103 protein-coding genes, 1 tRNA gene and 3 pseudogenes (1 of these 107 cut by a window edge) are annotated in these 92,500 nt (G+C 63.3%); 32 read left to right on the top strand and 75 right to left on the bottom strand.

The features are described from left to right. From R3D65_RS10190 to R3D65_RS10180, 3 genes are all read right to left on the bottom strand, one after another. On the bottom strand, positions 1–601 hold the 5' portion of the coding sequence (locus R3D65_RS10190; protein WP_371275119.1) for a DUF4424 family protein. It extends 401 nt beyond the left edge of the window; the window shows 601 of its 1,002 coding nt (coding positions 1–601); its start codon is at positions 599–601; the stop codon falls past the left edge of the window. A gap of 107 nt (positions 602–708) precedes the next feature. After that, entirely contained in the window at positions 709–1,611 is a 903-nt protein-coding gene (locus tag R3D65_RS10185) for an NAD(P)-dependent oxidoreductase (RefSeq protein WP_371275118.1), read from the bottom strand. Positions 1,612–1,734: 123 nt separating this feature from the next. After that, a tRNA-Leu gene (locus tag R3D65_RS10180) sits at positions 1,735–1,819 on the bottom strand. 167 nt (positions 1,820–1,986) lie between these two features. Here R3D65_RS10180 and lipB point away from each other — a divergent pair. Beyond that, complete coding sequence (gene lipB, locus R3D65_RS10175) at positions 1,987–2,703, top strand: lipoyl(octanoyl) transferase LipB (protein ID WP_371275117.1); 717 nt, start codon at positions 1,987–1,989, stop codon at positions 2,701–2,703. A 44-nt stretch (positions 2,704–2,747) separates the two neighbouring features. Then, positions 2,748–4,520: a gamma-glutamyltransferase gene (gene ggt / locus R3D65_RS10170; protein WP_371275116.1), complete on the top strand. Its 1,773-nt coding sequence runs from the start codon at positions 2,748–2,750 to the stop codon at positions 4,518–4,520. Between the two features lie 21 nt (positions 4,521–4,541). Here ggt and R3D65_RS10165 read toward each other — a convergent pair whose 3' ends face one another. Both R3D65_RS10165 and R3D65_RS10160 read right to left on the bottom strand, forming a co-directional pair. Continuing rightward, positions 4,542–5,795, bottom strand: coding sequence for a site-2 protease family protein (locus R3D65_RS10165; protein WP_371275115.1), 1,254 nt, complete (start codon positions 5,793–5,795; stop codon positions 4,542–4,544). Positions 5,796–5,915: 120 nt separating this feature from the next. Further along, positions 5,916–6,347 (bottom strand): potassium channel family protein, encoded by a 432-nt coding sequence (locus tag R3D65_RS10160; RefSeq protein ID WP_371275114.1) that lies wholly within the window; start codon positions 6,345–6,347, stop codon positions 5,916–5,918. Positions 6,348–6,523: 176 nt separating this feature from the next. On the opposite strand from R3D65_RS10160, the gene R3D65_RS10155 reads away from it, so the two are divergent. From R3D65_RS10155 to R3D65_RS10140, 4 genes and pseudogenes are all read left to right on the top strand, one after another. Continuing rightward, positions 6,524–7,648 carry an S-(hydroxymethyl)glutathione dehydrogenase/class III alcohol dehydrogenase gene (locus R3D65_RS10155; protein ID WP_371275113.1) on the top strand — a complete coding sequence of 375 codons (1,125 nt, stop codon included), beginning with the start codon at positions 6,524–6,526 and terminating at the stop codon, positions 7,646–7,648. 8 nt (positions 7,649–7,656) lie between these two features. Continuing rightward, positions 7,657–8,128 (top strand): annotated as a pseudogene (locus R3D65_RS10150) (YaiI/YqxD family protein). A gap of 52 nt (positions 8,129–8,180) precedes the next feature. Next, positions 8,181–9,014: an S-formylglutathione hydrolase gene (gene fghA / locus R3D65_RS10145; protein WP_371275112.1), complete on the top strand. Its 834-nt coding sequence runs from the start codon at positions 8,181–8,183 to the stop codon at positions 9,012–9,014. Between the two features lie 93 nt (positions 9,015–9,107). Continuing rightward, positions 9,108–9,530 carry a multiprotein-bridging factor 1 family protein gene (locus tag R3D65_RS10140; RefSeq protein ID WP_371275111.1) on the top strand — a complete coding sequence of 141 codons (423 nt, stop codon included), beginning with the start codon at positions 9,108–9,110 and terminating at the stop codon, positions 9,528–9,530. Between the two features lie 58 nt (positions 9,531–9,588). On the opposite strand, the gene R3D65_RS10135 is transcribed toward R3D65_RS10140, so the two are convergent. From R3D65_RS10135 to cpaB, 9 genes are all read right to left on the bottom strand, one after another. Next, positions 9,589–10,593: a hypothetical protein gene (locus tag R3D65_RS10135; RefSeq protein ID WP_371275110.1), complete on the bottom strand. Its 1,005-nt coding sequence runs from the start codon at positions 10,591–10,593 to the stop codon at positions 9,589–9,591. 42 nt (positions 10,594–10,635) lie between these two features. Continuing rightward, positions 10,636–11,037 (bottom strand): tetratricopeptide repeat protein, encoded by a 402-nt coding sequence (locus tag R3D65_RS10130; RefSeq protein ID WP_371275558.1) that lies wholly within the window; start codon positions 11,035–11,037, stop codon positions 10,636–10,638. A gap of 198 nt (positions 11,038–11,235) precedes the next feature. Beyond that, on the bottom strand, positions 11,236–12,186 hold the full coding sequence (locus tag R3D65_RS10125; protein WP_371275109.1) for a type II secretion system F family protein: 951 nt from the start codon (positions 12,184–12,186) through the stop codon (positions 11,236–11,238). 3 nt (positions 12,187–12,189) lie between these two features. After that, positions 12,190–13,158, bottom strand: coding sequence for a type II secretion system F family protein (locus tag R3D65_RS10120; RefSeq protein WP_371275108.1), 969 nt, complete (start codon positions 13,156–13,158; stop codon positions 12,190–12,192). A gap of 5 nt (positions 13,159–13,163) precedes the next feature. Then, positions 13,164–14,591: a CpaF family protein gene (locus R3D65_RS10115; protein WP_371275107.1), complete on the bottom strand. Its 1,428-nt coding sequence runs from the start codon at positions 14,589–14,591 to the stop codon at positions 13,164–13,166. A gap of 42 nt (positions 14,592–14,633) precedes the next feature. Continuing rightward, a complete protein-coding gene (locus R3D65_RS10110; protein ID WP_371275106.1) occupies positions 14,634–15,848 on the bottom strand; it encodes a CpaE family protein in 1,215 nt (404 codons plus the stop codon). Positions 15,849–15,898: 50 nt separating this feature from the next. Continuing rightward, on the bottom strand, positions 15,899–16,153 hold the full coding sequence (locus tag R3D65_RS10105; protein WP_371275105.1) for a hypothetical protein: 255 nt from the start codon (positions 16,151–16,153) through the stop codon (positions 15,899–15,901). Between the two features lie 23 nt (positions 16,154–16,176). Then, positions 16,177–17,649 carry a type II and III secretion system protein family protein gene (locus R3D65_RS10100; protein WP_371275104.1) on the bottom strand — a complete coding sequence of 491 codons (1,473 nt, stop codon included), beginning with the start codon at positions 17,647–17,649 and terminating at the stop codon, positions 16,177–16,179. Between the two features lie 49 nt (positions 17,650–17,698). Further along, positions 17,699–18,625, bottom strand: a complete 927-nt coding sequence (gene cpaB / locus R3D65_RS10095; protein ID WP_371275103.1) for a Flp pilus assembly protein CpaB — start codon at positions 18,623–18,625, stop codon at positions 17,699–17,701. A 213-nt stretch (positions 18,626–18,838) separates the two neighbouring features. On the opposite strand from cpaB, the gene parE reads away from it, so the two are divergent. After that, the gene (gene parE, locus R3D65_RS10090; protein WP_371275102.1) at positions 18,839–20,884 is read left to right on the top strand and encodes a DNA topoisomerase IV subunit B; all 2,046 of its coding nucleotides are present in this window, start codon (positions 18,839–18,841) and stop codon (positions 20,882–20,884) included. A 21-nt stretch (positions 20,885–20,905) separates the two neighbouring features. Here the strand turns inward: parE and R3D65_RS10085 are convergent, their stop codons facing one another. Next, positions 20,906–22,051, bottom strand: coding sequence for a DUF2336 domain-containing protein (locus R3D65_RS10085; RefSeq protein WP_371275101.1), 1,146 nt, complete (start codon positions 22,049–22,051; stop codon positions 20,906–20,908). Positions 22,052–22,193: 142 nt separating this feature from the next. On the opposite strand from R3D65_RS10085, the gene R3D65_RS10080 reads away from it, so the two are divergent. Both R3D65_RS10080 and R3D65_RS10075 read left to right on the top strand, forming a co-directional pair. Further along, positions 22,194–22,652, top strand: coding sequence for a MaoC family dehydratase (locus R3D65_RS10080; protein ID WP_371275100.1), 459 nt, complete (start codon positions 22,194–22,196; stop codon positions 22,650–22,652). A gap of 4 nt (positions 22,653–22,656) precedes the next feature. Then, complete coding sequence (locus tag R3D65_RS10075) at positions 22,657–23,538, top strand: CoA ester lyase (protein WP_371275099.1); 882 nt, start codon at positions 22,657–22,659, stop codon at positions 23,536–23,538. 19 nt (positions 23,539–23,557) lie between these two features. Here R3D65_RS10075 and R3D65_RS10070 read toward each other — a convergent pair whose 3' ends face one another. Beyond that, positions 23,558–24,364, bottom strand: a complete 807-nt coding sequence (locus tag R3D65_RS10070; RefSeq protein WP_371275098.1) for a cell envelope integrity EipB family protein — start codon at positions 24,362–24,364, stop codon at positions 23,558–23,560. Between the two features lie 147 nt (positions 24,365–24,511). On the opposite strand from R3D65_RS10070, the gene R3D65_RS10065 reads away from it, so the two are divergent. The 4 genes from R3D65_RS10065 to R3D65_RS10050 all read left to right on the top strand — a co-directional run bounded on the left by R3D65_RS10065 (position 24,512) and on the right by R3D65_RS10050 (position 27,506). Next, entirely contained in the window at positions 24,512–24,976 is a 465-nt protein-coding gene (locus R3D65_RS10065) for a RidA family protein (RefSeq protein WP_371275097.1), read from the top strand. 3 nt (positions 24,977–24,979) lie between these two features. Continuing rightward, positions 24,980–25,711 carry a glycerophosphodiester phosphodiesterase gene (locus tag R3D65_RS10060; RefSeq protein WP_371275096.1) on the top strand — a complete coding sequence of 244 codons (732 nt, stop codon included), beginning with the start codon at positions 24,980–24,982 and terminating at the stop codon, positions 25,709–25,711. A 45-nt stretch (positions 25,712–25,756) separates the two neighbouring features. After that, on the top strand, positions 25,757–26,962 hold the full coding sequence (locus tag R3D65_RS10055) for a GNAT family N-acetyltransferase (RefSeq protein ID WP_371275095.1): 1,206 nt from the start codon (positions 25,757–25,759) through the stop codon (positions 26,960–26,962). 115 nt (positions 26,963–27,077) lie between these two features. Continuing rightward, positions 27,078–27,506, top strand: coding sequence for an HIT family protein (locus R3D65_RS10050; RefSeq protein WP_371275094.1), 429 nt, complete (start codon positions 27,078–27,080; stop codon positions 27,504–27,506). Positions 27,507–27,558: 52 nt separating this feature from the next. Here R3D65_RS10050 and R3D65_RS10045 read toward each other — a convergent pair whose 3' ends face one another. The 7 genes from R3D65_RS10045 to R3D65_RS10015 all read right to left on the bottom strand — a co-directional run bounded on the left by R3D65_RS10045 (position 27,559) and on the right by R3D65_RS10015 (position 34,556). Continuing rightward, a complete protein-coding gene (locus R3D65_RS10045) occupies positions 27,559–28,656 on the bottom strand; it encodes a phosphatase PAP2 family protein (RefSeq protein ID WP_371275093.1) in 1,098 nt (365 codons plus the stop codon). A 212-nt stretch (positions 28,657–28,868) separates the two neighbouring features. Then, positions 28,869–29,834 (bottom strand): phosphatase PAP2 family protein, encoded by a 966-nt coding sequence (locus R3D65_RS10040; RefSeq protein ID WP_371275092.1) that lies wholly within the window; start codon positions 29,832–29,834, stop codon positions 28,869–28,871. A 45-nt stretch (positions 29,835–29,879) separates the two neighbouring features. Continuing rightward, entirely contained in the window at positions 29,880–30,245 is a 366-nt protein-coding gene (locus tag R3D65_RS10035; RefSeq protein WP_371275091.1) for an AzlD domain-containing protein, read from the bottom strand. Next, positions 30,242–31,000, bottom strand: a complete 759-nt coding sequence (locus R3D65_RS10030; protein WP_371275090.1) for an AzlC family ABC transporter permease — start codon at positions 30,998–31,000, stop codon at positions 30,242–30,244. The genes R3D65_RS10035 and R3D65_RS10030 overlap by 4 nt, the downstream gene beginning before the upstream one ends. Positions 31,001–31,134: 134 nt before the next feature. Further along, complete coding sequence (gene clpA / locus R3D65_RS10025) at positions 31,135–33,612, bottom strand: ATP-dependent Clp protease ATP-binding subunit ClpA (RefSeq protein WP_371275089.1); 2,478 nt, start codon at positions 33,610–33,612, stop codon at positions 31,135–31,137. A gap of 7 nt (positions 33,613–33,619) precedes the next feature. Next, entirely contained in the window at positions 33,620–33,979 is a 360-nt protein-coding gene (gene clpS, locus R3D65_RS10020) for an ATP-dependent Clp protease adapter ClpS (protein WP_371275557.1), read from the bottom strand. A gap of 250 nt (positions 33,980–34,229) precedes the next feature. Beyond that, positions 34,230–34,556, bottom strand: a complete 327-nt coding sequence (locus R3D65_RS10015) for a phasin family protein (protein WP_371275556.1) — start codon at positions 34,554–34,556, stop codon at positions 34,230–34,232. Positions 34,557–34,836: 280 nt separating this feature from the next. On the opposite strand from R3D65_RS10015, the gene R3D65_RS10010 reads away from it, so the two are divergent. Both R3D65_RS10010 and R3D65_RS10005 read left to right on the top strand, forming a co-directional pair. Next, the gene (locus tag R3D65_RS10010; protein ID WP_371275088.1) at positions 34,837–36,117 is read left to right on the top strand and encodes an SPOR domain-containing protein; all 1,281 of its coding nucleotides are present in this window, start codon (positions 34,837–34,839) and stop codon (positions 36,115–36,117) included. Positions 36,118–36,205: 88 nt separating this feature from the next. Continuing rightward, positions 36,206–36,463: a hypothetical protein gene (locus R3D65_RS10005; protein ID WP_371275087.1), complete on the top strand. Its 258-nt coding sequence runs from the start codon at positions 36,206–36,208 to the stop codon at positions 36,461–36,463. 14 nt (positions 36,464–36,477) lie between these two features. On the opposite strand, the gene R3D65_RS10000 is transcribed toward R3D65_RS10005, so the two are convergent. From R3D65_RS10000 to R3D65_RS09985, 4 genes are all read right to left on the bottom strand, one after another. Next, complete coding sequence (locus tag R3D65_RS10000; RefSeq protein ID WP_371275086.1) at positions 36,478–37,416, bottom strand: division plane positioning ATPase MipZ; 939 nt, start codon at positions 37,414–37,416, stop codon at positions 36,478–36,480. Positions 37,417–37,560: 144 nt separating this feature from the next. Continuing rightward, on the bottom strand, positions 37,561–37,992 hold the full coding sequence (locus R3D65_RS09995) for a DUF1489 family protein (RefSeq protein WP_371275085.1): 432 nt from the start codon (positions 37,990–37,992) through the stop codon (positions 37,561–37,563). 66 nt (positions 37,993–38,058) lie between these two features. Then, positions 38,059–39,459 (bottom strand): L-serine ammonia-lyase, encoded by a 1,401-nt coding sequence (locus R3D65_RS09990; RefSeq protein WP_371275084.1) that lies wholly within the window; start codon positions 39,457–39,459, stop codon positions 38,059–38,061. A gap of 173 nt (positions 39,460–39,632) precedes the next feature. After that, positions 39,633–39,761, bottom strand: coding sequence for a hypothetical protein (locus R3D65_RS09985; protein ID WP_371275083.1), 129 nt, complete (start codon positions 39,759–39,761; stop codon positions 39,633–39,635). A gap of 375 nt (positions 39,762–40,136) precedes the next feature. Between R3D65_RS09985 and R3D65_RS09980 the strand changes: the two genes are divergently transcribed. Continuing rightward, the gene (locus R3D65_RS09980; RefSeq protein ID WP_371275082.1) at positions 40,137–40,424 is read left to right on the top strand and encodes a DUF3253 domain-containing protein; all 288 of its coding nucleotides are present in this window, start codon (positions 40,137–40,139) and stop codon (positions 40,422–40,424) included. Here the strand turns inward: R3D65_RS09980 and R3D65_RS09975 are convergent. From R3D65_RS09975 to R3D65_RS09965, 3 genes are read right to left on the bottom strand one after another with little or no spacing between them, the layout of a single operon-like run. After that, entirely contained in the window at positions 40,403–41,197 is a 795-nt protein-coding gene (locus R3D65_RS09975) for a YdcF family protein (RefSeq protein WP_371275081.1), read from the bottom strand. The genes R3D65_RS09980 and R3D65_RS09975 overlap by 22 nt on opposite strands. Continuing rightward, on the bottom strand, positions 41,198–42,559 hold the full coding sequence (locus R3D65_RS09970; RefSeq protein WP_371275080.1) for a mechanosensitive ion channel family protein: 1,362 nt from the start codon (positions 42,557–42,559) through the stop codon (positions 41,198–41,200). Continuing rightward, positions 42,556–43,386, bottom strand: coding sequence for an aldo/keto reductase (locus tag R3D65_RS09965; RefSeq protein ID WP_371275079.1), 831 nt, complete (start codon positions 43,384–43,386; stop codon positions 42,556–42,558). The genes R3D65_RS09970 and R3D65_RS09965 overlap by 4 nt, the downstream gene beginning before the upstream one ends. A gap of 80 nt (positions 43,387–43,466) precedes the next feature. Between R3D65_RS09965 and R3D65_RS09960 the strand changes: the two genes are divergently transcribed. Both R3D65_RS09960 and R3D65_RS09955 read left to right on the top strand, forming a co-directional pair. Beyond that, the gene (locus R3D65_RS09960; RefSeq protein ID WP_371275078.1) at positions 43,467–44,435 is read left to right on the top strand and encodes a heparan-alpha-glucosaminide N-acetyltransferase; all 969 of its coding nucleotides are present in this window, start codon (positions 43,467–43,469) and stop codon (positions 44,433–44,435) included. Further along, complete coding sequence (locus R3D65_RS09955; RefSeq protein ID WP_371275077.1) at positions 44,432–44,914, top strand: isoprenylcysteine carboxylmethyltransferase family protein; 483 nt, start codon at positions 44,432–44,434, stop codon at positions 44,912–44,914. The genes R3D65_RS09960 and R3D65_RS09955 overlap by 4 nt, the downstream gene beginning before the upstream one ends. Positions 44,915–44,942: 28 nt before the next feature. Here R3D65_RS09955 and R3D65_RS09950 read toward each other — a convergent pair whose 3' ends face one another. Together R3D65_RS09950 and mgtE are read right to left on the bottom strand one after the other, a co-directional pair. Then, positions 44,943–45,329 (bottom strand): MerR family DNA-binding transcriptional regulator, encoded by a 387-nt coding sequence (locus R3D65_RS09950; protein WP_371275076.1) that lies wholly within the window; start codon positions 45,327–45,329, stop codon positions 44,943–44,945. Positions 45,330–45,463: 134 nt separating this feature from the next. After that, positions 45,464–46,885 carry a magnesium transporter gene (mgtE, locus tag R3D65_RS09945; RefSeq protein WP_371275075.1) on the bottom strand — a complete coding sequence of 474 codons (1,422 nt, stop codon included), beginning with the start codon at positions 46,883–46,885 and terminating at the stop codon, positions 45,464–45,466. A 152-nt stretch (positions 46,886–47,037) separates the two neighbouring features. Here mgtE and R3D65_RS09940 point away from each other — a divergent pair, with 152 nt between their 5' ends. Further along, positions 47,038–47,469 (top strand): DUF4864 domain-containing protein, encoded by a 432-nt coding sequence (locus R3D65_RS09940; protein WP_371275074.1) that lies wholly within the window; start codon positions 47,038–47,040, stop codon positions 47,467–47,469. Here the strand turns inward: R3D65_RS09940 and R3D65_RS09935 are convergent, their stop codons facing one another. The 6 genes from R3D65_RS09935 to coaD form a co-directional block, all read right to left on the bottom strand. Further along, positions 47,470–47,886 (bottom strand): DUF2177 family protein, encoded by a 417-nt coding sequence (locus R3D65_RS09935; protein ID WP_371275073.1) that lies wholly within the window; start codon positions 47,884–47,886, stop codon positions 47,470–47,472. A gap of 102 nt (positions 47,887–47,988) precedes the next feature. Further along, a complete protein-coding gene (tgt, locus tag R3D65_RS09930; RefSeq protein ID WP_371275555.1) occupies positions 47,989–49,119 on the bottom strand; it encodes a tRNA guanosine(34) transglycosylase Tgt in 1,131 nt (376 codons plus the stop codon). Positions 49,120–49,589: 470 nt separating this feature from the next. Continuing rightward, on the bottom strand, positions 49,590–50,663 hold the full coding sequence (gene queA, locus R3D65_RS09925; RefSeq protein WP_371275072.1) for a tRNA preQ1(34) S-adenosylmethionine ribosyltransferase-isomerase QueA: 1,074 nt from the start codon (positions 50,661–50,663) through the stop codon (positions 49,590–49,592). Positions 50,664–50,802: 139 nt separating this feature from the next. Beyond that, on the bottom strand, positions 50,803–51,312 hold the full coding sequence (locus R3D65_RS09920; RefSeq protein ID WP_371275071.1) for a peptidylprolyl isomerase: 510 nt from the start codon (positions 51,310–51,312) through the stop codon (positions 50,803–50,805). Positions 51,313–51,343: 31 nt separating this feature from the next. Continuing rightward, on the bottom strand, positions 51,344–51,910 hold the full coding sequence (locus R3D65_RS09915; RefSeq protein WP_371275070.1) for a peptidylprolyl isomerase: 567 nt from the start codon (positions 51,908–51,910) through the stop codon (positions 51,344–51,346). A gap of 20 nt (positions 51,911–51,930) precedes the next feature. Next, a complete protein-coding gene (gene coaD / locus R3D65_RS09910) occupies positions 51,931–52,425 on the bottom strand; it encodes a pantetheine-phosphate adenylyltransferase (protein WP_371275069.1) in 495 nt (164 codons plus the stop codon). 227 nt (positions 52,426–52,652) lie between these two features. On the opposite strand from coaD, the gene R3D65_RS09905 reads away from it, so the two are divergent. Next, a complete protein-coding gene (locus R3D65_RS09905) occupies positions 52,653–52,808 on the top strand; it encodes a hypothetical protein (RefSeq protein WP_371275068.1) in 156 nt (51 codons plus the stop codon). 12 nt (positions 52,809–52,820) lie between these two features. On the opposite strand, the gene gyrA is transcribed toward R3D65_RS09905, so the two are convergent. After that, positions 52,821–55,607 carry a DNA gyrase subunit A gene (gyrA, locus tag R3D65_RS09900; protein ID WP_371275067.1) on the bottom strand — a complete coding sequence of 929 codons (2,787 nt, stop codon included), beginning with the start codon at positions 55,605–55,607 and terminating at the stop codon, positions 52,821–52,823. A gap of 188 nt (positions 55,608–55,795) precedes the next feature. Between gyrA and R3D65_RS09895 the strand changes: the two genes are divergently transcribed. Next, positions 55,796–56,428: a MarC family protein gene (locus R3D65_RS09895; RefSeq protein WP_371275554.1), complete on the top strand. Its 633-nt coding sequence runs from the start codon at positions 55,796–55,798 to the stop codon at positions 56,426–56,428. 15 nt (positions 56,429–56,443) lie between these two features. Here the strand turns inward: R3D65_RS09895 and R3D65_RS09890 are convergent, their stop codons facing one another. Continuing rightward, the gene (locus R3D65_RS09890; RefSeq protein WP_371275066.1) at positions 56,444–56,812 is read right to left on the bottom strand and encodes a hypothetical protein; all 369 of its coding nucleotides are present in this window, start codon (positions 56,810–56,812) and stop codon (positions 56,444–56,446) included. On the opposite strand from R3D65_RS09890, the gene R3D65_RS09885 reads away from it, so the two are divergent. Beyond that, on the top strand, positions 56,811–57,137 hold the full coding sequence (locus tag R3D65_RS09885) for a hypothetical protein (RefSeq protein WP_371275065.1): 327 nt from the start codon (positions 56,811–56,813) through the stop codon (positions 57,135–57,137). The two genes, R3D65_RS09890 and R3D65_RS09885, sit on opposite strands and share 2 nt — an antisense overlap. A 27-nt stretch (positions 57,138–57,164) precedes the next feature. Here the strand turns inward: R3D65_RS09885 and ssb are convergent, their stop codons facing one another. Further along, the gene (ssb, locus tag R3D65_RS09880) at positions 57,165–57,707 is read right to left on the bottom strand and encodes a single-stranded DNA-binding protein (protein ID WP_371275064.1); all 543 of its coding nucleotides are present in this window, start codon (positions 57,705–57,707) and stop codon (positions 57,165–57,167) included. A 235-nt stretch (positions 57,708–57,942) separates the two neighbouring features. After that, positions 57,943–58,725, bottom strand: coding sequence for a DUF4019 domain-containing protein (locus tag R3D65_RS09875; RefSeq protein WP_371275063.1), 783 nt, complete (start codon positions 58,723–58,725; stop codon positions 57,943–57,945). 877 nt (positions 58,726–59,602) lie between these two features. Here R3D65_RS09875 and uvrA point away from each other — a divergent pair. Further along, positions 59,603–62,523 (top strand): annotated as a pseudogene (gene uvrA, locus R3D65_RS09870) (excinuclease ABC subunit UvrA). A gap of 123 nt (positions 62,524–62,646) precedes the next feature. Then, entirely contained in the window at positions 62,647–63,138 is a 492-nt protein-coding gene (locus R3D65_RS09865; protein WP_371275062.1) for an Hsp20/alpha crystallin family protein, read from the top strand. A 14-nt stretch (positions 63,139–63,152) separates the two neighbouring features. On the opposite strand, the pseudogene R3D65_RS09860 reads toward R3D65_RS09865, so the two are convergent. The 3 genes and pseudogenes from R3D65_RS09860 to R3D65_RS09850 all read right to left on the bottom strand — a co-directional run. Beyond that, positions 63,153–63,344: pseudogene (locus tag R3D65_RS09860) on the bottom strand (NAD(P)H-hydrate dehydratase); the annotation flags it as partial. Between the two features lie 76 nt (positions 63,345–63,420). Continuing rightward, the gene (locus R3D65_RS09855) at positions 63,421–63,792 is read right to left on the bottom strand and encodes a zinc ribbon domain-containing protein (protein ID WP_371275061.1); all 372 of its coding nucleotides are present in this window, start codon (positions 63,790–63,792) and stop codon (positions 63,421–63,423) included. A gap of 333 nt (positions 63,793–64,125) precedes the next feature. Next, the gene (locus R3D65_RS09850) at positions 64,126–65,628 is read right to left on the bottom strand and encodes an NAD(P)H-hydrate dehydratase (RefSeq protein ID WP_371275060.1); all 1,503 of its coding nucleotides are present in this window, start codon (positions 65,626–65,628) and stop codon (positions 64,126–64,128) included. A gap of 383 nt (positions 65,629–66,011) precedes the next feature. On the opposite strand from R3D65_RS09850, the gene R3D65_RS09845 reads away from it, so the two are divergent. The 7 genes from R3D65_RS09845 (at position 66,012) to R3D65_RS09815 (ending at position 73,223) form a co-directional block, all read left to right on the top strand. Beyond that, positions 66,012–66,350: a P-II family nitrogen regulator gene (locus tag R3D65_RS09845; protein WP_099308370.1), complete on the top strand. Its 339-nt coding sequence runs from the start codon at positions 66,012–66,014 to the stop codon at positions 66,348–66,350. Positions 66,351–66,403: 53 nt separating this feature from the next. Further along, the gene (gene glnA / locus R3D65_RS09840; RefSeq protein WP_371275059.1) at positions 66,404–67,813 is read left to right on the top strand and encodes a type I glutamate--ammonia ligase; all 1,410 of its coding nucleotides are present in this window, start codon (positions 66,404–66,406) and stop codon (positions 67,811–67,813) included. Between the two features lie 236 nt (positions 67,814–68,049). After that, positions 68,050–69,396, top strand: coding sequence for a substrate-binding protein (locus tag R3D65_RS09835; protein WP_371275058.1), 1,347 nt, complete (start codon positions 68,050–68,052; stop codon positions 69,394–69,396). Positions 69,397–69,509: 113 nt separating this feature from the next. Next, positions 69,510–70,526 carry a branched-chain amino acid ABC transporter permease gene (locus tag R3D65_RS09830; RefSeq protein WP_371275057.1) on the top strand — a complete coding sequence of 339 codons (1,017 nt, stop codon included), beginning with the start codon at positions 69,510–69,512 and terminating at the stop codon, positions 70,524–70,526. A gap of 6 nt (positions 70,527–70,532) precedes the next feature. After that, entirely contained in the window at positions 70,533–71,681 is a 1,149-nt protein-coding gene (locus R3D65_RS09825; protein ID WP_371275056.1) for a branched-chain amino acid ABC transporter permease, read from the top strand. Positions 71,682–71,685: 4 nt separating this feature from the next. Beyond that, positions 71,686–72,456, top strand: coding sequence for an ABC transporter ATP-binding protein (locus R3D65_RS09820; RefSeq protein WP_371275055.1), 771 nt, complete (start codon positions 71,686–71,688; stop codon positions 72,454–72,456). Positions 72,457–72,461: 5 nt separating this feature from the next. After that, positions 72,462–73,223, top strand: coding sequence for an ABC transporter ATP-binding protein (locus R3D65_RS09815; protein WP_371275553.1), 762 nt, complete (start codon positions 72,462–72,464; stop codon positions 73,221–73,223). A 110-nt stretch (positions 73,224–73,333) separates the two neighbouring features. Here the strand turns inward: R3D65_RS09815 and R3D65_RS09810 are convergent, their stop codons facing one another. From R3D65_RS09810 to crcB, 5 genes are read right to left on the bottom strand one after another with little or no spacing between them, the layout of a single operon-like run. Then, positions 73,334–74,119: an ATP12 family chaperone protein gene (locus R3D65_RS09810; RefSeq protein WP_371275054.1), complete on the bottom strand. Its 786-nt coding sequence runs from the start codon at positions 74,117–74,119 to the stop codon at positions 73,334–73,336. A 14-nt stretch (positions 74,120–74,133) separates the two neighbouring features. Further along, on the bottom strand, positions 74,134–74,781 hold the full coding sequence (locus R3D65_RS09805; protein WP_371275053.1) for an HAD-IA family hydrolase: 648 nt from the start codon (positions 74,779–74,781) through the stop codon (positions 74,134–74,136). After that, the gene (locus R3D65_RS09800) at positions 74,778–75,704 is read right to left on the bottom strand and encodes a DMT family transporter (RefSeq protein ID WP_371275052.1); all 927 of its coding nucleotides are present in this window, start codon (positions 75,702–75,704) and stop codon (positions 74,778–74,780) included. Before R3D65_RS09800 ends, R3D65_RS09805 begins: the two co-directional genes overlap by 4 nt. Beyond that, positions 75,701–76,690: an RluA family pseudouridine synthase gene (locus tag R3D65_RS09795; RefSeq protein ID WP_371275051.1), complete on the bottom strand. Its 990-nt coding sequence runs from the start codon at positions 76,688–76,690 to the stop codon at positions 75,701–75,703. The genes R3D65_RS09800 and R3D65_RS09795 overlap by 4 nt, the downstream gene beginning before the upstream one ends. A gap of 34 nt (positions 76,691–76,724) precedes the next feature. Continuing rightward, positions 76,725–77,108 carry a fluoride efflux transporter CrcB gene (crcB, locus tag R3D65_RS09790; protein ID WP_371275050.1) on the bottom strand — a complete coding sequence of 128 codons (384 nt, stop codon included), beginning with the start codon at positions 77,106–77,108 and terminating at the stop codon, positions 76,725–76,727. Between the two features lie 144 nt (positions 77,109–77,252). Between crcB and R3D65_RS09785 the strand changes: the two genes are divergently transcribed. Further along, entirely contained in the window at positions 77,253–77,687 is a 435-nt protein-coding gene (locus R3D65_RS09785) for a translation initiation factor 2 (protein ID WP_371275049.1), read from the top strand. A gap of 27 nt (positions 77,688–77,714) precedes the next feature. On the opposite strand, the gene R3D65_RS09780 is transcribed toward R3D65_RS09785, so the two are convergent. From R3D65_RS09780 to rpsC, 25 genes are all read right to left on the bottom strand, one after another. Further along, complete coding sequence (locus tag R3D65_RS09780) at positions 77,715–78,242, bottom strand: flavodoxin domain-containing protein (protein ID WP_371275048.1); 528 nt, start codon at positions 78,240–78,242, stop codon at positions 77,715–77,717. Between the two features lie 12 nt (positions 78,243–78,254). Beyond that, positions 78,255–78,536 (bottom strand): hypothetical protein, encoded by a 282-nt coding sequence (locus R3D65_RS09775; RefSeq protein ID WP_371275047.1) that lies wholly within the window; start codon positions 78,534–78,536, stop codon positions 78,255–78,257. Between the two features lie 64 nt (positions 78,537–78,600). Beyond that, positions 78,601–78,843 carry a hypothetical protein gene (locus R3D65_RS09770; protein ID WP_371275046.1) on the bottom strand — a complete coding sequence of 81 codons (243 nt, stop codon included), beginning with the start codon at positions 78,841–78,843 and terminating at the stop codon, positions 78,601–78,603. Positions 78,844–78,860: 17 nt separating this feature from the next. Then, complete coding sequence (locus R3D65_RS09765; RefSeq protein ID WP_371275045.1) at positions 78,861–80,174, bottom strand: replication-associated recombination protein A; 1,314 nt, start codon at positions 80,172–80,174, stop codon at positions 78,861–78,863. 8 nt (positions 80,175–80,182) lie between these two features. Continuing rightward, positions 80,183–81,691, bottom strand: coding sequence for a DegQ family serine endoprotease (locus tag R3D65_RS09760; RefSeq protein WP_371275044.1), 1,509 nt, complete (start codon positions 81,689–81,691; stop codon positions 80,183–80,185). 200 nt (positions 81,692–81,891) lie between these two features. Beyond that, the gene (gene rplQ / locus R3D65_RS09755) at positions 81,892–82,320 is read right to left on the bottom strand and encodes a 50S ribosomal protein L17 (protein WP_371275043.1); all 429 of its coding nucleotides are present in this window, start codon (positions 82,318–82,320) and stop codon (positions 81,892–81,894) included. Positions 82,321–82,426: 106 nt separating this feature from the next. Continuing rightward, positions 82,427–83,437, bottom strand: coding sequence for a DNA-directed RNA polymerase subunit alpha (locus R3D65_RS09750; RefSeq protein ID WP_371275042.1), 1,011 nt, complete (start codon positions 83,435–83,437; stop codon positions 82,427–82,429). 109 nt (positions 83,438–83,546) lie between these two features. After that, positions 83,547–83,936 (bottom strand): 30S ribosomal protein S11, encoded by a 390-nt coding sequence (rpsK, locus tag R3D65_RS09745; protein WP_371275041.1) that lies wholly within the window; start codon positions 83,934–83,936, stop codon positions 83,547–83,549. Positions 83,937–84,056: 120 nt separating this feature from the next. Next, complete coding sequence (gene rpsM / locus R3D65_RS09740; protein ID WP_371275552.1) at positions 84,057–84,425, bottom strand: 30S ribosomal protein S13; 369 nt, start codon at positions 84,423–84,425, stop codon at positions 84,057–84,059. A 201-nt stretch (positions 84,426–84,626) separates the two neighbouring features. Beyond that, a complete protein-coding gene (locus R3D65_RS09735; RefSeq protein WP_371275040.1) occupies positions 84,627–85,211 on the bottom strand; it encodes an adenylate kinase in 585 nt (194 codons plus the stop codon). After that, positions 85,208–86,548 (bottom strand): preprotein translocase subunit SecY, encoded by a 1,341-nt coding sequence (secY, locus tag R3D65_RS09730; RefSeq protein WP_371275039.1) that lies wholly within the window; start codon positions 86,546–86,548, stop codon positions 85,208–85,210. Before secY ends, R3D65_RS09735 begins: the two co-directional genes overlap by 4 nt. A 170-nt stretch (positions 86,549–86,718) precedes the next feature. Next, entirely contained in the window at positions 86,719–87,192 is a 474-nt protein-coding gene (gene rplO / locus R3D65_RS09725) for a 50S ribosomal protein L15 (RefSeq protein WP_371275038.1), read from the bottom strand. Between the two features lie 20 nt (positions 87,193–87,212). Beyond that, the gene (rpmD, locus tag R3D65_RS09720; protein ID WP_371275037.1) at positions 87,213–87,413 is read right to left on the bottom strand and encodes a 50S ribosomal protein L30; all 201 of its coding nucleotides are present in this window, start codon (positions 87,411–87,413) and stop codon (positions 87,213–87,215) included. A gap of 65 nt (positions 87,414–87,478) precedes the next feature. Continuing rightward, positions 87,479–88,036 (bottom strand): 30S ribosomal protein S5, encoded by a 558-nt coding sequence (rpsE, locus tag R3D65_RS09715; protein WP_371275036.1) that lies wholly within the window; start codon positions 88,034–88,036, stop codon positions 87,479–87,481. A gap of 110 nt (positions 88,037–88,146) precedes the next feature. Beyond that, the gene (rplR, locus tag R3D65_RS09710; protein ID WP_371275035.1) at positions 88,147–88,506 is read right to left on the bottom strand and encodes a 50S ribosomal protein L18; all 360 of its coding nucleotides are present in this window, start codon (positions 88,504–88,506) and stop codon (positions 88,147–88,149) included. A gap of 12 nt (positions 88,507–88,518) precedes the next feature. Beyond that, on the bottom strand, positions 88,519–89,052 hold the full coding sequence (gene rplF, locus R3D65_RS09705; protein WP_371275034.1) for a 50S ribosomal protein L6: 534 nt from the start codon (positions 89,050–89,052) through the stop codon (positions 88,519–88,521). 34 nt (positions 89,053–89,086) lie between these two features. Next, a complete protein-coding gene (gene rpsH / locus R3D65_RS09700) occupies positions 89,087–89,485 on the bottom strand; it encodes a 30S ribosomal protein S8 (RefSeq protein ID WP_371275033.1) in 399 nt (132 codons plus the stop codon). 15 nt (positions 89,486–89,500) lie between these two features. Next, positions 89,501–89,806: a 30S ribosomal protein S14 gene (gene rpsN, locus R3D65_RS09695; RefSeq protein WP_371275032.1), complete on the bottom strand. Its 306-nt coding sequence runs from the start codon at positions 89,804–89,806 to the stop codon at positions 89,501–89,503. Between the two features lie 24 nt (positions 89,807–89,830). Beyond that, on the bottom strand, positions 89,831–90,385 hold the full coding sequence (gene rplE, locus R3D65_RS09690) for a 50S ribosomal protein L5 (protein WP_371275031.1): 555 nt from the start codon (positions 90,383–90,385) through the stop codon (positions 89,831–89,833). Next, on the bottom strand, positions 90,378–90,689 hold the full coding sequence (gene rplX / locus R3D65_RS09685; RefSeq protein WP_371275030.1) for a 50S ribosomal protein L24: 312 nt from the start codon (positions 90,687–90,689) through the stop codon (positions 90,378–90,380). The genes rplE and rplX overlap by 8 nt, the downstream gene beginning before the upstream one ends. 13 nt (positions 90,690–90,702) lie before the next feature. Continuing rightward, a complete protein-coding gene (gene rplN, locus R3D65_RS09680) occupies positions 90,703–91,071 on the bottom strand; it encodes a 50S ribosomal protein L14 (protein ID WP_371275029.1) in 369 nt (122 codons plus the stop codon). A 61-nt stretch (positions 91,072–91,132) separates the two neighbouring features. Continuing rightward, complete coding sequence (gene rpsQ, locus R3D65_RS09675; RefSeq protein WP_371275028.1) at positions 91,133–91,372, bottom strand: 30S ribosomal protein S17; 240 nt, start codon at positions 91,370–91,372, stop codon at positions 91,133–91,135. A gap of 12 nt (positions 91,373–91,384) precedes the next feature. After that, positions 91,385–91,585, bottom strand: coding sequence for a 50S ribosomal protein L29 (gene rpmC / locus R3D65_RS09670; protein ID WP_371275027.1), 201 nt, complete (start codon positions 91,583–91,585; stop codon positions 91,385–91,387). Positions 91,586–91,599: 14 nt separating this feature from the next. Beyond that, positions 91,600–92,013: a 50S ribosomal protein L16 gene (gene rplP, locus R3D65_RS09665; protein ID WP_371275026.1), complete on the bottom strand. Its 414-nt coding sequence runs from the start codon at positions 92,011–92,013 to the stop codon at positions 91,600–91,602. Between the two features lie 40 nt (positions 92,014–92,053). Continuing rightward, a partial coding sequence (gene rpsC, locus R3D65_RS09660) for a 30S ribosomal protein S3 (RefSeq protein WP_371275025.1) occupies positions 92,054–92,500 on the bottom strand: 447 nt, incomplete at its 5' end.

The following is a 92,500-nucleotide window of genomic DNA, read 5'->3' as shown; positions in this document are numbered from 1 at the left end:
CGAGAACAGGGACAAAGGACGTGGTTACGGTCATTGTCCGGCCCGCATCAAATGAAACAGGCCATGACCGGGTGACGTCCAGCTGCCATTGCGGCCCGAACCGCGAAACGATGCCGCGTTCGAACATCGTGCGCAGTTGATCACCGTCCACACCGGAAAAATCCGACTTGAATGGCAACAGGGGGAAGCCCGCCGCGACCAGCGCCCGGCTTATATCGATCCCGCGATACCGCGCGGCTTGATCGGTCTGGCCCGAAAGCGCCAGCCCTTCGGCAGACGCCTCGGATTGCAGAAAGGGACCATCCTCGGGAACCTCGAATGCGGGCGCATTGTCGGTATGGCCGACGGTGACGGGACGGAACTGCAAGTAGACATGGCTGGTGACAGGCTGCTTGCCATGGTTCTCGACGACAAGGCTGGCCGTCATGCGTCCCGGCGTCAGCAGATACCGGCTCGATCGCACCGCAAGGTCGTGGTCACTGCCAAGCGCCGGTCCATGGACGCCAAGATGCCGGAAGACCGGACCGTCATAGGCACTTGCGGGCAAGGCTGTAAAGGCAAGCGTTCCCGCAAATGCCAGCTTCAGGAATGTTTTCGTCATCACACGCCTCCGGCATCGGATATGCCGGAGAGCAAAGACCGGAAGCAAAGGGGAGGGCAATGACTTCTGTCAATATGCAGAAGCGGACCCCTCGCCTGCCTTCCTCGTCAGGCGTCCTCGCCGGCCAACCCGTTCATGCCGGCAATGAAATCGGCCAGCATCGGCACGAAACGTGCCCCCTCCCCTGCGGCTTCCATGGCCGCGAAACTGTTTCGCACCGCCGACTGGACCGGATTCACCGAACCGGTCGCCGTCGCCAGGTTGGAAAGATAGCGCATGTCCTTGTGTGCATTGGTGATGGTGAAGAGATGCGCCTTCTCGTCCCGGTCCAGCGTCCACTTCATGAATGTCTCATAGAAACCATTGGCCATGCGGCCTGGCCGGATGACCGAATCGACCTGCTGCGGCGTCAGGCCAGCCTTGCGCGCAAGCGCCAGCGCCTCGGCATAGAGTGCGGCATAGCCCATGGCGATGAAATTGTTGATCAGCTTCATCTTGTGCCCGGAGCCGACCGGCCCGAGGTGCACGATCACCCCTGCCCAGCAGTCGAGAACCGGGCGAATCCGTTCGAAGGTCGCATCGTCGGCGCCAACCATGGTGTCCAGCGTTCCCGCTTCCGCTTCCTTCGGCGTGCGGCTGAGCGGCGCATCGCAGAAAGAAACGCCGGCAGCCGCGCACTCCTGCGCCAGGACAAGCGTGCTGACCGGGTCGGAGGTCGAACAATCGATCACGGTCAGGCCGTCGCGGGCGCCTGCAACTATCCCGTCCTCGCCGCGAATAACGCTTTCCACCTGCGGACTACCTGAAACGCAGATGTGAATGATGTCGCAGCGGCCGGCGAGTTCCCTGGCGGTTTTCGCCTCTTCGGCGCCGCGCGCAATCAGATCCTCGACCGGCGCGCGGTTGCGATGCCCCATGACGACGAGCGGATATCCCTTCTCGATGATGTTCTTGGCCATGCCGTGACCCATGAGGCCGACGCCGATGAATCCGATGACGGGCTTTGTCATGTCTCAAACTCCTCCTCAACACGCGCGCGGGACAATGGCGGGTGGCGCGGAAGGTGTAAAGCATCGAATTCGGGGGGCGCCTAAACAACAAAACCCGGCACGAGGCCGGGTTTGTCGAAGTGATGGTGCGGTCGAGAAGACTCGAACTTCCACGGGTTGCCCCACAGCGACCTCAACGCTGCGCGTCTACCAATTCCGCCACGACCGCTCGTCACGAAAGGGCCGGCATAACCGGCAGGCGGCGATGTAGCAAATAGCCCCTGCCCTTACAAGAGCGAAAGCGCGTTTTTATCGGGTCATCATGCGCCTTGCCGCGACCTTGTTCCGCAAGCGGCGAAAAGCGATATAAACAGGGTCGGAAACAGGAACCGTGCCATGAATGAACGCGCCGCCATCGACACCGGCTTTCACCCGGCCCCAGGCACACCGCCGGTGGAATGGCGCGTCGAACCCGGATTGACCGGCTATGAGTCCGCGCTTGCCTTCATGGAAGCGCGCGCCGGGGCGATTCGCGACGGTACGGCAGGCGAAATGGTCTGGCTGGTAGAACACCCGCCGCTTTATACCGCAGGCACCTCCGCCCGCCCTGGCGATCTGCTCGCGCCCGACCGGTTCCCCGTCCATCCGGCCGGGCGGGGCGGCGAATACACCTATCACGGTCCCGGGCAGCGTGTGGCCTATGTCATGCTGGACCTGAAACGCCGGCGCGAGGATGTGCGTGCTTTTGTTGCCGCGCTGGAAGACTGGATCATCGCAACGCTGAACCGCTTCAACATCCGCGGAGAACGGCGCGAAGACCGCGTTGGCGTTTGGGTCGTGCGATCGGAGAAACCTGCCTTGCCGGATGGCCGGCCTGCGGAGGACAAGATCGCGGCCATCGGCATCCGCCTGCGAAAGTGGGTCAGCTTCCACGGCATCGCGATCAACGTGGAGCCGGAACTCGAACACTTCACCGGCATCGTGCCCTGCGGAATCACCGGCCATGGCGTGACAAGCCTTGTCGATCTGGGACTTCCCGTTACCATGGACGATCTCGACATCGCGCTGAAAGCCGCGTTCGAGGAGATATTCGGACCCGCCTCCGCCAGATGAACGCGCATATGCTCGTTCCGGCGGGCCACAGGGAGGAAACGTGCATGGCAAGGACAAATCCGGCTGTATGGCTGGGCCTGCTGGCTGGCTTCCTCATCGCGCCTGCTGCTTTTGCCCAGCAGGCAGCAGACGCCGTTCAACCCGAATCCGCCACTGCACCGGTGCTGGCACAGCCCGCCGATCCGGTGCGCGGACACGGACCCATGGTCGTTGCCGCCAATCCGCTGGCTGCGCGCGCCGGCATGGATGCGCTCCTGGCGGGTGGTTCGGCCGTGGATGCCATGATCGCGGTTCAAACGGTTCTGGGCCTCGTCGAACCGCAATCGTCGGGAATTGGCGGTGGCGCCTTCCTGGTGCACTTCGATTCGCAAACCGGAAGCCTGACCACCATCGACGGGCGTGAGACGGCGCCTTCTGCGGCCAATGCGGATCTCTTCCGGATGCCCGATGGCAAACCGATGAATTTCTTCGATGCAGTGGTGGGCGGCCGCTCGGTCGGGGTTCCGGGCGTCGTGCGCCTGATGGAAATGGCCCACGGGAGATATGGCAAACGGCCCTGGGCGGAGAATTTCACCGCCGCCATCGAATTGGCCGAAGAAGGCTTCGCCGTCTCGCCACGCCTCTCGGATCTGATCGCCGCGGACCGGCTGCGCCTGTTGGGTCAACCCTCCACGCGCGCCTATTTTTTCGATGCGCAGGGCGAACCGCTGCAAGCCGGCCAGATACTGCGCAATCGGGACTATGCCGACAGCCTGAGGGCCATTGCCCAGGCCGGCGCCCGCGCCTTCTATGAAGAAGCAATCGCCGACAGGATTGTCGATGCCGTTCGCCTGCACCCCGGCAATCCGGGTCTGCTGACGATCGATGACATGAAGGCCTATCGCGCGATCGAACGCCCCGCGGTCTGCGCGCCCTATCGCGGCCACGATGTCTGCGGCATGGGGCCGCCCTCCTCCGGCGCCATGACTGTCGGTCAAATCCTCGCCCTGCTGGAACCGTTCGATCTCGCCACACTGGGACCCGACGATCCGCAAGGCTGGCGGCTGATCGGCGATGCCACGCGCCTCGCCTTTGCCGACCGGGGCCGCTACATGGCCGACAGCGACTTTGTGTCGATGCCGAAAGGCCTGCTGAACGCGGAATACCTGCGGATGCGTTCCACTTTGCTTCGCCGCGACACGGCGCTGCCGAAAGAAGCGGTCAAGCCCGGCGAGCCACCATGGGACAAGGCGGAGCGGCGCGAGGACGGCATCGACATCTCCCTGCCCTCCACCAGCCATTTCGTCATCGTGGATACCGAAGGCAATATCGTCTCCATGACGTCCTCCATCGAAAATGCCTTCGGCGCCCGGCTGATGGCCGGCGGATTCCTGCTCAACAACCAGTTGACCGACTTCTCGTTCCTGCCGCAGACAGCTTCCGGAGAAACGGTTGCCAATCGGGTGGAGCCGGGCAAACGGCCGCGCTCTTCCATGGCGCCGACCGTCATCCTGAAAGACGGCAAGCCTGTTTTCGCTATCGGATCTCCCGGCGGCAGCCGCATCATTCCCTATGTCGCCAAGACCGTCATTGCGCTGCTCGACTGGCAAATGAACATCCAGCAGGCCGTTTCCCTGCCGCATCTGACCAACCGCTTCGGCACTTTCGACATTGAGGCCGGAACGGCTGCCGAAGCCTTGGCTGCCGATCTGGAAGCGCTGGGCTTCGAAGTCTCGGTCCGCGACCTGAATTCGGGCCTTCATGGTGTGGCAATCACGCCCGATGGCCTGGAAGGCGGGGCGGATCCCCGGCGGGAAGGCGTGGCACTGACTCCGTGACGGGCCTTGCGGAAGATCGCCTTAGAAGAACGACTGTATTGCCCAGACCATGCCGGTCCCGTGGACGCAGATGGCCGCTGCCAGTCCGGCAGAGATCAGCGCCCGCTCCCCGGGTTTGATCGGTTTCATGGCCATGCGTGGCTTTACCCCGCTGTTGACGGTGATCACGCTCAGCAGCGTCATCACCGCACAGCCGGTCAGCAAGGCTGGCGGCTGCATGCCCGCCAGCCAGCCGAAGCCGGCCACGCTGAGGAGAACGGCCATGGAAGCGGCGAACCGGGCAACGCTGCGGTCCGGGGTGATCTGGCGGAGCACCTGGCCGCCGTCGAACTTCCAGACCGGCACCAGATTGGCAAGGTTGAAGAAGGCGGCGCAGGCGGCGACCGCACCGAGAAATGAGGCCAGCGCCCGGTTTCCCGCCGCAAAAGCCATGTCATGCCCGGCAATGGCGGCTGGCAGCAGAAGCGCGGAAAAACCCGCGCCCATCAGCGCGACAAAGGCAATCTCGTAGCGGGAGTCGTAGGGCCGGCCGCCGATGGCCACGCCTCCCAGGACGGGAATGAAGATCATGCGGGCCGACCTGTGACCCATGATCCGGAACGCCGCCATGTGCCCCAGCTCATGCAGGCCGATGACGAGGGTCAGGGCGAGCGCAAGCGTGAATCCGCCGGCGTCCAGGCCAAAGACGGGCCAGAGCACAAGCGCTGAAAGGCCCGCCATCGCGATCTGCGTCACGGGGTGCTCGAACAATCCGCCGGGCTTGTACCGGCCCGTTTCCGCCCATGTCTTCAGCTTGACGAGTTCCCGCCGTGCCGCAAACCAGCGAAAGACCAGGAACGCCGCGCCTCGATAGCGGTCGCCGCGCGTGATGGTAACCTTGACCTTGCCATCCGGCTGCTCCTCCAGTTGCACAAGGCTTTCCCAGTTTGCCCAGAAGGCCGCATCGAGCGAACTGTCATCGATCACCCTTTCCGCGAAGGCTGATCCGGGCGAAATCTCATCGATCGCGATCCGCCGGCGGATCGGAAGGTTGTCCCGCCCGATCCAGGACAGGGTGATGGTGCCGCCACGCCCGTCAGGGTCCGGCTCCGCCGCCAGGATCTGGCCGGACCAGCCGGCATCCGCACCAAAGGGATGCAGGGCCGACCACAAGGTCTCACGCGGCGCGTCAATGGTCCGCGACAGCGAGAAGCGGCGGTTGCCAAGCGGCACCGCGATGGCGAGAAAGATGATCGCCAGGTTGACGGCTGCAAAGAAGACAAGCGTCACACTCACGTCCGACGGTTCCCCCTGATGGTACTGAGCCCAGTCTGGAGCCATTGTCCTTAGGGAACCATGAACATGCCGGTCCGGTGGGCCGGACAGTGAACCTCGCGTTAACGCGCGAAGCCAGGGTCAGAAATGCTCGCCCGACTTGAACGGCCCGACCCGCATGCCTGCGGCCACCAGATAGGCTGTCGACCATCCGATCAGCAGGAACCCGTTGACCCCTTCCAGCGCGGTGAAAAGCCGCCATTCGGGATGCGGCAGCACATCGCCATAACCCAGCGTGGAAAACGTGACCGTGGAAAAATAGAGGGCAGTGGCGAAATCGTCGAAACTGCCGGTCAGGACATAGGCGACCGCCCAGACCCAGACTTCCACGGTCATGATGGCAAATAGGCCGAAAACGACGGTGATCATCGCCAGCACCCGCGACCGCCGTCCGTGCATGCGAAACCGCCCTGTCATCCACGCCATTGTGCGGGTGACCACGATCAGTCCGAATGTGTGGATCACCACCGTGATCGCGATCACGACCGTACCGGCCACCAGGTTTTCCAGCATTGCCTCGCCTTTCCGTTCGAGTCGCCGGCACTATAAACCGCCGCGCTCGTTCCCGGCAGGGCGCAGGACGGGTTCGCCACGAATATCCTCTCTTTGCATATCCATGGTTGAAAGCGCTCCGGTTTCCTGAAAATGTGCCGACGACATTTTCAGGAAACCCCGGAGGACAGTTCGATATGAAAACCCGTGCCGCCGTAGCCGTCGCCGCTGGCAAGCCACTCGAAGTCATGGAGGTCGATCTCGAAGGTCCGCGCGCCGGCGAGGTTCTGATCGAGGTCAAGGCCACGGGCATATGCCACACCGACGAGTTCACCCTGTCGGGCGCCGATCCGGAAGGCATTTTCCCGGCAATTCTCGGCCATGAGGGCGCGGGCGTGGTGGTCGATGTCGGCCCCGGCGTCACCAGCCTGAAAAAGGGCGATCACGTCATCCCGCTATACACGCCGGAATGCCGTTCCTGCCCCTCCTGCCTGTCGCAGAAGACGAACCTGTGCACGGCAATCCGCTCGACTCAGGGCCAGGGCCTGATGCCCGACGGCACATCGCGTTTCTCCGTCGGCGGCGAGAAGCTCTTTCACTACATGGGCTGCTCGACCTTCTCCAATTTCACCGTCCTGCCCGAAATCGCGGTGGCGAAGGTCCATCCCGACGCACCATTCGACAAGATCTGCTATATCGGCTGCGGCGTGACCACGGGCATCGGGGCAGTCATCAACACCGCCAAGGTGGAGATCGGCGCGACGGCTGCCGTCTTCGGTCTCGGCGGCATCGGTCTCAACGTCATCCAGGGCCTTCGCCTTGCCGGTGCCGACATGATCATCGGCGTCGACATCAACAACGACAAGAAGGAATGGGGCGAGAAATTCGGCATGACCCATTTCGTCAACCCGACCGAGGTGGACGATGTGGTTGCCGAGATCGTCAACATGACGAAGCGCGGCGCGGACACGATCGGCGGAGCGGACTACACCTTCGATTGCACAGGCAACGTCAAGGTCATGCGCCAGGCGCTGGAATGCGCCCATCGCGGCTGGGGTGAAAGCATCATCATCGGTGTCGCCGGGGCCGGCCAGGAAATCGCCACGCGTCCCTTCCAGCTCGTCACCGGACGCACCTGGAAGGGCACCGCCTTTGGCGGCGCGCGCGGGCGCACCGATGTGCCGAAGATCGTCGACTGGTACATGGAGGGAAAGATCCAGATCGACCCGATGATCACCCACACGCTCACGCTCGACGAGATCAACAAGGGCTTCGACCTGATGCATGCCGGCGAGAGCATCCGCTCGGTGGTGGTCTACTGACCGGCATCATGCCCGCGATCCATGTCGATGCCGATGCCTGTCCGGTAAAGGCTGAAATCGTGAAGGTGGCCGAACGGCATGGCCTGGCGGTCACCTTCGTCGCCAATTCGGGACTGCGACCGTCGCGTGATCCGATGATCCGCAACGTCGTCGTGTCCGGCGCCTTCGATGCCGCCGACGACTGGATCGTGGAGAATGCCGCGGCCAATGACATCGCCATCACCGCCGATGTTCCGCTGGCGGCGAGGCTGGTGGAAAAGGGTCCATGTGCTGGGGCCGACCGGACGGCCCTTCACGCCCGAAACCATCGGCATGGCCGTGGCGATGCGCAACCTGAAGCAGGATCTGCGCGAGGCGGGTGAGATCAAGGGCTACAATCCCGGCTTCACCGCACGGGATCGTTCCGCATTCCTTCAGGCGCTCGACCGGACTGTCCGGTTCGCGGTGAAGGCCGCCAGCGGCCCTGACAGGACAGGCTGACCGGCGGCCATCGCCCGCTGGCCGTGAACCTTACCATTGAACAGGACATCACATGAAAATCGTATCGCAAAACAAGGCGCATGGCGGAATGCAGGGCGTTTATTCGCACGAATCGGATACCTGCAAATGCGAGATGACCTTTGCCGTCTTCGTGCCGCCGCAGGCTGCCGAACGCGCCTGTCCGGTCGTCTGGTATCTGTCCGGCCTCACCTGCACCCATGCAAATGTGATGGAAAAGGGCGAATACCGGAAAAAGGCCGCCGAACTCGGCCTCATCATCGTCTGTCCGGATACCAGCCCGCGCGGCGGTGACGTGCCCAATGAGGCGACGAACTGGCAATTCGGTTCAGGCGCCGGCTTCTATCTCGATGCCACTGAGGCACCCTGGAACACGCACTACAACATGTATGCCTATGTCACGCGGGAACTGCCCGCACTGATCGCGGAAAACTTCCCCGCCGACATGGCCCACCAGTCCATCTTCGGCCATTCCATGGGCGGGCACGGTGCCATGACGATTGCCCTCAAGCATCCCGACCGGTTCCGGGCATGCTCGGCGTTCGCGCCCATCGTCCAGCCCTCCACCGCGGATTGGTCCTCCGGTGCCTTCACGAAATACCTGGGCGGGGACAAGGCTGCCTGGCGCGCCTACGATGCCTGTGCGCTGGTGGAGGACGGCGCGCGCTTTCCCGAATTCCTCATCGACCAGGGCACCGCCGACGGGTTCCTGGACGAGGGATTGCGGCCCTGGCTGTTTGAGGAAGCCATCAAGAATACCGGCATCGATTTGACCTTGCGCATGCAGGAAGGCTACGATCACTCCTACTTCTTCATCTCATCCTTCATGGATGATCATCTGGAGTGGCATGCGGCGCGGCTATTTTAGTTCTTGCCGCGAACAGGACGGGTTCGCGCACCTGCCCCGTGACACACTCCTCACCGAAAACGACCTGAAGCGGAAACCAAAAGGAGTACGATCATGTCTGAACCGGGGGACACACTTCCGGCCATCGAGGCGTTTGACAACACGGGCACGATCTATGCCGGCGAAGCCGACATGGACACGATGGGCGGGCGCATGTCCCGCGCCCGCGAAGCGGCCGGCATGACGCCGCAGCAGCTTGCGCGCCGCATCGGCGTCAAGACGGCCACCATACTGGCCTGGGAAAGCGACCGGTCCGAACCGCGCGCCAATCGCCTGACCACATTGGCGGGCGTGCTCAATATCGGCCTTGCCTGGCTGATTCACGGAATAGGCGATGCCCCGGCGACAAGCACGGAGGAGGATTTCGTGCGCACGGTATCGGGCCACCTGGCACGCATGAAACGGCTGCACGAGGAAACCGGGTCCGTCATCAAGCGGCTTGAGGCGGAAATCGCGCGATACAACCGCGCGGTCTGACCGGCATGCGGGGAGCGCGCCAGGTGCCGCGCTCCTCCCGCCCCTGCAATGGCAGGCGTCAGGCGATGCGTTCGATCAGCGGTTTCAAGGCAGGATGGATTTCCGGGCTTTCGTCGCGCAGAAAGGCGAGCAACGCAGCCTCGTTGCGATGAAAACGGCCATCGCGGCCGATCCGGGTGGCCAGCCATTCGGCTTCCGCATTGTCGATACGCTCGGCGATCGCTGTCTCTGCCTCCAGCCGCGCATTGCGCGCGCGATGCCAGGCCTCCGCCCCGTCTTCCCGCCGGTAAGCGTCGAGAATGCCGGACAGACCGCCGGAAACCATGCGGCTGAAGAATCGGCCGATATTGACATCCTCTTCTTCCAGAAGGCGGTCGCGCCGCAGGGCATCCTCCCGCGAGGGCGGCGTATAGCCGGAAGCGCACATCAGGTAATTGGCCAGCGCCTTGACGAAAAGCTCGTCCCAGGACGGGTGGTTGTCGGCATGTGCTGTCCTGTCGTTGAGATCGAAAAGCACTTCCGCCTCGGCACGTGAAATACCCAGGTGCCCGTCACCGCCCGCCGCAAACAGGATGCGGCGCATGAGTTCCACCTCCGCTTCCATGATCGAGCCGGGCGTGAGCGATCCGCGCCGCCGCGCCAGCACGCCCTCCCCCTCGGTCACAGCGATGGCGACCTGCGACAGGGCAAACGCGACGAGCCTGTCAGGCGACTTGCGCGCCGTCTCCAGAATCTTGACCAGAAGCTCCAGTTCGCTGGCCGTATCCACCTTGCCGTCGGTGGATATGGCGCGGATCAGCCAATCGGCATTGTCCTGCGACACGTATCCAGCCGGCTTTTCCTGATGAACCAGATAATCAGTCAGCGCCTCGACGAAGAAATCGGACCATTCGGCACACTTGTCGTCGCAGGAAGCGTCCAGCGCGAACAGCGATTCGGCTTCGCCGCGCGAAACGACACCGTCGCGAAACACCTCGCGCCGCAGCAGCAAGACATCCTCTGCCACGATCCGTGAGCGACTGGCCAATCCCGCAACCGGGGCTCCCAAGATCAGTTCACCCATGTCCATTCCCCTTTTCCAGCCCTCCGTCCGGAAGGCGCCCCATCAGGTCTTCTGCAACAAATCCCAGTTCGCCTCGACCACCGGATCGCCCGGCAGCGCCGCGCGCGCTTCACCCAGAAGCTTGCGCGCCTTCTTCTTGTCGCCCCTGAGCAATTGCGAATAGCCCATGTTGTTGACGATCCGTGGCTGGCGTCCGGCAACGCGAAGAAGCTGCGCATAGGCGCGGTCGGCAAAATCGAAACGCCCGAGTTGATCGTAGGAAGCCGCAAGGCCCAACCAGGCTTCCGAATTGTCGGCCCGCAGTTCGACAGCCTTGCGGAAGTGTTTCTCCGCCAGCCCGTAATTGGCCTCGACGAAATGGGCCTTGCCCTGTTCGAGGTCGCCCTGGGACAGATCGCGCGACACCCCGAGAGCAGCGGTCCGGGTCGTATCGATCCTGCCCATGCTTTCGGCCGAACAGCCAGCCAGCACGGAAATGGCCAAGAGTGACGCTATTGTCCTGTAACGCATTGCCTGCCCTTCCCTGCCCGGTTTCCGGGTCATTTTCAGGGAGTACAATAGCAAGAACTGATTAAGGACCAGTGCCGAAACAGGGTCAAATTTCCGTTGCTGATTAAGAGCTTGGCAACCCTGCGTGAATCATCACTGGAGGCCGACAAGCTGCACGATGGCCGGAATGATCGCGACCAGCAGCACGATCGGAAGGATGCAGGCGGTGACCGGCACCGACATCTTTGCCGGCAACGCATGCGCCTTCTCCTCCGCACGGGACATGCGCTTGTGGCGCATCTCGTCGGAGAACACCCGCAACGCGCCGGAAAGTGATGTCCCCAGCTCCTTCGACTGCTGGAGCAACGTCGCGAACGAGCGGACTTCTTCCAGACCGAGACGGTCGCCCAGGGATCGCAGCGCATCATTGACGCTTCTTCCGGCGCGCAACTCCAGCGTCACAAGCTGCAGGTTCGTGGCCAGCGCGGGGGCCGTCTTCATGAGTTCGCGCGACACCCGGTCGATGCCGGCTTCCATGCTCATCCCTGCATCCGAACACACAACCATCAGATCCATGAAATCGGGAAAGCCGTTCCGGTATTCCGTCATGCGCTGGTTGACGCGATGGTTCAACGCCAGGCCCGGAAAGAAATATCCGCCAGCGCCGGCAAACAGGACCATGAGCCACTCATTGGACGCGATGGTGAAGCCGAAGCCGAAAGCCAGCGCGCCGCCACCGGCGGCAAATGCGAACAGGCTGGCGATGCGCGCAAGGAAGAAGAAACCTGCCGCGCGCGGATCGAGATAGCCAGCCCTGATGAGCTTCTGCCGCAGCCGGGCCACATTGTCCGGATCGGTCTTCTGGTAGAAATCCTGGGCCTTGCGGATTGCCTTGTCGCGCACGTCACGGCGCTGCGCGGACTGGGCGATCGCAACCTCCTCGCGGACCCGCGTCTCGCCCTTGTCGCCATGGAGCCTGCGCCAGACCTCCGCGCGGCCACCCGGCTGGGCAATCAACGGCCATGCCATGGCCACACCGCCCGCCAGCAGCAGGAGACCGGCTAGCGGCAGCAGGGGAATGGCATTGATCGTTTCCGTCAGCATGGCCTAGAACCTGAAATTGGACATCTTGAACATCATGAGGTTGCCGAGCACGAGCCAGAAGAAGGCTCCCCCCAGCAACCACCAGGTCAGGGACTGGTCCAGGACCGCGCCATAGTAGCTCGGGTTCAGCACGACGATCGCCGTCAACAGCAGCACCGGCAATGCTGTCAGGATATACGCTGACATCCGCCCCTCGACCGAGATCGAGCGTACCTTCCGGCGCAGTTTGCCGCGCTCGCGAATGGTGGCGGAAAGCCCGTCGAGGATTTCGCGCAGGTTTCCCCCTGTCGAACTCTGTATGGAGACCGCTGTGACGAAAAGCGGAAGGTCTTCGTGGCCGACACGGTCATAGAGCGATGCCAGTGCCGAAACCAGGTCGGAGCCATAGGTGACTTCGTCGGCGACAATGCCGAACTCGGTCCCGATCGGGTCCGCCATTTCCCGCGCCACCAGGCTGATGGCCACCGGAACCGGATGCCCGGCCTTGAGGCTGCGCGTGATCAGCTCCAGCGCTTCGGGCAACTGGATGCCGAATGCCTTGTGGCGCCGCTTGCGCAGTGAACGCAACACGAATACGGGCAGGCCAATCACGCAGAATGATGCAAGCCCGAAGGCGGGCCACACGCCTGCTCCGATCCAGAAGATGCCGGCCGCCCCGGCCAGCCCGATACCGCCGCAGATGAGAAAGAGCAGCGGCAAACGCATCGCCATGCCGGATTGGGCGCGCAGGTTCCTGATCCATGCCATGGAGAACAAGGATCCGTTCGCGGTGCTGCCGCGCTCCTTGCGCAACTGGATCAGGATATCTCTCTGGCTGAGCTTGCTGCCTTCGCGCAATCTGAGCCGGCGGTTGATTGCCGTGCGTCTGTCGGCCTGGCCCGCATAGAGCAGATAGATCGCCTCGGCGACCATGACACCGCTCAGCCCTGCGGCGGCGTAGATGACCCAGATCGTGTCGATTTGCGGTATCATCGTCGCTATTCCTGGGGCTGCCCCGGCTCGAAATAGGTCGACGGGAATTCGATCCCGACAGCCTTGAGATCGTCGAGAAAACGCGGGCGGATTCCCGTCGCCTCGAAATGCCCGAGCACCTCGTGTTTCGGACCCATTCCGGTGCGCACGAAGCGGAAGATGTCCTGCATCTGGATGACATCGCCCTCCAGTCCGGTCACTTCCGAAACCGCGGTGATCTTGCGCTTGCCGTCGGAAAGACGGGTGAGTTGCACGATGATCTCGATGGCGCTGGCGATCTGCGAGCGGATCGACTGCACCGTCATCGGCATGCCGGTCATGCCCAGCATCTGCTCAAGCCGGGCAATCGCATCGCGCGGTGTATTGGCATGGATGGTCGCCATTGAGCCTTCATGTCCGGTATTCATGGCCTGAAGCATGTCGAAGGCTTCCTCGCCGCGGCATTCGCCCAGGATCACGCGGTCCGGGCGCATGCGCAGCGCGTTTTTCACAAGATCGCGCTGCTTCAGCTCGCCATGTCCCTCCACATTGGCCGGCCGCGTCTCCATGCGGGCCACATGCGGCTGCTGCAATTGCAACTCGGCGGCATCCTCGATCGTGATCAGCCGCTCATCCTCCGGGATGAAAGCCGACAGCGCATTGAGCATCGTCGTCTTGCCCGTGCCCGTTCCGCCGGAAATGATGGTGGTCTTGCGGGCATGAACGGCGGCGGCCAGCACTTCGGCCATCGGCTGGGTGATCGCGCCGAATTCGATCAGGCGCTGCAGGCTGAGCTTGTTCTTGGAAAACTTGCGGATCGAGACAAGCGGTCCGTCCACGCCGATCGGCCGGATCGCGGCATTGAAGCGCGAACCGTCCAGCATGCGCGCATCGACCAGCGGATGGCTTTCGTCCACCCGCCGTCCGACCGCCGAAACGATCTTCTGGATGATGCGCAGCAGATGTGCCTCGTCCTTGAACGGCACATGAACCTTGCGCAGCTTGCCGCCCTTTTCCACGAAACAGTTTTCATGCCCGTTGATCAGGATATCCGCGATCTCGGGATCGTTCATCAGCGGTTGCAGCGGTCCGAGCCCGACCATTTCATCAACGATGTCGTCAACCAGCGCATCCAGTTCGGCCACGTTGATCGCAAGCCGCTCGGCCTTGGCCTTTTCCTGAACGAAGCCATGAACCTGGCGGCGCATCTCTTCCTTGGGAAGCTTTTCCAACGCAACCAGGTTGATTTCGTCGATGAGCATGCGATGCAGCCGTACCCGGGCATCCACCACCCGGTCGCTGGGCCGCGCGACAGCCTCCCGTGGGTCCGGCTGGGCCGGCACGCGCGCCTTGAGCAACGCGCCGCCGGTGTTCGCGCCTTCCGCCGGAGTTGCAGGTGGCGGGGCGGGCGGGACATCGCGCTGCCGCAAGGCGGAAAATCGGCTGCCACCCATCATCTTGCTCCCTTGTGATCTCTCTGTCTGTTCATGGATCGTCTAGGCCCGCCGCAGAAAGCCGCGTCCGAACCCGGAGAGCAGGCCCTTGGGCTTGGAGACCATGACGCTCGCCTCGTCCGGCAGGATGATCCGCTTGAGATCCTCGATGACATTCGCGTTCGGATCGATGTCCTGGAGCGGCACACCCCGGTCCACCGCCTCGCGGACAAGGCGGTAATTGTTGGAAATGCCGCCGGCGAAATGCTCACCGAGTATGTCTTCCACGTCGGCCTGCTTGATGCCGTTCTCGAACATGCGCTGCTCGAACCGGTTGACGATGACACGCGGCTTCACCTCCTTGCCGCAATGCTCGTAGATCGCGCCGATGAGCCGCTGCGTGTGGCGCAGGCACGGGACGGTCAGCTCGCTGACCAGGAACAGGTCGTTGGAGCCGAGCAGCACGGTCTCCGTCCATGGGAACCAGGTCCGGGGAAGGTCGATCACCACATTGTCGAAATAGGCCGACACGAGGTCCAGCATCCGCACGACGACATCGGTGTTGAAGGTGCGCATTTCCGTGGGCGCTGTCGGCGCCGCCAGCACACAAAGCCCGCTCGAGTGTTTCGACAGCATCACGTCGAGCAGTTGACGGTCCAGACGTTCAGGCTGGTTCTCGATCTCCGAAATGTCGAAGCGTGGCTCGAGGTCGAGATATTCCGCGCACGATCCTTGCTGGAAATTGAGGTCGACAACGCAGGTGGCCGCCCCGCGCGTGGCGGAGGTGTGCAGCTGAAAGGCCGTCTGCAGCACAAGTGTCGTCGTGCCCACGCCGCCAGCGGCCGGCATGAAGGTCGAGATTTGCGCTTCCGCCTGCTCGCCGCGCCCCGGCCCCTGCAGCGCGCGAATGCACGAACGCACGAGATCGGTCGTCGTCACCGGTTTCGTCAGGAAATCGGCCACCTGGAGCTGGACAAGAATGCGCACTGCCGCGGCATTGAACTGTTGCGTGACCACGACGACGGGGGTCGTCCCCTCCAGCCGGCGCTTGATGCGCTGGAGCGATTCCACCTCTTCGAGCCGCGAGGCGTCGATGTCGATGATGACCGCGCTGCAATCGGCGTCCTGGATCTCGCCACGCAATTCCGCCACGCTTTTCTCGATGACCGCAAGCTGGATGTTTTCCGACGAGGCAAAAGCGGTGCGCACCGTCTGGATGAACTCCTTGTCCTGCGTGACAAGGCCCACCCGCTTGTTGTTCGTGCTCTTGGCGTTCATCGTCTTACCCTGCGGTCTGGTGGAAGGGCGCTTGCGCCTCCGCCGTTACGTCAATTTCCGGTCGTGTTCGGCGCGGCAACAACCTGGAGCGGCGGCGGCTGCGGCGCGCCGTCCTCGCCCTTGCCGCGCTCGGCCGGCGTTTCAAGGGCGGTATCCTCCACCCCTGCCGGCCACGGATCGACCATCTGCATGGCCGTGTTGGCGGCAATCGCATTGCCTGCGTAGCTGCTCACGCCTTCGTTGCGCTGATAGGCCTCGTGGGTGCAGCCAGCCAGAAACACTGCGGCGCCTGCCATGATCATCATGCTCGTCCTGCCCATTGCGCGCCTCACTTCATGTCTGGAAGATCGAGAAAGTGACCCGGCCGTGCGACCGGCGCGCGGCCCTGCGCGATCTTCGCGCCGTTGATCCGGGACGTTTTCATCGTGTCGACATTGCCAAGGAAATAGTCGGCCGTGCTCATCGGCTGCTCGGCGTCCAGCGGTGTGACGACCTTCTTTGTCGGGTCGATTGGCTGAACCAGATAGGGCGTGACGATGATGACCAGATCGGTCTCGCGGCGCTGATAGGCCTTCGAGGAAAAGAGCTGCCCCAGCACCGGAATCTTGCCAAGACCGGGAACGCGGTCCGAGGTCGACACGTTCTCGCTCTGCAACAGGCCCGCGAGCATGAAGGACTGGCCGCTCTTCAGATCCACCGAGGTGCTGGCCCTGCGCACCACGAAGGCCGGAATTGCGATATCGCCGATGCGGTATGTGGTTGACGTGTCGACGGAGGATACCTCCGGCGCGATATCGAGGCTGATCAGGCCATCCTCGAGAACGCTCGGCGTGAATTCCAGGCTGACCCCGAATTTCTTGAATTCCACCGTGACCGTATCGGAACTACTCGCCACCGGGATCGGGAACTCGCCGCCCGCCAGGAAACTCGCCTTCTGGCCCGATCGCGCGATCAGGTTCGGCTCTGCCAGCCGCCGGGCCAGGCCCCGGTCCTCCAGGGCCCTGATGGCCACGTCTATGCCGAACCCGCCGGTGGCATAGGCGCCGATGATGTCGAGGGCGGAAGCGCCGCTCGTCCGCGCCGTGTTTCCGTTGAAGCGGATCGCGCCGGCCGGCCCGACATAGGAGACACCGAGCTGGGCGCCGAGCTCCTGCCCGACATTCCTGTTCATTTCCACGAACCGGACATTGAGTTGCACCTGCTGGGAGGACGTGAGCGTCACCGAATTGATGATCTCTTCATCGCCTGAATAGCGCCTGGCCACCTTTTGCGCCTTCTCCGCCTGCACCGCGTCGCGCGCCCGCCCCGACAGAACGACCCGCCCGTTGGCGGTATCGACGCGAATATCGGAACCCGGCGCGACATCCCTGATGGAACGCTGAAGGCCATCGGTATCCAGGGTGACCTCGATATCGACCGACCCCACAAGGTTGCGGTTCGTATCGAACAGCGCGATTCCCGTGGTGCCGAGATTGTTTCCCAGAACATAGAAGGACGTGTCGGTGAGCGGGTTCACATTGGCGATTTCCGGATCGCCGACAACGATTTCATAGAACGCGGCATTGGTGCGTATGGTTTGCGGCTTGCCCTTCGCGACCTTGACCTTTGTCGTCGATCCGGCATGGATCTGGATGACTTGCGCCTGCGACCGGGCAAGTGCGTCATTCGTGCCTGTCGCTGCCAGGCCCGTGACGGCGGCAGCCGTCAGGATGGCAGCGGCGACCGGGCGGCGCAGCAATGCCAGCGCCTTTCGCACCCGTTCCCGCAAGCCGGCCTTGATCTCGTTCACTCTGTCCATCATCAGTCCCCTCATCCGGCGCAATGCCGGTCATCCCCTCAGCCTTTGCCGGTCAGGGCTGCCTTGACCCCGAATTTGCACTGGCCGGCACATTGTAGACTTCGGCCTGGATCCCCCGGGTCACTTTCACTTCCGTCAGCGCCGCCCGGTCGCTGGACATCACGCCGGACAGGCTGTCAGCGGTGTCCGCGCCCGACGAGATCAGTCCGGTCAGGGATGACAGCGTCGCGCTGTCCCTGGCATCTCCCGGGCTTTCCGCAGCGGCCAGCAGCGAAAGCGACACCTGCCCCACGGAGCGGGCGAGGGCGATTCGCCGCGCATCGGATGGCGTCACCTCCAGCGTGACCGTTCCATTTGCCGGCCGGTCTTCGCCGTTGCCGCCGGCGCTGAGCACCCGCGCTCCCGACACCACCGTCTCGGTGATCATTTCAGCGCCCTTGATGCGTCCCGATTCTTCCGCGCCGATGGACTTGGCGACCACCGAACCGCCATTGCGCGTCAGCACGACATCGACCCGGTCGCCCGGTGTCAGGAAACCGCCGACACCGGTGATCTCGTCGGCGGCGATCGTGACGGCCTGCATGCCCGGCGCCAGTCTGTTGGAAAGGATCGCGCGGCCATCGGGCCCGGAAAGCTTGGCCAGCAGAACGGGTTCGTTTGCCTCGATGGCGGAAAGCACCACCCGCTTGCCTTCGCGAAGAAGATCGTCAACGCTGGCATAGGCGCCCTCCGGCAAGGCGTCCTTGGGCCAGGGGATCTCGGTCAAGCCCCCCGCCTCCACCGCCGCACCGTAGACCAGCGGCTGGCGAGCCACCACGATGGACCCGAAATCCACTTGCGGCTCGTGGCTGGCAACAGGCATTTGCGCCTGTGGCGCACGCGCCTCCGCGGCGTTCTCAAGCCACATGTTGGCGGCGAAGATCGAGAGCGAGCCAAAGATCGCGGCAATGCCCAGCATGGGTACGATTTTCTTGTTCATTCCCTGCCCCCTGCAGGCCGTATTTCTGTTTATTAGATGCAGAACTATCAGACATTCCTAAAAAAACTCGGAATCGGCCGGTAGCATTTGATTCAACATGTCAGGGCCCAGGCCCTGTGGACGGACGCAGATGGTGGCCCTCACCCGGTCGCGATACGGCCCTGTTCTGTGCAATGATCGCCAGTGATTCGTTTTTTCCCACCCGGAACACCGATGGACGACAGCAACGACCTTTTCTCCACCCTGCCGGACCCCGCACCAGCGCCTGCGAGGCCGGTTGCCGGCCCCGCGCCGGAAAAGCGCGTTTTGCGCGCGGCGGAATCCGGCGACGGCTATTCGGCATCCGACATCGAGGTGCTGGAAGGTCTGGAACCCGTGCGCCGCCGGCCCGGCATGTATATCGGCGGCACGGACGACAAGGCCTATCACCACCTGTTTGCGGAGGTGATTGACAATTCCATGGACGAGGCAGTGGCCGGCCATGCCACGTTCATCGAGGTGGATCTCGACGCGAACGGCTTTCTGACCGTCACCGACAACGGGCGCGGCATTCCGGTGGACCCGCATCCCAAGTTCAAGGACAAGTCGGCGCTCGAAGTCATCATGACGACTTTGCACGCCGGCGGAAAATTCGATTCCAAGGTCTATGAAACCTCCGGCGGCCTTCACGGTGTCGGCGTTTCAGTGGTCAACGCGCTGTCCGACAGCCTCGAAGTGGAGGTTGCGCGGGGCCGCAGGCTGTACCGCCAGCGCTTCTCGCGCGGCCTTCCCCAGGGCGGCCTGGAAGAACTGGGCGAAGTGCATAATCGCCGCGGCACGAAAGTCCGTTTTCATCCCGATCCGCAGATTTTCGGGGCCGCCGCGCGCTTCGATCCCGAACGGCTCTTCAGGATGGCGCGCTCGAAGGCCTATCTGTTCGGCGGTGTCGAAATCCGCTGGTCCTGCGCGCCGGAACTCATCGACGCCCGAACCGGTGTGGAGCAAAAGGCGACCTTCCACTTTCCCGGCGGCCTCAAGGACTATCTGGAAGCCAGCCTTGGCAAGGAACATCAGGTCACCCGCGAGATCTTTGCCGGAAAGAGCGAGAAGCAAAGCGGCCACGGCTCGGTGGAATGGGCGGTGACATGGTATGGCGGCGACGGTTTCGTCAATTCCTACTGCAATACCGTGCCGACACCGGAGGGCGGCACCCATGAAGCCGGCTTTCGCTCGGCCCTGACCAAGGGCCTGAAAGCTTATGCGGACCTGACCGGCGTCAAGCGCGCCTCCATCATCAGCAATGACGACGTGATGATTTCAGCAGCCGGCATGCTGTCGGTCTTCATCCGCGAACCGGAATTCGTTGGTCAGACCAAGGACAAGCTGGCCACCGCCGAGGCCCATCGCATCGTCGAGAACGCCATTCGCGACGCTTTTGATCACTGGCTGGCCGCAAGCCCGCAACAGGCATCCAACCTGCTCGACTGGGTGATCCAGCGCGCCGATGAACGCATGCGCCGCCGGCAGGAAAAGGAAGTCAGCCGCAAATCGGCCGTGCGCAAGCTGCGCCTGCCCGGCAAGCTGGCCGATTGCACCCAGAACGCTGCCGCGGGCGCCGAACTGTTTATCGTCGAGGGCGATTCGGCGGGCGGATCGGCCAAGCAGGCGCGCGACCGCGCCTCCCAGGCCGTGTTGCCGCTGCGCGGCAAGATCCTCAATGTTGCTAGCGCTGGACGGGACAAACTCGCCGGCTCACAGCTCATACAGGATCTGGTGCAGGCACTGGGCTGCGGCACGCGCTCGAAATACCGGGAAGACGACCTGCGCTATGACCGCGTCATCATCATGACTGACGCCGATGTCGACGGCGCGCATATTGCCTCGCTGCTCATCACGTTCTTTTACCAGGAAATGCCGGACCTGATCCGAAACGGCCACCTGTTCATGGCGGTCCCGCCGCTATACAAGCTCACCCAGGGCGGCAAGACCATGTATGCCCGGGATGACGCGCACAAGGACGAACTGCTGAAAACCGAGTTCTCGGGCCGCTCAAAGGTCGAGATCGGCCGCTTCAAGGGCCTTGGCGAGATGATGGCGAGCCAGCTGAAAGAAACCACCATGGATCCGCGCAAGCGCACGCTGCTGCGCGTCGAAATGCTCTCCGATGCGGGAATCACCAAGTCCGCGGTGGATGACCTGATGGGCACCAAGCCGGAGGCGCGGTTCCGTTTCATCCAGGAAAACGCGGCCTTCGCGGATGCCGGCATGCTGGACGTCTGAACGCCAGGCAGGAATGCAGGCTCAGGCGGCGGCGATGGCCAGCGCGTGTCCACGCGCGTTGAGTCGCAACTGGTCCAGATGGATCGATTTCAGCAGCGCGATCAGGTCGTCGTTTTCGGCCTGCCGCGGAACGAGCGAACCGGGCGTTCCCCCCAGTTCCTTCAGCATCAGCCAGGTCACTTCCTGCACACCGGTCACCCGCTTTCCCAAAGCCACTTCGCGCCAGACGGCGAGCGCGCGCAGAATGACCGGATGCGAGGCATCCGCAAGACCGCATTCGCGGAACAGTGCCCGCAGGGCGTTGTCGCGGCCATGGCTGAGCAGACCTGCAATCCGCTTTTCCGTCTGCCCGGAAAGGGAGCCAAGGATTGCACCGAAGAAGTCGATCTTGCCGTGGGCGACAGCGCGCACGATGAAAGCCGTGGTCAGGTCGCCCTTCAGGCGCAAATGCTCCACCAGCGCCGGCGTCTCCTCCGGCGGCGTGTTGTCGATCAGGCTGATCGATGCCTTCGTGCAGGCATCCTTTACCAGCCGCGCGGCCCGCACCTGTCCGATCAGGCCCCGGACCAGCGGCGAGGCGGAAAGCGCCTCGCCAACCTTGACCAGCAATTGATGACGGACATGCGCCGGAATGGCGGGATGGGCGAGCAGCGCCTTGCGCACGGCAGCCTCGTGGCCGAGGCGTTCGGCGATGCGGGCAAGCGAAATACCGGCGATGTGCGCGCCATCATTGCCAAGCAGTTCAACGACCGCTTCGCTTTCCCCGATCTCGGCCAGCACCGCGCAGACGGTTGAAGACAGGCTGCACCGCATGGCAATGAGCCGCTGGATCTTGCCGCACCCTTCCGCGGCTCGGTCGATCAGGTCGACATCGCCGAGCAGCGGCGAGCGGACAAGAACCAGCGCGGCCACTTCCGGCTGGTCGGCTGCCAGCGTCGCCACAACCTGCGGCGGGGCGGAAGCGGAAAGCGAAAGCGCCTCTGCCAGCGCCGCCCGGACTTTTGGCGACGGATCGTCCAGAAGCAGGGTCAACGCCGATTCGGCGGCACAGCGATGGTCGAAGCTCATGTCAGACCGAAGATAGGCGCGCGCCAGCGCACTGGCTGCCGCCGTCCGTTCAGCCACATTCGCCGTTTCCACCCATCTCAGGAATTTCTGGACAATCATGGAGCCCCACCGCCGCTACATTGTTGTTTTCCCACGCTAGGGACAAAAGGTTTACGAAGCGTTCACCATGTTTTTGCCGCCTCTTGCCCGGCCTCCCCCTCCGGCCTATCAATGTCCCGGCACAACGAGGGAGAGGTGATCCATGGCCGGTCTTTGGCTGGAGGAATTCGAGGTCGGGCAGGTCATTCGCCACCCGCTCACCAAGTCCGTGACGGAAAGCGACAACATGCTGTTCTCGGTTATGACGCTGAATCCGCAACCCCTGCACATCGATTTCGATTTCGCGGCCCGGAGCGAATGGGGCAAGCCGCTGGTCAATTCCCTGTTCACGCTGGGCCTGATGATCGGCATTTCCGTGCATGACACCACGCTGGGAACCACGATCGGCAATCTCGGCATGAGTGAGACGGTGTTTCCCCACCCGGTTTTTCACGGTGACACGATCCGCGTCGAGACAGAGGTGGTGTCGGTGCGCGAATCGAAATCCCGGTCCGACAGGGGCGTCGTCGAGTTCGAACACCGGGCCTTCAACCAGGAGGGCACGCTGGTGGCGCGCTGCGTCCGCCAGGCCATGATGCGCAAGCGCCCGGCGGAGGCCTGACCCGATGCGATCCCTGCTTTTCGTTCCCGGCGACAGCGCACGCAAGCTGGAAAAAGGCCTTGCCTCGGCCGCCGACATCCTGTTGATCGACCTGGAGGATTCGGTCGCCGTTGCGGCCAAGCCGGACGCGCGCAAGCTGACGGCCGAAACGCTGGCGGCCAACGTGCAAGATCATCCCGGCCGTCTCTTCGTGCGCGTCAACGCGCTCGATACCGGCCTGACAGGGGCGGATCTCGATGCCGTCATGCCCGCCCGTCCGGCCGGCATCATGCTCCCGAAGTGCAACAGTGCCGCCGATGTCATGGCGCTCGACGCGCTTCTGGGGGAAGCGGAATCCGCGCACGGGCTGGAAGTGCGTTCGACACGTCTGTTGCCCATCATTACGGAGACCGCTGCAGCGGTACTCAATGCCCACAGCTATGCCGCCGCGTCGCTGCCGCGCCTTGCCGGCCTGACATGGGGAGCCGAAGACCTGTCCGCCGACATCGGCGCGCGCACCAACCGCGATCCGGACGGCACCTATACGGATGCCTTCCGCCTGGCGCGCACCGTTACGCTACTGGCGGCCAACGCCGCCGGGACCGCACCCGTTGACACGGTTTTCCCCGCCTTTTCCGACATGGCAGGTTTCGAGCGTGAATGCCGGGAGGCCGAACGCGACGGTTTCACCGCGAAAATGGCCATTCATCCGGCACAGGTGGACATCATCAACCAGATTTTCACGCCGTCGGGAGAAGCGATTGCGGAATCCCGCGCTGTTGTCGAGGCATTCGCGGCTGCCGGCAATCCGGGCGTCGTTGCCATCGGCGGCAAGATGTACGACCGGCCGCATCTGCGCCGCGCCGAACGCATCCTGGCGCGCGCTGAGGCCGCCGGCATCATATGATGACCGGAATACCGCCCGCCTAGTCGCACTTCCGCGTGGCAAGCAGTTCCAGGTCGACCAGTTGCCCCTTGATCCGGAAGTCGCCGTAATCGGTGTCGAAGGCACGGGCGATGCCGCTGTCATGCAGCTTGAAACCGATCCGGTAGATCGGTGTCGTATCCGATTCGGGCTGCGGATCGTCGAAATATGCGATCGAGACCGGCCAGTAGGGTTCGTGGGCGAGCGAATCGCTGGCAGCGAGCTCCTCGTCGTCTTCGGACGCCTGCTTGCGGGATCCGATGACAACGGTCGTGGTCAGCACCTTGTCAGCACCTTCCGTTCCATCGAAGATCGACGTTTCGTAGAAATGATCGCCGTTGCGCGCCCGGTCCAGCAGGTCGATCATGTGTTCGGCCGGAAACAGCGCGGGCGTCAGACGCACCGTAACCTCGTCCGGCTTTTCCAGATCCACCTTCACCCCGCCGGAAACGGCATGCGCCGTTCCTTTCACCTCCTTGTCCAGATGCTCATCGACATAGGACTTGGTGACGAAAGTGAAGAGATCCTGCTCGGGATTCTCGTATGTGGCCACCTGCTGGTCGATGAGGCGGGCGTTCTGCTCCGTCTGGAACTGGGTGACAGAGCGGAAACTGACCGTGTAGCCGTCACAGGGCGAGCCGTTGAACTCGTAGACCATCCGCCCGCTGACGCCTGAAATGCCGGACCGGTCGGTCGCATCCACAAGGCTCAGATCATAGACCGCGCGATGCGGAGCCAGTTGGGGACCGGCCAGCGCCGGCACGGTTCCGCAGGTGATGACAACGGCTGCAATCAACGATACGCGCATGTATGGTTCCTGCTCTTGCGCCACGGCTTGCCACCATGGCATGTCTTGCCTGCATGTGCCGCCCCGCTTTGGCATTTTCATGGCCGGGCGGCCACCACTGCATGACACCGTATTATTCCAGTCCTTCACAAAAAGGAAAAGCCGATCATGGGAGAAACCGCCGAGCAGCGCCTCGCCGCCATGGGGATCGATCTGCCCTCCCCGGCTGCGCCCGCCGCCAATTACGCACCCTTCATGCAAAGCGGAAACCTGCTTTTCACGGCAGGTCAATTGCCGCTCAAGGATGGCAAGCTGACCGCGACCGGCCTGCTTGGCCAAGAGCTGGACACGGCCGCCGGTGCCCAGGCCGCCAAATGGTGCGCGGTCAACATTCTCGCACAGGCAAAGATGGCGCTTGGCTCGCTCGACCGGATTGCGCGGATCGTCAAGATTTCCGTCTTCGTTGCCTCCGACCCCGGCTTCACCGAACAGCATATCGTCGCCAATGGCGCATCCGACCTTCTCGTCGATGCGTTGGGCGACAGGGGCCGCCATGCCAGATCCGCCGTCGGCATGGCCGCCTTGCCGCTTGGCGCACCGGTCGAGATCGAAGCGATAATCGAGATAGCCTGATCCATGCCTGCGCTGCGCGATTGGCTGACCGCCCGCCCCATTGCCCATCGTGGCCTGCATGATTGCAATCATCTTGTCTGGGAAAACACGCTTTCGGCCTTCGATGCGGCAATCGAGGGAAACTTCGCCATCGAATGCGATGTCCGCCTGACCCTCGATGGCGTTCCGGTGCTCTTTCATGACGATCAACTGAAGCGCCTGACCGGACGGGAAGGACTGGTCCACGAAACCCGGGCGGAGGACCTTCAGGCGATGACGGTCGGCGCAACAGCCGATCGCGTACCCACTCTGGATACCATGCTTGCCCGCGTGGCCGGACGGGTGCCGCTGGTCATCGAATTGAAGGGCGTTGAGGGGTTTGACGGGCAGCTCGTTGCAGCCGTCGGCCAAAGGCTGGCCAGCTATGACGGCCCGGTCGCCATCATGTCCTTCGATCATTGGCTCATCCGGCAATTCCGAACGGCAGCGCCAGGTGTTCCAGCCGGACTGACAGCCATGGGCACAAGACCGGATCAGCTTGAGGCGCATTTCAGCATGCTGGCGCACGACATTGATTTCACGTCATTCTATGTGGACCAGATCGACAACCCCTTCGTCCGGATGATGCGCGCGACGCTGAACCGGCCGGTCATCACATGGACCGTACGCACGCCCGGACAGGTGGCCGCCACCCGCGCGCTGGCCGACCAGATGACGTTCGAGGGATTCGACCCCGATTCGATGATACAGAACTGAATGCGCGATGCTTGTCACACACCTGGACCGCGATAAATCTTGACCATGGACGAGACCGAACCGCCAGATCAGGACAGCATAAGCCTGCGCGCCGTCGCAGGCATGGACGGATTTGACCCGCTGGCATGGGCGGGATTGGGTGGAACAAGCCGTCTCGGGCCGGGTTCATACAATCCGTTTCTTTCCCATGCATTCCTCTCGTCACTGGAAGAATCGGGCTGTGTGACCCGTCAGACCGGCTGGTTGCCGCAGCACCTTGCTCTTGAAGCGCCCGACGGGCGGCTCATCGGCGCGGTCCCCTGCTATCTGAAATCACACAGTCAGGGCGAATACGTCTTCGATCACGGCTGGGCCGATGCCTTTGAGCGCGCAGGCGGGCGCTACTACCCGAAGCTCCAGGTTTCCATTCCGTTCACGCCCGCAACCGGACCACGCCTGCTGGCGCCGGCGAGCGCGTCGAAGCCCGACATACAGATCGCGCTGGCAGAAGGGCTGAAGGCCTTTGCCGGTCAACTCGGCGTTTCCTCCGTCCACGTCACCTTCGCACCAGAGGGCGAGGCGCGGATACTGGAAGAGCACGGCTTTCTGCACCGGATCGACCAGCAATTCCACTTCACCAACCAAGGCTATGCGGGTTACGAGGATTTTCTTGGCACGCTCGCCTCACGCAAGCGCAAGGCGCTGAAGAAGGAACGCCGTACCGCACTGGAAAACGGTATATCCGTGGAATGGCTCACTGGCAGCGATCTGACGGAGAGCGTCTGGGATGATTTCCATACGTTCTACATGGATACGGGCAGCCGCAAATGGGGCCGGCCCTATCTCAACCGCCGTTTCTTCTCGCTCATCGGCGAGCGCATGGCCAACGACATCCTGCTCATCATGGCGCGGCGCGACGGGCGCTACATCGGCGGCGCAATCAATTTCATCGGTGCCGACACGCTTTATGGCCGCCATTGGGGATGTATCGAGGACCACCCTTTCCTGCATTTCGAGATTTGCTATCACCAGGCCATCGATTTCGCCATCGCGAACGGCCTTCGCACCGTGGAAGCGGGCGCGCAGGGTGAGCACAAGCTGGCGCGCGGCTATCTGCCTGTCACCACCCATTCGGCGCACTGGATCGGCCACGAGGGCCTACGCAATGCGGTTGCCGACTACCTCGAACACGAACGCCGCGATGTCCGCCAGCTTGGCGACCTTCTCGCCGGTCACGCTCCATTTCGCAAGGAAGGCGACGGAACACCTTGATTTGCCGGCAAAGCTGTCGGCAGACGCGTCCCGCCGTGAACGAAACACTTGACTGGGTGGCCGGGAAACCGCCATCCGGTCCTTGACCATTCAACCAGGATGATGAGAGGAACCCATGTCCGCTGCCTATGACAATGACAACGTCTTCGCAAAGATCCTGCGCGGCGAGATTCCGTCCCACAAACTCTACGAGGACGATGACACATTTGCATTCATGGACATCATGCCGCGCGGTGACGGCCATTGCCTGGTGATCCCGAAGCGCCCTGCCCGCAACATTCTCGATGTCGATCCGGAAAGCTACGCCGCCGTTGGCCGAACCGTCCAGAAAATGGCCCGCGCCGTCATCAAGGCTTTCGGTGCCGACGGCGTGACAATCCAGCAATTCAACGAACCGGCCGGTGGCCAGGTCGTTTTCCACCTCCACGTCCACGTCATCCCACGTTTCGACGGCGTGAAGCTGAAGCCACATACCGGTGACATGGAAGACCAGGACATCCTCGCCGCCAATGCGGAAAAGATTCGCGCCGCCCTGGATGCCTGAAAGCGCTGGCAAAGCCAGGAGCCGGTGAACGGCTCCTGCAAATCCTGTCATTTCACCGGGCCGGTGTTTCCTGGCGCGCCATCTTGCCGGCCAGTTTCCAGGCAGCAACGGAAATCAGCGCGCCAGCGTAACCGTCGACCGCATAGTGCCAGGCAAGAACGACGGACCCGATCTGGATGATTGCGGCATAGACCCACATCACGATCGCGAACCGTTTGCTGATCGAGGATGCCGCGAGCGCGAAAAGCACGGCTGTCGCGACATGCATGGAAGGCATGGCCGAAATACCCGCCGAACCGTATCGTTCGCCCGAATAGCCATCCCACAACGTGTCCTGGACGTTGATCGCCCAGACCGGGACCACCTCGCTCGCCGCCTTCAGATGGGCCATCAATCCGGCATAGTTATCTCCCTCTCCAACCAGGGCGTAGAATGCCGGCCCCGCTGAAGACAGGCCGGTGGCGATGAGGAAACCGCCAACAAACCACACAACCATGAAGGCAATCATGTATTGCCGCCGCAGGAGCGCGAAGCGGCCCGTCAGAACGCCGCAGATCAGGAAATAGCTGACCAAGACCGCGAACCAGACATTGTAGGCCACGTTCATCGCCAGAATCGCGTAGGGCGAACCGAATGCTGGCATCAGCACATCATGCGGCAGATAACCGAAATGCAGCCAGCGGTCGGCCTCGGAGAAGAGCCTGTCGAACGCGAACGGCTTCAAGACCGCAATGGCGGACTTCAGAATGCTGAAGCCTGACGCAAAGATCGTGAAGACAGCAAGCGTGCTGGCAAAAACATGAATACGGCCATCGCGGGATGAGAAACGGCTCAGCGTTGCTCCAAGGCTGCGCAACGGCGAGCCGGTTGGGTCGCGCCTTGCATGGCGGAACAGTTCGACCGCCATCCAGATCGCCAGCATCAGTACGCAATAGAGGGCTGTCTGGCCAAGAAATCCCTGCACAAGTTCCATGTCCGGGCGAATACCCACGACAGGTTTGAGCGCGTGGGCGGTCAGCAGCGCCAGTCCTGCTATCAGGAAAAGCAGGCGATCGTGCCAAAGCTGCCGCCCCAGGGCCGAAACGAAGGCTCCGCTGCGCGCGAGCCGGTTTCCCCGGCCTGGTAAAACCTTGATCTGTGAATCGGACATGCGGCACCCTCCGCAATGCTGCTGGCAAATCTTGTTGCGCGGCCCGAAAGCCGCTGTTGATGCCCCGTTCTTGCAGATCGGGCTTTAAATGCCGTTAAGTCATGGAGATACGACCAGACACTGGAAGACGGCAAAAAGAGATCCGACCAGTCCGGCTCCGCCGCACGAAACCGGAAGGTCAAGCACTTGTCTGCCGTCCGGAAAGGCGCTCTTCAGGCATCGGCGCAGGCCGGCGTCCCGGCCGTGGACGCGACGGCGGCCGCTTCCTGCGCCAGCTTTTCGGTCCAGGCACAGAATACGCCCGCCAGATACCAGCAGAAAACGGCGATCGAAACGCCCGCGAGGACATCGCTCATGTGATGCCCGCCATCCACCGGTGTCGCCAGCAGGACCAGCGCGTTGAGAATGAAGGCCGGCACGACGAAGCGGCGCGCCGACAGGAAAGCAAGCATGATCAGGACACTCAGCGTGCCATGGTAGGAAGGAAAGGAGATCATGCCTTTCAACGTGGCGAAATCGAGCACACGGGCGCCCCCGTCGCGCAGCTGGAAATAGGTTTCCATGTAGTCGACGTTCACGAATGGTTGCCTTGTGACGAAGAAACTATCCGGCGGCTGTATCGTGCCGACAGCGCCTGCCGACGGCAGCAAACCGGAAATGACGATACATGAGAGCGCACCGAGCATGATCGAAGCCATGAAGCGCTGTGTCAGCGCAGTACGCCCCGTGAAACTGCTCCAGATCACCAGCACCGTGACCTGGGCAAGGGAACTCATGTAGGCAACCATGGAAAGCGGCCCGAAAACCGGGTGATGGATCACGTAGTCCACGTATCCTTCCCAGTCGAACCCCAGGGCCGCATCGATGGCAAGAAGATAGCTGTCGATCGGCGGACGCCCGGTCGACAGGACCAGATAGCTGAAAATGGCGGCGGCAAGGGAAAATGCGACCAGGGCGGCGATTTCCTCGCAGACGATCCCGATTTTCCGATCCTGCGGATCGCGGAAATGCCGGTAGAACTGGCCGAGTCCGAGGAGCAGTCCGATCATCACAAGGGCAGTTATGGCGCTTTCCACCCGGATGGTGAAATCGCTGGCCATGATCCAGAAAGTGTCAACGAGCGCAAGCATCGCGATCACCAAGGCCTTGGCGAAGATCTGTATGTCCGTTGCTTTCATGGCCGGCCCCATGTCAAGAATTGAAGCCAGCCTATCCTGTCCCGGTTAGAACCGGGTTAAAGGCAAGAGGAACATGCCTGCCAGCAAGGCCGCCTCCGCCGCGAGGATCCCGGCGATCATGCGCTTGCCGGCAATCAGGTAAGCCAAGAATCCGATGGCAAGCGCCCCTGTCCTGACGGCAACCGGCAAGCCTGCGAGCGGTCCCTGCGGATAAACGACAAGATTGCCGATCACCGCGGCCACCAGTGCCGTGGCAATGCAGCGCACGAGAACAAGCCATGGCGAGTTTTCGTCGAGACGCCCGCCAACCGCCACACCTGCCCATCGCCAGATGTCGGTCGGCAGCCATCCGGCCACCGCGATGAAGACGAAGGGCCACCACCAGGCGGTCTCGCCATGAAACATGCTCATTCCTCCCGCCGCGTCCGTGTTGTCGCGGCATGAAAGGCGAAAGCGCCGAGGCCTGCGATGAGACCTGCCGCCAGCAGGTCGAAGCCCGGCAGGACCGGATGAAGGACCGGCCCCAGGACCATGCCTGCGATCATTGCTCCATGGCTCGCGCGCTCGCGCGCCGACGACCAGAGCGAGAACAGGAAATAGGCCGGCGTCAGGAAGACGAGCGCTGCCGACGCCAACGGCGGCAAAGCCGCCGCTGTTCCGTAGACGACCACCAGAACAAGCAGCATGCCGGCGACCAGCGTGCAGCCGATTCCGCCATAGAACGCTGTGCGGAATGCGCGCGGCACATGACGAAACCGCTCCATGGCCAGAACCCAGGACGTGACAGCGACGAAATGCGAAAGCAGGTAAAGCACCCAGTTCCGGGTCCCGCCCGCCCGCATCTCCGGTACGATGGCCACAACCATCGGCATCAGTCGCACCGATGTCAGCGTGACCGCGATTGCCGCCGCAGGCAGGGATGCACCGGAAGCCATGGCTCCGAGAAGCACGATCTGAGCCGGCAATGCCCAGATGATCGCGGTCATGAAAGCCGCTTCGGCAAGACTCAGGCCCGTGTCGCGGGCGATGGCGCCGAAACCGATGAAGGCGCCGCACAACAACAGGCCAGGCAGCGAGATGGCCGTGCGTGCACCACGAAGAAACCAGGCACCGGTCTGTCCCGGTTCAACCGGTTCACGTGTTGTCGGAGGATATGGCGTCGTCATGGCATGCGCATAGCATTCCCGCCCGGCCCGTGCGATGCGAAAAAACCTGTTCTCCGGATCAAGCGTCTTTCACCGGAAAAACGAAAACGGGCCGCCCGAAGGCAGCCCGGAATCCGATTCGTGAGCGGTGCGGCTCAGTCTTTGCGCGGCACTTGCGGAACACCGGAGCGGCGCGCGGACTTCGGCGTATCGTCATCGGGCTTCTCGGCCGGTTTGGCCGCCTTGGCGCGCGGTTTCCTCACCGCTTTCGGCTTGTCCGCAGCCTTCGGCTTGCCTTCCGGATCTTCCTTTTTCGGCTTCACCGGCACGTCGTCGGCAATGGATTCCAGCTTCAGGCCGGTCTTGCCGTCATCCTTCTCCTCGACGCATACGCGCACCGTGCCGCCCTTTTTCAGCTTGCCGAACAGCACCTCTTCCGCCAGCGGCTTCTTGATGTGCTCCTGGATGACGCGGCCGAGCGGCCGCGCGCCCATGCGTTCGTCGTAGCCCTTGTCGGCCAGCCAGGCGATGGCGTCCGGGGTCAGGTCGAATGTGACGCCCCGCTCCGAAAGCTGCGCTTCCAGCTGCATGACGAATTTCTGCACCACCTTGTGGATCACCGGCACCGGCAGGGAGCCGAACGGGATGATCGAATCGAGACGGTTGCGGAATTCAGGCGTGAACAGCTTGTTGATCGCCTCCATGTCGTCGCCTTCCCGCTTCGACGAACCAAAGCCGATCGCGGCCTTGGCCATGTCGGCTGCGCCGGCATTGGTCGTCATGATCAGGATCACGTTGCGGAAATCGATCTTCTTGCCGTTATGGTCGGTCAGCTTGCCGTGATCCATGACCTGCAGAAGGATGTTGAACAGGTCCGGATGCGCCTTTTCGATCTCGTCGAGCAGCAGCACGCAATGGGGATGCTGGTCCACGCCGTCGGTCAACAGACCACCCTGGTCGAAGCCGACATAGCCGGGAGGCGCCCCGATCAGCCGCGAGACCGTGTGCCTTTCCATGTATTCCGACATGTCGAAGCGCAGCAATTCCACGCCGAGCGAAGAGGCAAGCTGCTTGGCCACCTCCGTCTTGCCGACCCCTGTCGGGCCGGAGAAGAGATAGCAGCCGATCGGCTTGTCGGGCTCGCGCAGCCCGGCCCGCGCCAGCTTGATGGAGGAAGCTAGCGCCTCGATGGCCAGATCCTGGCCATAGACCGTGGTCTTGAGCTTGGATTCCAGGCTGGCCAGAACCGCTTCATCATCGGCCGAAACCGATTTCGGCGGAATACGTGCCATCGTGGCGACCGTTTCCTCGATTTCCTTGACGCCGATCTGCTTGCGCCGCTTGGAAACCGGCAGAAGCATTTGCGAAGCGCCTGTCTCGTCGATCACGTCGATCGCCTTGTCAGGAAGCTTGCGGTCGGAAATGTAACGCGCGGACAGTTCCACCGCCGCCTTGATCGCGTCATTTGTAAACTTGACCTTGTGGAAGTCCTCGAAATAGGGCTTCAGCCCCTTCATGATCTCGATGGCGTCTTCCAGCGTGGGTTCGTTCACGTCGATCTTCTGGAACCGGCGCACAAGCGCGCGGTCCTTTTCGAAGAACTGGCGGTACTCCTTGTAGGTCGTCGAGCCGATGCAGCGGATCGCGCCGGAGGAAAGCGCCGGCTTGAGCAGGTTGGAGGCATCCATGGCCCCGCCAGACGTCGCGCCAGCGCCGATCACCGTGTGGATCTCGTCGATGAACAGGACCGCGCCGGGGAAATTCTCCAGTTCCTTCACGACCTGCTTGAGGCGTTCCTCGAAATCGCCGCGATAGCGGGTTCCTGCCAACAGCGTTCCCATATCGAGCGAGAAGATCGTGGCGTCCCTGAGAACCTCCGGAACCTCGCCCTCGACGATCCGCTTGGCCAGCCCCTCGGCAATGGCCGTCTTGCCCACGCCGGGATCGCCGACATAAAGCGGATTGTTCTTGGACCGGCGGCACAGAACCTGGATCGTGCGGCTGATCTCGGACGACCGCCCGATCAGCGGATCGATCTTGCCGGCCCGCGCCTTGTCATTGAGGTTGATGCAATAGGCGCTCAGCGCATCCTGCTGCTTCTTCTTGGCACCGGCATCCTCGTCGCTGCTGCCGGAAGCGGTATTGCTCTGCTCCTCTTCCGCGCCGCGCGGCGGACGTGCCTGGCTGGCGCCCGGGCGCTTGGCAATCCCGTGCGAGATGTAGTTGACGGCGTCGTAACGCGTCATCTCCTGCTCCTGCAGGAAATAGGCGGCGTGGCTCTCCCGTTCGGCGAAAATCGCCACGAGAACGTTTGCGCCCGAGACCTCTTCCCGTCCGGAGGACTGGACGTGGATCACGGCCCGCTGAATGACACGCTGGAACCCGGCCGTCGGCTTGGAATCCTCGTCATAACCCGTCACGAGATTGTCGAGCTCGGTATCGAGATAATGCGTGATCGTGCGGCGCAACTCGTCGAGATCGACATTGCAGGCACGCATCACCGCCGCGGCATCCTGATCCTCGAGCAGCGCCAGGAGCAGATGCTCCAGGGTCGCATATTCGTGATGCCGCTCATTGGCGAAAGTCAGGGCCTGGTGCAGCGCTCTTTCGAGGCTTTGCGAGAAAGCCGGCATGAAATCCTCACTTTTTCTCCATCACGCATTGCAATGGATGCTGGTGCTGGCGGGCGAAGTCCATCACCTGGGACACCTTGGTCTCCGCCACCTCGTAGGTGTAGACGCCGCATTCGCCGACACCGTGATTGTGCACATGGAGCATGATCCTTGTGGCGTTTTCGCGATCCTTGAAAAAAAACCGCTCTAGCACGTGGATGACGAACTCCATGGGCGTGTAATCGTCATTGAGCAACAAGACCCTGTACAGACTGGGTTTCTTCGTCTTCGGCTTGGTCCGGGTGATCACGGACGTTCCGCGGCCCGTTCCGTTACCTTCGCCGTCTTCGGCCGTCATCCTCACCGAGTGCCTTTCCGCTGTCGTCATCATCGCTTCTTTTCGGGCCCGGTTCGTTCTCTGTCCTGTCACACGGCTATCATGTAGTTTGCCTGAGACAGATTTTAAGGCCTGCCCTGCGCCTTGCAAGGGTCAGCATTGCTGTCGGCATCAAGTTTTGCACACCGGGCCGGCCGGACCATTTCACGGAACCCGCCACGGCACAACGAAACGGCCCCGCCGCGATGCGCGACGGGGCCGCCTGAAAGCTGTCGGATGCCGGCGGAGGCCGGCCGCCGGATCACTTGGCCTTGGTCATGGCCGATTCGAACGGCTTGTATGCTTCCTTGGCGAGATCGGCATAAAGCTCGCTCATCTTGGTCGCCTGGGCCATGAACTGCTCATAGGCGCTCTTGGCATATTCGCTCTGCAGCTCGATCGCCTTGTCCATGGACTTCACGCCGGAGAGCTTCTCGAAATAGCCGGAGCCCATCTCCATGGACTTCTTGGCATATTCGGCCGACTCGGTCGCGATGCTCTGGAAAGCCTTTGACATGGAAGCATAGGACTTCAGGCCATTGTCCATCATTTCCTTGGAGGCGGCGTTCATGTCGTCGAAATTCTTCATCATCGGGTGGGCCTTTCGATCACGGAAGATCATCTTGTTGCGATGCACATATATTGGTGTGCAGCGCACAAAATGTCAAGCGGGCCGATGCAATTCAGAAGCGTGGAATAGATCAGTTTCTATTAATGATTTCGTCAACAATTAAGCAAGTGCGAAAAATCGCATTCACACCTCGCTTACCATAAACGGATTGGTAACGCTGATGACGCAAGATGGCATTTGTCCGTTCTGGCGGCAGCCGCCGTCCCTGAAAGGAAACTCAAACCATCCAGGTGCGATCTTGCGTGCATTCCTTGCGTCCGTTGTCTCTCTCGCCCGAAAAACGTCCCTGGCCGCGCTTGCCGGCCTCTCGGTTGCCGGTCTGCTTGCCAGCGCGGCGCCGGGCCTTGCCAACTCGAAATATGCCGGCATCGTCGTGGACGCCAACACCGGCAAGACCCTCTACGAATCCAGCGCAGATTCCCTGCGCTACCCGGCTTCGCTGACCAAGATGATGACCCTCTACATCGCCTTCGAAGCGCTGAAGGCCGGCAAGGTTTCCAAATCGACCCGCATCCCCGTTTCCGCCTATGCGGCGGGAAGGCCGCCGTCGAAACTGGGCCTGCGCGCCGGTCAGACCATCAGCCTTGAATCCGCGATCTATGCGCTTGTCACGAAATCAGCCAACGATGTGGCATCAGCGCTCGGTGAATATTTCGGCGGTTCCGAAGCGGGCTTTGCCAAGATCATGACCGCGAAGGCACGTGCGCTCGGAATGAGCCGAACGGTTTTCCGCAATCCCCATGGCCTGCCCGATGCCCGGCAGGTCACCACCGCGCGTGACATGGCCCGCCTGGGCATCGCCCTGCGCGAGCATTTCCCGCAATATTACAGCTATTTCTCCACCAGGGTCTTCACCTATGGCAAGCGCCGCTACCGCAATCACAACCGCCTTCTGGGCAAGGTTCGCGGCGTTGACGGCATCAAGACCGGCTATACCCGTGCCTCGGGCTTCAATCTGGTATCGTCCGTACGCAGCGGCAAGCGCAGCATCGTCGCTGTTGTCATGGGCGGCCGGACCGGTGCCAGCCGCAACGCCCAGATGAAAAAGCTGATCGCCGCCTATCTGCCCAAGGCCTCCACACGTGACCGGGGAAATCTCGTCGCCAGGGGCAAGGCTGCGCCGGTACAGGTTGCCGGCATTCCGCCCCTGCCGCGCACCGACATTCCGGTGCCTTCCAGCAAGCCGGTTTCCGTGGCCACCACGACATCCGTGGCGAGCGCGTCGTCGACGCCGCTTGTCGACCCGGTGAAGACGGCGGCCGTCCCGCCGGCGACGGGTTGGGTGGTACAGGTCGCTTCCATGCCGTCGCGCGATGAGGCCGTGCAGTTTCTCGACCGGATCAAGGGGAAGGCCGGCGCGGTTCTGGCAAGTGCGGAAGGGTTTACGACAACCTTTGAAAAGGACGGCACCCTTTACTATCGCGCCCGCTTTGGCGGCTTTGCAGGCAAGGATGCGGCCTGGAAGGCCTGTTCGTCGCTCAAGCGCCGCAAGATCAGCTGCTACGCGACAGAGCAATAGCAGCGCCCACACCGGCCGACAGGCCGAAGAGAAACCTTTGTCGCCCCATTCTCCGGGGCTCTGTAGATGCGTAATTCGGGGAAATGTCATGATACAGCAGAACCATGTATCCGCGCCTGGATCGGTTTCCGCACAGGCCTTGACGCCGGCAAATCCGCTCGTCACCGCGCGGGATGCCCTTGCCTCCGGCCGGAAGGCCACACGTCTGCGTACGCGCGATCTTGTCGGCCTCCTCATCTGCCATGGCGCGCGCGCCCTGCGCCAGTCGCGCGAACCGGTCGCCGTGCGGTTGCGCGTCGAGGGCATTCGCGGCGCAGTCGCGGTTCGCTACAACTATCGGGGCTGAGGGCTGCCGCCGCGTCAGTCGGCAAAGATGTCCGGCATGGCGATCGGCTGGCTGGCGCGTGCCATGAAACGGCGCCTGCGGTCGGCCCTGCGCAGCCCCTCCTCTCCGATCGGCAGGCGAAGCGTTGCCACGAGTTGCCGGATTTCCTGGCGTGCGGCCAGATGAGAGAGCGTGGGACGGGCTCCCAGCACGCGATCATCCAGTTCGTCCAGCGCCGTCAGGCCGAGCGGGAAGAATTCCCTGAAAATCACCCGTTCCGAAATGCCATCGGCCAGGCGGAACCCGAGCTTTGCGGCCAGTTTGCGCAAGCCATTGTCCACCTTCAGCTCATTTCGTGACGATATCGTCGCCATGCGGTTGCGCACGACAACCCAGTCCAGGATCGTGTTGTCCGTGGCGCGGCGCTCCCGGCGCGCATCCCGTACCGAATGGGCATAGGGTGACAGATCCACGACATCGTCCGAAACGGGATCGATACGCCCGAGGACATCGAAATCAACGAAGCTGTCGTTCATCGGCGTTATCAGCGTATCGCAGATGCGGTGCGCCAGCCGGTTGAGGTAAGTGTCCGATCCCGGCGTGTCGATGATGATGAAATCGTGTGTCTGCTCGACATCGGCAAGGCCCTCCATGAGGGCGCGCATTTCGGCGTTCTCGCTCTCGGCAACAATCGCGCGCCGCGCGGCCGGGACATGGAAGTGCCGCGGAATTTCCAGCGCGAGGCTGGAGCGGGCGGCCCAGCGCCGGCGGTTTTCGACGTAGCGTGTAAGGGACAGTTGCCGCGCATCGAGGTCGATGGTGGCAACCCTGTTTCCGGCCTTCAGGAGAGCGATGGCGACATGCATCGCGGTGGTCGATTTGCCCGATCCGCCCTTTTCATTGCCGCAGACAATGACATGGGCTGCCTTGCGGCCGCCTCCCGGCTTCGGCCTGGACGAAGCAGACATGAACATCGCTTGCTCCCCGGCACTTCGTGTGCCCGATTGCAAGATTGCCTTGTGGGGCAACCGGTTGCAAGCCTCATGCCCTTGCGGAAGTGGATTCTTGCCGACGTGGTAAACCGGCCCGCGCTGTCCCGCGGCCTGGCAACAGCCTTCCTATAACAGCCCCAGTTCGGAAAGTTCCGTCTCAAGATCGGCCGGCAGCGAGCCGTCCGCGCTGCCGGAGAGGTCCGCCGGTGCGTCTTCCGGCTTGAGATAGCGCCATCCCTGGAACGGCCGTTTGGGCACCGGCCGTGTGCGCACGAGCGCCGGCTCCAGCACAAGACGGCAGCGCTGAACGCCATCCTCGCCCTGGAATGTTTCGACGTCGAGGATGGTCTGACGGCAAAGCACCATGCCCTTGATGACCCAGTAGATCGAACCGCCATCGAGCACGTCCGGTATCCGGCGCGGAACCATCCGCGTCGTATGCCAGTACCTGTCGCCCAGACCGGCCGCCTTGGCCTGCGCGCAGCGATGCGCGATCCAGCGCTCCAGATCGTCAACGCTGTCCGTGCCAACCGACAATTTGATAAGGTGCAGGGTCATGACCGGCAATCTATCGGTCGCCGCTCCGCTTTCAAGCGTCAGCTTGCATGTTCTCCACAGGTCGCGTCAGCATTCCGGTACGTTCACTGCCAGACCACCAAGCGCCGTTTCCTTGTAGCGGCTGTCCATGTCGCGGCCGGTTTCCGCCATGGTACGGATACAGGCGTCGAGCGAGACGATATGGGCGCCATCGCCATGCAGCGCCAGTGACGCCGCGGTCACCGCCTTCACGGCGCCCAGCGCATTGCGCTCGATGCATGGCACCTGCACAAGGCCGGCCACCGGGTCGCAGGTCATGCCCAGATGATGCTCCAGCGCGATTTCGGCGGCGTTTTCCACCTGTTCCGGCGTGCCGCCCATCACCGCCGCAAGCCCGGCGGCGGCCATGGCTGACGCAGAACCGACCTCGCCCTGGCACCCCACTTCGGCCCCAGAAATCGAGGCGTTGTGTTTTATGATTCCGCCCACTGCGGCTGCCGTGAGGAGGAATTCCCGCCGTTGTGCGCGATCCATGCCGTCATGAAACCGCAGCGCGTATTTCAGCACGGCGGGCACGACGCCCGCTGCCCCGTTCGTTGGCGCTGTCACCACCTTGCCGCCCGCTGCGTTTTCCTCGTTGACCGCCATGGCATAGACGGACAACCAGTCATTTGCGGCCATTGGATCGGCCTTGTTGAGCAGGCTTTGCTGGGTCAGGCGCCCATGCATGGCGGCCGCGCGGCGGCGCACCCGCAGCCCGCCCGGCAGTTCGCCGGTGGCGGCCAGTCCGCGCTCGATACAGGCGTCCATCGCATGCCAGATCCGGTCAAGGCCGTCATCCAGATCGTGCCGCGCCATGCGTTTTTCTTCATTGGCCCGCTTCATGGCGGCGATGGACAGGCCGCTTTCTCGCGCCATCGCCAGCATTTCGGAGGCATTCGAGAACGGAAACGGCGAACCCGGCCCCTCCTCCGGACCAGGACCGGCATGAACCGTGTTCAGTTCATCCTCGGTGACCACGAATCCGCCGCCGACCGAGTAATAGACCCGGCGAAGCAGGACGCGGCCGTCCTCGTCATGCGCGCTGAACGCCATGCCGTTGGCATGGCCTGGCAGCGCGTTCTGCCGGTCGACGACCAGGTCGTTCTCGGGATCGAAGCGATAGGCCGGATGCCCGGCCGGCCGGACCATGCATTCCGCAGCAATGCGCGCGACAGCCTTGTCAGCCGCATCCGGGTCGATGCCGGCGGGCGTATGGCCGTCGAGGCCCAGCAGGACGGCGCGATCGGTCGCATGGCCCTTGGCGGTGAAGGCCAGTGAGCCGTGCAGGCTGGCTGAAAGCCGCGTGACCGTCGCGCCGGCAGGCCGCGGCCAGGCATCATCGCGTATCTCGTCGAGGAACCGCCGCGCCGCATTCATCGGTCCCATCGTATGGGAACTCGACGGACCAAGCCCGATCTTGAACAGGTCGAATACCGACAGGAACATGCCCAATCTCCCAGACCGGCGGACAGTCCCGCCGCTACTGCCGGACTGTCGCAATCCCGGATTTCTTTTCCGGCGCAGGAACCGCCATCGCCTTGGCCATTGGCGACATCGCAAACGAAAAACGCCGGTGCATGCGGCACCGGCGTTGTTCCAGGTAAATGCTAATGAAAATGTCAGTTTGCAGCAACCACCGCCGTGGTTTCCGCGCCGCCGAACAGCCAGGCCAGCAAAATGATGCCGGCAAAGGCCGCCACTGCCCAGGCTGTCACGCCCCAGCAGCTTTTCTGAACGGTTTCGTCCATGATGATCCTGTCTTGCTGTTGCTTCGCAGGTTGCCGCCTGCAAGCCGGCATGGGCAACCCGTGGCGTGGACCGATACGCCCGCTGACCTGCCATTGCAAGTCCAAAAGCGGCGCAAAAATGGCCCGCAGCTTTCGCCATCTTCATCACCGGACAACAAGTTTCTGAAATATCTCGATATTCTCGATCACGGCCTTTAACAAATCGGTAACATATGGGGCCGGAACGTGGCGGCGTGACGGTTTCGCAATCGGCCGGCAAGGCTGCAAACATGGCGGCCGCTCGACAATGGAATCGGCCCTGCCCGCATGACTTGCCAGATCGCCGTGTCCATGAAATGTACGGGCATCGGGAAATAGCGGGAGAACGGGACGGCCATGATCCGGGTGGACGAAACCAGATTGCGCCAGACCATCCAGGATCTGGCGAAGGCGCGCGGCCCGGGAAAGACCATCTGCCCGTCGGAAGCGGCGCGCGCGATTGCCGGGCCTGACGAAAAGCAATGGCGGCTGCTGATGAAGCCCCTGCGCGCCCAGGCCGTGGCAATGGCCAAGGCTGGGGAAATCACCATTCTGCGCAAGGGCAGGCCGGTTGACCCGGACGACTTCCGCGGCGTTTACCGCATTGCCATGGCAGCGGACGGTCAAGGTGACGGAAAGAACTGAGGAATCCGACCTGTCAGGTAGTATGCCGCCAGTCCGATCCATTCCCGCAGGCCAAGTGTTGCCTCCTCCATGGCGTCGATCGGCGTCCGCCGGGCAAAGCTGAGGCCAGCAGGGCCCGGCGTGCGGTAGTCGACCGGCCATGGCGTCACATCCAGTCCCGCTTCGCGAAAAAGCGCCATGGATCGCGGCATGTGAAAGGCTGAGGTCACGAGCAGCCAGACCTCATCCTCGCCAGTCGCGATGAGCGCGCGCGTGAAACGGGCGTTTTCCTGCGTGTTTCGCGAACGGTTTTCCAGAACCAACCGGTCCCGGTCCACGCCAAGCGCCGTCATCAGCCGTTCGGCACTGTCGGCATCCCCTTCTCCCTCGGCGATCAGGGCGCCCGATCCGCCGGAGATGACAATCCTGGCGTCGGCATAGCGCCTTGCCAGGATGGCGCCCTCCACGAAACGGTCACCGGCATCCTCCAGTTCATGGCCCCCGCGCGCCAGGTTGACGGCACCCGCCATGCCTCCGCCCAGGATGATGACGCCCGCAACCGAGGCCGGCGGCGGATCCGGTCTTTGAAACCGTTCCTCCAGCGGGTTGAGCAAGAGTTGACCGGCATTGGTCCACCCGCCGGCGACCAGAAGCAGCAAACCAAGAGATGACAATGTTATTGTCAAACGCCGCCATTCCAGCATCGCGGCCAGCCCGGTTGCCAGCATCAGCAGGAACAGAAGGCCCAGCGGCTGAATGGCGAACCAGGCGATCTTGGAGAGATAGAAGAACATCTAGGCCTGATCCTTCCCGGCACGGCGCCGCTGCGCCGGCCGCTTTCCTGTCTGCTCGCCCGCAGTGGTCACCTCCACCGGCGTGCGCATGATCACCTCGCGGTGCGGGAACGGAATGCCAACCCCGTTTGCCTTGAACGTGTCCCACAACGCGATCATGACGGCGCCGCGCACATTGGTCAGTCCGGCCTGCGGATCGGCAATCCAGAAACGAAGCACGAAGTCGAGTGAACTGTCCCCGAAACCGATCAGCCAGCACACCGGCGAGGGATGCGACTGCACCCGCGGGGCCGCAGCCTTGCAGGCTTCGATTGCCAGCCGCGACACCTCATGCGGATCGGCGCTGTAGGAGACCCCGAACTCCACATCGAGGCGCACCAACTGGTCGCTGAACGACCAGTTCACGACACGGTTTGTGATGAACTCTTCGTTCGGGATCAGGAATTCCTTGCCGTCGCGCGTAACGACGGAGACGAAGCGGGCGCGCAACTCGCGAATCCATCCGAACGTCTCATCCAGCGAAATCGTGTCGCCCGGTTTGATCGAACGGTCGAGCAGGATGATGATTCCGCTGATGAAATTGGAGACGACCTTTTGCAGCCCGAAGCCCAGACCGACGCCGACCGCCCCCGAAAAGACGGTCAGCGCGGTCAGGTCGATACCCAGCGATGACAGCGCCACCGCGCCCGCCAGCAGCACGAGCGCGATCTTGATCACCTTGCCGAGCAGGACGCGCAGGGACGGCGTCAGGTCATCGCTGCGCTGCAGGCGCCGGTCGATGAAGTTGCCGACGCCCGTGGCGAGCCACAAGGTGACGCCCATGGCGAAAAGCGCCTGAAGCGTGAACCAGAGCGAAATGCGCGCCTGCCCGACGCTCAGCGCCAGGCTGTCGAGAAGCACCTGCACCTGGTCCGAAACGCCGAGAACGATGATAGCTGCCCAGATCCAGCCGGCATAGGCAACGAGGCGGGCAAACATCCGGTTCCGGATCACCCGGGAAACGACCGCGATTACCAGCCACAAGGTGGCAAGCGACAGGATGAGTGAAATCAGCCAGGACCGGCTGGGCCAGGTCACCGCCCGCATCACCGACAGGGTGATTGCCATGGCGAGGATGAAAATAACCCATTCACTGCGCCTGAGAAGGGCGACGACCATCCGCAGCAAGCCGGGATTGCCACGGATCCGCCGCGCCCGCTCTTCCAGCGCCGGCTCCACGCGCAGCGAAACGAGCCAGGCGACAAGGAAGACCCATGCCGCGATCGCGAGCTGGATGCCGGTCCACAACGGATCGATCGAAGCGATCAGGTCTTCGATGTTCTGTGCGACGGCGGCAAGCAGCTCGGCGACCGATTCACTCATGCGGCATCCCAGACCGGTGAGAAGTCGAAATCGCAAATCCGTGCGTTGCGCTGGCGCAAAGCGGAGATTGCCGCCATCTCGTCATCGCTGAGGGTGAAATCGAAGACCGAGAGGTTTTCCGCCAGCCGTTCCGGCCGCGATGTGCGGGGTATGGCGATCACGCCATCCTGCTGCACATGCCAGCGCAACACGATCTGGCCGGGTGTGCGCCCATGGGCGGCAGCCGCGTTGCTGACCGCCGGTTCGTCGAACAGCGCGCCTCCGCGGTAAAGCGGGCAATAGGAGGTCAGCGCCATGCCATTGGCTGCCAGCATCGCCTTCAGCTTGTCCTGATTGAGATAGGGATGATACTCGACCTGGTTGCACGCCAGCGGAGCATCGCTCAAACCGATGGCCTCGGCCAGAAGCCCGCTCGGAAAATTCGAAACGCCGATATGGCGGGCGAGGCCGGCTGCCCTGACCGCATTGAGCGCGCGAATCGAATCGCTGAGCGGAATGGCCGGATTGGGCCAATGAATGAGCAGGAGATCCACCGCATCCACGCCCAGCCGCTTCAGACTGGCCTCGGCGGAGCGCTGCAGGTCTCCGTCAGCGATATCGGTGAACCACACCTTCGTGGTGAGAAAGTAATCATCCCGGGCCAGTCCGGACGCCCGCAACCCTTCGCCGACCGCTTCCTCATTGGCGTATTTGGCGGCCGTATCGACATGGCGATAGCCTACCCGCAGCGCTTCAGCCACCATTTGCGCGCAATGCTCGCCCTCAAGTGTCCACGTGCCCATACCAAGCGCGGGAATGGAAGCTCCGTTTGCCTCAACCCTGTGCATTGACCGTCTTCTCCTTCATTGACGATTGACCGGACCCTGCCCGGTTGAAATACCTGTTATCCATGATCGAAGGTCAGTCTATGGCATCAGCACAATCGGGCAAGGGCCGCATCGCGGCAATCGACGCGGCGCGCACCATCGCGCTGGCCGCGATGGCCGTCTATCACTTCACATGGGATCTGGAATTTTTCGGATATGTGCAGGCGGGCACAGCCGCCAGCGGCGGATGGAAGCTCTTCGCCCGGTGCATTGCCGGTTCCTTCCTCCTGCTGGCCGGAATCGGCTTGGTACTCGGCCACGGTCAGGGCATGCGGTGGCGCGCCTATCTTGTGCGGCTCGGGCGCGTGGCCACGGCCGCCGCGCTCATAACACTGGTGACATGGTTCGCCATGCCCGACAGCTTCATCTTCTTCGGCATCCTGCACCAGATCGCATTCGCCGGCATACTCGGTCTGGCCGTCCTGCGTCTGCCGTGGATTGCCACCGCGGTGCTGGCCGCAGCCATCTTCGCGCTCCCCTTCGTGTTCCGCGATCCGGCATTCGCAGCCCCCTGGCTGCGCTGGACCGGCCTCGCCCCCTTCCCGCCCGTCTCCAACGACTACGTCCCGGCCTTCCCGTGGACCGGCGTGGTGCTCGCGGGCATGGCGCTGGCGCAACTTGGTGGCGCCCATGGCTGGTTCGAAGCCTTGCGCAGGACGCGGCTGAACGCGCTTGTTCCGGCTTGGCTTGCATGGCCGGGACGCCATAGCCTGGCATTCTATCTTCTTCATCAGCCTATTCTGATCGCGCTGGTGTGGACGTGGGCACAATTCCTTCCACCAGCGATCACCGTCGGCGATGCGCGGCCGGGATGCGAGGCACAATGCATGCAGACCGAGGACGAGGCCTTTTGCCGCGCATGGTGCCTTTGCGTGCTTGACGAACTCGATTCGCGCGGCATGCTCGCCGAAGCCTTGGGCGGTCAGCCCTCTGCGTCTGCACGTCAGGCGGTCGAAGCGGCCCGCGCGCTCTGCGAGGCGCAAGCAACTACGGAGAAACAGCAGCCATGAGCGCAAACCTTGAAAGGCCGAACCGGATACCCTGGCCACCCTTGCTCTATGGTAGCGCCATTCTGGCCGCAGTGGGCGCACAGTTCCTTTTTCCCCTCGGATTCGCGTGGATACCGCACCCCTTCTCCGACATCCTGTTCGCCATCGGCTGGGTGATCATTGCCGCCGCGCTGGCACTGGACTTTTCGGCCATGGCGACATTGCACCGGGCCCGCACGACCGTATGGCCCAACCGCCGTTCCGATCATCTTGTCAGTTCAGGTCCGTTCCGCATCACGCGAAATCCGATCTATGTCGGCAACACCATGCTGATGATTGGCGTCGGTCTCGTTTCCGGGATACTCTGGTTCATCCTGCTGGCCTTCGCCGCCGCCTTTGCCACCCAGAAGCTCGCCATCGAGCGTGAAGAGCGCCACCTCGCCCATCGCTTCGGCAAACCCTACCGCGACTACATGAAAAAGGTCCGGCGCTGGATTTGAGCCGCATCCGGAAACGCGTTCTCCGGGGTCAGGTCGTGACCCCGAGCTCGGCCATCCGCTCCAGGCAAGCCTCTTCCGCCCGGTCGAGTTCGGCCAGCGTTTCCTCCAGGTCGCGGCGCTTCTGCCGCAGTTCCTCGCGCCGTTCCTCGATCTTGGCGATGATGGTCTTCAGTTGACCGCCCTCGCCCGGCGGTTCGCGGTACATCTGGATGATGTCGCGGATTTCGGCGATGGAAAAGCCGAGCCGCTTGCCGCGCATGATCTGCTTGATGAGATGCCGGTCCGCCGGGCGGTAGAGCCGCGTACGGCCGCGGCGGTGCGGCTGGATAAGGCCTTCGTCCTCATAGAAGCGCAGCGTCCGCGTGGACACGCCGAACTCCTTGGTGAGTTCCGTTATGGTGTAGAATTCACGCATGCCCGCAGCCTGTCGATGTTCCGGTCCTTTCCAAGTCTGCATAACCCTTACGTAAAAGTCAAATACACGGCAGAGACCGGGCTTGCCGCGGGCAGTGCCACCCCGGCAGACCGGACGAAAGCTGCCCGGCGCGGTCACCCCAGGGAAAACCACCAGGCGGCCAGCGCCAGAAAGGCAAAGAAGCCGACCACATCGGTCACGGTCGTCACGAAGACGCCCGAGGCGATGGCCGGATCGGCGCCCACCCTGTCCAGCAGCAGCGGAATGAGAATGCCGGCCAGCGCGGCCGCCAGCATGTTGACCACCATGGCCATGGCGATGACGGCGCCAAGCCCGGTATTCGAGAACCACAACGCCGCGACCACACCGATGATGATGGCGAACAGGACACCATTGAGTATGCCGACCATGGTTTCGCGCCGAATGACGCGGCCGGCATTGTAGATGTCGATATCCTTGGTGGCCAGCGCGCGCACGGCCACGGTCATGGTCTGCGTCGCGGCATTGCCGCCCATCGATGCCACGATGGGCATGAGCACCGCCAGCGCCACCATCTGCTCGATCGTCGCATCGAACAGGCCGATCACCAGCGATGCCAGCACCGCTGTCCCGAGATTGATCAGGAGCCAGAGGAAGCGTGAGCGCGCGGCCTCGGCCACGCTGTCGGAAAGTTCCTCGTCGCCGACGCCACCCATGCGCTTGATGTCTTCCTCGGCCTCCTGCTGGATCACGTCAACGACATCATCGATCGTCAGCACGCCGACGAGCCGCTCGTTCTCGTCCACGACAGCCGCCGAGAGCAGGTCGTACTGCTCGAACACCTGTGCGGCCTCTTCCTGGTCCATCGTGGCCGGAATGGCATGGCGCGTCTCGTGCATCACCTCCTCGACCTTGGTGCCGCGCCGGGTGCGCAGGATGCGATCGAGATTGACCGCGCCGACCAGCCGGAACGTCGGATCGATGACGAAGATCTGCGAGAAACTGTCGGGAAGATCCTTGTCCTCGCGCATGTAGTCGATGGTCTGGCCGACGGTCCAGAAGGGCGGAACGGCGACGAATTCCGACTGCATGCGCCGGCCGGCCGTCTCTTCCGGATAATCGAGCGAACGGCGCAGCCGGATCCGCTCCGTGAACGGCAGCTTGGACAGGATCTCTTCCTGGTCTTCCGCTTCCAGGTCTTCAAGGATGTAGACCGCGTCATCGGAATCGAGTTCCTGCACCGCCTGCGCGATCTGGTCGTTTGGCAGCGATTCCACGATCTGGAGGCGGATCGCCTCGTCCACCTCGGTCAGGGCGGCGAAGTCGAAATCCGCGCCCAGCAATTCCACCAGCGCGCGGCGCTGGTCCGGGATCAGCGCCTCGATGAGGTCGGCCAGTTCCGATTCGTGCAATTCCCCGGCGTCACGCTTGAGCGTGACCGTATCGCGATCCGCGATCGCCGCGCCGATATGGGCCAGGTAGGAGGCGCGCACATAGCCGTCATCGTCATAGATGTCGGCGCCATCCACGCTGTCCTCGCCTTCGGCCGGACCGTTTTCCAATTCTTCAGCCGACACCCTGCCCTCCATCCGACTCACACATCCTGCCCCCTGTCTAGAGCAACATTTCCGCCGAATGAAGGCTCGCGCGCGGTGTTTTCGCACCCCTGCGAAACCACCGCGCGCCGGATTTCGTACCCTCATGCAGGAAACCAGCAACGGAGACCGACATGCCTCATGCCACCACCCGCCGGCTTTTCCTGCTTGGCGCCGCCGCCATGTTCGCCATGCCTGCGCAGGCGCAGGATGGCGCAGACACCGCCGGCGCCCAGGCCGCCATCAGCGGACAGATGGAAGCCTTCCTCGCCGATGACACGGCTGCCGCCTACGCCTTCGCGGCCCCGAACATAAAGCGGCTGTTTCCTACCGTGGACAGGTTCGTCGCCATGGTGGAGCAAGGCTACCGGCCGGTCCGCCGCCCTTCCTCCTATGCCTTCGGCAGATCGATCCCGCTCGCCAGCGGCCTGCTGCTCCAGGAAGTCTTGATCGTCGGACCGCAGGGCAAGGGCTGGAAGGCGCTTTACCGGATGCAGTTGCAGCCCGACGGGAGCTGGAAGATCTCGGGCGTTTCGCTCAAGTCCGCCGATCTTCCATCCGCATGATCAATTCGCCGCGGACACGAGGCCCATCGCCCTGAGCACAAGGAAGGCGCCACCGGCGGAAAGCGCGCCGACCAGGACACCCCAGCCCGTGTCAGTGACGGCAACGACCGGATCGTATCCCTTGAGCACGGCCAGATTGGTGCCATTGTAGGTCAGGTAGGTGAACAGGCCGAACAGGGCGCCATTGACCACCGCCGTCGAAAGTACCCCGGTGGTCATGGCCGGAACAAGCGCGAACCAGAGCAGCCCGGCCACCCAGATGACGTAGAACACCGCGGCCACGCCCATCCGGGGCTGGTCGAGGAGCAGGCCGTCCATCCGGCTCCAGTAGAAATTCTTCGCGACATAACCCAGCCAGATGAAATCGAGGACCAGGAAGGCCGCCATGGCGGCGAGGTATGCGACGGCGTATTTCACCTTGCGTGCTCCTTAAACGGCATATCCGCTCGGAATACGCGCCCCGCACGCCCGCGGTTCTGTACCGCCCGCCAAAAAGAACGCGCGCGCATGCGCACCGGTTCACAGTGGCGCCACGTCACCCCGCTCCCAGCCGGCCTGTGTCCGCGCCATGTAGTCGCCGTAGCCGCCGGCCTCGATGGCATCGCGCGCGCCCTGCATCAGCCGCTGGTAATAGGCCAGGTTGTTCCAGGTCAGCAGCATCCCGCCCAGCGCCTCGCCCGAGCGCACGAGGTGATGAAGGTAGGCGCGCGAATAGTCGCGCGCCGCCGGGCAATCGCTTTCCGGATCGAGCGGACGCGGATCCTCCGCATGGCGCGCATTGCGCAGGTTGATCTTCCCGAAACGCGTATAGGCAAGCCCGTGCCGTCCGGCCCGCGTCGGCATCACGCAGTCGAACATGTCTATCCCGCGCGCCACCGATTTGAGGATGTCGTCCGGCGTGCCCACCCCCATCAGGTAACGAGGCTTCGCCTGCGGCAGCACCGGACAGACCGCCTCCAGCATGTCGAGCATCACCGCCTGCGGCTCGCCCACGGCAAGCCCGCCCACCGCGTAGCCCTTCAGGTCCATGGCTTTCAGCGCTTCGGCCGAACGCACGCGCAGCGCCGGCACGTCGCCGCCCTGGACGATGCCGAACATGGCCTTGCCCGGCTGGTCGCCGAAGGCGGTCTTGCAACGCTCCGCCCAGCGCAGCGAAAGCTCCATGGCGCGCTCCACGTCGCCAGCCTCGGCCGGCAGGCGGATGCATTCGTCCAGTTGCATCTGGATATCGGAATCGAGCAGCCCCTGGATCTCGATGGAGCGTTCCGGCGTCATCTCGTATTTCACGCCGTCGATATGCGACTTGAAGGTCACGCCGCGCTCGTCCAACTTGCGCAGCGCGGCCAGCGACATGACCTGGAAGCCGCCGCTGTCGGTGAGGATCGGATGCGGCCAGCGGGCAAAGTCGTGCAGCCCGCCCAGCCGCGCCACCCGCTCGGCCCCCGGCCGCAGCATCAGGTGATAGGTATTGCCCAGGATGATGTCCGCGCCGAGATCGCGCACCTGGTCCATGTACATGGCCTTGACCGTGCCGCCCGTACCCACGGGCATGAAGGCCGGTGTGCGAATGGTGCCGCGCGGCATGGTGATTGCGCCGCGCCGGGCACCGCCGTCAGTGGCAAGGAGAGTGAAGGTGAAATCGCTGCGCATGACGTCCGCATTCCTCGTACCGTTCTTGAACCACTTGCCCTTCAGGACCGACCATCGCAAGGGCCGCGCCAGGCCGAACCATTGCCACGCCCGCATTTTGCGTCTGGCCATTGCTTGAATCGGAAAGACAGGCGGTCACCATCTCGCGTGTCTCATATTTTATCATGCGATCCGGTGACCGCCTGCCGCATGTCTGTTCGCCGCCGCTCCGCCTGCCGTCCTTCCGGATCTCTCGACCCGTGAACGGCGGCATCGTGCCCATTGCCGGCAGCCGGAAAGCACCGGCCCCGGCGAGCCACCCGCGATAGGGCGTTGACCAAAGGCCCATTGCAAGCCACGCGGAAGACGCAACCGTCCGCCTGCCGCCGTCAACCATGCCTGCCCCCCGCGTATCCCGGTTCATGACCCGCGTTCCCGTGAAGGCAGCGGGGCAAGGATAGCGCACGGTACGCGCGGTGTGGAAAGAGCATTCATTGCTTCCTGAAAAGCAGGCTGGAATCACCGTAGGAATAGAAGCGGTAGCCGCCGGCAATGGCATGGTCATAGGCTGCGCGCATGGTTTCCAGCCCACTGAAGGCGGAAACGAGCATGAACAGCGTGGATCGCGGCAGATGAAAATTCGTCATCAGCACGTCGATGAAACGGAACCGGTAGCCCGGCGTGATGAAGATGTCGGTCGGGCCGGACCATTCATGCAACCGCCCGGCCTCGTCCGCCGCGCTTTCCAGCAGCCGCAGCGACGTCGTGCCGACCGAGACGATGCGCCCGCCGCGCGCCTTGACCGCGTTCAAGGCCGCCGCCGTCTGCGCGCTGACATGACCGATCTCCGAATGCATCCGGTGATCGCGGGTGTCGTCGGCCTTGACTGGCAGGAATGTGCCGGCGCCGACATGCAGCGTCACGAAATGCCGCTCGATTCCGCGCGAGTCGAGACGCTCCATCAGGCGCGGCGTGAAATGCAGGCCCGCCGTGGGCGCGGCCACGGCACCTTCTTCGCGGGCATAGATCGTCTGATAGTCGGCCCTGTCGCGCTCATCCTCCGGCCGTTTCGACGCGATATAGGGCGGCAGCGGAACATGGCCGACTGCATGCAGCGCCTCGTCCAGCGACGGCCCCGACAGGTCGAAGACGAGTTCGACATCGCCGCCCGCGCCCTTTTCGCCGGCGGTCGCCTCCAGAGCCCCGAGGAAGCAGGCGTTCCCCTCATGGCCGAAACGGATGCGGTCTCCCGCCTTCACCCGTTTGCCCGGCTTGAGGAAGGCTTTCCACCGGTCCGGACCGGTGCGCATGTGCAGCGTGGCGGAGACGCGGGCCTCGCCGCCATCGCGAATACGAACGCCCTCGAGCTGGGCCGGGATCACGCGCGTGTCGTTGAAGACGAGCGCGTCGCCCGGCGCAAGGAGGTCCGCCAGGTCCAGCACGCCCCGGTCTTCGAGCGCTTCGCCGGGCCGCACCACGAGCATGCGCGCCGCATCGCGCGGCTCGGCCGGACGCAGGGCGATGGCGCTTTCGGGAAGCTCGAAATCGAAAAGATCAACACGCATGGGCGGGCCTTTACAGCATTCCGCAGTCTGGTCAAATCACGGCACGCACCCGGCGGCAAGCCGGTTCAGGGCACCGGCCGGACATGCCAAGGGCGCCGGTCATGCCGGCGCCCCTGATATCCAGGACAGCCGCACCGCCTCAGGCGTCGGCGGCAACTTTCATCGAGACGATGGAATCGGGATCCTGCACCGGCTCGCCACGCTTGATCTTGTCGACATGTTCCATGCCCTCGATCACCTGGCCCCACACCGTGTACTGGCGGTTCAGGAAGCCGGCATCCTCGAAGCAGATGAAGAACTGCGAATTGGCCGAATTCGGGTTCATCGCCCGCGCCATCGAGCACGTGCCACGCGCATGGTTCATGTTGGAGAACTCGGCTTTCAGATCCGGCTTGTCGGAGCCGCCCATGCCGGCGCGGGCCGGGTTGAAGTCCTTGCCGCCCTTCTTGCCGTAGCGCACGTCGCCGGTCTGCGCCATGAAGCCGTCGATGACGCGGTGAAAGACGACACCGTCATAGGCACCCTCGCGGGCCAGCTCCTTGATGCGGCCGACATGGCCGGGCGCAAGCTCCGGAAACATCTCGATGACGACCTTGCCCTGCGTGGTCTCCATGACCAGCGTGTTTTCCGGATCCTTGATCTCAGCCATTGCGTCTACCTTCCTGCTTTGATTCGAAATTTCAGTCTTCCACCCGCACCTTGATCATGCGGTCGGGCTCCTGCACGGCGCCATTGGCCGCGCGGCTGCCCTTCTTGATGGCATGGACGTGCTCCATGCCGCTTTCGACGGTGCCGACCACGGTATACTGGCCGTTCAGGTGCGGCGCGGGCGCGAACATGATGAAGAATTGCGAATTGGCCGAATCCGGGCTGGAGGATCGCGCCATGCCCACCGTGCCCTCCTCGAAGGGTGTGTCCGAGAACTCGGCCGGCAGATCGGCCATGTCGGAGCCTCCCGTGCCGACGCGGCGCGGATCGAACCCGTCCTCCATGTCGCCGAACTGGACATCGCCGGTCTGCGCCATGAAGCCGTCGATCACGCGGTGGAAGGCGACATTGTCATAGGCACCCGATTCGGCCAGCGCCTTCATTCGCTCGACATGCTTCGGCGCCAGGTCTTCGGCCAGATCAATGACGACATCGCCATCTTTCAGCGTGATGACGAGCTTGGAGGCGAAGGCAGGCAGGGCAGAAACGCTCATGGAGGCGGCAAGGGCCGCCGCGGCGGCAAGGCGCAGGATCGACATGGGTCAGGTCTCCGGTCGGGTCAGGATTTCGCTTTCAGGGCATCGGCCACATTGGCCGGCACGAAGCCGGACACATCACCGCCCATGGCCGCGATCTGGCGCACCAATGTGGCAGTGATATGCCGCACGGCCGGGCTGGCCGGCAAAAAGACGGTCTTGATGTCGGGCGCCATCTGCCCGTTCATGCCCGCCATCTGCATCTCATAGTCGAGATCGGTGCCATCGCGCAGGCCGCGGATCATCAGCGAGGCGCCATGCTGGCGTGCCGCATCGACGACCAGCCCGTCGAACGCCACCACGCGCAGGCGCGCGTGATCCGCGCCGAGCGCATCCGCGCCGGCCTGCTCGATCAACCGCAGCCGTTCCTCGAAGGAAAACAGCCCCTTCTTGCCCGGATGGATGCCGATGGCCACGTATACCGTATCCGCCAGCGCCAGGGCGCTGCGCAGGACGTCGAGATGGCCGTTGGTCAACGGGTCGAACGACCCGGCATAGATTGCTTTTGTCTCGCTCATGATTGCGCTTCTACCCGCCGGCACAACCCTTGGCAATCGGCTTCGCGCACGCTTGCGGGCCGAACATGAATGCCCGGTGAACCGGCCGCTCACGGCGCATTCAACTCGGATCACGCAGGTTTGCACAAGCGTTGTTTGAAACTTTTCGCGCTTTGATGCGTCTTGGTCATGTGGAGACAGTGCCGGAACCGGCGTCTTCCACGGAACCGGGAGCAAGGAGAAAACGAATGATGATCGTGCTGCTCGCCTCTGCCATGACCGTTGCCATGCTGATCGCCACCGTGGTGGGCCTGGTCGGCGACCTGAAGACAGAACCGCAGGCAGAGCGCATCCGCCCGCCGTTCGATCCCTACCGGCCGTCCGCTCGCAACCGGCGCCACTGACGGCCCGCCGGATTACGTGTCTGACGGGCTTTCCCCGTCGCCGGTCGCCTCTGTGCCGCCGGCGTCCATGGCTTCCTCAAGCGCGTCCTCGGCCTCCGGTTCCGGTTCGGAAATCCGCTCCACCGACACCACCCGCTCGGCTTCACCCGTCTTGAAGATCGTCACGCCCTTGGTGGCACGGCCGGCAAACCGGATACCTTCCACCGGAACGCGAATCACCTTGCCCGCATTGGTGACCAGCATGATCTGGTCCCCGCCTTCCACCGGGAAGGCGGCGACAAGAGGGCCGATCTCGTCCACCTTGGAAATGTCGGTCGCCCGGATGCCCTTGCCACCACGGCCGGAAATGCGGAACTCGTAGGAGGATGACCGCTTGCCGTAGCCGAATTCCGACACGGTGAGCAGGAACTGCTCGCGCGCCCGCAATTCCTCGATCCTTTCGCCCGAAAGCTCCGCCGCCTCGGCCTCTTCGCCCACCAGCCCTGCCGCATCGTCCTCGTCGCCATTGAGGCCGCGCCGTTCCGCCGCCGCGATCTTCAGATAGGCCGCGCGCTCGGATGCCTCGGCATCCACATGGCCGAGAATGGCCATGGAAATGACGCTGTCTCCGCCGGCCAGCGCGATGCCGCGCACGCCGATCGAATTGCGCCCGGCAAACACCCGCACATCGGTGACGGGGAAGCGGATGCACTGGCCCGCGGCCGTCGTCAGCACGACGTCGTCATGCTCTGTACAGGTGGAGACGGACAGGATTTCGTCGCCCTCGTCATCCAGCTTCATGGCGATCTTGCCATTGCGGTTGACCTGCACGAAATCCGACAGCTTGTTGCGCCGCACCGTGCCGCGCGTCGTGGCAAACATCACGTCGAGTTCGCCCCAGCGGTCCTCGTCCTCCGGCAATGGCATGATCGAGGTAATGCGCTCGTTGTCCTGCAGCGGTAGCATGTTGCGCAGGAACTTGCCGCGCGACTGCGGCGTGCCGACCGGAAGGCGCCAGACCTTTTCCTTGTAGACGATGCCGCGCGAGGAAAAGAAGAGGACCGGCGTATGCGTGTTGGCCACGAACAGCCGTGTGACGAAATCCTCGTCCTTGGTCGACATGCCCGCGCGGCCCTTGCCGCCGCGCCGCTGCGCCCGGTAGACCGACAGCGGCACACGCTTGATATAGCCTTCATGGCTGAAGGTGACGACCATGTCCTCGCGCGCGATCAGGTCCTCGTCGTCCATGTCCGGGCCGCCTTCGGCGAGCTCCGTGCGCCGCGGCGTTCCGAACTCTTCCTTTACGGCAGCCAGTTCGTCCTTGACGATCTGCTGGATGCGCGCGCGTGATGACAGGATGTCGAGGTAATCGCGGATTTCGGCGCCGATCTTGTTCAGTTCGTCGGCGATTTCGTCGCGGCCGAGTGCCGTCAGGCGCTGGAGGCGCAGGTCGAGGATGGCGCGGGCCTGCTCCTCGGACAGGTTGTAGGTGCCGTCCTCGTTGACCTTGTGGCGCGGATCGTCGATCAGCCGGATCAGCGGCGCGACGTCATGGGCCGGCCAGCGCCGCGTCATCAGCTGTTCGCGTGCCGTCGCCGGATCGGGCGCATGCCGGATCAGCTTGATCACCTCGTCGATATTGGCCACGGCAATGGCCAGGCCGACGAGTACGTGGGCACGCTCGCGCGCCTTGCGCAGCAGGTATTTCGTGCGCCGGCTGACCACTTCCTCGCGAAACGCGACGAAGGCCTTGAGCATGTCGCTGAGCGTCATCAGCTCCGGCTTGCCGCCGTTGAGCGCCACCATGTTGGCGCCGAACGAGGTCTGCAGCGGCGTGTAGCGGTAGAGCTGGTTCAGGATGACGTCGGCATTGGCGTCGCGCTTGAGCTCCACGACCACGCGATAGCCCTGCCGGTCGGATTCATCGCGAATGTCGGAAATGCCCTCGATGCGCTTGTCGCGCACCAGTTCCGCCATCTTCTCGATCATCGAGGCCTTGTTGACCTGGTACGGAATTTCCGTGACCACGATCATCTCGCGGTCGCCCCGCATCGGCTCGATATGGGCGCGCCCGCGCATGATGATCGATCCGCGACCGGTCTCGTAGGCCGAGCGGATGCCCGAGCGGCCGAGCACGATGGCGCCCGTCGGGAAATCGGGCCCCGGAATGTGCTGCATGAGTTCGGGCAGCGTGATCGCCGGATTTTCCATCAGCGCGATGCAGCCGTCGATCAGTTCGCCCAGATTGTGCGGCGGGATGTTCGTCGCCATGCCCACGGCAATGCCGCCGGACCCATTGGCAAGCAGATTGGGAAAGCGCGCCGGCAGGACCTTCGGCTCGGAACTGGACGAATCGTAGTTCTCCTGGAAATCGACCGTCTCCTTGTCGATATCCTCCAGCAGGTCATGGGCGACCTTTTCCAGCCGCGATTCCGTATATCGCATGGCCGCCGGCGGATCGCCGTCGATGGAGCCGAAATTGCCCTGCCCGTCGATCAGCGGCAGGCGCATCGACCAGTCCTGCGCCATGCGCACCATGGCGTCATAGATCGCGGCATCGCCATGGGGATGGTATTTACCCATGACGTCACCGACGATGCGCGACGACTTCACGTATTTGCGGTTCCAGTGGAAACCGCCCTCGTGCATGGCATAGAGAATGCGGCGGTGAACCGGCTTCAGGCCGTCGCGCACATCGGGCAGCGCGCGGCTGACGATCACGCTCATCGCGTAGTCGAGATAGCTGCGCTGCATCTCCTCGATGATGGAGACGGGCTCGATGCCTTCGGGAAGACCGGGAGGTGTGGGCTGGTCAGTCAAATGCGTGTCACGATCACGTTGGAATCACTTGTTTCCGTATATAGGATTCCGTGCCGCCATTCCAATTTTCGCGCCGGTTTTCCAAAGGGAAGCGCACTTTTGCCCCCTCGCGGGCCTTTGTCGGCCTGCCGGGTCGCGCGACGGGCACAAACCGGCTAGGCTCCCCGCAGGAACGAAGCGGAACAGGACTGCCCATGTTCAACGACATGTTTGCCACAGCGGTGGTCACGCTGCTGGTCACCATCGACCCGGCGGGGCTTGCGCCGCTTTTCCTGGCGGTTACCCGCGGCATGGACCGCTCGCAACGCAACCAGGTGGCCTGGCGCGCAGCGGCTCTGGGCTTCGCGACGCTGGCCCTGTTCGCCCTGGCCGGCGCCGGCATCCTGGCGGTCTTCGGCATCACCCTTCCGGCGTTCCGCGTTGCCGGTGGCCTGTTGCTGTTCTGGATCGCCTTCGAGATGATCTTCGAACGCCGCCAGCAGCGCCATGAACACACGGCCGAAGTCGCCATCAGCGCCGACGAGATCCGCCAGGTCGCGGTTTTCCCGCTGGCGATTCCGCTGATTGCCGGCCCCGGCGCCATTTCCGCCGTGATCCTTCTTTCCGGCCAGTTTGCCGAACCGGGTCCGCGCATCACGCTCATCGCCATCGTGGCGGCGATCATCGCGCTGACATGGTTCGTCTTTCTCCTCGCCGACCGGATCGACAAGGTCCTCGGCGAAACCGGACGGTCCATCCTCACCCGGCTTCTGGGCGTCATCCTTTCGGCGCTGGCCGTACAATTCGTCGCTGACGGGGTGAAGGCGCTGGCAGCCGCCTGACGGCCGCAGGTCCGATCAGAACCGGCCCTTGAGAGGAACGGTCATTGTGCGCCCGCCCCAGCGGTGAACGGAATCATGGGCGCGCACCGTCACCTCCTCCACCGCATCCGGAATGCGGATGCCGGACTGGCTGCGCGTGAAGGGCTGTTCACTCACATGCGGATGCGCCAGCACGCGTTCGCCGAGCACGGTGCCGTCCGGCCCCACAACCTGCCATTTGTCGGCATAATGGTTCCAGCCCTCGTCGGCATGGCGCACCGTGACATGGAACGTGTAGGAGCCGTTTGAAGACTGTGTGTAGCGCACGTCCACGACGTCGGCTTCACCCGCCAGCACCGGTAGCGCTGGCAATGAAAGGAATATGGCAAAAGAAATCCGTCTCATGGCTGACGAGAATGACCGCTCTGCCGGACACGCGCCAATCACGAATGGTTCAGCCCGGCACGAATGGTTCAGTCCGGACAAGTCCGGCGAAACCTGGAATCGCGGCGTTGGTCGGCTTCGCCGCAAGCCGCCATTCCCGGCCTTGCCAGCGAAGCCATTGTCTCTGGCCCGCAAGATCGCCAACCACGTCGATCCCGCAATAGCAAAACGCCGCGACAGGCACGGGGATGGTGCGGACGGGTTATCCGGCATGGCCCTTGAGCGGGCAGGCAGCAATGAACCACCCGCCAGCCACGGCGTCGCACGTCGCAATGAGCATGGATGAGAGGTGCCGAGCCGGTTCCCCGGACATTCAGAACGGAATTTCGTCGTCGAGATCGCGGGAATAGCCACCGCCCCCGCCGCCGCCCTGCTGGCCGCCGCCATAACCGCCACCGCCATAGCCGCCACCGCCGCCGGATGGGCCGGACGAGCCGAAATCGGACCCGCCGCGCGAACCGCCGCCGCCACCATAGCCGACCTGGCCCTGGTCGCCGCCCTGCCCGCGCCCGTCGAGCATCTGAAGCTCACCGCGATAGCGCTGCAACACGATCTCGGTCGTGTAGCGGTCCTGGCCCTGCTGGTCCTGCCATTTGCGCGTCTGCAACTGGCCTTCCAGGTAAACCTTCATGCCCTTCTTGAGATATTGCTCGGCCACCTTGCCAAGCTGCTCGTTGAAGATCACGACATTGTGCCACTCGGTGCGCTCGCGGCGCTCGCCACTGTTCTTGTCGCGCCAGGTCTCTGACGTGGCGATACGCATGTTGACAACCGCATCGCCGGAATTGAGGCGGCGCACCTCCGGGTCGGCGCCCAGATTCCCGACCAGAATGACCTTGTTCACGCTTCCCGCCATGTTCCAACTCCGTCTTTCGCTGCGGGGCAATGATATGCCGCCCGCGAACGCCATTGCAATTTCCGCGCACCATAAACCAATGCGCCTTGGCTGCCTTCCGCAATCGACGGGCATCCACAAGCAATTGGCCGGCTCACGCCGCCGTTTCCGATCCGGAAGCGCGCCGACACAATGTTCCCATTATGTTCCATATGTCAAGCGCACCACCCATATTCGGGCTCTCATCGAGATGGCCTCACCGGATGAAATAGCCGTTGACTGTCCAACCTGTCGGTTCGCGCGCCAGCACGACGCGTTCAATGGCACCGGTTCTGGCAGCAAAATCCGTGCGAAATTCCAGAATTTCGTAGTCCCCTTCCGGCACGCCGGGCAGTGTAGCGGCTTTGGTGACCTTGAAGAGCGTTCGCGAAAGCACGGCGCCCAGCGGTTTGCGAACGGGAATGATCGCGGCAGCCCAGTCATCGGCTGAAATCTGCGAGCGGAAAATCGCCCCGGCATCACGCCAACTCGCCGACCACGCCTCCTGGTCGACGAGAGCCAGCCAATTCAACGCATGGCTTTCGCTTGCCGACCAGGCTGACGGCGACGCGAACGTGTCCGCTTCTTGTGTCAGGTCGCGAGGTGCTCCGGCATCCTCGATTCCGGCCATGGTAACAAATGCGGCGGCGATAATGGCCACGATCATCAGAAACACTCCTCCTGTCCGCCAGGGGTGGCGGCGCGGCCACGACAGCGGGCCGGTCGGCGCCGTTCGTGCGGCGCCCCCGCCATGCCGGTCCATGCCAAATTCCTTGGATACAGGAAAATCGTGGGCATTGCCTTCGGCCTGCGCAAGAAGGCGCGCCGCCTCCCGGCTGCTGGAGACGCCCAGCTTGCGCCGTGCAGCGCGAAGGCGCTCGTTGACCGTGTGAACCGAAAGTCTGCGTTCCCGCGCGATGGACTTCGCATCATGCCCCGCCAAGAGCAGGCGCAATGTGTCCCGTTCGCGTTCATTGAGGCATTTCAACGGGTCATTCATGTCATCGATCGGGAGTCCCGCCGGCCCGCATGGCGGCCTTTCGAGATGATTGATTGCCGTGCAGATTGCTGTCTACTTCTAGCTGCAACGCAAACCAAGGCAGCCCTGCTTCCAAGATGCCGTTGATCCGTCTTTCAGGACAATCAGACTGAAATCATGATCGGAATTACAAAGAAATAGTGGCGATGCCATCCACACATGAAAATCGGCCCGGCCGCGATCCTGTTTCTTGCGCGCGCCGGGCCTCTACGGGTTTTTACCCTTCAACCGGGTGTTTCCGGTTGCCATGCCGGGCGATGCCGCCACCGTCGCGGAACGGCACAAGCCTGCCCGGCTCATCGAATGAATTGTTGGCGAATTGCCGGTGTCCCCTGTCACGCGGCGCCTTCAGGCACCGGGGGCCTTGCAATCCGTGGTCCGCCGCAACCGGGCGGACCCTTCGGGACTCTTCGGTGGTTCCATCAAACCTCTCCTCTTCCCGTCGGTTTGCAATCTGGCCGGTCGTCCGACCGTTCGGCATCCGGGTTCCGGCCTGCCTGTGCGGGAGCGTTCCCTGACGCTTCGAACCGCTGGCGCCGCATCCCTCCGGATGCTGACTGGAAGCATGCGCCCTGCGCCGCCCTTGCGTCAATGCCCCCGCCAATCACATTTTCAGGGCGTGCCGCCGGGTTATCCACCGGGTTTCCACAAGTGTTCTTGTTTTGTCCGCATTTCTGTGGATAGTATGGTCAATTCCTGTCAGCAGGATCATTCCGTCCCCTTTCCACATGGGAAACAATGACTACATGAGACGCTTGGCCGGCAGCACGACGCCGGACGACCCGGCAGAAAACGTGTTTCCCGACCGGCTGGCAGGCCGGCCCCGCTGCGAGCGACCATGACAGACCACAAGATGATCACCGTGCGCGGCGCGCGCGAGCACAACCTCAAGAATGTCGATCTCGACCTGCCGCGCGACAGCCTCATCGTGATGACGGGCCTGTCGGGTTCCGGCAAGTCCTCGCTTGCTTTCGACACGATTTATGCGGAGGGCCAGCGCCGCTATGTCGAGAGCCTCTCGGCCTATGCCCGGCAATTCCTGGAAATGATGCAGAAGCCGGATGTCGACCAGATCGACGGCCTGTCGCCGGCCATTTCCATCGAACAGAAGACGACGAGCCGCAATCCGCGCTCCACCGTCGGGACGGTCACGGAAATCTACGACTACATGCGCCTGCTCTTCGCCCGCGCCGGCGTGCCGATTTCCCCGGCCACCGGCCTGCCGATCGAGAGCCAGACGGTCAGCCAGATGGTGGATCGCGTCCTTGCCATGGAGGAAGGCACGCGCCTCTATATCATGGCGCCCATCGTGCGCGGCCGGAAGGGCGAATACCGCAAGGAACTGGCCGAGTTGCAGAAAAAGGGCTTCCAGCGGGTCAAGGTGGACGGTGAGTTCCACGAGATCGCCGATGTCCCGGCCCTCGACAAGAAATACAAGCACGACATCGACGTGGTCGTCGACCGCGTCGTGGTGCGCCCGGACCTGGCCGCCCGCCTGGCCGATTCCATCGAGACCAGCCTGAAACTGGCTGACGGTCTTGCCGTCGCCGAATTCGCCGACCGCCCGCTGCCGCCGGAGGAACTGTCGGGCGAGGCCGCCAACCGCTCCAAGAACGACACCCATGAGCGCGTGATCTTTTCGGAGAAATTCGCTTGCCCGGTCTCCGGCTTCACCATTCCGGAAATCGAGCCGCGCCTGTTTTCCTTCAACAATCCGTTCGGCGCCTGCCCGGGCTGCGACGGGCTCGGCCACCAGCAGGCCATTGATCCGGCGCTTGTCGTGCCCGAGCCGCATGTGGCCTTGCGCGAGGGCGCCATCGCGCCGTGGGCCAAGTCCACCTCCCCCTATTATCTCCAGACACTGGAAGGCCTCGGCAAGGCCTATGGCTTCAAGGTGGGCGACCGCTGGCGCGACCTGTCCGACGAGGCGAAGAACGCCATCCTGCAAGGCACCGGCAGCCGCAAGATCGAGTTCACCTATGATGACGGGCTGCGCACCTACAAGGCGGCCAAGACATTCGAGGGCGTGATCCCGAACCTGCAGCGCCGCTGGAAGGAGACCGATCGTCCTGGGCGCGCGAGGAGATCGAGCGCTACATGTCGGCAACGCCCTGCCCGGTCTGTTCCGGCTTCCGGCTCAAGGCCGAGGCGCTGGCGGTCAAGATCGACGGTCTGCATATCGGCCAGGTCACCGACATGTCCATTCGCCGGGCCAATGACTGGTTCGCAACCCTGCCCGAACGCCTGACCGACAAGCAGAACGAGATCGCCGCGCGCATTTTCAAGGAAATCCGCGAACGGCTCAGGTTCCTCAATGATGTCGGCCTCGACTACCTGACCCTGTCGCGCAATTCCGGCACGCTGTCGGGCGGCGAGAGCCAGCGCATCCGCCTCGCCTCACAGATCGGCTCGGGCCTGACCGGCGTGCTCTACGTGCTCGACGAGCCCTCGATCGGCCTGCACCAGCGCGACAACGACCGCCTGCTCGCCACGCTGAAACACCTGCGCGACCTGGGCAATACCGTCATCGTCGTGGAGCACGACGAGGACGCCATCCTGGCCGCTGACCACGTCGTCGACATCGGACCGGCGGCCGGCATCCATGGCGGACGCGTCATCGCCAGTGGAACGCCGTCCGATATCATGGCCCATCCGGATTCGCTGACCGGCAAGTACCTGTCCGGCGCCATGGGCATTGCCGTGCCTGCCGAACGCCGCAAACCCTCGAAGTCCAGGCGCATTCGCGTGGTCGATGCACGCGGCAACAACCTGAAGGGCGTCACCGCCGACATTCCGCTCGGCACGTTCACCTGCGTGACGGGCGTCTCGGGCGGCGGCAAGTCCACCTTCCTCATCGAGACGCTGTTCCGCGCCGCATCGCGCCGCATCATGGGCGCGCGCGAGAACCCCGCCCCGCATGACCGCATCGAGGGGCTGGAGCTTATCGACAAGGTCATCGACATCGACCAGTCCCCCATCGGGCGCACACCGCGTTCCAATCCGGCCACCTATACCGGCGCGTTCACGCCGATCCGCGACTGGTTCGCCGGCCTGCCGGAAGCCAAGGCGCGCGGCTACCAGCCGGGCCGCTTCTCCTTCAACGTGAAGGGCGGGCGCTGCGAGGCCTGTCAGGGGGACGGCGTCATCAAGATCGAGATGCACTTCCTGCCCGACGTCTATGTCACCTGCGATGTCTGCCACGGCAAGCGCTACAATCGTGAGACACTGGAAGTCACCTACAAGGGCAAGTCCATCGCCGACGTGCTCGACATGACGGTGGAGGAAGGCGCGGAATTCTTCGCTGCCGTACCCGCCATCCGCGACAAGATGGAAACGCTGGCCCGCGTCGGCCTCGGCTATATCCATATCGGACAGCAGGCCACCACGCTGTCGGGCGGCGAGGCGCAACGCATCAAGCTGGCCAAGGAGTTGTCGCGCAAGGCCACCGGCCGCACGCTCTACATCCTCGACGAGCCGACCACCGGCCTGCATTTCCACGATGTCGCCAAGCTGCTCGAAGTGCTTCACCAGCTTGTCGAGCAAGGCAATACGGTCGTGGTCATCGAGCACAACCTGGAGGTCATCAAGACCGCCGACTGGGTGCTCGACCTGGGACCGGAAGGCGGCGACGGCGGCGGCGAGCTGGTTGCTTCCGGCACACCGGAGGACATTGCCGCCGAGCCGCGCAGCCACACCGGTGCCTATCTGAAGGATCTCCTTTCGCGCCGGTCCGGCCATAAGGTGGAAGCGGCGGAGTGACCCGGCCGCGATGCCGGGACACGCCTTGACACCTGTCAATGAAGTCTGCCCGCCATCGCATGAATCCTTTCGCGTCCGGCCTGCCCTCACCGGCAGGCCCGCGCAACGTGAAAGGATGAAACCATGTCTGACAAGCGCACAAGACAAGACCTGTCCCCGTGGTCCGGCAATCCTTTTGCCGATTTCCGGAAACAGATGGATGACCTGATGGAGGGCTTCTTCGGATCCGGCGGCACGCTGGCCGCCCGCTCCGGCCTGCCGTCGCTCGACATGACCGGTGCGATCCGCCCGGCCATCGACATCGCCGAAAACGCCGACGCCATCACGCTGACCGCCGAATTGCCCGGCATGAGCGAGGACCAGGTCGACCTGACCATCCGCAACGGCCTGCTGACCCTGAAGGGCGAGAAGAGGATCGAGCACGACGGCGACAAGGATGACGTCCACGTCGTCGAACGGTCTTACGGATCCTTCCAGCGCTCCTTTCCCATTCCCGAGCGCGTTGACGCCGATGCCATCGACGCGAAATTCGACAAGGGCGTGCTGACGGTCACCATGCCAAAGCGCAAGGATGTGTCCACGGCCGGCCGCAAGGTGCAGATCGGCAAGGCCTGACCAGACGGGCGCTGTCAGGCGTCGGGAAATCCGATCCGCGCCAGCGCCGCGACCAGATCCTCCGCGATCGGCCGCGGCCCGGCGGCCTGTCCCGTTTCGCCATGCAGCCAGACGGCGGCGCAGGCCGCCTCGAAGGCAGGCACGCCTTGGGCCAGGAGGGCGGTAACGATCCCCGCCAGCACATCGCCGGACCCGGCCGTCGGCATTGGCTGGCGAACAAGAATGGTGCATTCCTACCGGCCGCTGGTCCTGGAACGAGGTCGAATACAAGGCATGATCCGATCACCCCACGATGGCGCCGATCACGATTGCAATTAGAACGAAGACCGCGAACGCGACGAACATGTTGGCATGCTTCATCGCGGCTCTCTTTTCCTTGACGATCTCGGCGACATCCTGCGGGTCGAATTCATGGCCGCAGTGACGGCACACCGACGCGTCGTATCGGATTTGCTCTGCACATTTGGGGCATTGTTTCGAATTGAACTTGGTCAACTCCGGGGGCCTCGACATGAGACCGACTGCCAAGAGCGCAAGAACGCTGAATAGGAGCGCTAGGATGAACCAGTTCACGGCGCTGCGGCCCTTTGATGAAGCTACAGCGCCAGTGAAAATCGCAACTGCAATCCAGACAACGACTACCCAAATTTCCATTTGCACCCCCTACCTGAGAAACGTTGATCGCTGGAAAAAATCGGTTGCACAAGCTACCGCACTCAATCACTGTCTGCAAAGGAGGCAACCGAGGTTTATGCCGACCTGATGCGCGTGGCGACGAAGCCAGGTGGGCGTATCGGCCAGATCGTCGCGGCAGTTTCGGGACCAGACGCAGACAGTAGCGAGCGTAAATTGCCGCTGACATGGTGGTTGTCATGGCTATTCGCGATACAATCGGATGAAATTGTCGGCTTGCTGGACTGGATTGTTTCGGCCGCCGAGATACTCCGAACTCCCGGCTATGCACCGGTCAGTCTTGATGAGGCGCCGTCAGGCGTCGGGAAATCCGATCCGCGCCAGCGCCGCGACCAGATCCTCTGCAATCGGCCGCGGCCCGGCTGCCCTGCCGGCTTCGCCATGCAGCCAGACGGCGGCGCAGGCCGCCTCGAAGGCAGGCACGCCTTGGGCCATGAGTGAGGTGACGATCCCCGCCAGCACATCGCCGGACCCGGCCGTCGCAAGCGTGGGCGGTGCATTGGTGTTGATGGCGACCCGGCCGTCAGGTGCGGCGACCACCGTGTCACCGCCCTTCAGCACGACGACAGCCCCGGCGCGCGCCGCCGCTGCGCATGCCCGCTCGATGCGGGCAAGGCCGCCGCCGGACACCAGGTCCGGAAAGATCCGGGCGAACTCGCCCTCATGTGGCGTCAGCACCACCGAAAGGCCGCTGCCGCCTATGGCGCCCCAAAGGTCTGCCGGCCGGTCCGCAAAGGCGGTCAGCGCGTCGGCATCCAGAACCACGGATGTCAATCCCCGCCCGTTTTCCCGGCGGCCGGCATCCAGCATCGCCAGAACCGCTTTGCGCGTACGCTCACCGGCACCGCAGCCCGGTCCCGCAAGGGCGGCCCGTGTCTTGCCCTCCGCCAGAAAGGCGCAAATCTCATCCTGGTCGCGCACCGGGCGGACCATGACCGATGTCAGATGCGCGGCATGAACCAGCACGGCCGAGGGCGGCGAAAGCACCGTCACCGCCCCGGCACCGCTGCGCGCCGCGGCCATCGCGGCAAGGCGCGCCGCCCCCGTGGAAGACGGCCCGCCGGAAAGCACGGCAGCCGCGCCGCGCGCATATTTGTGCGTATCGCAGGCCAGCCGCGGCATGGCATGGCGCCAGAGCGCTGGCACGTTCTCATGCGCACGAACGGCGATGTCCCGGAGAACCGCTTCCGGAATGCCGATGTCGGCGAGCACGAGTTCACCGCAGAAATCACGCCCCGGCAGAAGCACATGGCCCGGCTTCTTGCGAAAGAAGGTGACGGTCAGAGCGGCGCGGAAACAGGCGCCGTGCGGCTCTCCGCTATCGCCCGACAGGCCGGACGGCAGGTCGACCGCGACGACCGGCACGCCGGCGCCCGCGCAGGCCGCTGCCGCGTCTGCCGCCATCCCCGCCAGCGGCTTGGACAACCCGGCGCCAAACAGCGCATCCACCACGAGACCGGCCTCTGCCGGGTCGAATTCGGCCAGCGGCCGCACCGCGCCCGTCCATCGGGCCGCGGCCCATCCGGCATCGCTGTCGGGCCGCGGGGCTGCAAGCGCGAACAGGTTCACCACGACGCCATCGCCGGCCAGCAAGCGCGCCACCACATAGCCGTCGCCGCCATTGTTGCCTGGCCCGCACAGCACCGCGACCCGCTCCAGACCCGGAAACCGCTTCAGGATCGCCGCATGAACGGCCCTGCCGGCGTTTTCCATCAGGCCGGGACCGTCGAAAGGCCCGTTCGCGATGGCAAGGGCGTCCGCCCGCCCCATGTTTTCCGGGGTCAGAAGCTCGTGCATGGCCGCACCCGTTCCTCCATGTTCATGTCGGTGCCGCCGGAGTTATCCGCCGGCCCGCCACCCTGCGCAAGACGCATCGCGCCCGGACGAAAAATCAGGCAGGCGAAGCACGGTCTGCCTGCTTGTTTTTTATGCAGACTGCCTGTTTTTTAACCGGACGCGACAGGCTATGAAAGGGGCAGGACCGGCCAGCCGGTCCCGTGGATATTGCACCGCACCCTTGCCGGCCGCCATGCTGCCCGGTAACGCGCGGGCAAGGCACGAAATTTCATCCTTGCAGAGGGCCGGGGCCGTCCGGGAAAAAATCTGGCACAGTTCATGCTTTCATTTCTGCGGAGCGGGCCCGGGGCCCGTTTTTCACCAATGCGGAGGCCGTTCTTTCCATGAAAAAGATCGAAGCGATCATCAAACCCTTCAAACTGGACGAGGTGAAGGAGGCCCTTCAGGAAGTCGGGCTTCAGGGTATCACCGTGACAGAGGCAAAGGGCTTCGGCCGCCAGAAGGGTCATACCGAACTCTATCGCGGCGCCGAATATGTCGTGGATTTTCTTCCCAAGGTGAAGGTCGAGGTGGTATTGGGCGACGATGCCGTCGAGACCGCCATCGAGGCCATCCGCAAGGCGGCCCAGACGGGCCGTATCGGCGATGGCAAGATCTTCGTCTCGAATGTCGAGGAAGTCATCCGTATCCGCACCGGTGAAACGGGCATCGACGCCGTCTGAGGCGCATTGCCGGTTCGCACGTCAAGTCATCGTCATTACAAAGGGAATTCAGCATGACGACAGCAAACGATATCATGAAGCAGATCAAGGACAACGACGTGAAGTTCGTCGACCTGCGCTTCACGGATCCCAAGGGCAAGATGCAGCACGTCACGATGGACGTGAGCGCCGTCGACGAGGACATGTTCGCCGATGGCGTGATGTTCGATGGCTCCTCGATCGGCGGCTGGAAGGCGATCAACGAGTCCGACATGGTGCTGATGCCCGACACGGCGACGGTCCACATGGATCCCTTCTTCGCCCAGTCCACCATGGTCGTCATCTGCGACATCCTCGACCCGGTCTCCGGCGAGGCCTATAACCGCGATCCGCGCGGCACCGCCAAGAAGGCCGAGGCCTACATGAAGGCCGAAGGCATTGGCGACACCGTTTTCGTCGGCCCGGAAGCCGAATTCTTCGTGTTCGACGACGTGAAGTATAAGGCCGATCCCTACAACACCGGCTTCAAGCTCGATTCGACCGAACTGCCGTCCAACGACGATTCCGATTACGAGACCGGCAACCTGGGCCACCGGCCGCGCGTCAAGGGCGGCTATTTCCCGGTTCCGCCGATCGACTCCGAGCAGGACATGCGCTCCGAAATGCTTTCGGTCATGTCCGAGATGGGCGTCACGGTCGAAAAGCACCACCACGAGGTTGCCGCAGCGCAGCACGAACTCGGCATCAAGTTCGACACCCTGACCCGCAATGCCGACAAGATGCAGATCTACAAGTATGTCGTGCACCAGGTCGCCAACGCCTATGGCAAGACGGCCACCTTCATGCCGAAGCCGGTCTTCGGCGACAACGGTTCGGGCATGCACGTTCACCAGTCGATCTGGAAGGACGGCAAGCCGACCTTCGCGGGCAATGAATATGCCGGCCTGTCCGAGAGCTGCCTCTACTATATTGGCGGCATCATCAAGCACGCCAAGGCCATCAATGCCTTCACCAACCCGTCGACCAACTCCTACAAGCGCCTGGTTCCGGGCTACGAGGCTCCGGTCCTGCTGGCCTATTCGGCCCGCAACCGTTCCGCCTCCTGCCGCATTCCCTTCGGCAACAACCCGAAGGCCAAGCGCGTGGAAGTCCGCTTCCCCGACCCGACGGCCAACCCCTATCTCGGCTTTGCCGCGATGCTGATGGCCGGCCTCGACGGCATCAAGAACAAGATCCATCCCGGCCAGGCCATGGACAAGGATCTCTATGACCTGCCCGCCAAGGAACTCAAGAAGATCCCGACCGTCTGCGGTTCGCTGCGCGAAGCCCTGATGGCCCTCGACAAGGATCGCAAGTTCCTCACCGCCGGTGGCGTGTTCGACGACGACCAGATCGATGCCTTCATCGAGCTGAAGATGGAAGAGGTGATGCGCTTCGAAATGACGCCGCACCCGGTCGAATTCGACATGTATTATTCGGTCTGATCCGCATACAACCGTGTATCGAAAGCCCCGGCGGAGCGATCCGCCGGGGCTTTTTTATTGGCGCAGGCTTATTCCCGATGACGCGCTGCAAAACATGATTTTGCGGTGCATCTAATACCTTTGCCGCATATCCGAAAGCCGCATTGAGAATACGAACTCTCTAAAGTTAGCATGGGCTAACCTTCGGCCAAAGGAGGACCGGCCGGCAGGTTTCAACCTGAATTCGGGAGGACTTCATGTCACGATTCATTCTCAACAGGCGCGGCATCCTGAAAGCCGGCGTGGCCGGCGGCGCGGCCCTGGCTGCTCCGATGCATTTCGTCAGGGGCGCCTATGCCCAGGACATGTCCTGCAACGTGCCGACAGGCGACACGGTCACGCTCGGTTTCAATGTGCCCCAGTCCGGCCCCTATGCCGACGAGGGCGCTGACGAGCTGCGCGCCTACCAGCTTGCCGTCAAGCATCTCAATGGCGAAGGCGACGGCGGCATGCTCTCCACCTTCACGTCCAAGGCGCTGAAGGGCAATGGCATTCTCGGCAAGAAGGTGGCTTACGTCACCGGCGACACGCAGACCAAGTCCGATGCCGCCCGCGACAGTGCCAAACGCATGATCGAGAAGGAAGGCGCGGTGATGATCACCGGCGGCTCGTCGTCCGGCGTCGCCGTGGCCGTCCAGGGTCTTTGCCAGGAAATGGGCATCATCTTCATGGCCGGCCTCACCCACTCCAACGACACCACCGGCAAGGACAAGAAGCGCTACGGCTTCCGCCACTTCTTCAATGCCTATCAGTCCGGCGTGGCGCTGGGTCCGGTGCTGAAGGAGGAATACGGCACCGACCGCCGCGCCTATCACCTCACCGCCGACTACACCTGGGGCTGGACCCAGGAGGAATCGATCAAGAACACCACCGAGGGCCTCGGCTGGGAGACGGTCGCCACGGTACGCACGCCGGTCGGCGCGGGCGACTTCTCGCAATACATCACGCCGGTTCTCAATTCCGGCGCCGATGTCCTGATCCTGAACCACTACGGCAAGGACATGGTCAACTCGCTGACCCAGGCCATCCAGTTCGGCCTGAAGGACAAGCAGGTCAACGGCAAGAATTTCGAGATCGTCGTGCCGCTGTTCTCGCGCCTGATGGCCAAGGGCGCGGGCGACAACATCAAGGGCATTCTGGGCACGACCAACTGGAACTGGTCGCTTGACGACGAGGCCTCGCAGGCCTTCGTGAAGTCGTTCGGCACCGAATACGGCTTCCCGCCGTCCCAGGCTGCCCATACCTGCTATGTGCAGACCCTGCTCTATGCCGATGCCTGCGAGCGCGCCGGCACCTTCTTCGCACCGGCGGTCATCGAGGCGCTGGAAGGTTTCGAGTTCGACGGCATGGGCAACGGCGCCACGCTCTACCGCGCCGAAGACCACCAGTGCATGAAGTCGGCCCTGGTCGTGCGCGGCAATGACAACAAGCAGTCCGAATACGATCTGCTCAAGGTCGTCAAGGTCGTCGATCGCGAAACCCTGACCTACGATCCGTCGATCTTTGGCGGCGACCTCGGTCCGGCAGACGCGAAGCAGTGCTGACCTGACAGGCAACGAAGGGCCCGGCCGTCCCCCTAGCGGGCGGCCGGGCCGTCTTGGCACTTGGCAAACCGGACCGCCGGGAAAAGGCGGACGGACATCGGGGCGTATTCTTCATGGACGCAATCATCATCCAGATCCTCAACGGGCTCGACAAGGGCGCAGCCTACGCGCTCATCGCCCTGGGGCTCACGCTGGTCTTCGGAACGCTGGGCGTGGTCAACTTCGCCCACGGCGCGCTTTTCATGCTGGGCGCCTTCTGCGCGGTCACCTTCAACAAGCTGATCACCTGGCCCATCCAGCCACCCAAGGCGGAAGGCCAATTGTTCGCCCCGCCGGCCAAGCCCTATTTCGAATATGCCTTCGGCGATGCCGGTGCATGGGTCATCAACTGGTCGGTGCCCATCTCCATTCTGCTGGCGATACCCGTCATGCTGGCCTTCGGCCTTGCCATGGAGCGCGGATTGATCCGCCACTTCTACAAGCGCCCCCATGCCGACCAGATCCTGGTAACCTTCGGTCTCGCCATCGTGCTGCAGGAGATCATCAAGAAATTCTACGGCGCCAACCCCGTGCCGCAAGGCGCGCCCGACATGTTCAACGGCACGGCCAATATCGCGGCCTTTCTCGGCCTGTCGGACATGTTCATCGTCTACCCCTGGTGGCGGCTGATCTATTTCCTGTTCGCCTTCCTGGTGATCGGCGCCGTCTTCGCCTTTCTGCAATTCACCACCTACGGCATGGTGGTGCGCGCCGGCATGCGCGACCGCGAAACCGTCGGCCTGCTCGGCATCAACATCGAGCGCCGCTTCACCGTCGTCTTCGGCATCGCAGCCGTGGTCGCGGGTCTGGCAGGCGTCATGTACACGCCGATCCTGCCGCCGGACTACCACCTCGGCATGGACTTCCTGGTGCTCAGCTTCGTCGTCGTGGTTGTCGGCGGCATGGGCTCCCTGCCCGGCGCCGTGCTGGCCGGCTTCCTGCTCGGCATATTGCAATCCTTTGCCTCGATGAACGAGGTCAAGGCCATCTTTCCCGGCATCGACCAGATCATCATCTACCTGGTCGCCGTCACCATTCTGCTCACCCGGCCGCGCGGACTTCTGGGCCGCCAGGGCGTGATGGAGGACTGATCGAACATGTTTGGCAACCTGTCCCGCAACGACTGGCTACTGCTGCTCGGCTTCTCGGTCGTCGTGCTGATCAGCCCCTGGACCCTGACGCCGCTCGGCGCCGGCTATCCCGCCCTTTTGCAGAAGTTCTGCATCTTCGGCATCTTCGCCATGGGCTTCAACATCCTGTTCGGCCTGACCGGCTATCTCTCCTTCGGGCATGCCGCCTTCCTGGGTGTCGGCTCCTACGCCGCCGTCTGGTCGTTCAAGCTCTTTACCATGAACGTCATTCCCGCGGTCATCTTCGGCGTCCTGTTCGCCGGGCTCTTTGCGGTGCTCATCGGCTATGTCAGCCTCAGGCGGTCGGGCATCTATTTCTCGATCCTGACCCTGGCCTTCGCGCAGATGAGCTACAATCTCGCCTATTCGGTGCTGACGCCGATCACCAACGGCGAAACCGGCCTGCAACTGACCCTTCAGGATCCGCGCATCATCGACAATGCCTTCTCCACCCCCGGTGAAGGCCTGCCGGCAACCAATTTCTTCGGCATCGAGACGAGCGGATATCCCGGCTTCTATTTCTGCGCCGTGGCGCTGATCATCTGCTTCTTCCTGACCCTGCGCATCTTCCGTTCGCCCTTCGGCATGATGCTGCGCGCCATCAAGTCGAACCAGAACCGCATGCGCTACACCGGCTTCAACACCCGGCCCTACCTGCTCACCGCCTTCGTCATCTCCGGCATGTATGCCGGGCTGGCCGGCTCGCTGATGGCCGTCACCGACCCCCTTGCAGGCGCCGAGCGCATGCAGTGGACAGCTTCAGGCGAGGTCGTGCTGATGACCATCCTGGGCGGCGCGGGAACGCTGATCGGGCCCATTCTCGGCGCCGGCGTCATCAAGTATTTCGAGAACATCTTCTCGTCCTTCAACGACCGAATCCTCGAACAGGTCTTCTCCTTCCTGCCCGAAACGGCGCGCGAGATCAGCGTCTGGATCACCGGCCTGTTCGTCGGCGACGGCTGGCACCTGACGCTCGGCGTTGTCTTCATGCTGATCGTCATCTTCCTGCCCGGCGGCATCATGGAAGGCATCCAGCGTATCTATCGCCGCCTTGGTGGCGGGTCCGGCCCAGGCGCCGGCGCCCCCGACACGGCAGCCGCCCAGCCCGCGGAGTGAGAACATGACAACAGCAAGCGAAAACATCGTTCTTCACGTCGCCGACGTCTCCAAGAGCTTCGGCGGGCTGAAAGCCCTGTCCGACGTGGATCTGCAGGTGCGCGAGGGCACGGTGCATGCCATCATCGGCCCCAACGGCGCCGGCAAGTCGACGTTACTCAATGTCTGTATCGGCCGGCTGAAGCCGACCGAGGGGCATGTCGTCTTCAACGGCCAGACGCTCGACCAGCACGAACCGCACGAGATCAACCAGCTTGGCGTCAGCCGCGTGTTCCAGACGCCCGAGATCTTCACCGACCTCACGCTGCTGGACAATGTCATGATCCCGGCTTTCGCCAAACGCGACGGCGCCTTCCGCTTCAACGCCATGGCCGCCCTCTCCGCCCAGGACGATGTGCGCGCGGAGGCGGAGGAAACGCTGCGCGACATCGGCCTCTTCGAGATGCGCCACCAGATCGCCGGCAGCCTGTCGCGCGGCGACAAGCGGCGCCTGGAAATGGCGATGTGCCTGATCCAGAAACCCAAGCTGCTGCTGCTCGACGAACCGACGGCCGGCATGGCGCGCCACGACACCAACATGACCATCGACCTGCTCAACCGGATCAAGAAACGCGGCATGACAAAGGTGATCATTGAACACGACATGCATGTCGTGTTTTCTCTTGCAGATCGCATCAGCGTTCTGGCCCAGGGCCGAATCATCGCGGAAGGCACGCCTGAAGAGGTGCGCAACAATCCGAAGGTGAAGGAAGCCTATCTCGGGGAGGAGCACTGATGAACATGGCAGCCGTTGGAGACCTGGAAGGGGAGAGCGTAGCCTTGAACGAGAAATCCGCATCACCCTATTTCAGCGTCAGGGACATCCACGCCTACTATGGCGAATCCTATATCGTTCAGGGCGTATCCTTCGACATCGCCAAGGGAGAGGTCCTCTCGCTTCTCGGCCGCAACGGTGCCGGCAAGACGTCGACGCTGCGCACACTGGCCCGCGTGGAGACACCGGCGCTCAGATCAGGCGAAATCTGGCTCGATGGCAAGCCGCTGCACGCCATGCGCGCCTTCGAGGCCGCGGGCGAAGGCGTCCAGCTCGTGCCGGAGGACCGGCGCATCATCGGCGGCCTCACCGTCGAGGAAAACCTGATCCTGGCCCAGGTGACCGAGCCGAAGGGCTGGCCGATCGAGAAGATCTACGAGCATTTCCCGCGGCTGGCCGAACGGCGCAACCAGGAAGCGACCACCATGTCCGGTGGCGAGCAGCAGATGCTCGCCGTGGCCCGCGCGCTGGCCCGCGACCTGAAAATCCTTTTCCTCGACGAGCCCTATGAAGGTCTTGCGCCGGTCATCGTGCAGGAAATCGAGAAGATCGTGCAGCAGATCCGCGACATTGGCATCACCACCATCATCGTGGAGCAGAATGCCGTGGCCGCGCTGCGCCTTTCCGACCGCGCGGTCATCATGGATACCGGCCAGGTCGTCTTCCAGGGCACGGCGAAGGAAGTCCTCGAAAACGAGGAATTGCGGCACGAATATCTCGCCATCTGACCCCTTCTCTAGATGCGGCGGACAGGAAAAAGGCCCGGAAACGCTCCGGGCCTTTTCATGTGCTGCATTGGCAAATGGCGTCAGGACTCGGAAATGACTCGCGAATCCCTTCAGGCGATCGCGTCAAGAAGGCGCCATGCGGCTTCCATTTCCCGCTCCCGCGCCTTGCGCCGCGCCGTTGCTTCGGCGTCTTCGCCCCACAATTCGATATTCCAGTCCTCGTCCACATGCGCGGCCGTCCAGGCCTGCTGCCATGTCAGGCCGCCACCGGCCGCCGCCAGCGCCAGCAGCGCAGAACCGGTCAACGTGGTCATGGAATGCAGCGCAGCCAGGCGGAACGGATCGTCGAAGCCGCGCAGGTGAATGCCCACGGCGCCGATGCTCTCGCCCGGCTGGTCGACATGCATCACGCCTTCAGCCAGGACGAACCGCGCGCCAAGCGCGCGCTCCACCCATTCCAGCACCGGATCCCAGATTTCGGTCTGCCGCGCCACAAGACGCTCCGGCGTGCCGGCGCGGTAGCACAGGAGGTCCGACGAGGAGAAGCGCTGGATGTCCTCGGCCACCGCCTGCATGTCCGCCGCCACGCCATCAATGGCGGTATTGGCCAGCCGGGTGACCGGCATGGTCATCGGGTTGATGGTCTCGCCCTGCGCACCGTATTCGTCAGCGACGAGCCTGGCGGCGGCTTCCGTCGGCAGGATCATGCCATGGCGGCCGGGCGTACGCACCAACCGTCCGTCCAGCGTCACGGCGAACCCCTCGCCTTCGGCTGCCACGCCGGCCTCCGTGTAGAAACGCTTGGGCAGCGGCTTGAGCATCTGCTTTTGCGCGCGCCGCGCCGGATCGGGATCGGACAGCCTGCCCGCGTCGAGGTCGTTGAGGATATCGCGCATCGCGAGACCTTTCGTCAGAGATGGTTGAGCAGGCCGGACGGATGGACGAGCACGTCCTGCGCCCCGTGCTGGCGCAGCGCATCGGCGGTACTGTAGCCCCAGGCCACGCCAATGGCACCGGCCTTCGCCGAGCGCGCCATCTGCATATCGTAAATCGCATCGCCGACGACAAGGGTGTCCTGCGGATCGATTCCGGTTTCCGCGCAGCATTCCAGCACCATGGCCGGATGCGGCTTGGAAGGACAATCATCCGCGGTGCGCACGGTCAGGAAATGTGCGCCGAAACCGTGCGTCTCGAAGACGGCCGTCACGCCGCGGCGCGATTTCCCCGTCACCATCCCGATCAGCACATCGTCGCGCGCGGCGAGGCCGGCGATCAGCTCGCCAATGCCGTCATAGAGATTTTCGCGGAATTCCGCCTCGGCGCGCATTGCCACGAAATGGTGCTTGTAGCGCTGCACCAATGCGCCAATCGCCTCGTCCACCTCCCGCGCCAGCAGGCGTGCAATGGCCAGATCGAGCGACAGGCCGATCACGCCGCGCGTCGCGTCAGGCGCCGGCAGCGGCAACGCGGCCTCGGCAAAGGTGCGTTCCATGCAGCCATGGATCAGCCCCGCGCTGTCCACAAGCGTACCGTCGCAGTCAAACAGGATCAGTTTCACGCCATGTCTCCGATGCTTCGCCGTCCCGGCCTGTTGACCAGCACCAGTCCTGCCCCGATCAGGCCGAGCGCCAGGCCGATCTGCGGACTGAGCGGCTCGCCCAGCAAAAGCGCACTCGCGGTCACGCCGGTCAGCGGGGTGAGAAAGGCAAAGCTTGAAAGGCTGGCCGCAGAATAGCGCTGCACCATGCGGAAGAAGGCCAGGTAGGTGATCGAGACGATGAACAGCGCCTGGAAGGCCAGGGTCGCGCTGGGAAGCCAGCCGACATCGCGCAAGGCCGGCCCGCCAAGCGGAATGAAGGGCAGTGTCACCAGGGCCGAAACCCCGAGCTGGTAGAGCATGCTCTTTTCCGGTGGCGCATCGGCCAGCCGCGTCATCTTGACGACCAGCACGGTCGCCGCCCAGCACAGCGCGGCGCCGAAGACCATCAGATCCCCCAGAAGCGCGAAGCGCGAGGGCAGCGTCACCTTGTCGGCAAAGACCAGCGCCACCCCGCCAAAGGCCAGCGCCATGCCGGCAAGCTTGCGCCACGAAAGCCGCTCCAGCCCCAGCAGGTGACCGCCCGCCAGCACCCAGAACGGCATGGAATTGAAGATCAGCACCCCGCGCGCGACATTGGTGATGTCCATGGCCAGGAACAGAAGGATGAACTCCACCGAGAAGAACAGTCCGGCCAGCAGGCCCGGCCACAGCGTCCCGTCCTTCGCCGAAAGCGGAATGCCACGCCACCGGCACCAGCCGGCGATGCACAGCGCACCGACGGCGGAGCGGATGAAACACTGCATCAGCGGACTGTAGCCGGTATTGGCCACCTTCATCGCCACCTGGCTCAGCCCCCAGCAGGAAGTCAGCACCACCATCAGAACCATGGCACCCGGCGTGAGCACCCGCGCGGCATTGGGGTGAAGCGCACCCGTGCTCATGACCCGGCCGCCGCCTCGTCGAAGCCGAGCAGGTTCCAGCTTTGCACCATGTGCGGCGGCATCGGCGCCGTCACGTCGATCATGCCCGTGCCGTCCGGATGCGGGATGACGATGCGCCGCGCGTGAAGGTGCAGCCGGTTCTGGATGCCGCCGGGAAATTCCCAGTTCTGGTCCGCCTCGAAATATTTCGGATCGCCGATGATCGGACAGCCGATATGAGCCGCATGAACGCGAAGCTGATGTGTCCGCCCGGTATAGGGCTCCATTTCCAGCCAGCTCAGGTTCTGCCCCGCCTGGTCGACCACCCGGAAATGCGACACCGCGTGGTCCGCGCCGGCCTCGCCATGGCGGGCAATGCGCATGCGGTCGCCATCGGGCGTCGCCTCTTTCACCAGCCAGGTGGAAATCCGCCCTTCCGGCTTCCTCGGCACGCCCTTGACCAGCGCCCAATAGGTCTTCTTCGTCTCCCGTTCACGAAAGGCCGTGGTCAGCTTGACCGCTGCCCCGCGCGTGCGCGCCACGACCAGGATGCCGGACGTGTCCCGGTCGATCCGGTGGACGAGGCGCGGCTTTTCGCCCTTCGGGCTTCGCCAGGCGTCGAGCATGCCGTCGACGTGACGGGTCACGCCCGAGCCGCCCTGCACGGCCAGGCCCGACGGCTTGTTGAACACGAAAATCTTGTTGTCCTCGTAGAGCAGCATCTTGGACAGCACCGCGCCATCGCCCTGGTCGCGCATCGTGCGTGCGGTCAGCGGCCCGCCACCATTCCCCTTGAGGTCGGCGCCCAGCGGCGGAATGCGCACCACCTGCCCGGCTGCAAGGCGCGTTTCGGACTTCACCCTTCCGCCATCCACACGCACCTGGCCGGTGCGAAGCAGCTTCTGCAGGGCGCCGAAGCCAAGCCCCGGCACATGCAGCTTGAACCACCGGTCCAGCCGCATGCCGTTCTCGTCCTCGCTTACCGTCACCTGTTCAACGCCGGCCATAACCTGTCCTCATTCGCCAGAAGCGCCGCCCATATCACCCTGCAACACTTCTTGCGAGCCACAAACCGGTAAAAAGCGCCGCGATGGACAGCGCAACCGACCCGAAAACATACATCGCCGCCGCCAGGCCCTGACCCCGCTCCCACAGCACGGCCACATCAAGCGAGAAGGCGGAAAACGTGGTGAAGCCGCCAAGCAGCCCCGTCGCCACGAACAGGCGCAACTCGTTGCTGCTGCCGCCGCTGCGCCGCGTCAGCCAGGCAATGAAAAGCCCCATGACGAAGGAACCCGCGATGTTCACGGCCATGGTGCCATGCGGAAAACCCGGCCCGGCGAGGCGCAGAAGGGCCTGGCCTGTCAGATGCCTCAGAGATGCGCCGATGGCCCCGCCAAGGGCAACGAGAAACAGATGCAGCATGGACCTGTTGATAAACGTTTCTCCACCTGCGGTGAAGCACTGAATGCTGTCGACCTTGTCTCGACAATCCCCGGCCACACGGATAACCACAACCCTGTGGGCTTCATGGGGGATTTGATGTTACCGAAAATTGCAGCACTTGCGATGGCTTGCACCACCCTGGCCGGGTGTGGAACCATGGTTCGCGGCACCACCGAGGATGTCCGCATCCTGGTCGAACCGGACGACGCCACCGTGACGACAAGTCTCGGCCACCGGTGCAACGCCATGCCCTGCACCGTAAATGTCGCCCGGCGCGACCAGTTTACCGTCACCGCCAGCAAGGAGGGCTACGTCACGGAAAGCGTTGACGTGGGCACGAAGGTCTCGGGCGGCGGCGCGGCAGGGTTTGCAGGCAACATCGTGGCGGGCGGCGTCGTCGGCATGGGCGTGGACGTGGCCACCGGCGCCGCGCTGGATCACACACCCAACCCGGTCGTCATCAAGCTGCGGCTTCAGGGCGCGGAACCGGCCGCGGCCGAACCGCCCCGTCCCATGCCGGACAAGAGGCCACGCCGCGGGAATGTCCCGGTTTCGTGATGGGCGCGCCAGACCTGGCCGGAGCGTTCAATCGGCCAGGACATCCTGCACGAATGCGGCGAGGGCTTCCCAGTCGGTATATTCGTGGTCCTCGGATGTATCCACATCGCCGCCTTCCTTTGCCGCGATATGGCGCATGAGCAAGCGCTTCAGGAAATCGTATTTCGTGTAACGCAGCGCCCCGGCGGCATGGTGGACGGCGGCGGGATGCCAGCCTGTTTCCGCGAAAAACGCGTCCGCCATTGCCGCCACCTCGCGCTTTTCCGCCTCGAACTGCGACGCCATGCCCAGCGAGACCGACACGAAGGCGGTCTTGCGCCCGTTCAAGGCATTGGCGTGATCCGCGATCCACTGCACGAAGGGCGCGGGAAACCGCCCGATATGGATAGGCGCCGCCGCGATCAGCGCATCGGCCATGGCGACGTCGACATCCTCCAGGTCCGCCGCGTCATAGACGGTCACGTCGTGGCCCAGGCTCTGCACGGTACCGGCCACATGCCGGGCGATCTTGCGTGTCTGGCCTTCCACCGTGGCGTAGATGACGATCACATGCATGGCATATCTCCCTCAGCAGACCTGGGTTTCGCAGGCCAGGAAACGGAACGGGCCTTCGGTGGATTCGCGCACCGCATCGAACCGGCGTCCGTCCCGGCACTGGATGCGCGCTTCCTGCGCCGGCTTGCCGCCGAGATCGCCTTCCCGGGCGTTGAGGAAATACTCCACCTCGCAATCCAGCTCGCCCGCCGCCTGCGAACTGATCTCCTTGAGCCACGGATAGTCGGTCTGGGCAAAAGCACCGGCGGTGCCGGCGATGACGAAAACCGATACGAGGGCTGCGGACAGTCTCATGGTGAGCCTCCTTTGACCTTTGGCAACAACTGCCAGACAAGGCGGACCCGCGCCTTGACCGGCGTCAATCGCCAGCCTGCCGCCGGCCGCGCGCACCGGCAAGCTTGACCGCGATCAGAGCAAAGGGCCAGACGTGCCAGAGAATGTCGAACCAGTCGATGGGCCGGAACGGATGTCCCTCGATCAGCCAGCGGGCCTTCTCGACGAGATGCGGTTCCGGCAGGAAGGGTGCGCCGCCGATCAGCACCGCGATGATGATGAGCGTGGGCCATGGAATCGCTCCGATGAGATCAGCCAGCCTGGTCATGCCATGTCCTTCCGCGATCAGCCCTTGCGCTCGCGCCGGAGTCTGGCCCACCAGTCCAGCCGCTTGCGGATTTCACGTTCGAATCCCCGGTCGGGCGGATTGTAGTAGCTTTGCCGTCCCATCGCCTCGGGAAAATAATCCTGCCCGGAAAAGGCGTCCGGCTCATCATGGTCGTAGCGATAGCCGGAACCGTAGCCCTCTTCCTTCATCAGCCGCGTCGGTGCGTTGAGGATATGCGCCGGCGGCAGCAGCGAGCCGTGCTCCCTTGCCGCGCGCATGGCCGCCTTGTGCGCCACGTAGACGGCATTGGATTTCGGCGCGGTCGCGAGATAGACGCAGGCTTGCACCAGCGCCAGTTCGCCTTCCGGCGAACCGAGGAAATCATAGGCATCCTTGGCCGCGTTGGCGATGACCAGCGCCTGGGGGTCTGCAAGCCCGATATCCTCCACCGCCATGCGCACCAGCCGGCGCGCCACGAACAGCGGCGTTTCACCGGCATCCAGCATCCGCGAGAGATAATAGAGCGCGGCATCGGGATCCGACCCGCGCACCGATTTGTGCAGCGCCGAAATCAGGTTGTAATGGCCGTCCTGGCTCTTGTCATAGACCGGCGCGCGGCGCTGCACCACGCGCTGCAGCCCTTCCTGGTCGAACACCTCGCCCTCCCCGGCGGCCCGCCAGACCTCCTCGGCCAGCGTCAGCACCGCGCGCCCGTCACCATCGGCCATGCGGATCAGCGACGCCCGCGCGCCCTCGTCCAGCGGCAGCGCCCTTGCCTCGGTCTTCTCCGCCCGCTCCAGCAGATGTTCCAGGCTCGCCGCATCATGCGGCTTGAAGCTCAGCACCCGGGCCCGTGAAAGAAGCGCCGCGTTGAGCTCGAAGGAAGGGTTTTCCGTCGTCGCACCGACAAGAATGACCGTGCCGTCTTCCATGACCGGCAGGAAACTGTCCTGCTGGGCACGGTTGAACCGGTGGATTTCATCGACGAACAGCAGGGTCTGCCGGCCATTGCCGCGCCGCATCCGGGCTGTATCGAAAACCTTCTTGAGATCCGCCACACCGGAGAAGATGGCCGAGATCTGCTCGAAGGCGAGATCGGTCTCGCCCGCCAGCAGCCGGGCCACGGTGGTCTTGCCGGTGCCCGGCGGCCCCCAGAAGATCATCGAGCCGAGCGAACCGGAACGGATCATGCGTGTGAGCACGCCATCCGGCCCGGTCAGGTGGTCCTGTCCCGTCACATCGGCCAGGCTTGCCGGACGCAACCGGTCGGCCAGCGGGCGTCCCGTCCGTGCTTCCTGCGCCTGCGGCTGGTCTGAGAACAGGTCGGCCATGGAAGCGGTCAGTATCGCAGAACCTGGCGCAGGATCTGGCCATTGCGCTCGATGGAGAAGCGCCACCAGCGGCTGCGCTCCATGGCCACCCTGTTCAACTGATCGGCATTGCGGATGTCCTCTCCATTGACCTCCACCACGATATCGCCCGGCCGCAGGCCGAACCGCGCCGATGGCGAATTGCGGGCCGTCTCGGTAATCACCACGCCCTTGCGGCTTTCGGGCAGCCGCAGTTTCTGGGCAAGGCGCGGCGACAGTTCCGAAACGGTTGCGCCGGCAAACGGGCTGTCGCCCTCGATCTGCACGGTGCTGGTCGCGCTCATGCCTTCCGGAGCGCGTTCGAGCGTCACCGCCACGCTTTCCATGCGTCCGCGCCGCAGAACCTGGAAATCCACCCGCGCCCCCGCACTTTCTGTGGCCAGCCGGTAGCCGAGCGCATCGGGGTTTTCGATCGCCCGCCCGTTCATCGCCAGCAGCACATCGCCCGGTTTCAGCGCCGCCTTTTCGGCCGGGCTTCCGGGCGCGATGTTTTCGACAAGTGCCCCGGTGGGAAAATCCATTCCCAGCGCCTCTGCCGTCTGCGCATTGACCGGAGCGAAGGCAGCGCCCAGCCACGGACGCTCGAAATAATCGCCCCCGTTGCGCGCCACGTTCACCACCGCCTTCACCATGATGGAGGGAATGGCAAAACCGATGCCGTTGGAGCCACCCGATCGTGTGAAGATCGCCGTGTTGATTCCGACGAGATCGCCGGCCATGTTGATCAGCGCGCCACCGGAATTGCCCGGATTGATCGCCGCGTCGGTCTGGATGAAGAAGCCGAAATCCGTAACGCCGATATGCGAGCGCGCAAGCGCCGAGACGATGCCGGATGTGGTCGTCTGGCCGACGCCGAACGGGTTGCCGATGGCAAGAACCAGATCGCCCACCTCCAGCGCATCCGAATCCCCCATTTGCAGGAACGGCAAGGGCCGGTCGGAATCGATCTTGAGCACGGCCAGATCCACGCTCTCGTCCTTCAGCAGCACCTTGCTTTCAAACTCGCGGCCATCGGCGAGCGCAACCTTCACTTCATCCCCGTCACGGATGACATGGTAATTCGTGACGACGAGGCCCGATGCATCCACGATGACGCCGGATCCGAGCGACTGCTGGACGCGCGGACGCGAGGGCCGTCCGCCACCGAAGAACTGTTCGAAGAAGGGATCGCCGGCAAACGGAGAGACCGGCTGACGGACTGTCGACTTGGCATAGACATTGACGACTGCCGGCGCGGTCCTCTTCACCAGCGGCGCAAATGAAAGTTCCATCTCTGCCCGCCCGAATGGCAACCGCTTGCCGTCCGCCGTCACCGGCGCCCCGGCAGCCTGCCCGCCGCCGGCGGTCTCCTGTTGCGTGCCGCGCAGCAACTGCCCCAGCAGTTCACGCACACCACCTTCGCCCTCGGCCTGTGCGCCGACAAGCAAGCCGAAGAACACCACCAGACCCACCAGCACTCGGGAAGCCAAACGCGCCATGCCCGGAAACTCCTTTTTCGTGAACCTCGATCCGCGATTCGGACCGTATCAAGTCTTGCCCGTCACTTCGACCATTTGAGGACACAGCGGCACGGCCGCGGCGAAATCGCACACATCGGACGATGCCCGACCTTGCCGCACGAAAAAAGCCGCCCCGTTTCCGGAGCGGCTCCTGTCGGCATTCACGGAGGAAGCGGCGATCAGGCCTCTTCGCCCTCGGCAGCCGCTTCGGCTTCCACGCGGGCGCGGTCGGCAGCGCCCTTGGCGTCGACATCGCGGTCCACCAGCTCGATCACGGCCATCGGCGCATTGTCGCCATAGCGGAAACCGGCCTTGAGCACGCGGGTATAGCCGCCATTGCGCTCCTGGTAGCGGGGACCGAGAACATCGAACAGCTTCTTGACCTGCTGCACGTCGCGAATGCGGGAGATCGCCTGGCGGCGGGCATGCAGGTCGCCGCGCTTGCCCAGCGTGATCAGCTTGTCGACGATGGAACGCAGTTCCTTGGCCTTGGGCAAGGTCGTGACGATCTGCTCGTGCTCGATCAGGCTGGCCGCCATGTTGGCGAACATCGCCTTGCGGTGGCTGTGGGTGCGGTTCAGTTTGCGATGCGCGTTACCGTGTCTCATGATGCCTTCTCCTTCGTGGGATGTGTCCGCGCCCTAGGTCTTGAGAACGCGGTCCTGTTGGTCATTTTCGAAAAGAACCGCCGGGGCTGGCCCCGGCGGGCATGTCTCAATACTGGTCCTCGTAGCGCTTGGCGAGGTCCTCGATATTGTCTGGCGGCCAGTCCGGCACTTCCATGCCGAGATGCAGCCCCATGGAAGCCAGCACTTCCTTGATCTCGTTGAGCGACTTGCGGCCGAAATTCGGCGTGCGCAGCATTTCCGCCTCGGTCTTCTGGATCAGGTCGCCGATATAGACGATGTTGTCGTTCTTCAGGCAGTTCGCCGAACGCACCGACAACTCCAGCTCGTCCACCTTCTTCAGCAGCGCCGGGTTGAAGGCGAGCTCCGTCACCTGCTCGGCCGGCTGGTCCTTCTGCGGCTCGTCGAAATTGACGAAGATCGAAAGCTGGTCCTGCAGGATGCGTGCAGCATAGGCCACAGCGTCTTCACCGGAGATCGAACCATCGGTCTCGATCGTCATGCTCAGCTTGTCGTAATCGAGAACCTGGCCCTCGCGGGTATTCTCGACCTTGTAGGACACCTTGCGCACCGGCGAGTAAAGGCTGTCGACCGGGATCAGGCCGATCGGGGAATCCTCCGAGCGGTTGCGGTCGGCAGGCACATAGCCCTTTCCGGCATTGACAGTGAATTCCATGCGGATTTCCGCGCCCTGGTCAAGCGTGCACAGCACGTGGTCGGGATTGAGGATTTCCACATCGCCCACGGTCTGGATATCGCCCGCCGTCACGATGCCCGGGCCCTGCTTGCGCACGACCATGCGCTTCGGGCCCTCGCCTTCCATGCGGATGGCGATTTCCTTGATGTTGAGCACGATGTCGGTGACGTCCTCGCGCACACCGGCAATCGAGGAGAATTCATGCAGGACGCCGTCGATCTGCACGGCCGTGACGGCTGCACCACGCAGCGACGACAGCAGCACGCGGCGCAGCGCATTGCCGAGCGTGAGGCCGAAGCCACGCTCCAGCGGCTCGGCGACGAGCGTTGTCACGGTGCCCTTCTTCGACGTGAACTCCACGCCATTGGGCTTGATCAGTTCTTGCCAGTTCTTCTGGATCATATGGACTTGTCCTTCCGGTGCCCCCGCACCATCCAATCGTGCGGGGCGACATGGAAACCGCAGAGGACCGGTCGAACCCGTTCATGCGGAAGGCGGCAAATGGGCCGCGTCAGACGCGGCGCTTCTTGCGCGGGCGGCAGCCATTGTGCGGAATCGGCGTCACGTCGCGGATCGACGTGATGGTGAAGCCGGCGGCCTGCAAGGCACGCAGGGCCGATTCACGGCCGGAGCCGGGACCGCGAACTTCCACTTCAAGCGTCTTCATGCCGTGCTCGGCAGCCTTCTTGGCACAGTCTTCGGCCGCAACCTGGGCAGCAAACGGGGTCGACTTGCGCGATCCTTTGAAACCCTGGGCGCCAGCGGACGACCAGGCGATCGCGTTGCCCTGGGCATCGGTGATCGTGATCATCGTGTTGTTGAATGTGGAATTCACGTGGGCGACGCCCGACGAGATGTTCTTGCGTTCGCGGCGGCGAACACGAGCGGCTTCCTTGGCCATGGTCTTCCTTTCACTATGATATCCGCACCGCCGTAATGCCGGCGGCTACACCCCTGAAACGAACCGGGCCCGGCGGCGCGGGGGAAACCCGCCGCGCTCCGCAGCCCCATCCGCTCCGGATTACTTCTTCTTGCCGGCGATCGCCTTGGCGGGACCCTTGCGGGTACGCGCATTGGTGTGGGTCCGCTGGCCGCGCACCGGCAGGCCACGGCGATGGCGAAGGCCGCGGTAGCAGCCAAGGTCCATCAGGCGCTTGATGTTGAGCTGCACTTCACGGCGCAGATCGCCCTCGACCCGGTAGTCGCGGTCGATGGTTTCGCGAACCTGCAAGACCTCGGCGTCGGTCAGCTCGTGCACACGGCGCTCGGCCGGGATGTTGCACTTCTCGACGATTTCCTGGGCAAACTTCGGCCCGATCCCGTGAATGTACTGAAGCGCGATCACAACGCGCTTGTTGGTCGGGATGTTAACACCGGCAATACGTGCCATCGTCATTCACTCCATTTCGGCCGGCCATGCCGGCACTCGATCATGAAAACCCGCGTCCGGTGGAGGCCGGCCCTTGCGGGAGCGACAATGAACAAGCCGCCCATGAGGGCGGCCTGAAACATTTGTGTCTTGAGACGCGCCGCTATTGCACGGGCTGACACTTTCGTCAACCCTTCAAAAGCAAACGCTCCCCAGCCCGGCTCAAAGCGAACCGAGCACCGTTTCGATCTGCGCGGTAACGCCGTCGATCGTGTCCATGCCGTCAACGGTCCGCCGCATGCCCTTGGCATGATAGTAGCCGGTCAACGGGGCCGTCTTCTTGTAATACTCGCGAAGCCGTTCGTCGAACACTTCGGGATTGTCGTCCTTGCGAACCGCCTCTCCGGCAGCCTTGGCTTCCTCGGCGCGCTTGACGATACGCCCCACCAGGGCCTTGTCATCGACAACCAGTTCAATCACGGCATCGAGCTTGAGACCCTTTTCCGCGAGCATTTCCTCCACCGCGTCGGCCTGTGCAAGCGTGCGCGGATAGCCGTCGAGGATAAAGCCCTTGGCGCAATCGGCTTCGTCGATGCGTTCGGAAACGATCGCGTTGACGATGGCGTCGGACACCAGTTCCCCGGCATCCATCACGGCCTTGGCCTTGAGGCCCACTTCCGTCTCCGCCTTCACTGCGGCACGCAGCATGTCACCGGTGGAAAGCTGGGGAATACCATGCTTCTCCACCAGGCGCGTGGCCTGCGTCCCCTTTCCCGCTCCGGGCGGTCCCAGCAGAATCAGTCTCATCGTCCCCTCTTTCCCCCTCTCAGTTTGGATTTCTTGATCAGGCCCTCGTACTGATGGGCGATCAGGTGACCCTGGACCTGCGCGACCGTGTCAAGCGTGACGCTGACCACGATCAGCAGCGACGTGCCACCGAGATAGAACGGAACGCCGGTCGCCGAAATTAGAAATTCGGGTAAGAGACAGACGAGAACGAGATAGATCGCGCCGACCAGCGTGATGCGGGTGAGCACATAGTCGATATATTCGGCCGTGCGCTCGCCGGGCCGGTAGCCGGGAATGAAACCCGAATGCTTCTTGAGCTGATCCGCCGTATCCTTCGGATTGAACACAATCGCCGTGTAGAAGAAGGCGAAGAACATGATCAGCCCGGCATAGAGCAACATGTAGATGGGCTGGCCATGGCCAAGCGCCGCCAGGATGGTGGAAGCCCAGGCCGGCATGTCAGTATTCGTCGAGAAGCCGGCGACGGTCGCTGGCAGAAGCAGCAGCGAAGAGGCAAAGATCGGCGGAATCACGCCCGCCGTGTTCAGCTTCAGCGGCAGGTGCGACGTGTCGCCCTGGAACATCCGGTTGCCGACCTGGCGCTTGGGATACTGGATCAGCAGGCGCCGCTGCGCGCGCTCGAAGAACACGATGACGGCAATCACGATCACGGCCAGCGCGATGATGGCCAGGATGATGCCGGTGGACAGCGCGCCCGTGCGCCCCAGTTCGAGCGTTCCGGTGATGGCCGAGGGAAGACCGGCAACGATACCGGCGAAAATGATCAGTGAAATGCCGTTGCCGATGCCGCGCGCGGTGATCTGCTCACCCAGCCACATCAGGAACATCGTCCCGCCGACCAGCGTGATGACAGCGGAAAGCTGGAAGAACCAGCCCGGGTCGGTGACAATGCCCGCCCCGCCTTCAAGCCCGACGGCGATGCCATAAGCCTGCACCGTTGCCAGCAGCACGGTTCCGTAACGCGTGTACTGGTTGATGACCTTGCGGCCCTGTTCGCCCTCTTTCTTCAGCTGCTCGAGCGCCGGCACAACCGACGTCATGAGCTGCATGATGATGGAGGCCGAAATGTACGGCATGATGCCAAGCGCGAAAATCGCCATGCGTCCGACGGCGCCGCCGGCAAACATGTTGAACATGCCCAGCACGCCCCGGCTCTGCTGCTGGAAAGCCTGCGCAAAGGCATCGGGATCGATTCCCGGAATGGGGATGTAGGTGCCGAGCCGGTAAACCAGCAGCGCGCCAAGCGTGAACCAGATTCTCTTCTTGAGATCCTCGGCCTTCGCGAAGGCGGAAAAATTGAGATTGGATGCCAGTTGTTCAGCAGCCGACGCCATGTATCGATCTCCGCTAATGTGCGGCCCTGGCGAAAAAGGCTGTATGCTGGTCGCCGGGCCACCGGATCAGGCAGTTATTGCGATCGCCCGAATAAGGCCGAGGTCACGAGATAGGCCCCGGCTGGCAAAGATGCAAGCGGCGGCCGAAGCCGCCGCTGTCACATTCGCGCTTATTCAGCGCTTTCCTTGGCCGCGACGGTGATGGAACCGCCTGCCTTCTCGATCTTCTCGACCGCCGACTTGGATGCACCGGCAACGTCGATCGTCAGCTTTGCAGACAGGTCGCCATCGCCAAGCACCCGGACGCCGTCCTTGGCGCGGCGGATCACGCCGGCGGCGACGAGCGCGGCGGCGTCCACGGTCGCGGACGCATCCAGCTTGCCCGCATCAACTGCGGCCTGAAGACGGCCGACGGAGACGATGTTGAGGTCCTTGGCAAAGATGTTCTTGAAGCCGCGCTTCGGCAAACGCCGGTAGATCGGCATCTGGCCGCCCTCGAAGCCGTTGACGGCCACACCCGAACGGGACTTCTGGCCCTTGACGCCACGGCCGCCGGTCTTGCCCTTGCCCGAACCGATACCCCGGCCCACACGCTTGCGCGAATGCGTCGCGCCTTCGGCATCTCGCAGTTCATTGAGTTTCATGATCTTGCTCCCTGCCGCTATCAGGCTTCGTCTACGACGCGCACGAGATGCGCGACCTTGGCGATCATACCGCGGACAGCCGGCGTATCTTCCAGCGTGCTGCGGCGATGCATCTTGTTCAGGCCCAGGCCGACGAGCGTGGCGCGCTGGTCGGCGGGGCGGCGGATGGGGCTACCGGTCTGTTCGACGGTTACCGTCTTGCCCGTTTTTGTCTCAGCCATTTTCTTCATTCCCAATCAATGGAGCGCCATGCTTCACGCGGCGCTGACGACATCTGCCGGCGGAATTATTCCTCGCCGCCAACCGTTTCGTGGCGGCGCGCCTGCAGCGTGGCGTACTTGATGCCGCGCTGGGCAGCGACGTCCTTCGGATGCAGCTGATGCTTCAGCGCATCGAACGTGGCGCGAACCATGTTGTACGGATTGGAGGTGCCGAGCGACTTGGCCACCACGTCCTGAACGCCCAGCGTCTCGAAAACGGCGCGCATCGGGCCGCCCGCGATGATGCCGGTACCCGGCTTGGCAGCGCGCAGCAGCACCTTGCCGGCGCCATGACGGCCGGAGACGTCGTGGTGCAGCGTACGGCCGGACCGCAGCGGAACGAAGATCATGTCGCGCTTGGCCGCCTCGGTAGCCTTGCGGATGGCTTCCGGCACTTCACGCGCCTTGCCGTGACCGAAGCCGACGCGACCTTTCTGGTCGCCGACGACGACGAGAGCGGCGAAGCCGAAACGGCGGCCGCCCTTGACGACCTTGGCAACGCGGTTGATGTGGACAAGCTTGTCGACGAATTCGCTGTCGCGCTCTTCACGCTCGCGGCGATCGTCCCTGCGGTTCTGTGCCATATCCTGGTTCCTTTTTCTTTTCCGGTAGCACGGGTTGAATTGAAACGCCCGAAGGCCGGCCGTCCCTTACACGGGCTTGCGGCCGGCCTCAAGACCTTGTTTGCACCTGGTCAGAACGCCAGGCCACCCTCGCGGGCTGCATCGGCCAGCGCCTTGACGCGGCCGTGATAGATATAAGGCCCGCGGTCGAACACCACTTCGGTGACGCCCGCGTCCTTGGCGCGCGCGGCGACAAGCTTGCCGACTTCCATCGCGGCGGCCGTGTCGGCGCCGGTCTTCAGCTTGCCCTTGAGATCCTTGTCCAGGGTCGAGGCGGCGGCAACGGTCCGGCCGTTGGCATCGTCAATGATCTGGACATAGATGTTCTTGGACGAACGGTAGACCGACAGGCGCGGACGCCCGCTGGAAACGGCCTTGATCTTGCGGCGGATACGGGATGCCCGGCGCTGGGTCGAAACTTTCGAAGCCATGACGGCCGCTCCTTACTTCTTCTTGCCTTCCTTGCGCACGATGCGCTCGCCGGCATACTTGACGCCCTTGCCCTTGTAGGGCTCGGGGCCGCGATATTCACGGATTTCCGCAGCGACCTGGCCGACGACCTGCTTGTCGATGCCCGACACGACGATTTCCGTCGGCTTCGGCACCGCAATGGTCACGGCATCCGGCGTCTGGTAGACGACTTCGTGCGAGAAACCGAGCGAGAGCTGCAGGTTCTTGCCCTGCATCGCGGCACGGTAGCCGACGCCGCTGATCTCGAGCTTCTTCTCGAACCCATCCTTCACACCGGTCAGGATGTTGGCGATCATCGTGCGGGACATGCCCCACTTGGACCGCGCATCCTTGCTTTCGTCGGCCGGATTGACGGCGATGGCGCCATCTTCCAGCTTCACCAGGACCTCGTCGTTGACGACGAATTTCAGTTCGCCCTTGGGGCCCTTGGCGGTGACGGTCTGGCCGTCAACCGTGGCCGTCACACCGGCCGGCACCGGAACGGGCTTCTTGCCAATACGGGACATTGTCTTATCCTCGCCTTTGTCTCGGTTGCGCCGATCAGAAGATCTGGCAGAGAAGCTCTCCGCCGACATTCTGTTCACGGGCTTCATGATCGGCCATCACGCCCTTCGGCGTCGACAGGATCGCGATGCCCAGGCCGTTGGCGACCTGCGGGATCGACTTGACCGACACGTAAACGCGGCGGCCGGGCTTCGACACGCGGGCGATCTCGCGGATGACCGGAGCGCCTTCATAATACTTCAGCTCGATCTCGATCTCGGACTTGCCATCGCCGTAGTCGACGGTGGTGTAGTCACGGATATAGCCCTCGGACTTGAGGACATCGAGAACGCGGGCACGCAACTTGGAAGCCGGCGTGGAGACCTTCGTCTTCTTGCGGCCGACAGCATTGCGGATGCGGGTCAGCATATCGCCGAGCGGATCACTCATGGACATGATATCTATCCTTCCTTACCAGCTCGACTTGACCAGGCCCGGGATCTTGCCCAGCGAGCCCAATTCGCGAAGCGCGATACGCGACATCTTCAGCTTGCGGTAATAGGCACGCGGACGGCCCGAAACCTCGCAGCGGTTGCGCAGGCGGATTTTCGACGAGTTGCGCGGCAGCTCGTTGAGCTTGAGCTGGGCACGGAAACGCTCGTCCATCGGCTTGGAACGGTCCATGATGATCGCCTTCAGCGCAGCGCGCTTCTTGGCATAGCGATCGACAAGCTCCTTGCGGTGCTTGTTCTTTTCGGTCGCACTGACTTTAGCCATGTGTATTGTCCTTTTCGCGAGCCGTTACTGCCGGAAGGGGAAGTTGAAGGCCTTGAGCAACGCCCGGGCCTCGTCATCCGACTTGGCAGTCGTACAAACGATGATGTCCATGCCCCACATCTGATCGACCTTGTCGTAGTTGATCTCGGGGAACACGATGTGCTCCTTGATGCCCATGGCGAAATTGCCACGGCCGTCAAAGCTCTTCGGGTTCAGGCCGCGGAAGTCGCGAACGCGCGGCAGCGCGATGTTGACCAGGCGATCCATGAATTCATACATGCGCTCCTTGCGCAGCGTCACCTTGGCACCGATGGGCATGCCCTCGCGCACCTTGAAGCCGGCGATGGAGTTGCGGGCCCGCGTGATGACCGGCTTCTGGCCGGCGATCTGCGCCAGGTCCTCGGCGGCAACCGACGGCTTCTTGGAATCGCCGGTCGCTTCGCCCACGCCCATGTTCAGCACGATCTTTTCGACGCGCGGAATCTGCATGACGTTGGCGTAGCCGAACTGCTCGCGCAACGCGTCGCGGATGGTGGTGTTGTACAGCGTCTTGAGGCGCGGCTCGTACTTGTCAGCCATTGATCACTTCTCCCGAACGCTTGGCCACGCGGACCTTCTTGCCGTCACGGACCTCGAAGCCGACGCGCGTCGCCTTGCCGTCCTTCGGATCGGCAACAGCAAGGTTCGACAGGTCGATGCCCGCTTCCTTGGTGATGATGCCGCCTTCCTGGGTCTGCGTCTGGCGCTGGTGGCGGCGGATCAGGTTGATGCCGCTGACGAGCGCCTTGTTTTCCTTTGGCATGACCTTGAGGACTTCACCCGAACGGCCCTTGTCCTTGCCAGCCAGCACGACGACCTTGTCGCCTTTGCGAATCTTCTGCATTGGTGCGGTCTCCTCAGAGCACTTCCGGAGCGAGGGAAATGATCTTCATGTGGTTCTTGGCGCGCAATTCGCGCGGCACGGGTCCGAAGATACGCGTTCCGATCGGCTCTTTCTTGTTGTCGATCAGGACGGCCGCGTTCTTGTCGAACCGGATGACCTGACCGTCGGGCCTGCGAATGTCCTTGGCCGTACGCACGACCACGGCCTTCATCACATCGCCCTTCTTGACGCGGCCGCGCGGAATGGCTTCCTTGATGGAAACGACGATGATGTCGCCCACGGAAGCATACTTGCGCTTCGAACCGCCCAGCACCTTGATGCACATGACACGACGCGCGCCGGAATTGTCCGCGACGTCGAGGTTTGTTTGCATCTGAATCATGACTGACCGCCTTTTTTCGTTCTGGTCCGAGGGCTAGCATCCCCCGGCATGCATGATTTGATTACGCCTGTTCGCTGGTTACGACGACCCAGCGCTTGTCCTTGGAGATCGGGGCCGACTCCTGGATGAACACCGTATCGCCCACCTTGCAGGCATTGGCCTCGTCGTGAGCCTTGTACTTCTTGGACTGACGGACCGTCTTCTTGAACAGCGGATGGGCAAAGCGGCGCTCGACCCGGACCACAACGGTCTTGTCGTTCTTGTCGGAAACGACGGTGCCCTGCAGAATGCGCTTCGGCATGGATTGAACCCCTTACGCCTTGTTGACCGCCGCCTTCTGGCGGGCAATGGTCTTGATGCGTGCGATGTCGCGGCGGACTTCCTTCACGCGGTCGGTTTTCTCGAGCTGGCCGGTCGCCTTCTGGAAACGCAGGTTGAACTGCTCTTTCTTCAGGTTGGCCAGCTCTTCGTTCAGCTGGTCGGGGCTCATGGCCCGAACGTCTGCGGCTTTCATGGCCTTGACCTTTCCTACTCGGCAATGCGCTGGATGAAGCGCGTCTTGACCGGCAGCTTGGCAGCGCCCAGACGCAGCGCTTCACGCGCGATTTCTTCGTTCACACCGTCGATCTCGAACATGATGCGGCCGGGCTTGACGCGGCAGGCCCAGTAGTCAACCGAACCCTTGCCCTTACCCATACGCACTTCGGTCGGCTTCGACGTGACCGGAACATCCGGAAAAATCCGGATCCAGACGCGGCCGGCACGCTTCATGTGACGCGTGATCGCGCGACGCGCCGCCTCGATCTGGCGGGCCGTGACGCGCTCCGGCTCCAGGGCCTTCAGGCCGAAGGAACCGAAGTTAAGGTCCGTTCCACCCTTGGCCGTGCCATGGATGCGTCCCTTGAACTGCTTGCGGAACTTTGTGCGCTTGGGCTGCAGCATCGTTCTCTACTCCAAATCCTCAATTTCGCAAGCCCGAAGCTTACGCATTTTCGCGGCGGCGGCCGCCCTGATTGTCGCCTTCGACGGCGCGGCGCTCGGAGGCAAGCGGATCGTGCTCAAGGATCTCGCCCTTGAAGACCCAGACCTTGATGCCGCAGATGCCATAGGCCGTTTCGGCTTCGGCAAAACCGTAGTCGATATCGGCGCGCAGCGTGTGCAGCGGAACGCGGCCTTCGCGGTACCACTCGGTCCGCGCGATTTCCGCGCCACCGAGACGGCCGGCGCAGTTGATGCGGATGCCCTCGGCACCCAGGCGCATCGCCGACTGCACCGCGCGCTTCATCGCGCGGCGGAAAGCAACGCGGCGCTCAAGCTGCTGCGCGATCGACTGAGCCACCAGGGTTGCATCGGTCTCGGGCTTGCGCACCTCGACGATGTTCAGGTGAACTTCCGAATTGGTCATCTGCGACAGCTTGCGGCGCAGCTT

This window comes from Zhengella sp. (assembly GCF_041397485.1).
Lineage (GTDB): Bacteria > Pseudomonadota > Alphaproteobacteria > Rhizobiales > Rhizobiaceae > Zhengella.
The sequence above is the reverse complement of the archived record's forward strand: the minus strand, read 5'-3'. Positions and strand labels throughout refer to the sequence as shown.

Bases quoted from the DNA above. Each gene is read 5' to 3' on its own strand.
- R3D65_RS10185 (WP_371275118.1), bottom strand. From the start codon at position 1,611: ATGACAAAGCCCGTCATCGGATTCATCGGCGTCGGCCTCATGGGTCAC.
- lipB (WP_371275117.1), top strand. From the start codon at position 1,987: ATGAATGAACGCGCCGCCATCGACACCGGCTTTCACCCGGCCCCAGGC.
- ggt (WP_371275116.1), top strand. From the start codon at position 2,748: ATGGCAAGGACAAATCCGGCTGTATGGCTGGGCCTGCTGGCTGGCTTC.
- R3D65_RS10160 (WP_371275114.1), bottom strand. From the start codon at position 6,347: ATGCTGGAAAACCTGGTGGCCGGTACGGTCGTGATCGCGATCACGGTG.
- R3D65_RS10155 (WP_371275113.1), top strand. From the start codon at position 6,524: ATGAAAACCCGTGCCGCCGTAGCCGTCGCCGCTGGCAAGCCACTCGAA.
- fghA (WP_371275112.1), top strand. From the start codon at position 8,181: ATGAAAATCGTATCGCAAAACAAGGCGCATGGCGGAATGCAGGGCGTT.
- R3D65_RS10140 (WP_371275111.1), top strand. From the start codon at position 9,108: ATGTCTGAACCGGGGGACACACTTCCGGCCATCGAGGCGTTTGACAAC.
- R3D65_RS10135 (WP_371275110.1), bottom strand. From the start codon at position 10,593: ATGGGTGAACTGATCTTGGGAGCCCCGGTTGCGGGATTGGCCAGTCGC.
- R3D65_RS10130 (WP_371275558.1), bottom strand. From the start codon at position 11,037: ATGGGCAGGATCGATACGACCCGGACCGCTGCTCTCGGGGTGTCGCGC.
- R3D65_RS10125 (WP_371275109.1), bottom strand. From the start codon at position 12,186: ATGCTGACGGAAACGATCAATGCCATTCCCCTGCTGCCGCTAGCCGGT.
- R3D65_RS10120 (WP_371275108.1), bottom strand. From the start codon at position 13,158: ATGATACCGCAAATCGACACGATCTGGGTCATCTACGCCGCCGCAGGG.
- R3D65_RS10115 (WP_371275107.1), bottom strand. From the start codon at position 14,591: ATGGGTGGCAGCCGATTTTCCGCCTTGCGGCAGCGCGATGTCCCGCCC.
- R3D65_RS10110 (WP_371275106.1), bottom strand. From the start codon at position 15,848: ATGAACGCCAAGAGCACGAACAACAAGCGGGTGGGCCTTGTCACGCAG.
- R3D65_RS10105 (WP_371275105.1), bottom strand. From the start codon at position 16,153: ATGATGATCATGGCAGGCGCCGCAGTGTTTCTGGCTGGCTGCACCCAC.
- R3D65_RS10100 (WP_371275104.1), bottom strand. From the start codon at position 17,649: ATGATGGACAGAGTGAACGAGATCAAGGCCGGCTTGCGGGAACGGGTG.
- cpaB (WP_371275103.1), bottom strand. From the start codon at position 18,625: ATGAACAAGAAAATCGTACCCATGCTGGGCATTGCCGCGATCTTTGGC.
- parE (WP_371275102.1), top strand. From the start codon at position 18,839: ATGGACGACAGCAACGACCTTTTCTCCACCCTGCCGGACCCCGCACCA.
- R3D65_RS10085 (WP_371275101.1), bottom strand. From the start codon at position 22,051: ATGATTGTCCAGAAATTCCTGAGATGGGTGGAAACGGCGAATGTGGCT.
- R3D65_RS10080 (WP_371275100.1), top strand. From the start codon at position 22,194: ATGGCCGGTCTTTGGCTGGAGGAATTCGAGGTCGGGCAGGTCATTCGC.
- R3D65_RS10075 (WP_371275099.1), top strand. From the start codon at position 22,657: ATGCGATCCCTGCTTTTCGTTCCCGGCGACAGCGCACGCAAGCTGGAA.
- R3D65_RS10070 (WP_371275098.1), bottom strand. From the start codon at position 24,364: ATGCGCGTATCGTTGATTGCAGCCGTTGTCATCACCTGCGGAACCGTG.
- R3D65_RS10065 (WP_371275097.1), top strand. From the start codon at position 24,512: ATGGGAGAAACCGCCGAGCAGCGCCTCGCCGCCATGGGGATCGATCTG.
- R3D65_RS10060 (WP_371275096.1), top strand. From the start codon at position 24,980: ATGCCTGCGCTGCGCGATTGGCTGACCGCCCGCCCCATTGCCCATCGT.
- R3D65_RS10055 (WP_371275095.1), top strand. From the start codon at position 25,757: ATGGACGAGACCGAACCGCCAGATCAGGACAGCATAAGCCTGCGCGCC.
- R3D65_RS10050 (WP_371275094.1), top strand. From the start codon at position 27,078: ATGTCCGCTGCCTATGACAATGACAACGTCTTCGCAAAGATCCTGCGC.
- R3D65_RS10045 (WP_371275093.1), bottom strand. From the start codon at position 28,656: ATGTCCGATTCACAGATCAAGGTTTTACCAGGCCGGGGAAACCGGCTC.
- R3D65_RS10040 (WP_371275092.1), bottom strand. From the start codon at position 29,834: ATGAAAGCAACGGACATACAGATCTTCGCCAAGGCCTTGGTGATCGCG.
- R3D65_RS10035 (WP_371275091.1), bottom strand. From the start codon at position 30,245: ATGAGCATGTTTCATGGCGAGACCGCCTGGTGGTGGCCCTTCGTCTTC.
- R3D65_RS10030 (WP_371275090.1), bottom strand. From the start codon at position 31,000: ATGACGACGCCATATCCTCCGACAACACGTGAACCGGTTGAACCGGGA.
- clpA (WP_371275089.1), bottom strand. From the start codon at position 33,612: ATGCCGGCTTTCTCGCAAAGCCTCGAAAGAGCGCTGCACCAGGCCCTG.
- clpS (WP_371275557.1), bottom strand. From the start codon at position 33,979: ATGACGACAGCGGAAAGGCACTCGGTGAGGATGACGGCCGAAGACGGC.
- R3D65_RS10015 (WP_371275556.1), bottom strand. From the start codon at position 34,556: ATGAAGAATTTCGACGACATGAACGCCGCCTCCAAGGAAATGATGGAC.
- R3D65_RS10005 (WP_371275087.1), top strand. From the start codon at position 36,206: ATGATACAGCAGAACCATGTATCCGCGCCTGGATCGGTTTCCGCACAG.
- R3D65_RS10000 (WP_371275086.1), bottom strand. From the start codon at position 37,416: ATGTTCATGTCTGCTTCGTCCAGGCCGAAGCCGGGAGGCGGCCGCAAG.
- R3D65_RS09995 (WP_371275085.1), bottom strand. From the start codon at position 37,992: ATGACCCTGCACCTTATCAAATTGTCGGTTGGCACGGACAGCGTTGAC.
- R3D65_RS09990 (WP_371275084.1), bottom strand. From the start codon at position 39,459: ATGTTCCTGTCGGTATTCGACCTGTTCAAGATCGGGCTTGGTCCGTCG.
- R3D65_RS09985 (WP_371275083.1), bottom strand. From the start codon at position 39,761: ATGGACGAAACCGTTCAGAAAAGCTGCTGGGGCGTGACAGCCTGGGCA.
- R3D65_RS09980 (WP_371275082.1), top strand. From the start codon at position 40,137: ATGATCCGGGTGGACGAAACCAGATTGCGCCAGACCATCCAGGATCTG.
- R3D65_RS09975 (WP_371275081.1), bottom strand. From the start codon at position 41,197: ATGTTCTTCTATCTCTCCAAGATCGCCTGGTTCGCCATTCAGCCGCTG.
- R3D65_RS09970 (WP_371275080.1), bottom strand. From the start codon at position 42,559: ATGAGTGAATCGGTCGCCGAGCTGCTTGCCGCCGTCGCACAGAACATC.
- R3D65_RS09965 (WP_371275079.1), bottom strand. From the start codon at position 43,386: ATGCACAGGGTTGAGGCAAACGGAGCTTCCATTCCCGCGCTTGGTATG.
- R3D65_RS09960 (WP_371275078.1), top strand. From the start codon at position 43,467: ATGGCATCAGCACAATCGGGCAAGGGCCGCATCGCGGCAATCGACGCG.
- R3D65_RS09955 (WP_371275077.1), top strand. From the start codon at position 44,432: ATGAGCGCAAACCTTGAAAGGCCGAACCGGATACCCTGGCCACCCTTG.
- R3D65_RS09950 (WP_371275076.1), bottom strand. From the start codon at position 45,329: ATGCGTGAATTCTACACCATAACGGAACTCACCAAGGAGTTCGGCGTG.
- R3D65_RS09940 (WP_371275074.1), top strand. From the start codon at position 47,038: ATGCCTCATGCCACCACCCGCCGGCTTTTCCTGCTTGGCGCCGCCGCC.
- tgt (WP_371275555.1), bottom strand. From the start codon at position 49,119: ATGCGCAGCGATTTCACCTTCACTCTCCTTGCCACTGACGGCGGTGCC.
- queA (WP_371275072.1), bottom strand. From the start codon at position 50,663: ATGCGTGTTGATCTTTTCGATTTCGAGCTTCCCGAAAGCGCCATCGCC.
- R3D65_RS09920 (WP_371275071.1), bottom strand. From the start codon at position 51,312: ATGGCTGAGATCAAGGATCCGGAAAACACGCTGGTCATGGAGACCACG.
- R3D65_RS09915 (WP_371275070.1), bottom strand. From the start codon at position 51,910: ATGTCGATCCTGCGCCTTGCCGCCGCGGCGGCCCTTGCCGCCTCCATG.
- coaD (WP_371275069.1), bottom strand. From the start codon at position 52,425: ATGAGCGAGACAAAAGCAATCTATGCCGGGTCGTTCGACCCGTTGACC.
- R3D65_RS09905 (WP_371275068.1), top strand. From the start codon at position 52,653: ATGATGATCGTGCTGCTCGCCTCTGCCATGACCGTTGCCATGCTGATC.
- R3D65_RS09885 (WP_371275065.1), top strand. From the start codon at position 56,811: ATGGCTGACGAGAATGACCGCTCTGCCGGACACGCGCCAATCACGAAT.
- R3D65_RS09890 (WP_371275066.1), bottom strand. From the start codon at position 56,812: ATGAGACGGATTTCTTTTGCCATATTCCTTTCATTGCCAGCGCTACCG.
- ssb (WP_371275064.1), bottom strand. From the start codon at position 57,707: ATGGCGGGAAGCGTGAACAAGGTCATTCTGGTCGGGAATCTGGGCGCC.
- R3D65_RS09875 (WP_371275063.1), bottom strand. From the start codon at position 58,725: ATGAATGACCCGTTGAAATGCCTCAATGAACGCGAACGGGACACATTG.
- R3D65_RS09865 (WP_371275062.1), top strand. From the start codon at position 62,647: ATGTCTGACAAGCGCACAAGACAAGACCTGTCCCCGTGGTCCGGCAAT.
- R3D65_RS09855 (WP_371275061.1), bottom strand. From the start codon at position 63,792: ATGGAAATTTGGGTAGTCGTTGTCTGGATTGCAGTTGCGATTTTCACT.
- R3D65_RS09850 (WP_371275060.1), bottom strand. From the start codon at position 65,628: ATGCACGAGCTTCTGACCCCGGAAAACATGGGGCGGGCGGACGCCCTT.
- R3D65_RS09845 (WP_099308370.1), top strand. From the start codon at position 66,012: ATGAAAAAGATCGAAGCGATCATCAAACCCTTCAAACTGGACGAGGTG.
- glnA (WP_371275059.1), top strand. From the start codon at position 66,404: ATGACGACAGCAAACGATATCATGAAGCAGATCAAGGACAACGACGTG.
- R3D65_RS09835 (WP_371275058.1), top strand. From the start codon at position 68,050: ATGTCACGATTCATTCTCAACAGGCGCGGCATCCTGAAAGCCGGCGTG.
- R3D65_RS09830 (WP_371275057.1), top strand. From the start codon at position 69,510: ATGGACGCAATCATCATCCAGATCCTCAACGGGCTCGACAAGGGCGCA.
- R3D65_RS09825 (WP_371275056.1), top strand. From the start codon at position 70,533: ATGTTTGGCAACCTGTCCCGCAACGACTGGCTACTGCTGCTCGGCTTC.
- R3D65_RS09820 (WP_371275055.1), top strand. From the start codon at position 71,686: ATGACAACAGCAAGCGAAAACATCGTTCTTCACGTCGCCGACGTCTCC.
- R3D65_RS09815 (WP_371275553.1), top strand. From the start codon at position 72,462: ATGGCAGCCGTTGGAGACCTGGAAGGGGAGAGCGTAGCCTTGAACGAG.
- R3D65_RS09810 (WP_371275054.1), bottom strand. From the start codon at position 74,119: ATGCGCGATATCCTCAACGACCTCGACGCGGGCAGGCTGTCCGATCCC.
- R3D65_RS09800 (WP_371275052.1), bottom strand. From the start codon at position 75,704: ATGAGCACGGGTGCGCTTCACCCCAATGCCGCGCGGGTGCTCACGCCG.
- R3D65_RS09795 (WP_371275051.1), bottom strand. From the start codon at position 76,690: ATGGCCGGCGTTGAACAGGTGACGGTAAGCGAGGACGAGAACGGCATG.
- crcB (WP_371275050.1), bottom strand. From the start codon at position 77,108: ATGCTGCATCTGTTTCTCGTTGCCCTTGGCGGGGCCATCGGCGCATCT.
- R3D65_RS09785 (WP_371275049.1), top strand. From the start codon at position 77,253: ATGGCTTGCACCACCCTGGCCGGGTGTGGAACCATGGTTCGCGGCACC.
- R3D65_RS09780 (WP_371275048.1), bottom strand. From the start codon at position 78,242: ATGCATGTGATCGTCATCTACGCCACGGTGGAAGGCCAGACACGCAAG.
- R3D65_RS09775 (WP_371275047.1), bottom strand. From the start codon at position 78,536: ATGAGACTGTCCGCAGCCCTCGTATCGGTTTTCGTCATCGCCGGCACC.
- R3D65_RS09770 (WP_371275046.1), bottom strand. From the start codon at position 78,843: ATGACCAGGCTGGCTGATCTCATCGGAGCGATTCCATGGCCCACGCTC.
- R3D65_RS09765 (WP_371275045.1), bottom strand. From the start codon at position 80,174: ATGGCCGACCTGTTCTCAGACCAGCCGCAGGCGCAGGAAGCACGGACG.
- R3D65_RS09760 (WP_371275044.1), bottom strand. From the start codon at position 81,691: ATGGCGCGTTTGGCTTCCCGAGTGCTGGTGGGTCTGGTGGTGTTCTTC.
- rplQ (WP_371275043.1), bottom strand. From the start codon at position 82,320: ATGAGACACGGTAACGCGCATCGCAAACTGAACCGCACCCACAGCCAC.
- R3D65_RS09750 (WP_371275042.1), bottom strand. From the start codon at position 83,437: ATGATCCAGAAGAACTGGCAAGAACTGATCAAGCCCAATGGCGTGGAG.
- rpsK (WP_371275041.1), bottom strand. From the start codon at position 83,936: ATGGCCAAGGAAGCCGCTCGTGTTCGCCGCCGCGAACGCAAGAACATC.
- rpsM (WP_371275552.1), bottom strand. From the start codon at position 84,425: ATGGCACGTATTGCCGGTGTTAACATCCCGACCAACAAGCGCGTTGTG.
- R3D65_RS09735 (WP_371275040.1), bottom strand. From the start codon at position 85,211: ATGAGACTGATTCTGCTGGGACCGCCCGGAGCGGGAAAGGGGACGCAG.
- secY (WP_371275039.1), bottom strand. From the start codon at position 86,548: ATGGCGTCGGCTGCTGAACAACTGGCATCCAATCTCAATTTTTCCGCC.
- rplO (WP_371275038.1), bottom strand. From the start codon at position 87,192: ATGAAACTCAATGAACTGCGAGATGCCGAAGGCGCGACGCATTCGCGC.
- rpmD (WP_371275037.1), bottom strand. From the start codon at position 87,413: ATGGCTGAGACAAAAACGGGCAAGACGGTAACCGTCGAACAGACCGGT.
- rpsE (WP_371275036.1), bottom strand. From the start codon at position 88,036: ATGGCACAGAACCGCAGGGACGATCGCCGCGAGCGTGAAGAGCGCGAC.
- rplR (WP_371275035.1), bottom strand. From the start codon at position 88,506: ATGGCTTCGAAAGTTTCGACCCAGCGCCGGGCATCCCGTATCCGCCGC.
- rplF (WP_371275034.1), bottom strand. From the start codon at position 89,052: ATGTCCCGTATTGGCAAGAAGCCCGTTCCGGTGCCGGCCGGTGTGACG.
- rpsH (WP_371275033.1), bottom strand. From the start codon at position 89,485: ATGTCCATGAGTGATCCGCTCGGCGATATGCTGACCCGCATCCGCAAT.
- rpsN (WP_371275032.1), bottom strand. From the start codon at position 89,806: ATGGCTAAAGTCAGTGCGACCGAAAAGAACAAGCACCGCAAGGAGCTT.
- rplE (WP_371275031.1), bottom strand. From the start codon at position 90,385: ATGGCTGACAAGTACGAGCCGCGCCTCAAGACGCTGTACAACACCACC.
- rplX (WP_371275030.1), bottom strand. From the start codon at position 90,689: ATGCAGAAGATTCGCAAAGGCGACAAGGTCGTCGTGCTGGCTGGCAAG.
- rplN (WP_371275029.1), bottom strand. From the start codon at position 91,071: ATGATTCAGATGCAAACAAACCTCGACGTCGCGGACAATTCCGGCGCG.
- rpsQ (WP_371275028.1), bottom strand. From the start codon at position 91,372: ATGCCGAAGCGCATTCTGCAGGGCACCGTCGTTTCCGACAAGAACGAC.
- rpmC (WP_371275027.1), bottom strand. From the start codon at position 91,585: ATGAAAGCCGCAGACGTTCGGGCCATGAGCCCCGACCAGCTGAACGAA.
- rplP (WP_371275026.1), bottom strand. From the start codon at position 92,013: ATGCTGCAGCCCAAGCGCACAAAGTTCCGCAAGCAGTTCAAGGGACGC.